Below are 115,343 nucleotides of genomic sequence, written 5' to 3'. Positions count from 1 at the left end.
CGGCGGCGAACTACGGAGACAAGAACGTCGTCCACGTCTACGTCAAGGAGTCGGGCGGCAGCGTCTCCCAGTTCCCCGAGCACGGTCGCTCGCTCGTGGTCGGAAATCTCGCCTCGATCGAGGACGATCCGCCGAACACCCTCGTCCCGGCGACGCTCCTGGCCCACGAGCTCGGCCACTTCTTCGGGCTCCGGCACCCGTGGGTGTCCCTCGACCCCGCCGAGATGATCAACCCCGAGACCGGCCTTGGCTGGACCTACGGCGACGAGTGGGATCTGCTCTTCTGCAACACGAATCCGCCCCGGTTCTTCACGAGCAAGGCCGACTTCAACACGTATGGCTGCAGCAGCAGCAACCTCAAGCGCATCGACGTGGCGGCGGCTTGCGCCACATCGCCTGCGCACACGGGCCCGCTCACCTGCACGATCGGCAGCTTGCAGTACACGGCCGGCTCACCCGAGCTCTCCGGGCTCGCCTTCGCGGATCCTTCCGTCGTGCACGACCCGCCTGACGCCTTCAAGTACGGCGTGAACGTGATGACCTACTACTCGCACTGGGACGTGGATCTGCGCGCGCCGGCGTTCCTGCCCGACTCGGCGCTGGCCAAGGTCGCGAAGTACCTCGATTTCGACAACACGTTCGACCACGATGATTTCAAGCGCGCCGATGGCACGTTCCCCCCCGGCAGCCTCGGCGCCGAAGGAGACAAGTCGCTCCGGAAGGACCTCGGCGCGTCCAGCGACGATTTCGTCTGGTTCGCCAACCGTATCGAGGATGACGTCGCCTTCAGCTTCGCCGCCGCGCCGCAGTCTGTCTACGGCACTGCCTACAAGCCGATCAGCGGCGATTTCGACAACGACGGCCGCGACGACATCCTCTGGTACTACCCCGGCGACACCGACGCGCGGTTCTGGTGGGGCCGGAGCGACCGCAAGTTCGACGAGGATTTCCGGTCGAGCTACTTCCCCTCGACGGGATTCGTGGCCTTCGCGGGCGACTTCGACGGCAACGGCAAGAGCGACATCTTCCTTTACAAGGCGGGGAGCGGCACCGACTACATCCTGTCCGCTGGAGCGTCGAGGACCTTCACGCAGACGTCGACCACGGTTAGCGGGACGTACCTGCCGATCGTCGGCGACTTCGACGGAGCCCAGGGCGACGATATCTTCTGGTACGACGAGTCGGGCGGCTTCGTGAACCGGTGGTACTCGACGGGCGGGACGACCTTCACGCAGCTCGCCAACTACAGCGTGGATGCGGGCGGACCGTTCGTTCCGATCGTCGGCGACTTCGACGGCGTCCTGGGGGACGACATCTTCTGGTACGTGGCCGGGAGCAGCGCGGACAGGATCTGGTACTCGCTCGGCGGCGGATCCACGTCGTTCACGAAGACGTCCTCGCCCGAGAACGTCACCGGCTCGTACCTGCCTGTCGCCGGCGACTTCAACGGCGACGGCCATGCCGACATCTTCTGGGATGCCGTCAACGCCACGACCGATTACATCTGGCCCGGGGCGACGCAGACGGTGAAGTTCGCGCCGGGCCGGAACTCCTCGGTCTACGGCACGTTCGAGCCGGTGAGCGGCGACTTCGACGGCGATACCCGCACGGATATCTTCTGGTACCGGGACTGACGCTCGCCACAGGACCCCGCCGCGCCCGTTGACCGTCGCTGTTCCCGGCGTGCGACGGTCGGCGCCCGACGCGCCGCGGGATGCGTTTCCTTCGTGAATGCGGCGCCCGCTCTCGTCACGAACGAGCGGCGACGAGGCTGAGCCGATGGTTCTCTTGCTTTGCGATGGTCGGTGCTGAACTTTTCCTTTGAAGCTACCTCTTCTCTTTGCGAGATCTCTGGCGAGCATTTCGCTCGCCACCCTCATGGCGGGCTGCTCTGTCGCGGGGGCGCCGGAGCCTTCGCCAGAGTCGAGCTCATTCCCGACCTTCGAGGAGTTTCGCGCTCGGGTCTACCAGGACGCCGAGGGGAGATTCATCGTGGACGGCGACATTGCGATCTATTCGGAGCGAGGGTTGCGCGAGTTCTACCAGGCGGCCCTCTCCGCTCACGAGGATCGCGTCGCCGCCCAGGAAGGCCTCGCGGTCTCGCGTGATCACCTCCTGGTGAACACGTTCTCCGGGGCCGACGATCTCCAGCCGCTGTCCGGCCGTTTTGACATGACGTACTGCGTGAGCTCGAGCTTCGGAGCCGACCTCGATACGGTGATCGATGGGCTCGAGAGGGCGGCCCGGTCCTGGAGCGATGTCCTGGGTGTGCGGTATCGACGCGTCGATGTCTCGCCCTGCGATGCGTCTTCCGCTGTCACCTTCAATGTGCGTCCCATGCCGCCCGGATCGACGACCCACGCGACGTCCTTCTTTCCGAGCTATTCTCGGAGCACGCGAGAGCTGCTCATCGCCGACTCGGCCTTCACTGTGACGTTGGGCGGTCGCGACTTCGAGGGGATCCTCCGCCATGAGCTGGGGCACACGCTCGGGTTCAGGCACGAGCACATCGTGCTCGACCCGCAATGCACCGAGGAGGACGCGGTCGAATTTCGCGCGATCACGGAGTACGACGTCGACTCCGTGATGCATTATCCTCAATGCCGTCCGAGCGAGACCGGGGGGTATCGCCAGTCGTACCAGGACTACCGGGGAGGTAACCTCCTGTACGGCCTCGCGCCGGCCCTGACCAGCGCGGTGCTCTAGCTCCGCCCCGCTCCGGGATGCGCGGTGTCATCCTGGCGACTCCCGGCGACAAGGTGTCTCGCCCGCCTCCCTCCGGGAGCGGGTCAGTACGTGAGCGAGACCGTCTTGCAGCCGAGGCCGAAGGCTTTGATGGCCTCCTGCTCCATGACGTGAACCAGGTTCGCTACCTCGCCCTCACCGCAGCGGGTGTCCGGGAAGGGCTCGCCGCCGGGGCCGCCCGCGCCCTCGGGCGAGGAGACGGGTCCGATCTCTACACGGAGCGCGGGAGGCTCCCCCTCCACGAGGAGGGGCGCGCAATCGATGACGAGACGGTCCAGGAAATCGCCTACCTGGCCGCTGAAGCCCACCACCACCTGGTTCTCCGGGCATATCATCGTCCAGGGCAGCGAGCCATAGGACCCCCGGTTCGGGGTGAGGTCGCCGGGTGTCGTGGTGATCGTGTACGGGTCAGCTCCGGTGAGGTTCAAATAACCACACTGCGCCTGGATCTGGCCATGGATGGGCGCCGCATCGTCGTCGGTCTGCCCCTGATAACCAACGATGACCTGTCCCTCCGGGCACCCGTCCATGAACACGGCGCCCTCCGCCACATCGCCGCGCAGCTCGGTGAAGGTCTGCTCCCCGAGGACGATCCCCGTCGGCGCTGGGCAGGACTCCCCCTCGCACGCCGCACCCCCGCCGCCACCGGACGCGTCGCCGCCACCGGACGCGTCGCCACCGCCGGACGCGTCGCCACCGCCGGACGCGTCGCCGCCGCCGGACGCGCCTCCGCCGTCGAACGTGAGGCCGTCGACGCCCGAGATCGCGTTGCATCCGGCGACGGCGAGCACGGCGATCAGCGCGGAGAGACCGGGGGAGCGGAGCGTCACGGCGGGGCGGGATGGTACTCGATCCGGGGTCGACCCGACAGGCTCAGCCGCCCCAGTCGACCGGCTTCCTCCCGGGCGGCGTCACGTTCGGCATCTCGTGAAAGAGCGCCCGCCCGAGGTCGGGCAGCGGCGCGCACGCCTGCTCTCCCAGGTTGGTCAGCTCGAGCGGGTCGTCCAGCACGTTGAAGCAGTGGAACTCGCCGTCCCACTCGCGCGCCTCGATCTTCAGCGGCCCCTGCATCATCCCCCAGTTGCGGAAGGAGCAGCCCCATACCCACGTGCAGTTCGTGAGCGGCACCGGCGCGACAGTGCGCTCCGGCCGCGTCAGCGGGTGCCCGAGCATCCGGGCGCGGAACGGCGCGAGCCGCGGCTCGTCCCACAGCCCCATCAGATCGAGGAACGTCGGCGCGAGGTCGAGGTGCCACACGAACGCGTCCTTCGCGCCGGCGATGCTCGCCCGCTCCTCCGGGGCGAGCGTCCCCTCCGGCGCGTCGATCCACGCCGGGACCAGGATCTCCTCGTCCCAGAGCGAGCTCGTGTGGCCGAGCTGCCAGTGCTCCCGGAACGACTCACCATGATCCGACGTGTACACGAGCACCGTGCGCTCGCCGCTCGGCGTCCCGCGGATGTGCTCGATGAGCCGGCCAACCGCCATGTCCGACAGGTAAACGACGTTCTTGTAGTAGTTGAAAAAGTGCTCGTTCTTGTCGGGCGACTTGCTCAGCTCGCTGGGCTGGAACGGCGAATGCCGCGGATCGCTCACGTACGGAAAATGGATGTTCGAGTAGTGGATGACCGCGAAGAACGGCTCGACGAGCTCGTCCCACTCCTCGATCACGCGGTCCGTGAGCAGCCGGTCGTGAGCGCCGTAATCGAGGTCGGCGCCCGGATCGAGCTGGGTCGCGACGACGCGGTGCGAGACCGGGATGTCCTGCACGTAGAGCCGGGCGTTCCCGAACATGAGGTTCTGGCTCGTCCAGTACGCCGTGTCCCACCCGGCCGCGCGGGCGTAATGCCAGAGCAGCGGGGCGGAGCCGAGCACGTCCATGCCCTCTGTCGGCGACACGCCGGACCAGATGTTCGAGATCGAGATGGCCGTCGTCGAGTCGTGGGCCCGCATCTGCAGGAGCGGCATGCGGCGAGGCGCGGCGGCGTTGGAGAACGGCGTCGCCTGCTGGCAGGCCGGGTCATGCTCGACGCACGTCACGTCCGCGCGCTGGCTCTCCTGCAGGATGAGCACCACGTTCCGCGGCCGGGCGGGCCGCGCGGCGAGCGGGGGAACGCGCTCCGGGTCGCGGCGCTGCACCCGCAGATCCGGCGACTCGTCCGTGATGCCGAGGTGCTCCTTCACCACGGCGGTGACGCCGTGGAAGTAGATCATGTCGGCCGACGACGACTGGATCACCCGGTAGCTCACCGGGATCATCGTCACGCCGGCCAGCGCGAGGGGCACGACCGCCGCCGCGACGCGCCGCCGGAGCCGCCGGGGGCGCACGAGGCGGCGGGCGAGCCGTAGCGCCCCGAGGGCGAGCCCGAGCGCGACGGCGAAGTGGGCGATCACGCGGGGGTTCCCGAGCGGGAGCGTGCCCACGATCGACCACGGGATCGACTGGGAGTGGATCTGGGAGTCGATGGAACAGTAGATGTTGTAGAGGGCGTGAAAGCCCCCCTGCACGCCGCAAGCGAGCGTGAAGAGCGCGACGAAGAGCCCGCCGGTCACGCCGCGCAGGGCGCCGCGGCGGCCCGAGGCGACATAGAGCAGGACGCCCCAGAACCCGAGCGACACGGCCACTGTCGCGGCGTACCCCGCCGCGTGCAGCCGGTCGAAGGTGGTCATGTGGCGGCCCCGCCGCAGCACGTCGGCGACGAGGAACCAGAGCGCCGGCGAGGCGAGGAGCGCGAGGCCGGCGAGGCGGCGACGGCGACGAAGACCAGCCCGGCGCGCGGCGCGCGGGCGGCCGGCGAGGGGCGCGGGCTCGCCAGCGGCAGGCGCCGGTGCGCCAGCGGCAGGCGCCGGCGCGTGCACGTCAGCCGCGGGCGCGGGCGGCTCGCCGAGCGCGCCGCCGTCTCGGTCGATGTCCGGGGTCATCCGGCTCAGTCGCGGCGGGGCCTGGCCGCGAGGTCGCGGAGGTGGACCGGGACATCGACGCTGCCGGCGGGGCCGCCGTAGATCGCGTCCGCGAGCCGGGGCAGGTCGCCGCAGGCGGCGGGCCCGAGGTCGCGCTGCTCGCGGGGGTCGGCGAGCACGTCGTAGCAGCGCCAGGCGGTGTCCCAGGCGCGGGATTCGAGCTTCATGTTGCCGCGCATCATCCCCCAGTTCTTGAACGCGCAGCCCCAGATCCCGGTGCAGTTCGTGAGCGCCAGCGCCGCCGGCCCCGGCGACGGCCGGAGCAGGCTGTGCCCGACCATCGCCGCCCTGTAGCCCGCGAGCGCCGGCTCGTCCCACAGGCCCATCAGGTCGAGCAGCGTCGGCGCCACGTCGGTGTGGAAGACGGGCTCGTCCCGGGCCGCGCGCAGCGCGCCCTCCTCCTCGGCCGTCAGCGTGCCCGGCGGCGCGTCGACCCAGCCGGGCACCCGGATCTCCTCCTCGAGGATCGAGCCCGTGTGGCCGAGCTGGCCGTGCTCCCGGAACGCCTCGCCGTGGTCCGACGTGAAGACGATCACCGTGCGCTCGCCGACCGGAGAGCTCCGGACGAAGCGGATGAGCTCCGCGATCGCCGCGTCCTGCCGGTAGACCGCGTTCCTGTAGTAGTTGTGGTAGGCGTCGTTGTCGTCCGGCGCCTTGCTCTCGAGGGCGGGCTGGAACGGCGCCTCCGCCGGGTCGACCAGGTACGGGACGTGGGTGTTCCCGAAGTGGGCGACCGCGAGGAACGGCTCGCGCAGCGAGGGCAGCTCGGACCGCACGTGCGCGGACAGCAGCCGGTCGTCGGCCCCGAGATCGATGTCGGCGAGCGGATCGAGCTCGGTCGCGCCGCACTGGTGCGAGACCGGCAGGTCCTGCACGTAGAGGCGCGAGTTCGCGAACATCATGTGGTGGCTCGTCCAGTAGGCGCTGTCGAAGCCGGCCGCGTCCGCGTAATCGAAGACGAGCGGCGCCGTGTGGAGCTCCTCGCGCGTCGCGATCGGCTGGAGGCCGGACCAGAGCACCGAGAGCCCGATCGCCGTGGTCGAGGCGTTGGAGCGCATCTGCGTGAGCGGCAGCCGATCGGGCGCCGCCGCGTCGATGCGCGGCGTGCCCGGGCACGCGCCGGGCGCGCCGTCGGCGCCGTCCACGTCGGCGCGCGCGCGCGCCGAGCACGTGGCGTCGGCGCGCACGCTCTCTGTCAGGATGAAGAGCACGTTGCGCCGCGGGCCGGGCGCCGGGGCCACCGGCGGCAGCGCGGGCGGCGTGCGGAGCCCCGGGCGCACCTGCGCCGTGGTCTGGACGCCGACGAGCTCCTTGATGAGGCCTCCGATCGCGTGGAAGTAGATGACGTCGGGCGTGGAGGCCTGCACCGCGCGGTAAGAGCACGGCAGCACGAACGCGGCCACCACGCCCGCGGGCGCGGCGAGGCGCGCGGCGCGGGCCCACGCCGTGCGGCCGGGCCGCACGACCCGCCGGCCGAGCCAGACGAGCGCGGTGGCCAGCAGGAGCGGCGGGAGGACCGAGCGGAGGAAGTTCTCCCCGTCGGCCCGGAGCTGGCCGAAGAGGCTCGCCGAGAGCGAGGTCCCGAAGAGCGTGGCGTCGAGGTTGAGGTACGTCGCGTACTGGCGGTGGAAGTAGAGCTGGCCGCCGAGCGACAGCGTCGCGAGCAGCACGAAGAGCAGCGCCGCGACCCAGCGGGCCGCCCCCCGCCGCGCCGAGGCCGCGAAGAGCAGGAGCCCCCAGAGCGCGGCGCTCTCGGCCATCGCGCCGAGGTAGCTCGCCGCGTGCTTGCCGCTCAGGTCGAGCAGGCGATCCCCGCGGATGCGGACGTCCACGATCACGACGAGGAGCAGGGGGAGCGCGAGGAGCAGGCGACCGTAGCGGCGCCGGGCGCGGGCGACGGCGCGCAGCCGCGCGCGCGCCGCGGCGCGCTCGGCGCCCAGATCGCGGCTCAGACCGCGAGAGGAGCGGCTGGAGGCGTCCGCCTCGGCCGCCTGGGGTTCATTCGACGCATTGGGACGGGACACGTGGGGCGCGCGATTCTAGCGAGGACATGGCGTATCGGGAACGTTTCTGCGGCGGGTCGGTGGCGGTTCGATGAAGGGTCCGTCCGGCTGGAGCGGCGCGCCCCGGTCGAGAAAACCCTTCGACAGCCGCCCGGGGCGTGCCATGAGAGGCGTCCGACATGGCGGAGCAGCTCATCCTGAACGGGTTGCGCGGCGTCCAGCAGGCCTCCGAGGCCGCCGCGCCGCCGGCCGATCCCTCCTCCCCCACCGCGGCCGCCGGGCCGCCGCCGTCCCCCGGCGCGCCGCCGCCCGAGCCGCCGCGCGAGGCGGCGGCGCGGCTGAGCGCCGAGCTGGAGGCGGCGCTCGTGCGCGAGCTCATGGGGGCCTACCAGACCCTCAACTACACGCATTTCCGGCGGAAGCTGCGCTCGGCGTCCGTCGAGCTGTCCGACGCCTCGAGCCGGCTCGGGCGGTGGATCTCCGAGGCGCGCGCGATCGAGATCTCGCGGCCGCTCGTCCTGACGCAGCCGTGGGGCGTCGTGATCGAGGTGCTCAAGCACGAGATGGCGCACCAGTACGTGCACGAGGTGCTGGGCGTGACGGACGAGGCGGCGCACGGGCCGGCGTTCCGCGAGGTGTGCGCGCGCCTCGGCATCGACGCGACGGCGGCCGGGATGCCGGTGGCGGGGGCCTCGCCGGCGGACCCGGGCGGGGCGGCGCGCGGCGACGCGGACGGCGTGGACGCCCGGATCCTCGACCGGATCGCGCGGCTGCTCGCGCTCGCGGACAGCCCGAACGCCCACGAGGCGCAGGCGGCGATGAGCGCCGCGCAGCGGCTGATGCTGAAGTACAACCTCGACGTCGCGAAGGCGCGCGCCGCGCGGCACTACGGCTTCCGCCACCTCGGCGAGCCGAGCGGGCGCGTGGGCGAGAGCGAGCGGATCGTCGGGGGCATCCTCGGCAAGCACTTCTTCGTCGAGGCGATCTGGGTGCCTGTCTACTCGCCGCTCGAGGGCAAGCGGGGCAGCGTGCTCGAGATCGTCGGGACGCCGGCGAACCTGGAGATGGCCGCCTACGTACACGCGTTCCTGCACCACACGGCCGAGCAGCTCTGGAGCGAGCACAAGCGGGCCAACGGCGTGAAGGGCAACAAGGACCGGCGGACCTACCTGGCCGGCGTGATGATCGGGTTCCTCGAGAAGCTGAACACGGAGCGGAAGGTGTCTGCGGAGCAGGGGCTCGTCTGGGTGAGGGACGCCGACCTCGACAGCTACTACCGGTCGCGCCACCCGCACGTGCAGCACCTGCGGCACGCGGGCAACCAGCGGACGCCGGCGCACGCGCACGGGCGCGAGGCGGGGCGGAAGATCGTGCTGCACCGCCCGATGCAGGGCGCCACCGGCGAGCGCGGCCTGCTGCTGCCGCCGGGCAAGAAGGGCTGAGCGGTCAAACTCACGCGCGGGGCCGGGCGATCGGCGCGCGCCGGGGCCTCGAGCCGCGCGCGCCCGACGCGCTCGTTGACGCCGAAGGAGCGGTTCCGGCACGATGGCCCGTTGTGCGCGCCAACCGAGGAGAACGACGAGATGCCGCTCCGGTTCACCATTGAAGAGCGATTCGCTGCGTCCCCCGAGGAGGTCTTCCGGCTCGCGACGGACATCGACGCGTTCGGCGACTGGATGCCCAACTTCGTGCGGGCGGAGAAGCTCACGGACGGCGTCGTCGGCAAGGGCGCGATGTGGCGTGAGACGCGCAAGATGTTCGGCAAGGAGTCGACCGAGCAGTTCGAGGTCACGGCGGCGGAGCCCGGCAAGAGCCTCGACCTCTTCGTCGACGGGCAGAAGGGCACCACGGGACGGGGGGAGTACCGGTTTCGCTATGTCTTCGAGCCGACGGGCGACGGCACGCTGCTCAGGATGGATGGCGAGATCGCGGGGATGGGCTGGTTCATGGAGACGCTCGGGCGGCTGTTCATCGGCAGCTTCAAGAAGGCCGTGCACGGGGATCTCAAGGCGCTGAAGACGCACATGGAGCGGCAGCGGGCGAGCCAGTCGCCGCACCGCGAGCCGCCCGGGCCTGGTGGAGCGTGAGCGCGGAACACCGCAACATCGCAGGCGGCTCGGCCGGCACGTCGCGCCGCGCGGCAGCTCGTCCGACAGCGCCTCACGTGGCGCCGAGGTCGAGCGCGCCACGCCCGCTCCGCGGTGCCCGGCGCCCGCGGAGCGGGCCACGCGCTCCGCGCCGAGCCGTCTCGGGAAATACAGCGGAAAGCGCTGCCGAACGGCCCTGCGCCGGAACGGGCGCGCGTGCTCGATCGCGGCGCGAGGCGCCCAGACGTCTCGGCGCGATCGAGGCTCGGACGCGCCCTGTGTGGAGCGCCACGTAATATTCCCGCTAGCAAGGCTCGATGGGGCCGCTGCGGGGCGTTGATCGCGCGCAGCGCGCCCTGTACGCGCTGGCCGCACCGCGAGCGCAGGATCCCGCCGCGCGGCCCGCACCTGGAGGGAACGGCGCACGCCTCCTGGACCCCTCCTTTCCCGCGTCGAGCCGCTCCGTCTTTGTTGACCCGGTGCGCGGCGCCAGGCACCATCCCCGCGCGGCGCGAGGCCGGCCTGCAGGGCCGGAGGCTCGACCCCTGGCTCGCCACGCTTCCCCTAACACGCTGTTGAGGTGCTTGAATGCGCGTTCGTACGATCCTCTTGTTCTGCCTTGCTCCCTTTGCCATTGGCGCTCTCCAGGGCTGCGGCGGCTCGGATGAGCCCGGCGACAACAACAACAACAACAACAACGGGGGAACGCTCGGCGAGTGCCCGGACAACGCCGATGCCCAGGTGATGGCGGGCTTCACTGCGCTCACGGACAATTGCTCCTCCTGTCATGCCACGGACAAGACGGGCATCTCGCGCTACGGCGCGCCCGAATCGGTCAACGTCGACGACCCCGCGACCGTCAGCGCCGAGGCCGAGGAAATTTACGAGCGGGTGAAGGCTGGCACGATGCCCCCCGGCACGAAGCTCCCCGACCCCACGGTCGAATCGATCCGGGTCTACCTCGCCTGCGACGCGCAGTAGTCGCCACCGCGCCCCCTCCGCTCCACCCCTCCTCCGATCGCCGGCGCGCCGTCTCTCGAGACGGCGCGCCGGCGATCGCGCCCCGCCCGCAGCCGCGCTGCCGCTTGCGGCTCGCGCCAGACCAGCGATAGCGTGACCAGGTTGCGCCCGGGGACACCACACCTCGGACGCAGCGCAACCCTCTTCAGCACGAGGCAAGACTGGATGCGTTTACAGCAGAGCTTCAGCTTTGTTGTGGCGCTGGCGGTTACCCTCTCAGCCATCGGGTGCTCCGGCGACCCGGCCGAGAGCGAGGGCGCCGGCGGGCAGGCGGGGCACGGGAGCGCCACGGCGAGCAGCGCCGGAGGGCACGGCGGGCAGGCGGGGCACGGGAGCGCCACGGCGAGCGGCGGCGGGGGGCACGGCGGAGAGGAAGGGAGCGCGGGCGGCGGGGGCACGGACGCGGCGCCCGACTTCGCGCTGTTCATCGTCCCCGCCACCGTCGACATCCCCTATGACGCGCTGACGCCGGTCGCCCTCTCGATCCGCCGGTTCAACGGCTTCGACGCGCCGATCGACGTGATCGTCAACGCGCCGCCGGAGGGGCTCGTGGTCGCGCCGCTCGAGATCCCGGCCGGCGCGTCCACCGCCGCGCTGGAGGTCGGGGCCTCGGGCGAGCTCACCGTGGACACGACCTTCAACCTCGAGCTCGTGGCCCGCTCGGACGATCTGCTGCGCTTCGCCGCGGTCACCGCCACGGTCGTCGCGGCCGCGCCCTGACCGCCGCGGGCTCCCGGGCGCGCCGCTCCCCGGGCGCTGTGCGGCCGCGCGATCCGGAGTATGGTGCAGGCATGCCCAGGCTGGATGCCCGCTCCGGGGCCGCCGCGCTCGCGCTGGCCGCCGCGCTCGCGCTGACCGCCGCGCTCGGCGCCTCCTGCGCCGGCACGCCCCCCGCCGAGCGCGGCGCGACGGCCTGCCCTCCGCGCTGCCCGCCGCCCGCGCCGCAGCAGACGCCCCCGCCCGCGGCGCCGCCAGGGCCGGTCGTCTCGGGCGCGCCGGGCGAGGCTCCGGTGTTCGAGCCCGAGCGCCTCACCCTCGTGCTGGGCGACCCGCGGCTCGCGGCGGTGCAGAAGCTCGTCGAGCAGGAGGCGTACGCGAGCGCCGCCGCCGCGATGGCCCAGGCGCTCGCCGCGCCGCTCTCGCCGGCGGACGCGGCGTCGTTCCGCTACCAGCTCGCGCGGCTGCGCGCGCTCGCGGGCGACCCCGTCGGCGCCGCGAGGGAGTACGACGCGGCCGCGGCGGCCGGCGGTCCGCTCGCCGACCACGCGCGGTTCGCGGCGGCCGATCTCCTCGCCAGGGCGGGGCAGCCCGACGCGGCGCTCGAGCGCGCGCGCGCCGTCGCGTCGGACGTCGCGATTGCCGACGAGCTCGATCGCATCGTCGCGGGCGCGCTCGCCGACAAGGGCGACATCGAGGGCGCGGCCGCGCGCTGGCGGGTGTACCTGGCCCGCAGCTGGCCGGCGTCGACGTGGGTGCCCGAGGCGCTCCGCTTCGCCCGCGCGCTGCTCCGCCACCCCGGCGAGGACCACGCCGAGGAGGCGATCCGGATCGCCCGGCGCGTCCTCGACGAGGCGCCGGGCGGCGCCGGCGCGGGGGAGGCGAAGGAGATCCAGGATCAGGCGCTGTCGACGCTGCCGTTCGCGCGGCGCAAGCCGTTCCTCGACCCCGGCCCGGCGGACCTGCTCGCCCGCGCGCGCGCCCTGCTCGCCTCGCGCCAGGACAAGGAGGCGCTCGCCGTCACCGACGCGCTGGTCGCCCTGCCCGAGGCGCAGGCGCCGTCGGCCTTCGCCTGCGACGCGTTCGCCGCGCGCGGCGAGGCGCTGGGGCGCCTGCGGCGGCGCGCCGAGGCCGCCGACGTCCTCGGCACGGCGATCGAGCGCTGCGGGCCGGCCGCGCCGGCCGCGCCGGCCGCAGCCGCCGCGAGCGCCGCGCCGGCCGCAGCCGCCGCGAGCGCCGCGCCGGCCGCAGCCGCCGCGAGCGCCGCACCGGCCGCAGCCGCCGCGAGCGCCGCGCCGGCCGCAGCCGCCGCGAGCGCCGCGCCGGCCGCAGCCGCCGCGAGCGCCTCGGCGCCAGCCGGGGCGGCCGCGCCCCCCGCGACAGCGACGAGCGCCGCCGGGGCGGGCGCACCCGCCCCGCGGCGGCCCGAGACGCTCTACAACGCCGGCCGCGCCTCGCTCCGCGCCGACCGGCACGCCGAGGCGGCCGCGCGCTTCGCGCTGCTCGAAAAGGAGTACCCGGATCACCGGCTCGCGGACGACGCGCGCTACCTCGGGGCGCGGGCGCTGCTCTCGCTCGGGGACCAGGCGCAGTTCGTGCAGCTGCTCACCGCCATGCCCGACGACTACCCGTCGGGCGACATGGTCGCCGACGGCCTGTTCGAGCTCGCGCTCTTCGAGATGGAGCGCGGTGGCTGGGCGGGCGCGGTCAGGCCGCTCGAGCGCGCGCTCGCGCGGTTCCCCCACGAGCGCGCGTACCACGCCGCCGGCAGGCTCCCCTACTACCTCGGCCGCGCCCACATCGAGACCGGCTCGCCCGACAAGGGCAAGGCGCTGCTCGAGCAGGTGATCCGCGACTACCCGCTGTCGTTCTACATGGCGCTCGCCCACGCCCGGCTCGCCGAGCTCGATCCATCGGCCGCCCAGCGCGCCCTCTCCGCGGCCATGGATCGCGACGCGAGCGCGCCGTACACCGAGCTCCGGAGCCCCGCCTTCGCGCACCCCGCCTTCGCGCGCGGGGTCGAGCTCGCGCGCCAGGGCGAGGCGAGGCTCGCGCGGCGCGAGCTCGACCTGCTCGGCGTCGGCAGCCGCACGGCGCCGCGCGAGGTGATGTGGGCCTCGGCGTTCCTGCTCGCGCGCGCGGGCGCCCTGCCGCAGTCGTACAGCATCCTGCGCACGGCGATGGCCGCGCCGGCCGACGGCCGCGTCGAGCTCGCAGGAAATGTCGAGTGGCTCGACCACTACCCGGTCGGGCGCTGGCGCGGCGCCTGGGAGCTCGCCTACCCGCGCCCGTTCGGGGGCCTCGTCGCCGCCGAGACGAAGCGGAGCGGGATCCCCGAGGCCCTCGCCTACGCGATCATGCGCGAGGAGTCCGCCTTCGACCCGAAGGTGGCCTCGCCCGCGCAGGCGTTCGGGCTGATGCAGCTCATCGTGCCGACCGCGAAGCGCATGGCCAAGCCGCTCGGGCTGCCGTGGAGCGCCGAGGCGCTGAGGCGCCCCGAGATCAACGTCGCCCTCGGCTGCCGCTACCTCTCGGTGCTGCGCGGCCAGTTCTCGGACAACCCCCTGCTCGCGATCCCCGCCTACAACGCGGGCGGCGGCGCGCCGAAGCGGTGGATCGCCGAGCGCCCCTCGCAGAGCTTCGACCTGTGGGTCGAGCGCATCCCGTACGAGGAGACGCGGCTCTACACGAAGCGCGTGATGACGAGCCTCGCCGTCTACGAGCTCCTCTACGCCGGCGCGCAGCCGGGCGAGGCCCTGCGCACGCCGCTGCCCGCGAGCCCGGCTGCGCGCTCGGCCGTCGCGAACGCCGCGCCCTGACGCGGCCTGACGCGGCCTGACGCGAACCGACGCGAACCGACGTCAGGGGCGCGCGCGGGTAGGCTGCCTGCCCTGCCGACGTGGGCGCGCGCCCACGTCAGCAGCTTGCTCGCGCGCCGGGCCGAGGTTTCGGCGAGCGGGGCGCACGTCAGCAGCTTGCTCGCGCGCCCGGGCCGAGGTTTCGGCGAGCGGGGCGCGGCGAAGCTTTGGTAGAGTCCGCGCGTGGTCGACCCCTCGAGCCCCTCCCATCAGCTCGTGGGCGCCGTGATGAGCGGGCGCTTCCGGATCGTGCGCCTGCTCGGCGAGGGGGGCATGGGCGCGGTCTACGAGGCCGACGGCCTGCGCGGCGAGGGCAAGCGCGCGATCAAGGTGCTGCACCCGGAGTTCACGCAGGACGAGCAGGTCCTCCAGCGCTTCTTCGCCGAGGCGGAGGCGACGAAGGGGTTCGTGCACCAGAACATCGCCTCGGTCTTCGAGGCGGCCCGCGCCGAGGACGGCACGCCGTACCTCGTGATGGAGCTCCTTCAGGGCGTCCCGCTCTCCGCGTACATCGACTCGGGCAACCCCCTCCCGCCGCAGCAGGCCGTGCCGATCATCCACGAGGTGCTCCAGGCGCTCATGGCGGCGCACGGTCACAAGGTGATCCACCGCGATCTGAAGCCGGAGAACCTGTTCCTCGTGCGCGACCCCCGCGGCGGCTTCCGCGTCAAGGTGCTCGACTTCGGCATCGCGAAGGTGATGGACGCGGCGGGCGGCATGGGCCTGAAGACCCGCGCGGGCACGCTCCTCGGGACGCCCGGCTACATGAGCCCCGAGCAGATCAAGAACGCGCAGGGCGTCGACGCGCGCACCGACCTCTGGAGCGTCGGCGTGATCTTCTACGAGATGCTCACGGCGACGCAGCCGTTCCCCGCCGAGAACGAGTTCGCGCGGCTCACCGCCGTGCTCGCGAAGGAGGTGCGCCCGATCGAGCAGGTCGCGCCGCACCTCGCCGCCTGGAGCCTCTTCTTCCAGCGCGCCCTCTCCAAGGACGTGAGCGGGCGCTTCCAGACCGCCGAGGAGATGGCGCAGACGCTGAGCGCGATGGCGCACCGCACCGGCGTCGCGGCGCCCGGCGCGCGGGCCGAGCCCCAGGCGTCGTTCTCGCCGCCGCACCACCTGCCCTCGCTGCCGCCCCCGCAGCCGCCGCTGTACCCGCACACGGCGCAGCCGGCGCAGAGCGCGGCGCAGAGCATGCCGGTCGGGCCGAGGCCCCCGACCGTGCCCCCGCCGCGCGCCACCACGCCGCCGACGCAGACGACCCCGTCGATCGCGCCCACGGCGGCGTTCGCCGCCGTGCCCCCCGCGTCCCCGGTGCCCCCCGCGCCGCCTGTGCCCGCCGGGCCGACGTACATCAGCGCGCAGCGGCCCACGGGCGTGCCGACGCTGACGGGCGGCCACTACGACGTGCGGGTCGTGGAGGTCCCCCTCTCCACCGAGTCCGCGGCCTCGGAGGGCGCGGCGTGGTGGCTCGTGGGGGTGATCGGCCTCGTGTGCCTCGGCGTCGGCTTCGCGCTCGGCGTGCTGGTGAGCGGGTGAGCGCCGCGGGCCGCGTCCGCGCGCTGCTGGCCGTCACGTGCGCCGCCGGCGCCCTCGGCGCGCCGCGGGCCACGCGCGGCGAGGGCGCCGGCGGCCCGCCGCGCGAGCCGCCCGTGCACGTGGTCGATCTGCACGTCGACGTGCCCTGGCAGGTCCACTTCAAGGGGCGCGCCCTCCGCCTCGACGAGGGGCACGCCCGCAGGGAGACGCTCGTCGCGGGCAACTACCTCGGCATCGTGCTGCCGATTTACCTGCCCGACCGGGCGCGGCCCGAGGGCCCGCAGATCGAGGACGCCAGCGCGATCCTCGCGACCATCGAGGCGATCATCGCCGCGAACCCGGTGTTCCTCCCGCTCGGCTCGGCGCGGGCCGAGCCGGGGAGGATCAGCACCTTCCTCTCGATCGAGGGGGCCGGCGCGTTCGCGGCGGACATCGCGCAGATCGACCGCTTCATCGCGCGCGGCGTGCGGCTCATCAGCCCGAACCACGCGCAGAACACGCGGCTCTCGTCGTCGGCGACCGGCGAGCCGGCGGCGTTCGGGCTCACCGAGCTCGGCAAGCGGTTCTGCGAGCGCGTCTACGCGCAGGGCGCGCTCATCGATGTCTCGCACGTCTCCGACGCCGCGTTCGCGGACCTCGTCCCGATCGCGGCCGCGCACGGCGCGCCGATCGTCGCGACCCACTCGAACGCGCGCGCGGTGGCGAACCGGCCGCGCAACCTGACCGACGAGCAGCTGCGGCTCATCGCGCGGAGCGGCGGGGTCGCGGGGCTCAACTTCCACGCCCCGTTCGTGAACGGCGCGAGCGCGGCGGACATCGACGACGTGATCGCCCAGGTCGACCACATGGTCCGGGTGGCCGGCGTCGATCACGTCGCGATCGGCTCGGACTTCGACGGCGGCATCATCCCGCCGAAGGGGCTCGACGACGCGTCGACGCTGCCGGCCCTGGCCGCGCGGCTCCGGCAGCGCGGCATGTCGCGGGTCGACGTGGAGAAGATCTTCTCGCAGAACGCGCTGCGCGTCCTCGGCTGGCGGCCGGCGGGCGGGCGCGCGGCCGCCGGCGCGGGTCTGTTGTAGGCTGCCTGCAGGCGTGACCGCCCGCGCGCCGCCGGCGCGGTCGTGGTAAGGGCAGCCATGCGCAGGGGAATCGCTCGGTCGGCGCGGGGGCTCGCGGCCCTCGCGGTCGTGGCGTCCGCCGCAGGCCCGAGCTGCGCGGAGCTCGGTCACCTGGAGGGCGTCGGCGAGGCCGTCTGCCCCGAGCTGGGCGGGCCGGGCGACGTCCTCGGCGCGAGCTTCTCCGCGGACGCGCGCGCGAACGCCAAGGTGAGGACGTTCGTGCAGGCGGCCAAGGACATGGCCGCCGTGTCGGCGGCGATCGAGGCGCAGGTGGCCGACGCTTGCCGCCGGATGGGCGCGGATCTCGGGATCCCGCCCGCGCAGATGGCGCCGCGCGACGAGGCGGGGGGCCAGGCGAGCGGCGCCTGCGGCGCGGTCTCGGCGGCGGTCGACGCCATCCTGCGGCAGGGCGCCGGCGTGCAGGTCGCGGTGACGCCGCCGGCGTGCCAGGCGAACGTCCAGGCCGGGGCGCGCTGCAGCGGCGCGTGCGACGTGCAGCTCGACCCGGGGCAGATCGTGGCGCAGTGCGAGCCCGCGCGGCTCTCCGGCTACTGCCAGGGCCGCTGCGCCGGGCGGTGCGACGGGCGCTGCGTCGGGCAGTGCCGCGGGCAGTGCTCGGCCTACGACGCGCAGGGGCGCTGCGTCGGGCAGTGCAACGGCGAGTGCGACGGCGGCTGCGACGCGACCTGCCACGCGCGCTGCGAGGGCACCTGGCAGGCGCCGCAGTGCGCGGGGATGGTGCGGCCGCCGAGCGCCGACGCGGAGTGCGAGGCGAGCTGCCGCGCGCACGCCGACGTCTACGCGGCCTGCACGCCGGCGCTCGTGCGGGTGCGCGCGTCGCAGGGCGCCGAGATGGCCGCGCGGCTCGCGGCGACGCTGCAGGCCAACCTGCCGGCGCTGCTGCACGCCGAGGTGGCGCTCGGGCGCAGGCTCCTCGGCGACGCGCAGACGGTGGTCCAGGTCGGCGCCGCGCTGCCGCGCATCGTGGGCGACGCGGGCGCGCGCGCGCTCGCGTGCGTCGCCGGGGCGGCCGAGGCGTCGGCGAGCGCGTCGGTGCGGATCCAGGTGAGCGTCCGCGCCAGCGCGAGCGTCACGGGGCGCGTCGGGGCGACCGGCGGGTAGGGCGCCGGGAGGCGCCGAGGCGACGCCGGCGCGCCGCGTCTGCATCGATGGCATGGACGGCGCCGCGCCGGTCGGACTACCCTCCCGCTCCCGCCGGGAGGATTCCATGACCGATCTCGACGACCGCTGCCTCGATACGTTCCCCGAGTGGCTCCGCAGCCTCGCCTCGGACGCCACCGATCTGGCGGGCCTGCTCGCCTCGCCGGAAAGCCCGGAGGCGGCGCGCCGCTCGCTCGCGGGCGGCCTCAACTACCTCTTCAAATCGCTCGACCTCATCCCCGACGGCATCGAGGACCTCGGCTTCCTCGACGACGCCTTCGTCCTGCGCGTCGCCGCGGCGTTCGCGGCGGCGGAGAGCCCGGAGCTGCGCGACCAGGCGCCGACCGTCGCGCGGCTCGCGCGCGACGCGGAGCTCATCGCGGAGCTGCTCGGCGCCGACCACGCGCGGCTCAAGACCTACGTCCGCTCGCTGGAGAAGGGCGCCGCGCGCGGCCGCACCGTCGACGACATCCTCGGCGACGAGCAGGTCCGCACGTCGTTCATGCACGAGATCGCCGGCTGGGCGTCGAGCTACACCGCCCCGACCTTCAGCCGCGACGCGAAGAACCTGATCAAGCTGAAGTCCTTCCTCTCGGCCAAGCTCCCGGCCTGATCGCGCGCGGCGACGCGGCGGCGACGCCGCGCGCGGTGTACACCTCGCCCATCGTCTCCGGAGGAAAGCGACCGATGTCAGCCGCTCCCCGCCTCTCCACGCTGCTCGCCCCGCCGCTCGCCGCGCTGCTCCTCGCGGGCTGCGACGCCGACCGCCCCGCCACGACGGCGCCGCGGCCCGCGCCCGCCGCCTCGGCCGCGGCCCCGAGCTCCGCCGGCGCCTCGCCCGCCCCGCCGCCCGACGCCGATCGCTCCTACGCCCGCCCCGCCGCCGACCGCGTGGTGGCCATCGGCGACGTGCACGGCGACCTCGCGGCCACGCGCGCGGCCCTCCGGATCGCGGGCGCGATCGACGCCTCGGATCGCTGGGCCGGCGGGAAGCTCGTGCTCGTCCAGACGGGCGATGAGCTCGACCGCGGCGACGGCGAGCAGGAGATCGTGGACCTCTTCGATCGCCTCGCCGCCGAGGCGCGCGCGGCCGGCGGCGCGGTGTACGCCTTGAACGGCAACCACGAGATCATGAACGTCCAGCTGGACTTCCGCTACGTCACCGAGGGCGGGTTCAAGGACTTCGAGGACGCGCCCGGGCTCGACGCGTCGGGCCCCCACCTCGCGCCGGTGCCGCCCCCCGCGCGCGCCCGCGCCGCCGCGTTCGTGCCCGGCGGCCTCTACGCGAAGAAGCTCGCGGCGCGCGACGTGATCATCGCGGTCGGCGACACGGTCTTCGTGCACGGCGGCGTGCTCCCGTCGCACACGCGCTACGGCGTGGCGCGGATCAACCGCGAGGTGCGCGCGTGGATGGAAGGAAAGGCCCCCGCGCCAGCCATGGTCACGGCCGAGGACAGCCCGGTGTGGGCGCGCCTCTACTCGAGCGACCCGCCCCCGAGCCCGGGCTCGAACGCCTGCGCGGCGCTCGACCAGGCCCTCGCCGCGATGTCGGCGAAGCGCATGGTCGTCGGCCACACGGTCCAGCGCAACGGCATCACCTCGGCCTGCGGCGACAAGGTCTGGCGGATCGACGTCGGGATGGCCTCGCACTACGGCGGCAAGCCAGCAGCGCTGGAGATTGCCGGCGACACGGTCCGCGTCTTGACCAGCGAACCGAAAGAACCGGGCGGCGACAAGGGCGAGAATAAAAAGGGCGTGGGCGGCGAGAAAAAGTGAGCCGTGAACACAATGAGTCGCCACTTGAAACGACAGCGAGCCGTGCCGGCGCGCAACCCACGCATAGCGCACCAGGACGCACAGAACGCGCAAGAAAACTCGGAAGAGAACTCGGAAGAGAACCCGGAACAGAACTCGGAACAGCACGCGCGAGAGAACTCGGAAGCACGCCGGCGCGGCGCGCCTCGGGTCCATTGACGGGCGCCGAGAGAACCGGATAACGTTGCTGGCAAACTGGGGCCTTTCGAGCCACAGGGGAAGGGAATCAGATGCCTGAGCTGCCGCTCGCGCTGATCCACGAGGCGAATCGGGGCACACGGAACCCCGCCCTGGAGTTCAGCGAGCGGCTCCTCCCCCTCCTGTATCCTCGTGTCCCACCTTCTCCGCTGCACCGCTGTCCGCAGCGCGAGCGCTGCGCAGCGTCGCTCGACACGGGGAGCGGCTGATGGACGATGAGGAGCTGTTGCGCGCCTTGAAGCGCATCGCGCAGCAGGATCCGGGGAGCGATCCGCGCTGGCGCAAGCTCGCCGAGGAGGCGCTCCCGGAGGACGCGCAGGGCGCCCCGGGCGGCGCCGCGGAGCGGCCGCGCGAGGACCGGCAGGGGCGCCAGGTCCGGACGCCCCTCGACGACGAGACCCGCGCCCGGCTCTCCGATCAGCTGATCGCCCAGCTCCGGGAGCCGCGCGGCGACGCGCCCGCGCCGCCGTCGCCGCCGCGTCCGATGGTCGACCGCAAGTCCGGGATCCGCTTCCGCGGCCCCCACGAGTGGGACTGTGAGGCGGAGGAGCCGGGCGACGCCGCGGAAGCGCCGCAGCTGGGCGCCGACGCCGACTCGCTCAGCGGCACGAGCGCGCCGTCGACGCCCTCGACGACGGACGCGCCGGTCTGTCGCGCGATCGGCGGCGAGTCGGTGCCGCCTGGAGCGTCGAACGAAGCGTCGGAGCCGCCCTGCGGCGCGCTCCCGAGCGCGGCGCCGGGGCCGTCCGCCGCGCTGACGCTGGACGGAGCGGACCTCGCCGTCAGGCTGCCGCGCGAGCGCCCGCCGTGCCCCGAGCTGATCATCGAGCGGCGGACCGCGCGGCGGGATCGGGCGCGGACGCTGATGAGCGCGGCCGGCTGGGTGGTGGCGGGGGCGCTCGTGTCGCTGCTCGCCTTGCGGCCGGCGCCGTTCGCGCCGGGCGCTGCGCCGCTCCCGGAGTACACGATCGCGACGACCCTCGGGGACGGCCCGCAGCAGGGCGATCGTGACCCGGGCGCCCCGCGCCACGTCGGCCGAGGCGCCCGGCTCACGATCGCGCTGGCGCCCGGCGCGCGCGTGCCTGCGCCGGTCGACGTGAAGGCCTTCCTGGTGCAGGGCGGTCAGGCGCGCCCGTGGCCCGTGGCGATCGAGCACGACGGCATCGGCGGGGCGCGCGTCTCGGGCACGCGCGAGGCGCTCTTCAAGGACGTCGCGGCGGGCACGTGGGAGGTCGTCTTCGTGATCGGCGAGCCCGGGTCGCTGTCGAGCCACGCCGAGGCGCTGCCCGACGAGCGCGCCGTCCACCTGGCGGGGGGCCAGCTCCTCCGGCAGCGATTGTTCCTTGACTGACCGCCACTTGGACTAAGAGGAAGACCGTTCCTCCCGCGGCGAACGAGGCGCGCGCCGGTCGGACGCTCGGCGCGGGTCGACGGTGCGCCGACAGCGCGTCGACAGCGTACCGCGCCGCCGCTCCTCCGGGAGGGGCAGAGGTCAGCACGCATGAATCGACGGATGTTCAAGAGCAAGATCCACCGCGCGACCGTGACCCACGCGGATCTGCACTACGAGGGCAGCGTCACGATCGACGCCGACCTCCTGGAGGCCGCGGACATCCTGCCCTACGAGGCGGTCGACATCTGGAACGTGACGCGCGGCTCGCGGCTGACGACCTACGCGCTCGCGGGGGCGCGCGGCTCCGGCGTGGTCTGCATCAACGGCGCCGCGGCGCACCTCAACCAGCCCGGCGATCTCGTGATCATCGCGACGTTCGCGGACATGGACGAGGCCGAGGCGCGGCGGCACACGCCGCGCGTGCTCCGCGTCGACGGGCAGAACCGGCCCCTCGCCGACCAGCCCCCCGAGACGCCCGGGCCGCTCGCGCCGGGGAGGCCGCTCGACGCCCCGCCGCCGGCCGCCAGAGCGCCCGAGGCGCCGCGGCCGGCCGCGTCGCCGTTCACGTCCAGCTGAGCGCGCGCGTCACCCGGCGTGCGGCAGCGCCCGCGCCACCGGCGCGCGGGCCAGGAGGACGAAGCGCGCCGAGAGCACCGCCGCGACGGCGATGAGCCCCGCGGTGAGCCCGAACCAGAGGCCGCGGACGCCGAGGCCGAGGCCGAAGGCGAGCCCGATCGAGAGCGGCAGGCCGAAGCCCCAGTGGGCCACGAGGTTGGTCCAGAAGGGGAACCGCACGTCGCCCGCGCCGCGCAGCGCCCCGGCGGCGACCGCCTGGATGCCGTCGAACAGCTGGAAGAGCGCCGCGATGCGGAGCAGCGGGACGCCGATGGCGATGACCTGCGCGTCCGGGGTGAACGCGCCGATGAGGGCGCGGGGGAACGCGGCGTACGTCGAGGCGCTCACGCACATGATGCCGGCGCCGAGCAGGATGCCGAGCAGGCCGGGGCGCAGCGGCGATCGGCCCGCGCCGACGGCGTGCCCGACGCGGACGGCGGTGGCGCCGCCGACGCCGATCGCGCCCATGAACGCGAAGGCGGCGAGCCCGATCGCGACCTGGTGCGCCGAGACGACGGTGGCGCCGAGCCGGCCGGCGAGCAGCGCCGTCATCCCGAACACGCCGACCTCGGCGAGCAGCTGCAGCCCGATCGGGACGCCGAGCCGGTAGATCACCGCGACCGGCACGGCGGCCGCCTCCTCCCGGATCGCCGCGCGCCGGCGCCGCGCGGACCAGAGCACGATCGACGCGAGCACGGCGCTGGCGACGCTCGCGGCGAGCCCCGCGCCGAGCGCGCCGAGCTGCGGCAGGCCGAGCGGCGGCAGGCCCACCCAGCGCAGCGCCTCGTCGCCGCGGACCATCAGGTTGCAGGCGACGACGTTGACGACGTTCGCCGCGATCACGGCGATGAGCGCGGGCCGCGTCGCGCCGTGGGCCTGGAGGAAGCTCTTGCTGGCGAGGAAGACGGGCCACAGGAAGATCCACAGCGCGTGGCCGAGGATGTACCGGCGCACGCCCGGGACCAGCGCGGGGTCGACGCCCATGGGCGCGAGCGCGAGGGTGACCGCGAGCGCGGCCGCGAACGCGACCACGCTGATGAGCAGGCTCGCGCGCAGGGTCGAGCGCAGCGCCGCCCAGGCCTGCCCCGGGCGGCCGGCGCCGATCGCCTGCGACGCGAGCGGCTCGACCGCGGAGGAGACGCCGATGCCGAGCGCGTTCGACGTGTGGACGATCGTCCTGCCCATGGCGCAGACAGCGAGCTCGTTGACCGAGACGCGCCCCACGATCGCCACGTCGACGAGCGACATCGCGACGAGCCCCGCCTGCGCTACCGCGATCGGCAGCGCGAGGCGCGCGAGCACGCGCAGCTCGGAGCGCGCGCTGTCGCTGGCGAGGGGGGAGGGAGCGATGTTCACAGGTTCACCGGACCCGGAGAAGGGGCGCCACCATAGCGCGCAGGGGCGAGGGCGCTCGCCAGGGCGGAGGCCGGGGCGAGCGCCACCGGTGAAAAGATCAATTATTCTGATGACTTAACGTGGTTCGGATGAACCAGAGCGAGGGAGAGGAACAGAGACAACGACGTGAGCGATCACGGCCCGCTCTGCCGTCTGCCGTCTGCACTCTGCCGTCTGCCGTCTGCCCTCTGCCCTCTGCCGTCTGCCCTCTGCCCTCTGCCGTCTTCCTCTTCCGTCTCCCATCTGCGTGCGCGTGCGCGTGCGCGTGCGCGACATCATCGAGGAGGACGATCCTCTCGAATTGTCAGGAGGTGTTGCCGCTGAGGAACAAAGTGAAGTCTTCGGTGCGAATAGGACGAATCGGAGCGCGCACGCGCACGCGCACGCGCACGAGAGACGCAGACGGGAGACGGGAGACGGGAGACGGCAGACGGCAGACGGCAGACGGCAGACGGGAGACGGGAGACGGCAGACGGCAGACGGAGGAGAGCCCCCCCGTCGACGCTCGTCTCCTCGAGCCCCCCAGCCCTCACCAGGCGAGGTGAGCTCTCCCATCGAGGTACACGCGCTGCGCCTCCCCGAGGCCCGTCGACTCGCCTTCCACGACGCGCAGGACGCCCGTCGCGGGGCCGAGCGTGACGTCGCGCCCCGCCTCGAAGCGCTGCGCCCTCACCAGGGCGCGGTAGGCCTTGTCGAGCAGGAGCGCCCGCTCGCGCGACGGCGCCACGAGGTACGCAAGGTCGCGGTCGCCGCCGGGCGCGCCGCGCCGCACCTCCGCCTCGTCGAGCGCCCCGCCAGGGAAGAAGCGCGCGAGCATCTCCGCGTTCCCGCGGTAGTCGTCGGCCCCGCCCGCGCGGCGCAGGTACGTCAGCACCTCGGGCTCCGCATGGCCGGCCTGCGGCACGTCCGGCATGCCGCGCAGGTCCTGGTGCCGCCAGCCGGCGGCGCCGGGAACCTTGCGCGCCAGCGAGAAGGTGTGATCCACCGTGACGCCGACGGCGCCGTGGCACCCCATGCACGCGCGGTGCTCCTCCGCCGTTTGCAGCCGCAACCGGCCCTGCTCGTCCTCGATGAACCCCTGGATCTGCCAGCCGAACGCGTTGCGCAGGCCGACCTCGGGCCCGCCAGCGTGGAACGGCGGCTGCCCCTCTTCCTTCTCCTCGGCCTCGCGCTCGTACGCGCGCGCGATCGCCCAGTCGTCCGGCTCGTCGACCTTGCGCGCGTAGCGCAGCTCCTTCATCCGCGCAGAGAGCAGCGCCGGACGATCCGGATCGAGGTACCGCACCGAGTGCAGGAGCTCCGCCCCGCGCGGGTAGATCCACGCGCGCAGCGCGACGCCGGCCGCCGCGCCGGCGTACCGCGCGGGCAGGCGAAGGACGCGCGTCACCGCGGGCTCGAGCGCGCCGTCGCCGTCGAGATCGAAGCCGGCGAGTAGCTCGCTCACCGGCTCGACCTCCCGCCCCGCCGGGGCGCCCGCAGGCCCCGCCTCGCCGCCCCGGGGCAGCGGCGGCGACGCGATCGCCGCCTCGAGCAGCGCCAGGTTCAGCTTGTAGACCTCGCGCGACGGCGCCCCGGACGCGTCCTCGCGGAACGCGGCCGGCAGCCGGATGAACACGTCGCCGGCGCTGCCGTTCGTCGGCCAGAAGCTCCCCGGGAACGGCTTGTACCGCACCGCCCGGAAGCCGCTCCCGTCGCGCGCGAAGCCCTCATCGTCGAGGCCGGCCTCGAGGTCGAGATCCGGCACGTACCCCGGGTAATCCCGGCGCGCCGCGAGCGCCCGGCGCAGCGGCGCATAGTTGTCCTCCCGGATGTAATCGAGGATCTCGGCGTCGCTCGTCCGCGCGGCGACCGCCGAGAGGTCCTCGAGCAGGTTGGTCCAGGGGTTCCTCCGCGCCGCGTCCGAGAAGCTGTACTCGCGCTGGAGGTCGTGATCGGCGAGCGTGTTCGGGCCGATCCCGACCGTGTGGCACGTCCAGCAGCCGTTCGCGCCGCCGGCCGTGGCCGCGTAGCACATCGGCGGGATCGACGCCTCGGGGTTGCCCGCGTGCCCGGCGCGCGCGGCCGCGGTGGCGAGCGGGTCGTAGTCGCCCCCGCCGCAGCGCGCGGCTGCGGCGAGGACAGCGGACAGCGCCGCGACGGCCAGGGGCGCGGAAAGCAGGCGCACGCGGCGAGCAGGCACGGAGATCACTCGGGCAGGAAGGTGACCGCGATCACGCTCGACAGGGCGCCGTCGCCGCTCGGCCAGGTGCTGTAGGCGTTCTCGCCGGGGTGCTGCACGGACATGAAGATCGTGCCCATGTCGGGCGTGAAGGACGGGCCGGTCGCCTCCGCGTCGCTCGGCAAGGCCACGACACGGAACGCCTTGCCGAAGCTCGGCTGGGTCACTTCCGGCTGGCCCTCGCGGTGGGCGGGGTCGAGATCGAGGTAGTAGAAAGCGTCGGCGTGGGAGGCGACGCCGAAGTTGCCGTCGGTGCCGAACCACACGCCGCCCTCGCGGTCGAGGAGCAGGTTGTCCGGGCAGGAGGCGTCGAAGTCGCCCTGCGCCTTCGAGCCGTGCCACACCTCGAAGTACCGGAACGTGGCGGACGCGCCCGGGCTCGCGGGGTCGGCCTCCTCCAGGGCGAAGATCGAGCCCACGGCGTCGGCGCGCTTCGGGGACACTGTCGCGTGCGTCGCCGGCTCGTGGAGCTTGCCCTGCTGATCGAGCGCCGTCTGCCCCGTGTGGTTGGTGAACGTCACGTAGACCCGCGGCGTGCCGCTCGGGTCGCGCGGGTTCCACTCGATGTCCTCGGGCCGGTTCAGCTCCATGATCCCGAGCTTGTTGCTCGCCGTGAACAGCGCGCGCCAGACGTCGTGGTCTGTCTCGAAGCCGCCGATCCCGTTCCAGCTCACGTCGCGCAGCGCGGCGCCGACCGTCCTTGTCGCGTCGCCGAGCGCGGCCGCGTTCGGGGCGATGGCGGCGCTGTCCACCGAGAGCTCGATCCACTGCCCCGTGCCGGGGGCCGCCTCGGTCGGGGCCGCGCCGGTCGCGACAAGGGTGTTGCCTGTCGTGTTGTCGAGCCCAGCGAAGTGCGCCGCGTAGAGCTTGCCGTCGTCGAGCAGCGCGCGGATCTCCGCCCGCGGCATCCCGGCCGTGTACTTGCCGGCCGTCACGTACTTGTAGATGCGGCCGCCGCGGCGATCGTCGGTCCCGTAGATCACGATCGGCCTGTCCGGCAGGAGCTTCCAGTCGCCGTCGACCGCGAACGTCGCGGCCTCCCAGCGGGCGCGGCCCATGAAGCCGAACTTCTTGTGGCCCGTGCCCGCCTCCGTCGCGCCGTCGTGCTCGCCCGCGGGCCTCCCGGGGTCGATCTCGGTGAGGTAGCCGTAGTGGTCGCGGGGCTGCTGGCCGTTCGGATCGGAGATACGCCCGAACTCCGCGCTGGTGCTCGCCTCGAAGACCGGGCTCACCGGCTCGCCCGGGTCGAAGCCCCGCCCGGTGAGGAACTTCTGATCGCCGGACCAGCTCGCCTCGAGGTCGCCGTAGTAGTCCTGCACGTTCTCCTCGGCGGTGATCACCGTGCCCCAGGGCGTCTGCCCGCCGGCGCAGTCGCCCATGATGCCGGCCACGATCCCCTCGGGGAGCGGCGCGCCGGTCGTGTCGTCCTTGCCCGGGCTCGAGAGCGCGTGCCCCGCGAGCCGGCTCCTCGTCTTGCTGGTCGCGTCGTAGCGAACGGCGCTCGCGCTCCGGTCGACCGACCACGCGCCGGTCGCGGGGTCCTGAACGGCCCGGAGCCAGGAGCCGCCGACCTCCCTCTTCTCCCAGCGGATGTACGTATCGACGTCCTCCTGCGACCAGACGTTCGCCTCGACGTCGTTCGTGAGGACGCCGAGCCTGCGCAGGTGCCGGGCCAGCGTGAGGTGCTGCCCGGTCGGCGCCGAGGTGGTCGTGGGGCTCTTGCCCGAGACATACTCGTGGTTGACCCAGAGCCAGCCCGCGTCGCCGGAGCCGTTCCACTGCGGCGCGTCGCCCGCCGTGGCGGACCACCCCTCGCCGAAGAAGGCGGTGTAGTCGTTGTTGGCGCCGAACCGGGGCGCGTCCGGCGCGGTGCTGAAGGTCAGCGGGTCGAGCCAGGTCACGAGGACCTCGGAGCGCACGCCGGCGAGCGCCCGGATGGTGTCGGTCGCGGCCGCGCGGAGCGGGAACTGCTCGCCCTGGGGCAAGGTGCCGGTGGCGAACATCTCCGCGCGCTCCCGCACGTAGTCCGCGAGGCTCGCGGCGCTGGTCCGCGGCGGCGCTTCCTCGCCGGGATCGCCCTTCGGCCCGGGCTGCCCGTCCGCGCCCGGCGCGCCTTCCTCGCCTGGCCGCCCGTCCGCGCCCGGCTGCCCGTCCGCGCCCGGCCGCCCGTCCGCGCCCGGCGCGCCTTCTTTGCCCGGCGCGCCTTCCTTGCCAGGCGCGCCCTGGGCTCCGTTCTCGCCCTCGCCGCAGCCGCTCCCGAGGGCGGCGAGGCCGCCCGCGAGCACCAGAACCAACGCCGACCTCAGGGTCCGCCTCATCGTCATTGCATCTTCTCCGCCGGGTGATGGCCGGAGACGATGCCTGTCGACGGTGGCGCCCCGATGCGGCGCGCGCGACGAGTTGTTGTCAGACGCCGCGCGGATCAGGCGCGCGCGCCGTCAACGCCGCGCGCGCGAGCGCCCCGGATGGCGCGATCGCGGCGGGAAAGGAAGCGAGATCACCGGCGCGAGGGAAAGCGAGACCACCGGCGCGAGGGAAAGCGAGATCACCGGCGCGGGGCGCCGCGTTACTCGTCGTCGTCGTCGGGCACGACGACGTCTTGATCGAAGCGCGCGCGCGCCTCGAGCAGCTCCTTGTCGGAGATCCAGGTGCGCTCGCAGCCCTGGAGCGGCGCGACCTGGTAGACGTCCTTGCGCTGCTCACCGTGTCCGTCGTCGAGGACACGGACTACCTCGTGATGGAGCCCGCAGGAGGGGCAGAGCGCTCGCATGAGGGGTCACTATAGTGCGAGCGCGCTGGGCGCAAGCGCCCTCCCCGCCGCCCGACGGCGGCGAGGGAGGTCAGCGTGTGCGGAGGGGGAGAGGCGGGGCGAGAGGGGGGAAGGGCGACCGACTCAGGCCGTGGCGCGGACGCCGGCGGCGGTGGTCTCCTTCTCGCCCGACTTGATCCGCATCCCGTAGAAGGAGCGGTACACGAACACCATCGAGAGCACGAAGAAGATGGCCGCGAGCACGACGCTCACCGTGCGGTCGATCTCGATCGCCAGCTCGACCGCGAGGAGGCCGAACAGGGTCGTGAACTTGATGATGGGGTTCATCGCGACGGACGAGGTGTCCTTGAAGGGGTCGCCCACGGTGTCGCCGACGACCGTCGCCGCGTGGAGCGGCGTGCCCTTCTCCTTCAGCTCCACCTCGACGAGCTTCTTCGCGTTGTCCCAGGCGCCGCCGGCGTTCGCCATGAAGATCGCCTGGTAAAGCCCGAAGAGCGCGATGCTGATGAGGTAGCCGATGAAGAAGAACGGCTCGAGGCAGGCGAAGGCGAGCGTCGAGAAGAAGACGCCGAGGAAGATGTTGAACATCCCCCGCTGCGCGTACTGCGTGCAGATCTCGACCACCTTCTTGCTGTCCGTGATCGAGGCCTTCTCCACGCCCTCGAGGCGGATGTTCGCCTTGATGAACTCGACCGCGCGGTAAGCGCCGGTCGAGACCGCCTGGGTCGACGCGCCGGTGAACCAGTAGATGATCGCGCCGCCCGTCACGAGGCCGAGCAGGAACGGCGGGTGGAGCGGCGAGAGCAGCCCCATGACCGCGGTCAGCCGGTCGTCGGGCGAGAGCCGCACCGCGTTCGCCACGTGGTTGCTGAGCACGACGATGATCGAGAAGATGAGCGTCGTCGAGCCGACGACCGCCGTCCCGATGAGCACCGGCTTGGCCGTCGCCTTGAACGTGTTGCCCGCGCCGTCGTTCTCCTCGAGGTAGTGCTTGGCCTTCTCGAAGTTCGGGGTGAAGCCGAAGTCCTTCTTCAGCTCGGCCTCGATGTTCGGGACGTTCTCGATGAGCGAGAGCTCGTAGACCGACTGCGCGTTGTCGGTCACCGGGCCGTAGGAGTCGACCGCGATGGTCACCGGGCCCATGCCGAGGAAGCCGAACGCCACGAGGCCGAAGGCGAAGACGCTCTCGGCGATCATGAGCTTGTCGAGGCCCATCATCGAGAAGAAGTACGAGATGCCCATCAGCACGACGAGGACGATGCCCATCCAGTACGCGCTGAAGTTGCCGGCCGTCAGGCCCGACAGCACGTTCAGCGAGGCGCCGCCCTCGCGCGACGCGGTCACGACCTCACGGACGTGGCGCGACTCGGTCGAGGTGAAGATCTTGATCATCTCCGGGATGATGGCGCCCGCCAGGGTGCCGCAGGTGATGATCGAGGAGAGCTTCCACCAGAGCGTCGTGTCGCCCCCGAGGTTCGGGATCATGAACGCCGAGACGGCGTAGGTGAGCGCGACCGACACGATCGAGGTCAGCCAGACGAGGCGCGTCAGGGGGGTCTCGAAGTTCATCTTGTCGGCGTCGCCGTAGGACGCCTTCGCGATCGCCTCGTTGAGCAGGTACGAGCCGATGCTCGCGAGGACCATCACGATGCGCATCACGAAGATCCAGACGAGCAGCTGGACCTGGACGGCCTGGTCGGGGACGGCGAGGAGGATGAACGAGATGAGCGCGACGCCGGTGACGCCGTACGTCTCGAAGCCGTCGGCGCTCGGGCCGACCGAGTCGCCGGCGTTGTCACCGGTGCAGTCGGCGATGACGCCCGGGTTGCGCGCGTCGTCTTCCTTGATGTTGAAGACGATCTTCATGAGGTCGGAGCCGATGTCGGCGATCTTCGTGAAGATGCCGCCCGCGATGCGGAGGGCGGAGGCGCCGAGCGACTCGCCGATGGCGAAGCCGATGAAGCACGGGCCGGCGTAGTCCCCGGGGATGAAGAGCAGGATCATCAGCATGAGCATGAGCTCGGTGCTGATGAGGACCGCGCCGATGCTCATGCCGGCCTTGAGCGGGATGGCGTACGTGGGGAACGGCTTGCCCTTGAGGCTCGCGAACGCGGCGCGCGAGTTCGCGAACGTGTTGATGCGCATGCCGAACCACGCGACGCCGCAGCTGCCGGCGATGCCGACCAGGCTGGCCAGCAGGATGACCACGACCTTCGTGGCCTCCATGTGACGCAGCACGCCGAAGTAGAGGACCATGACCGCGCCGATCAGGACCTCGAGGAGCAGGATGAACTTGAACTGCGTGACCAGGTACGTCTTGCAGGTCTCGTAGATGAGCTCCGAGATCTCCCGCATCGCGCGGTGGACGGGCAGTTTGTTCAGCTGCGAGAAGGTGACGAGCCCGAACACGAACCCGAGCACGCAGACGCCGATGCCGCCCAGGAGGAGCGTGTGGCCGTCGATGCCGCCGAACGACTGGGTGCTTAGGTCGGGAAGGACGAGATCAGATTCACTGGCGCTGGCGCGCCGGCCGCTGAGCAGCAGGGCGAGCGCAGAGAGCCCGGCCAGCAGCGGTGCGAGCCAGGCCTTTTGAGACCGGATGACGTTCATGGACGGTGTGCCTCCATCGCAAAATCCGAGGCTGAGGGCAGCGCCATCGCCGCCTGCAGCTTCGTGGTTCCGAGGGGTTGGCCGCCTGCGTAAAGGGGAAGGAGAACCGGCGCGCTGCCGGATGGGTTCTTGCTCTAACGCCGACGCTTCAGCACAGCCTCGCCCCTCAGCGACCGGCGGTGTCGGGATGCCCGGGACTACCGGGTAAGCCGCCACCGTGACCGGGACCGCCGAGGCGCGCGCTAGCTACCATGCGTGGCAGACGCCGTCGAGAGGGTGCGACGCGCGCGCACGACGAGCGTCGCTGTCAGCGCCGCTGCGTCAGGGGATTGCGTAGGGAGATCGCGTAGGCGCGCGGGATGGAACGCGCGGATGGAACGCGCGGATGGAAATTGAGAAGAGCGCGCATTACCGCGCTCCTCCATGGATTGTCGTGTTCAGTTGCGCTCGGTCGCGTTCTGTCGCCGGTCGGCGCCGGAGAGCCGCTGATCGGAGCCCGAGTCGGCGTTGGGGCTGGCGTGCGAGGTGAGGAGCTCCGCCACGAGATCCCGACACTCCGGCTTGTTGCGGAGGTGGCTCAGGAGCAGGTTCGACGCCTCGCTGAAGGACTTCTCGTACGCGAGGCCCTCGCGCGTGCGCGCCGCGACGCGCTCGCGCCCCTGCGCGAGGTCCTCCTCGAGGGCCTCGGCGTAGCGGGCGAGCTGGGCGCGGAGCTCGTCGATCTGGCGGCGCAGGTCGCGCGCGTTCGCCTCGCGCGCGTTCTTCTTGTGCTCGTAGCGCCCGAGCTGCTCGCGCTTCGCCTGCGCGGTCGCGCCGACCGCGCCCGCGCGCTCGTAGACGAGCGGGTCGTGGTTGCCCTGGCGGGCGGCCGCGTCGGCGAGCTGGCGCGCGGACAGCGCGAGCTTCTCGGCGGCGGCGAGCTCCACGCGGACCTTCTCGACGTCCTCGCCGTCGGCCATCGCCTCGCGCATCACGCGCGACTCCTCGTGCGCGAGCTCCTCGACCTTGCGGCCGATCTCGGCGCGCAGCGCGCGGCCGCGGCGCTCGAGCGCCTCGAGCTTGCGGGTGAGGCTCGCGACCTCGCCCTCGAGCTTGTTGGCGCGCGCGGCGAGATCCCACGCCTGCGCGAGGCCGTTCTGGACCTCCTGCGGCACCTGCCCGGACGGGTAGGCGCGCGAGACCATGCGCGAGAAGAGCGCCGCGCGGCTCGCCCACTCGATGACGCCCGCGCTCTGCGGCGGCGGCGGCGGCGGCGGCAGCGGCACGCCGTCGCTCCCCTCGACCTCCCACGCGTGGGCCGGGAGCCCGCGCTGGAGCGCCTTCAGCTCCTCCTGGAGGTGGTGGGCGTCGCGGTAGCGCTTGCGGATGTCCTTCTCGAGCAGGCGCAGCACGATCGACTCGCCCTGCGAGTGCGCGTCGGGGCGGATCGAGCGGGGGCGCGGCGGCGCGTGGGTCCGCTGCATCTCGAGGAGGGTGTCGCGGTCGTTCGCGCGGAAGGGGAGCTGCCCGGTGAGCATCTCGAAGAAGAGCACGCCGAGCGCGTAGAGGTCCGACTGCGCCGTCGCCTCCTCGCCGCGGGCCTGCTCGGGCGACATGTACTCGGGCGTCCCGAAGACCGCGCCCTTCGGGGCGAGGCGCGGGTCGCGCGCGATGGCGGCGAGGCCGAAGTCGAGGATCTTGACGAAGTCCTTCCGGCCGCCGCGGTGGGTGAGCAGGATGTTGTCGCTCTTCAGGTCGCGGTGCACGACGCCGAGGTCGTGGGCGCGCGCGAGCGCGGCGCACATCTGCTCGAGGATGTCCACCGATCGCGCGATCGGCATCGGGCCGCGCGCGAGCTCTGCCGAGAGCGCCGTGCCGACGAGGTACTCCATGACGAGATAGAGCTCGCCCTCCTCGGTCTCGCCGATGTCGTGGATATCGATGATGTGGGCGTGGTCAACGCGGTTTGCGGCGCGCGCCTCGCGCAGCATCCACGCGCGGAGATGAGTCTCTCCGCGGAGATCGGGCCGGATGAGCTTCAGGGCGACGACCCGGTCGATCAGCACGTGACGGGCGCGGTAAACGACGCCCATGCCGCCTTCGCCAAGCCGTGCCTCGAGCCGGTACCGGCCGGCCACGACCTTTCCGATCAACGGATCGGTGCTCGAAGCCTTGGGACCTGCCGGTCGCTGAATCGCGCGCTCCATGGTGCCTTCGTTTCTCCTCAGCGCTCCCCGGAAGTGCGTTTCGCTTGTCTCAGGGGCCTTATTGCGCTGTGCGGTGAGTCGGATCGCTCGCTGAAGGTATCCGTTTTGAAACAGCCGGTCTACGGGCCCGCGATCGGATGGAGATGAATCTCGTGCGCGCTCCGCGTTGGCGGTGGGGTGGGAGACCCGCGCCGATTGCGCGATGGTCATGCCTGCGCGGACGACCGCGCTGGCGGGCACGCCTCCGCAGACGGCCGCGCAGCCGCGGGTGCATCGGCTTGCAGGCGGGCGCTTCCCGGGCGAGGATCGAGGGGAAGACGGCAGACGAAGCGCGCGCCGTGGACCGAGGCCAGCTCGCCGCGACGCGGGCCGGCGCCGCGGCCGTCCTCCGCCGGCGCGAGGGAGAGCGTGCCGCCGTGCCGACGGACGATGTCCGTCGAGATCGAGAGCCCGAGGCCGGTCCCCTGCCCTCGCGGCTTCGTGGTGAAGAACGGGTCGAAGATGCGCTGCGCGAGGTCGGGCGGCACGCCGGGGCCGCTGTCGGCGATCGCGACGGCCGCCATGTCCTCGTCGATCCACGTCTCGACGCAGATCGCCGGCGCGCCGGGCGGGCGTGGCGCCTCGCCGGCGGGGGCCGAGGGCGGCGCGGCGGGGGACGGCGGCGCGGCGCCCGCGTCCTCCAGCGCCTGGATGGCGTTCACGAGGAGATTCATGAACACCTGGTTGATCTCGCCGCTCCGGCACGTGACCGGCGGCAGCTCGCCGTAGCGCCTGATCACCTCGATGCGCGCCTGCCGGAGCCGCGGCCCGAGCAGCAAGAGCGTCTCCTCCAGCCCGGCGTGCAGGTCGACGGGCAGCGGCTCGCCCGAGACGCGCGAGAAGCTCTTCAGGTTGGTGACGATGCGGACGCTGCGCTCGACCGCCCGGTGGACGACGGTCGAGATGCCGACGAGGTCATCGAGCGCGGCGTCGGCCTGGAGCCGCTCGCGGAGCGCCGCGAGGGCGCGGCGGCGGTCCTCCGGCAGCTCGCGCTCGGCGGCCCGGTAGGCGTCGAGGACGGCGCGGAGCTCGGCGGCGCGCTCCTCGATCGGCTGGGCGGCGCCGGCGATGGCGTTCAGGGGGTTATAGATCTCGTGGGCGACGCCGGCGACGAGCTCGCCGATGGAGGCGAGCCGCTCGCCCTGGATGAGCGCGGCCTGCGTCCGCCGGAGCTCGGAGAGCGCGCGCGTGAGCTCCGCGGTGCGCGCGGCGACGTTCTCCTCGAGGCCGGCGCGCTCGCCCTCGAGCTCGGCGATCGTGCGGGACAGCGCCTGCCGCATGCGCTCGACGCTCTCGCCGAGGCCCACGACCTCCTTCGGCCCGGACAGCCGCGGCACCGCGGCGTCGAGCTCGCCGCGCGCGACCTCGTCGGCGGCGCGGGCGAGCTGCGCCATCGGCCGCGAGAGCTCGCGCGCCGCCCTCGCGACGACGCCGAGGGCGGCGAGCACGAGGAGCGAGAACGAGGCGAAGAGGGCGGTGACGGCGTTGAAGTCCTCGTTGAACGACGAGCCGGTCGCGAGGGCGCGGTAGAGGCCGATGGAGGAGAAGAGCGAGAGCAGCCCGGTGAACAGGAGCGGCAGCCCGAAGTCGCGGAGCATGCGCCGCCGGAGGGGCATCGGGGGCGCGCCGCCGCGCTCGGGCGCGCCCGTCCACGCGCGCAGGAGGTCGACGGCCCGCGCGACAGAGTCCTTGTGCCACGCGCGCTGGTAGAACGAGACGCCGAAGCCGAAGAGCGCGCCGAAGCCGAGCTGCATGAGCGCGTCGGCGTGGCCGAACGCGGCGCCGGGGCGCACGTAGGCGATGCCGATCGCGGTGCACGCGAGCCAGAGCGCGAAGTTGAGGGAGGCGAGCACGTCGGGGAGCCGCTCCGCGCGGGCGAGGCCGCGGCCGAGCAGCGCGCCGTCGCCGGACGGGCCGGCCTCGAGGGCGGCGACGATCGCGCCCGTGGCGGGGCGCACGGCGAGGGTGAAGCCGAGGGTGCCGGAGAGCGCGAGGAGCGGGACGACCTCGAACCACGCGTGGAACACGAGCTGACTCTGGGTGCGGAGGAACGCGACGGAGAAGAGCAGCATGACGTGGCCGCCCACGATGCCCGCGGTCGTCGCCGACTCCGCGAGCCTCGGCCGGAGCGCCGCGGCGAGGGCGCGCGCGGAGTCGGCCTCGGAGGCGCCGCCGTCGGGCGCGTCCGCGCGGAGCAGGGCGCGGTAGATGGCGCGGCGCATGCCGCCGGCCATGACGCCGAAGGCGACGGCGGTGACCAGGAGGCCGAGCCACGCGGGCGGGGTCGCGTGGCCGATCCCGAGCGGGCTGGGCCACGAGGGGGGCGCGGCGGGGGCGCCCCGCCCGGCGAGGGGCAAGACCGCGAGCGGCCACGAGAGGGTCCGGATCGCCGCCGCGATGGCGAAGCCACGGTCGCCACGCCGGACGAGCACGCCCGAGAGCGCGGCCGAGGGGGCCATCGAGCCGAGCAGGAGGATGGCCGGCCACGGGGTGGTGAGGGCCGCGGGGACGACCGCCGAGAGGAACAGGAGCGCGGAGAACAGCTCCCAGCCGTTCGCGACGAGCTCCGCGCGGGCGCGCGGCGTGCGGAGCAGGGAGAGCGGGGGCGAGGGCACGGGCGGTCGGGCATGGAAGCCCAGGGGCCGCGCCTTCGCAACGGCGCGCGGCGGCTGCGGGCGAGCCGACGGCCGGCTGGCTCACGGCTGGCTCGTGGCTGGCTCGTGGCTGGCTCACGAAGGCGGTCGAGCGCCGCCGCCGCGCGCCGTGGTGCGTCACCGGCCGGAGAGGCGCACGCCCGGGAGGACCTTGCGGCGCTCGACGACCTCCTCGAGCGCGTCGGCGTCGATCAGGAGGTGCGCGCGCAGGCTGTCCTCGATCGCCGAGAACGCCTTGCCCTGGTACCGCACCTCGCCGCCGGGCCCGGCCGCGAGCCAGTAGTTGCCGCCGGGGGCGCCGCCCTCGAGGGGCGGAAGCGGGACGGCGAGGAGCGGCCCCGCGTTGCCGGGGAACGGATCGGGCGGGGTCGCGAAGCCGGGGAACGACGGCGCGGGCGCGGAGGGCTCGGGGGCGGCGGAGAACGCGAGCGACGCGCCGGGCTCGAAGCTCACCGAGAGGGCGCCCGCGCGCGCGTCGACGACGACGCCCGGGGTGCGCTCCTCGACGACGACCTCCTCGATGACCTTCCCCGAGACGAGCAGGAGCTTGTGGCTGCTCGTGATCTGCGAGCGCTCGGACGTGAGCTCGCGGCGCAGCGCGACCTCGTGCGAGAGGTAGAACTGGAGGTTCTTCACGTCCCTGTCGGTGAGGTCGTGCTGCACCCGGAGCTCGTGCGTGAACGGGACGAGGCGAGGGCCGCAGCCGGTCAGGGCGACGAGGAAAGCGACGGCCAGCGCGAGGAGGAACGCGGCGGGCGCCGGGCGCTTGTGCGCGAGATGGCGCTTGCGCGCGAGATGACGCTTGCGCGCGAGATGGCGCTTGCGCGCGAGATGACGCTTGCGCGCGAGATGACGCTTGCGCGCGGCACCAGGCCTGCGCGCGCGATGGCGCTTGCGCGCGGCACCAGGCCTGCGCGGACCGTGAGACGAGCAGATGCGGAGCAGCATGGGAGCCCTCGTGGAGGCGCCCCGGCGCGATGGCCGAGGGCGCACCTCTTCGCAACGACGGCCCCGAGCAGAGCTTACAGCGGGCGCTCGAGCGGCGCTCCGGCGCGCGCGGCTCACCGCCAGTACAGCGTCGCCCGCCCCATCGCCGTGAACGGCCACCCCGGCGAGTAGTGGATGCCGGTGACCGCGGCCGGCTCGTACGGCAGCCGCGACTCGCTCGCGAACTGGACCTCGCGCCACGTCGCGTCGAAGAGGTTCTGGACGTCCACGGCCACCTCGACGTCCTTCCACCGGAGCCCGGCGTTCGCGTCGACGACCGTGAACCCCTCGGCCGTCAGCGACTCGTCCTCGGTCGCGGGCCGCGCGCCGATCGCCTTGACCCGGAGCGCCGCGAACGGCGTGAGCGCGCCGAACGTCGGCCGGACGCCGATCCCCGCGGTCAGCGTCCGGGTCGGCGCGAGGGCCACCGCGCTCCCGTTGCCTGCGTTCGCCCGGAAGCGCGCGCGGGTGAAGGTCGCGTCGACGTCGGCGAAGAGCCAGCTCCCGAGCCGGTAGCGCCCGCCGATCTCCAGGCCGTAGCGCCGCGTCTGCCCCGACGGCTCGGTCGCGCCCGCGTCGCCGCTCCAGACGAGCTCCGAGTCGACATCGAGGAGGAACCCCGCCGCGCTCAGCGTCAGGCCGCGGAGCGGCGTGGCCCTCGCGCCGACCTCGTAGCCCGTCGCGGGGGTGATGAGCGTCGCCGCCCCCTCGCGCAGCACCACGCCCTGGGCGTCGTTCGAGTGGAAGCCCCGCCCGTAATGGGCGAAGAGGTCGAGCGCCGCGACGGGCGAGACGATCGCCGTGAGCTTCGGGAAGAGCTGCATCTGCCCCCGGAAGCCGCTCGACCTGTTCCCGGTCGCGCCCAGGTCCTCGCGCCGGTCGTCCACGTTGACGTCGATCCACTGCCCGCGCACCCCGGCCACGAAGCGGAGCCAGCGCCGGATCCGGGCGTCCTGCTCGACGTAGACGCCGATCTGGCCCTCGTCGACGTGGGCCGTGCCCCGCTCCTCGAGCCGCTCGCGCGCCTCGTCGTGGTGGAGTGACTTGTCGATCGCGTCGGCGCGGATCTGCGCGCCGAGCGACGTCGTGAGCTTCGCCCCGCGGTACTCGAGCTGCCTGCGGAGCCGGAGCTCGGCGCCTCCGACGACGCGATCGTCGTTCTGCTCGATCTGATCGCCGTGGACCGGGTCCTCGCTGAAGAACGTGAAGTTCGAGTACAGCGTGAAGCGGTAGCGGACGAGGTAGGCCAGCGCGCTCAGGTCGGCGTCCCGCCACGCGGTCGAGTACGCGAGGGACGCCATGTGCCGCTGGGTGGCCCCGCCCTCGGTCGGATCGACCGAGCCGAAGTGATCGATGCACGGCTGTCCGTAGGCGGACGGCGGCGGGTTCAGCTGGTCCTGCTCGCCCTCGCCGCACACGGCGCGCGCGGGGATCTGGCCGGAGCCGTGCCAGGTCGACCCGTAGGACATCCACGTCATCTGGATCTTCCCGGTGGGGCTCAGGTCGTGCGTCGCCCTCAGGTACACGTTGAAGCGCTTGAGCCGCTCCGGGCTGAGGAAGGGCCCGTCGTTCCGGTAGATCTCCGCCGCGGCGACCGCGCGCCACGCGTCGCCGAGATCCGGCGAGGCGACCACGAGGCCGCGGGCGATCCCGTGCTGCCCGAGGCTGAGCTGCGCGTGGCTCTCGTCGAGCTTCTCGGCGAAGCGGAAGTTCACGGCGCCCGCGGTGCCGAAGTCGCCGATGCTCGCGTAATAAGGCCCCTTGTAGCCGTCGAGCCCGGTAACGAGCTCCGGGATCACGAAGTAGAGATCGGTGAAGCCGTGCCCGTGGCCGTGGCTGACCATGTTGACGGGCACCCCGTCGACGAAGAAGGCGACGTCGGTCCCGTGGTCCGCGTCGAACCCGCGGAGGAAGTACTGGTTGGCCTTGCCGCCGCCGGCGTGCTGCACGGCGAAGAGCCCCGGGACCGCCTCGACGATGTCGCCCGGCCGGAGCCTCGGCCTGAGCTCGAGCTCGCGATGCCCGACGGAGACGCGCGAGGCGGCCTCGCTCGCCGGCTTCTCCGCCTGGATGGTGACCTCGATCGCGCCGCCGTCGGCGCTCGCCCCCGCGCCGCCGTCGGCGCTCGCCCCCGCGCCTTCCGCGAGCGCCTTCGCCCCGCCGTCCGCGGGCGCCCCCGGGGCGGCGGTCGGCGCCTCCGGCGCCTCGACCTCGGCGCGCGCGAGCCGCGCGACGGTCAGCGAGATCGATAGTGCGGCGAGCAGGTGGCGTGAGCGGCGGTGTCCGTGGCCCTTCGTGATCGTCTCGCGCGGCATGCGCGTCCTCCTCTTGCTGGCATCGCGCCGAGCGGATCGGGGCCGCTCGCGCCGAGCGGAGGGAAGGCAGTCCAGTGGCGGCGATGCCCTGGACCGACCTCTCGCCCCCACGGGCTACCGGGAGGCAGCGCGGGGGCGGGTCGGACTCCGGGACGCGCGCAGACGCTGCGACGGCACGGACCTCACCGCCTCCCTCGAGGCTCCCAGGTCGAACCGGCGCCAGATGTCTCCCCGTCGCCGGGCGCTGGCAGGTCTTCGGGCTTGCGAGCTCCTCGGCCGGGCCGACTTCCTACTGTCCACCGCTTCCCAGCCCTCTCGGGCCAGTGCTCGTCGTGGAGGTCGTTCTCGCTTACCGCTGCGGGGCAGCCCCGGATTCTCACCGGGTTCCCTATTGAGCCTGGGCAAGGGCCCAGGCACCAGCACGGCGCGCACCCTATGGCGGCGCTCGATCGCCTGTCAACAGTCGTCCTGTCGAGCCCGGTGACCGCGAGCGGCCGCCGCGAGATCACCGCCGAGCTGGGGCGCTCGCCCCCGGCGACGGCGGACTCACCGCGAGCCGGAGCGCCTGGCCTGCGCAGAACCCGCGCGTCGCCGGCGCGGAACCTGCGCGCAACCCGCGCGTCGCCGGCGCGCCGGCGTCGGCCGGACGTTCGACCTCTGGCGAGGATGGGCTCGCTCCTCCGTGGGTCGCGTGCTACACGGCCGCCGCCGTATATGCCGCGTAATGATCTCCGCAACATCGCCATCGTCGCCCACGTCGACCACGGGAAGACGACGCTCGTCGATCACATGCTCCGCCAGTCGGGCGCCTTCCGAGAGAACGAGGTTGTGGCCGAGCGGGTCATGGACTCGAACGACCTCGAGCGCGAGCGCGGCATCACCATCCTCGCGAAGAACACCAGCATCCGGTACCGCGGGGTCAAGATCAACATCGTGGACACGCCCGGCCACTCCGACTTCGGCGGCGAGGTCGAGCGCACGCTGATGATGGCCGACGGGGCGCTGCTCCTCGTCGACGCCGCCGAGGGCCCGCTGCCGCAGACGCGCTTCGTGCTCTCGAAGTGCCTCCAGCGCGGCTTCCCGGTCATCGTCGTCATCAACAAGATCGACCGCAGCGACGCGCGCGCCCACGAGGTGCTCTCCGAGGTGTTCGACCTCTTCTGCGACCTCGAGGCGAGCGACCCGCAGCAGGACTTCGCGACGCTCTACGCCGTGGCGAAGTTCGGCCAGGCGAAGCGCGAGCTCGAGCACGAGGCCACGGACCTCCAGCCGCTCTTCGAGACCATCCTCGATCGGGTCCCGGCGCCCTCGGGCGACCCGGACGGGCCGCTCCAGGTCATCGTCTGCAACACGACGCACGACGACTACGTGGGCCGGCTCGCGGTCGGCCGCGTGGTCCGCGGCACGGCCCGGTCCGGCGCCGACGTCGCGCTCCTCGGCGAGGACGGCCAGTCGCGCGGCTACGTGAAGATGCTCTACGCCTACGAGGGGCTGAAGCGGGTCGCGGTCGAGAGCGCCGTCGCGGGCGAGGTGGTCGCGATCGCGGGGCTCGATGGGGTCACAATCGGCGACACGATCGCGGATCCGGGGCAGCCCGAGGCGCTGCCGCGGATCGTCGTCGAGGAGCCGACGATCAAGATGAAGATCGGCGTCAATACGTCGACGTTCGCCGGCAAGAGCAAGCAGTCGAAGTACCTGACGAGCCGCCACCTGAAGGAGCGGCTCGAGCGCGAGGCGATGAAGAACCTCGCGATCCGGGTCGAGCCGACCGAGGTGCCGGACACCTTCGTGGTGCTCGGGCGCGGCGAGCTCCAGCTCGCGATCCTGGTCGAGACGATGCGGCGCGAGGGGTACGAGATGCAGCTCTCGAACCCCGAGGTGGTGACGCGCGAGATCAACGGCGAGGTGATGGAGCCGGTCGAGCTCGTGGTCGTGGACGTGCCGGACACCTACGTCGGCATCGTGACCGAGCGGCTCAGCGGCCGGCGCGGCCGGATGGTGAAGATGACGAACCCCGGCTTCGGGCGCGCCCGCCTCGAGTTCCGGGTGCCGTCGCGCGGGCTCATCGGCTTCCGCGGCGAGTTCCTGACGGCGACGCGCGGCACGGGCCTGCTCAACACGATGTTCGACGGCTGGGCGCCCTGGGGCGGCCCGATGATGCGCCGCCCGACCGGGGCCATCGTCTCCGACCGCGCTGGCGTGGCGACCCCGTACGCGCTGCACCACCTGCAGCCGCGCGGGATGTTCTTCATCGTCCCCGGCGTCGAGGTCTACGAGGGGATGATCATCGGCGAGCACAACCGGCCGAACGACACCGACGTCAACGTGATCAAGGAGAAGAAGCTCTCCAACGTGCGCAACCACGGCAAGGACGAGAACGTCCTCCTGGCCAGCCCGCGGCTGCTCACGATCGAGACGGCGATGGAGTGGATCGACGGCGACGAGCTCGTCGAGGTCACGCCCGACGCCGTGCGCGTCCGCAAGAAGGTGCTCGCGTGCAACCGCCGCGAGCGCCGCGAGGACGCGATCGAGCAGTCGCAGGCCGTGGAGTGAGCTGCGGGGCGCGCGCGGGCGCGCGCGGGATCGACGGGGCGCGCGCCCCTGCCCTGCCCGCCCCGGTGTAGTATCGCCGCATGAGAACGACGCTGGTCTCAGCGGGCCTGGCCTCGCTCGTCGCGCTCGCGGGGGCGAGCGCCTGCGGCGGGAACGTCGTCGTCGACGGGTCCCCCGGGAGCATCGAAGGTTCCGGGGGAGCGGGCGTCACGTCGAGCGCGAGCGCGGGCCTGCAGTCGTCGAGCGCGAGCGCGGGCCCGCAGTCGTCGAGCGCGATCGTGGGCCCGCAGTCGTCGAGCGCGAGCGGCGCGGATCCGGTCGAGGCGCAGCTGGCCTCGTGCGGCTCCTTCTGCGCGCTCTTCGACCGAGCGTGCCCGGAGAACGGCTGTCGCGAGGCCTGCGCGGAGCTGCTCTCGGCGCCGCACCCCTGCAACGCGCTGACCGCGCCGTACTTCGACTGCATGAGCACCGGCATCCAGATCGCCTCGACGACGTCCTGCCAGCAGATCGCGCGGTGGCTCGACCCGCTCTTCGAGTGCCTGGGCTCCAGCGCGTCTGCGTGCGAGACGTCGTTCAAGGAGGTCTGCTCGGAGGCCTTCGAGGCGCACCGGGCGTGTCAGCTCGACGGCGCCCCGTAGCGGGCGCGCGCGTCACCTGATCTCCCGGGGCCGCGCGTCGGGCAGCAGGGCGCGCCGCAGCGGCGCGAGGGCGTCGGCGATGAACGCGACGAGCGCCTTCACGCGCGGCACCCCGCGCGCGTCCCGGTGCACCCCGAGCCACAGCGCGCGCTCGGGCGGCGGCGAGGGCGGCTCCAGGAGGCGCAGGCCCGCCGTCGCGTCGCCCAGGTAGCGCGGCAGGCAGACGAGCCCGACCCCGGCGGCGCCCATGGTCGCCTGGGCCTCGCGGCCGTTGGTGCGGGCGGCCACGCGGGCCTTCGCGGCGATGGCGCGCAGCCACGGCAGATCGGCGACGGCGGGCGGCTCGTCGCTGCTCATCGTGACGAGGGCGTGGCCCTCGCACTGCCGGCCGAAGTCCGGCAAGCCGCGCTCGGCGAGGTAGTCCTCCGACGCGTAGAGGCCGAACCCGATGCGCGCGACCTCGCGCTGGAAGACCTCGTGGTGCTCGAACGCCGCGGGGCGAAGGGCGATGTCGGCTTCTCGCCGCGGCAGGCTCAGCCAGCGCGCGTCCGCGACGAGATCGACGGAGATGGCGGGGTGGCGCGCGAGGAACGGGGCGAGCAGCGGCCCGAGGACGCGGACGGCGAGCCACTCGGACGCGGTGATGCGCAGGTGTCCTTTCAGGCCGGCGTCGCGCCCTGCTGCGGCGAGCTCGGCGGCGAGCGCGCCCTGCTCCATGCGCTCGGCGTGCCCGAGCACGCCCTCGCCGGCGGCCGAGAGCGCGAATCCGGACGGCGAGCGCAGGAAGAGCTTCGCCCCGAGGCGCCGCTCGAACGCGTCGATGCGCCGCCCGACCGTCGGCTGCGTGACCTTCAGCGCGCGCGCGGCGGCGGAGAGGTTGCCGTGCCGCGCGACGGCGAGGAAGTAGCGCAGGTCGTCCCAGTCGAGCATGGCTCCGGCGCGCGGGGCGCTGCTGCCGGAGAGCGCTCCGCGCCATGCGAGGATGCATGGCGAGTATACGGCGATCGCGGATCCCCGGGCAACGGCGGAGCGTGCACGCTTTGCGTCGATGTAGCGCGCTCGTGCGCCTGCGCGCTCGTGCGCCTGCGCGCTCGTGCGCCTGCGCACTCGTACGTTCCACGTCGGACCACCTGAGCGAGGACAGCATGCTTTCGAATCGCCGTGAGTTTCTCGACCTCGTCGCCGGGACCGCCGCGACAGGCCTCCTCGGCTCGGCCCCGCTGGCCATGGCCGCCTCGTGCGCTGCGGAGCGCGGGCCGGCGTCGCCGCGGCCTGCAGCGCGCTCGAAGATCAGGGCCGTCGCCTTCGACGCCTTTGCCGTCCTCGACCCGAGGCCGATCACCACGCTCGCGGAGGAGCTCTCGCCGGGCAAGGGCGCGCTGCTGAGCGACGCCTGGCGCGCCCGTCAATTCGAGTACACGTGGCTCCGGGTGGCCTCGGGCGAGTACGCTGATTTCTGGCGAGTGACGGGAGACGCGCTGGTGTTCGCCGAGAGGCAGCTGAAGCTCGATCTCGGGGAGGCAAAGCGCTCGCGGCTCCTCGGGGCGTATCTCGAGCTCAGGGCGTGGCCGGACGCGGCGCCGGCGCTGAGGTCGTTGAAGGACGCGGGCATCCGGCTCTCGTTCCTGTCCAACTTCACGCCGAGGATGCTCGACGCCGCGATCGAGAGCGCCGGCCTGGGAGGCCTGATCGAGCACGCGCTCAGCACCGACAGGGCGAGGACGTACAAGCCGGATCCGCGCGCGTACCGGATGGCGCTCGACGCGTTCCGCCTGGAGCGCGACGAGATCGTGTTCGTCCCGTTCGCCGGCTGGGATGCGGCGGGCGCCAGGTGGTTCGGCTACCCGACGTTCTGGGTCAACCGACTGGGGCTGCCGCCCGAGGAGCTGGGCGTGCGCGCGGATGCCACGGGAGCGAGCCTGGCCGAGCTGGTCGAGCTCGTGACAGCGGGGGCGTGAGTGGCCCGGCGCGCCAGGGCGGGATGACGTCGAGGGCGCGGTGCTCGGACGAGACGAGAGGGCGGTCGAATCGCCATGAGAGATGAAGGAAGAAGGAGAGATGAACCGCTCAGGACGCCAGGAGAGAGGAAGAGATGAAAAGAGCCCCCGGGCCGAATGGGACCATCGGCCCGAGGGGGGTGCGTATTCATGGCAGACCGCCCGGCGACCTTACCTGCGATAGCCCGCTCACTACTACTCGCTCCCGCCAGACGGCTATACCAACGACGCGGGCGAGATCGCCAGACCGAAATGCACGCCATCTGCTCTTCTCGTGCGCTTCAGGTCATTGTGGGATGGCGTCTGGGATTCTCGAAAGCTCGATCGAGAGCGCCCGTGCGAGACATCCAGGCACGACGCCGGAAGGCTTCGGCGTACGGTCGCCCGGTCCCTGGCCGCGCTGCGCGAGCCATGCGCGGCGCGCCGGCAAGCGGCGTGTCAGGCGGGCTCGATGTGGAAATCGCGGCCGTGGGGGGTTCCCAGCCATCCTGGACCACCCCTGACGAGCGCGCGACGCCCGGTGCACGCGACGGCGACGCGCGCTAGCAGCCGGGCACGTTGACGTCGACGTCGAGCAGCACGTCCGCGGCGATGGTCGTCTCGTCGTCGGGGCGACCGCTCACGCGGGCCTCGCTCGTGATCCTCATGCTGGGCGCCACGACATAGGGCGTGAGATCCACGCCTTCGACAACATCCATCGACAGCTCGCGCGCGCCGCGCGGCACCTCGTCCAGCTTCGCGATGAGCACCCGCGGCTGGCCGTCCGTCTCGGCGAAGAACGACGCGGAGGTCAGGAAATCGAAGCTCCCGTCGGCCGGGCTCTCGACGCGGAGCGTGAAGTGGACGACGTGCACCGCGTCGACGTCGTCCTTCGTCACCCCCTGGTTCTCGAACTCCGCCGAGAGATCGATCCGCTGGAAAGCATCGAAGTCCAGCGCGGCGATGAGGTCGTCGATGAGGGTCCCTGGCTGGACAACCGCCTTGCCGCCGACCTCCACGTCGACGTTGTCGAGCGAGTCGCACATGGCGAGCGCGCACAGGCCGAGGACGGAGGCCGCGCGCGCGAGCGTCGCGCCCAGAGGACGCCGTCCGCCCGGTCGTGAGGGCCGGCGGCTGGAGGGAACAGGTGAAGGCGAGCTGATCATCGGACGACTCTAACGCATCTCCAGCGCGCCACCGCGCCCCGCCGGAGGCGCCCGGCGCGCCGCCCGCGCTCCCCTTCCCACCGCTTCCACCGCTCCCCTTCCCCATCTCGTCCAGCGTCTCGCCCGCCGATGAGCTCGCCAGCATGCGCCGGAGGCGCCGAGGCAGGCTCGACCACACCGCCGCAGGACCCCCTCCATCCTGCCTGGAGCGGGAGCCGCCATCGCCTCAGACCGCTTCGCCGACGCTCCACACGCGCCGGTGGTGTGCAGAGTGACCGCATCAGCGTAAGATCACCGCTTCCCTGTACACCGGACCCCGGAAGCAGCGTATGAAGGATGAACATCTCTCCGCGGAAGCCCTCAGGGCAGAGAACGCCGAGCTCCGGGGGCTCGTGGAGCAGCTCCGGGCGCAGGTGGCCACGCTCGAGCAGGAGGGCCGCGCGCTGCGCGAGACCACCACGCGCGACCGGCGCATCATCGAGGGACTCCCGCTCCTCGTCTATCTGTTCGATATCGTCGATATCCAGAGCGTCTACACCAACCGCAATGTGGCCGAGCTCGCGGGATACAGCCCCGAGGAGATCGAGGCCATGGGCGAGGGCGTGCTCACGACCCTCGTGCCCGCGGAAGATCTCGACGGGCTCATGCAGAATTTCGAGCGCCTCCGGCGCGCGGCCGACGGCGAGGTGATCGAGCACGCGTACCGCATCCGCAAGCGGGACGGGACCTACCGGCGGCTCGTCGACCGCGCGGTCGTTTACTCGCGCGATCCGGGGGGAGCTCCGCGGGTGGTGCTGGGCACCGTTCAAGACGTCACCGAGCAGCGCGAGGCAGAGGCCGCGCTCGCGCGCGCCAAGGCGCTCGTGGAGCACGCGCTCGACGGGATCGCGGTGCTCGATCCGGCGGGCAACGTCCTCCACGCGAACGAGGCGTTCACGGACATGGTCGCGCCGGGGGAGCGCGTCGCCGGCAGCGCGATATGGCGCTGGCTGGCGCCGGGGCCGGCGGGGCTCTCCGAGGAGCAGGCCGAGTCGCTGTTCCGCCGCGAGGAGAGCTGGAGCGGCCGGGTCGACTTCCAGCGCGCCGACGGGCGCACCTGGACGGCGCGGGTGGACGCGATCGCGCTCGACCGGCAGGCGACAGCGGGGGCGGCGACGGCCATCTTCCTCCGCGACATCACCGCGGAGATCGCGTCCGAGTCCGAGCGGATCACGCTGCAGGCGCAGGTGATCGAGGCGCAGGCGAGCGCGCTCCGGGAGCTCGGGACGCCGCTCATCCCGATCGCCGACGAGGTGCTCGCGATGCCGCTCGTCGGCGCGATCGACGAGGCGCGGGCGCAGCGGATCATCGAGGTGCTGCTCGGCGGGATCACGGCGCAGCAGGCCGCCGTCGCGATCCTCGACATCACCGGCGTCAGGGCGCCGGGCGCGTACGCATCGGACGGGCTCGTGCGGGCGGCGCGCGCGGCGCGGCTGCTCGGGGCCGAGGTGGTGCTGACGGGCGTCGGGCCCGAGGCGGCGCGGACGCTCATCGAGCTCGGGGCGGACCTGAGCGGCATCGTGACGCAGGGCTCGTTTCAGAGCGGCATCGCCTACGCCCTCGGTCGGCGGCGCCGGGGCGCGAGGCCGACGCCCGCGGACGACCGCACCGCGAGCGGCAGGGGACGGCTCAGTACGTGAGCGACACCGTCGCGCAGCCCAGGCCGATGGCGCTGATGGGGGGGCTCGAGACGACGGTCTGGACGAGGTTCGCCACCTGGGAGGCACCGCAGAAGGTGTCCGGGAACGCGCTGCCGCCGTCGCCGCCCACGCCGTCCGGCCACGTGACGGGCCCGATCTCGACGCGGAGATCGCCGGGCGCTCCGGTCACGAGGAGCGGCGCACAGGCGATGAAGAGCAGATCCAGGTAGGAGCCAGACGAGCCGCTGAAGCCCACCACCACCTGGTTCTCCGGGCACATCATCTCCCAGGCGTCGGTGCCATAGGTGCCCTGGACAGGGGTCATGTCGCCAGGGGCCGCGGTGATCGTATACGGGCCCGCTCCGTCGAGCGCCAGGTGGCCACACTGCGCCCGGATCTGGCCATGGATGAACGACTCCCCCAGCATCCCCACGAGCCCTCGGAAGCCGATGATGACCTGGCTCTCCGGGCACCTGTCCATGACCGGGGTGCTCGTACCTGCATTGCCGTACACCTCGGTGACGCTCTGGTCCACGACGCCGACGCCGACCGGCGCTGGACAGGGCGCTCCGTCGCACGCGCCGCCGCCGCCACCGCCGCCCGAGGCATCGCCGGCGCCGCCTGCTTCACCGCCGGCGCCTGCCTCACCGCCGGCGCCGCCCGACCCACCGCCGCCGACCTCACCGCCGCTGCCACCGGACCCGCCGCCGGCGCCACCGCCGCCGCTCGCGTCCGCGCCGTCGAAGGTCAGGTCGCCGATACCGGAGATCGCATTGCATCCAGCGAGGGCGAGGCAGGAGATCAGCGCGGAGAGGCCGAGGTGGTGGCGCGTCACGGGAATGGAGAACGACTACTCGATCCGCGGCCGGCCCGGTAGATGGTCGCCCGGCCGCCGCGGGGCTGTCGTATTCAGCGGAGGTCGCCCCGGGACCGCCGCCGCAGGCGGTCGAATTCAGCGGGCGTTGACCCAGGACCGCCGCCGCGGGCGGTCGAATTCAGCGGGCGCTGACCCGGGAACGGCCGCCGCGCGGCGGTCGAATTCAGCGGGCGTTGACCCGGGAACGGCCGCCGCGCGGCGCCGTCACGGCCGCGCCTCGTGGGCGGCCGCGGGCGCCCGCGCCGCCTGCGACGGCTTCGGGCGGACCGAGCCCACGCTCAACCCGCCGAAATGGTGGGTCGGCGTGACCCCGGGGGCCAGCGCCGACCGGGTCACCTCGAAGCCGGTCACCATCTGAACGAACCCGGGCCGGTCCGGGACCCGATCCACCACGGCCCGCTCGAGCAGCATCGAGGTGTACTGATCGGCGCCGGACTCGGGCGTATCGAGGTTCAGCAGGACCTCGAGGCCCTGGTCCTTGCACCGCGCCGCGACGCCCGGCAGCCGGCTCTCGAGCGGCGACCAGTTGTCCGCCGAGACCCCGTTCTCGCTGACGCCGAAGATGCCTCGATCGGTCCTGAAGAACAGCGTCTGGTTGCCGGTGCTGTGGCCCGGCGTCCGCACCAGCCACACGCCGTCCCCGAGGAGGACGTCGCCGTCGATCAGCCGGACCCGGCTCTCGAGGACATCGCGCTTGCCGTCCGCCACGTAGAACGCCGACTGGAGGGGGTGGAGCGCGTCCCAGGCCTCCCATTCCCGCCGCTGGGCGATGAGCTGCGCCGCCGGGAACGTGACGGGCGCCGGGCTCTCCTTCGTACCCAGGTGCTTGCGCAGGTCCTGGAGATGAAAATGGTCGTAGGCGATGTAATCAATGTCCTCCGGCGCGACGCCGGCGCCCCGGAGCTGCGAGGTGAGCGGCGCGAAGACGCGGGTGCTGAGATGCGACATCACCGGATGGCGCGCGCGCAGCCGCTCCAGGTAGGGCGCGCGCAGGGCGCCCTCGGGGTCCGTCGGGTTGAACAGCAGGTTCTTCAGCCGACCCGATTGCTCGAACTGAACCAGGAACACCCGCTGTGTCATGATCGCGAAAGGAGACGGCAGGAGCGCCGCGCCCCAGAACGCATAGCGGGTGGGATACGCGAGCTGCATCGTGTCGAAGGTCCTCACCGAGACCACCGGCCTCGAGGCCTCGAGGCGCGCGCGCAACAGGGGCGCTCGCTCGCGGATCGCGCGGGCCCGCAGCCCGGGCTGCGCGATGGACCAGGCGTCGCCGATCTCGTGAAGAGGCTCGAGCTCGGCAGTGGAGTCGACCGTCGATTGCATTGGTAGATCCTACTTTCTCCTGCCCGGTCGTGAAACCGGGCGATGAAGGGCAAGACCCCCTTTCAAACCGTGCGTGCGGATTTCCCGCACACGGCTTACCGGTGGTCTCTCGGGCCGCTGCATTACGCAGCCTCCGGGTACTGGACGGTCCCGCGCAGACGATGGAGCCCGTGACCTTCGACGAAGAAGTCGCATGTCCAACCTTCGACCTCACGCGCGCGCAGGTTGCGCCCCTTGCGCTTCTTGAGGAAGTCGCGGAGCCGCCGCCACACGTAGCTGTCGATCTGGTTGAACTTGCTCGTCGCGTTCCCGGTGCGGAAGTAGTTGCCCCAGCCGCGCAGCACCGGGTTCAGAGCGCGGATCAGCACCCGCACGTCCTTCACCCCGTTTCTGGCTCGACCGGTCAGCTCCTTCACGCGCTGCCGCACCCGATTCATGCTGCGCTGAGAGGGCCAGCGCTGGAGGAAGTACACGCGCCGGCGTGACTGCTCCCAGATCGGTCCGCTCATGCGCTTGCGCAGGTGGCAGCCGAGGAAGTCGAAGCCCTCCTTGCCCAAGGAGAGATCCACCCGCCTCGTCTTATCCGGGTGTAGCTCCAGCCCGAGCCGCGCGAGCACCTCGCGTACGCGCCTCTCGGCCTGCTCGCACGCCGACCTCGTGGCGCACATGACCACGAAGTCGTCCGCGTAGCGCACCAGCGTGCCCAGATGGGCACCATGGCGCTCCCACGCCACATCGAGCACGTGCAGGAAGATGTTCGAGAGCAGTGGAGAGATCACGCCGCCCTGCGGTGTCCCCGAGAGCGTCGCTACCTCCCGCCCCTCTTCCATCACCCCGCACCGGAGCCACTGCCGCAGCAGCTTGAGCACCCGCCGATCCGAGACGCGTCGCTCGACCAGCTTCATTAGCTTGTCGTGGTCGATGCTCCCGAAGTAGTCGCGGATGTCCGCGTCCAGGACGTGGTTGCCTCTGCGAGCTCCCAGCTTGCGGAGGGTCTCCAGCGCCTGCGTCGCGCTGCGGCGAGGCCGGAAGCCGTACGAGCTCGGGCGAAAGTCCGCCTCGAAGATCGGCTCCAGCACCAGCTTCGCCGCCATCTGCACCACCCGGTCCCGGATCGTCGGAATGCCTAGCGGCCGCTTCTTCCCATCGGCCTTCGGGATGTACCGGCGCAGCACCGCTGCCGGCCGGTACGTACCTGCTCGCAGCGTGACGCCAAGCTCTTCGAGGAAGCGCTCCACGCCGTGCTGCTCGATATCGGCGAGCGTCTGAGCATCGACACCCGCCGCACCTCGGTTCCGCTTCACCCGCTTCCACGCTTCCGCGAGGACGTCACCCCTCGCGATGCGGTCATACAACGCGTGGAACCGGCGCCCCGGATGCCGCTTGGCCGCGACCCACAGCCGGCGTTGGAGTTGTCGCACTTTGTCCATGGGCTCGCGCCCACGGGGGTGGTTGGAGCCGGTCCTGCCGGCCATGCCCTCGCGCTTACCTCCTCGACCGACGCGACCACCGCAGGGGCCTCTCCCTCCGACCGCGTTGTTCGTCGCGGTCATCAACGGTACTACGGCCCCCTCGGACTCCCGCTGCGCAGCGCTCGATTTCACCTTCGGCTTATACGAGCCACCTTGCCGCGACGACGGCGACGCAGACGGGCCTCCCGTGTTCCGCACCTCTCCTTGAACGCGTGCTGCGCCCTCTACCCCGGAGGGACCCGTCGCGCGTTCTGCTCCGGACTGCGGCGCGACGGACGTGGCCTTCGCCGTGGCATGCGCGGCTCGGCTCCTTCGTTGTTTGTCTGTCGAGGCGGCAGGCTTCACTTGATGTTGCGGCCCGCGTTCTTGCTCCCTCCGTAGAGGCTTTCGACGCCCCGCTCGGACCGAGGGGTCTCCCCCGTCAGCCTGGGGCCTGCTACCGGGCGCTCCGGCGCTTACCCGGGCGGGACTCGCACCCGCTGGAGACGTGCAGCCTGAGATCGCTCCCCTGTCCCGCGAACGGGGCCCGGGATCGAGCTCGTCACGGCGCACCATGGCGCGACTATAGCGATACCCTCGCTGTCAGCAAGACCGGGACGTCGCGCCTGGAGGCTGTTCTTCATTGGATATGCATGTGCCCGCGGTATCCCGTACCGCGGCTCGGGAATGGCCTTAAGGCAGACTCGGTATCTGAAGCCGCGACCCGCGGGTGAGGGAAACGACGTGAATGGCGATCCCGGCGGCTGCGCTCTCCCACCGATGCGACTCACCGCGGGCGGCATGCCTCGGCGAGGCCGCGCGCGGCTCGGCTCGACGCCACGCCACGGCGAAAACGAGCGCGGGAGCTGCACGGACGCGGCGGAGCGGCTCCGGTTGCCCGGCTGCGCCGCCGCCGGTAGAGTCGGTGGAGCATGAGGGTCACGACGGTGCTGCGGCGCGACGCCATCTCGGTGCTCGACTACCGGTGCAGCGCCGGCCCCGGGGACGCGCCGTTCGCCGAGCTGCACCGCGGCTTCTCCGTCTCGTACGTGCGCAAGGGCAGCTTCGGTTACCGCGTCCGGGGTGCGTCGTTCGAGCTCGTGGCCGGGTCGCTCCTGGTCGGGCACCCGGGCGACGAGTACATGTGCACGCACGACCACGTCGCAGGCGACGAGTGCCTTTCCTTCCACCTCGCGCCGGCGCTCGTCGAGGCGCTCGGCGCCCGAGGCGAGGCCTTCCGGACCGGCGGCGTGCCGCCGCTGCCCGGGCTGATGGTGCTCGGCGAGCTCGCGCAGGCGGCGGCCGAAGGCAGGAGCGGCGTCGGCCTCGACGAGGCGGGGATGCTGTTCGCGTCCCGCTTCGTCGAGGTGGTCTCCGGGCAGGGGCGGCGCCCGCCGGAGGCCGGGGCGCGCGACCGCCGCCGCGCCGTGGAAGCGGCCCTGTGGGTGGACGCGCATGCGCACGAGCCGATCGACCTGGAGAGCGCCGCGCGGGAGGCCGGGCTCAGCGCGTTCCACTTCCTGCGGCTCTTCGCCCGGGTGCTCGGCGTGACCCCGCACCAGTACCTGGTCCGGGCCCGGCTGCGCCGCGCGGCTCGCCTGCTCGCCGAGGACACCCGGTCGATCACCGACATCGCCCTCGACGTCGGGTTCGGCGACCTCTCCAACTTCGTGCGCACGTTCCACCGCGCGGCCGGCGTCTCGCCCCGCGGCTTCCGAAAGGCGGCGCGAGGCGACCGCAAGCTCTTCCAGGACCGGCTCGCCCGCGCCCTCTAGGGGGTCTTCGGTGGCCGGGCATGCTGCCTGTCCGGGTCGGGGAGCAGCGGGGGCCGCCGAGCTCCAGATCCCAGGACAGTTCGTCTTGTCGTGCGCGAGTCGCCACGAGAGCGCCGAGTTGATCACGAATCATCCTGAGCGCCGCCCGTTCGACGCTTGATTGGAACGTTGATATCGTTCGCTTTTTCACGGGGCGCCGGATCGCACGGAAGAATGTCCTGTCGACCCGGAGCAGGTCCCGTGGTTTTCGGCGTGGCGCCTCCGCAGCGTCTGGCTCTCCCCCTCGCCCTCCCGGCCGCTCGGAGCCGCCATCCGGCGAGCCGCGGCTGGTCTTGCAGGGGTGGTCTGGTTCGTGTATTCCACGATGGAGGCTCGATTCGGGGCCTCCCGGGCGACACGGGCATGTCCAGAGCGGAGCCCTCGCGAGCCACGACGACGAAGATCTCCGTCTCTGGGTTCAAGCGAGCCCATCCGGCCATGGCAACGCCGTGCCGCGGGCGACGCTGGATGGCCACAGGAGCACTCATGAGGAACAAGTCTCGGGCTGCAGGCGACAGGCGCGTTCCCCCCCGCCGTCATCGCGCGTTCAGCGCCGCGTACGCGGCGACGTGCGCGCTCTTTTCGATGCAGGTCGCCTGCGGCGCCCCCATGAAGCAGCCCGCCGACACCGTGCTGCGGAACGGGTTCGTGTACACCGTCGACAGCGCGGACTCTGTGCGCCAGGCGGTCGCGGTGCGCGCCGGCAGGATCGTTTATGTCGGCGCCGACAGCGGCGTACAGGAGTATGTGGGCGCTCGGACCGAGGTCATCGACCTGACGGGCCGCATGCTGATGCCCGGGCTGGTCGACGGCCATTTGCACGTCATGTCCGGCGGGGCGCAACGTCTGATGTGCAGCCTCGACTACAAGACGCTCACCATCGCGCAGATCCAGGCGAAGATCCAGGCCTGCCTCGACGGCGAGCCAGCCAAGGCTCCCGATCAGTGGCTCGAGGTGACGAGCTGGGACCGGCAGGGCACGGTATCGGTGGACGCCGACCCGACCCTGGCTGCGCTCGACGCGCTCAAGACCCAGCGGCCGATCCTCGTGCACTCCACAGACCACCACAGCGTGCTGACCAACTCGCGCGGCATGGCGCTGGCAGGCGTCACCGAAAAGACGCCCGATCCGGTCGGCGGCAAGATCGATCGCGGCGCAGACGGCAAGCCAACGGGCATCTTCGAGGATGCCGGCATCGCGCTCGTATCGGCGGCCATGCCGGCGCCGGCGCTAGAGGACGACGTGCGCAGCGCGAAGGCGGCGCTCGACGCGATACGCCACCAGGGCGTGACCACGTTCATGGACGCGTCCACGGACGAACGTGCGCTGCGAGCGTTCACAGCCGTGCAGCGCAGCGGCGACCTGACGGCGAGGGCGCTCTTCGCCATTCTGATGGATCCTGACAAGGTGGCGAAGGGTCCGGAACAAGCGATCGCCGCGGCCAGGGCCCTGGCGGCCTCCCACGATCAGGCCGCCGCGGAGCCGGCCCCTGGCATCGGCGCTCGCCACGTCAAGATCATGATGGATGGTGTCCTGCAGGCGCCGGCCCAGACCGCGGCGATGCTCGCGCCGTACAATGTCAACGTGGGCACGGACGGCGCGCCCAGGTGGGTGACGGGCACGCGCAGCGGCGACGTTTACTTCCCGCCGGACACGCTGAAGTCGCTCCTCCTCGCGGCCGTCAAGGCCGGGTTCGATCCCCACGTCCACGCGATCGGCGACCGCGCGGTGCGGCAGACGCTCGACGCTTACGAGCACGTGCGCGCCCAGCTGCCAGGCAACGACATTCGCGCGGCGATCGCGCATTGCGAGACGGTCGATCCGGCGGACTTCGGCCGCTTCAAGGCGCTCGGCGTGATCCCGGTGATGTCGTTCCAGTGGGCGCAAGAGGCCCCTTATTCCGTCGATGCGATGAAGCATCAGCTCGGGCCGGAGCGTTATGCCCGCCTGGAGCCCGAGGGCAGCCTGCACAGCGCTGGCGCGAGGATAGCCTATGGAAGCGACTGGCCGGTCGACCCGTTCGCCGAGTTCCTGGCGTTGAAGATCGGCGTCACCCGCAGGGGAGACCCCGCGCATCCGGCCAGCTTTGGTCCGGCCTATGCCGGCCGGCTCAACGACGATCCGCTCCTGCCGCGCAGCGTCGCGCTGCGTGCGATCACCATGAACTCGGCCTACCAGCTGCGGCTGGAGAAGGTCGTGGGCTCGATCGAGGTCGGCAAATTCGCTGACATGATCGTGCTGGACCAGAACTTCCTTCAGATCCCCGAGGACGATCTCGGGAAGATTCAGGTGCTCATGACCATGGTCGGGGGGAAGATCGTCTACACCGCCGATTCATTGCGGCCGAAAGGCTAGTACCGCATCGCCGCCGCGCCTCACGCCCTTGCGGCTCGTCGCGCTGGCGGCCCCTGGCCCCCCTCGGCTCGGGGCCGAGCGCCGGGCTCGGCTCCTGGGTTGCTCTGGCGCGCGTGCTGCTGGCGACGGTAGGCCCCCGGCGCCATGCCCGACCACTGCCGGAACGCGTGGCTGAACGAGGCCTCCGACGCGTAGCCGGTGAGCTGAGAGGTCAACGCGAGCGTCGCGCCTTCGCGCAGCAACATCGTCGCCCTCTGCATGCGCATCCGCGTGAGAAAGCCGAGCGGCGGCTCGCCCACGAGGCTCGTGAAGCGCGCCGCGAAGGCAGACCGCGACAGCCCGACCTGCTCGGCCAGCGAGGCGACCGTCCATGGATGCTCCGGTCGACGGCTCATCAGGCCCAGGGCCGTGGCCACGCCCGGGTCGCGCAGCGCGCTGACCAGCTCGAGCGAGCGACACGAGTGCGAAGGCTCGTCGCCGAGCGTCTCGACGTACGCCCGCATCACGTGGACGAACAGCACGTCTGCCATGCGGGCGAGCACGAGATCGGAGCCGAACGGCCTCGACGCGATCTCGCGCGCGAGGAGACGGAGCTGCTCCACGAGCGACGCGTGACCCGCGCCCGCACCCGCGAGCCGGAACACGGGCGGCAACGACGACACGATCGGGACGGAGAACGGATCCTCGAGCTCGACCAGCGCCGACGTGACCCTCGTCTCGGTCCCCACGCCGCCGAGGGTCAGGTGCCACACGCGCGCTTCGCCGCTCGCGCGGACCCCGGGCAGCTCTTCGAGAGCGACCACCGGCGTGTCGGTACGATCCCCGAGCGAATGCGCCCCGCCGTGCGGTACCACGACGACATCACCGGTCGTCAGGGCGAGCGCGTGGCCGTCGTTCTCGGTCGAGAGCCAGGCCGTGCCGCTCACCACGTGGTGGATGCAGAAGGTCGAAGGCCTGCCTCGAAGCGCGACGCCCCACGGCGCCCTCGCGTCGAGGCAGGCCCACGACGCCGCCGTCGCTCGAACCGAGGAGAGGAGTTCGCTCAGCGGGTCCACGAGTGACCCGAGCTGGACGATTTCGAAAGCAACGTGGACGCGCTCGGCTGGTCGTGGCCGCGCGAGCGCCGCATGGTTGGGGGGTATTTCGAGGCCTTCATTCGCCTCAGAAAGGGTAACTCATGTCCATCGAAGCGACCACCGCGCCGGTGCTGGTCACCGGCGCCACGGGCAAGCAAGGCGGAGCCGTCGCCGCTGCGCTGCTCGAGCGAGGCGTCCCCGTGCGTGCGCTCGTTCGTGACCCTGGCGCGGCCCCTGCAATCGCGTTGCGCGCTCGAGGCGCGGTCCTCGTGCGGGGCGACCTCGACGACTCCGGCTCGCTGCGCGTCGCCTGCGAGGGAGCGCGGGCGGTGTTCTCCGTGCAGCACCCGAGCATGGCCGACCCCGAGTCGGACTCCGAGCGGGTGCAGGGGAAGAACCTCGTCGAGGCAGCCCGGGCAGCCGGCGTGCCGCAGTTCATCCACACCTCGGTGTCCGGAGCCGGCGCGCACCACCGGCGAGCGCCGGGCTGGGAGCTCGAGCGGGGCCAACTCCGCAACTACTGGGAGAGCAAGGCGTACACCGAAGAGCTGGTGAAGAACGCCGGATTCCGCTTCTGGACCCTCCTCAAGCCCTCCTTCTTCATGGAGAACTTCGTCCGCCCTTCCATCATGTTCGAGGGGTACACGGGGGACCGCCTGCTCACCACGATCGCGCCTGACACGGAGCTGGCCCTGGTCGCCGTGCAGGACATCGGGGCGGCGGCCGCAGCCGCGGTCCAGGAGCCGTCACGGTTCCACGGCGTGGAGCTCGAGCTCGCAAGCGAGCGGTTGACGATGCGCGAGATCGCCCGTGCCCTGGCCCGCGCGCTCGGCCTTCCCATCGAAGCGCCGTCGCTCACCCCCGACGAGGCCATCGCCCTGGGCGTGATGCCGACGATTGCGCGCCCGCACGAGCGGCTGAACCACCACGGCAGCCCGGCCACCCCCGAGGCGGCGCGAGCGCTCGGGATTCCGCTCACCGACTTCGAGACATGGCTTCGACACCACCCTGTGTGAGGTTGGGGGCTTGCCCGATGGCGCGCGTCGCTGCGGCGCCGGGGTTCGCGCCGCCCTGCATCACGATGCCCGGGCCGGCAGCAGGAACGGAGCAGAGGTGTGACGGGTACAAGCCCGGGCGCGCTGACGCGGAGCCCGCGAGCCCGGGCGGGGCTGGTCCGGGTTGACGACGGCGGGCGCTAACCGTCCCGCGACGTCACCCTCACCAGGTGGTGAACCAGGCCCAGGAGTTGTTACCGGCGCTGGCGTGGAAGCAATAGCCGCCGTTGCGCTTCGCGGGGAGGGTGATCCCCTGTCCATTGCAGGACAGCGCCGTTCCGTTGACGTCGAAGGTGCGCGAGGAAGCAAAGCCTCCGCAGTTCACGTTCACCGAGTTCGCCGTGGACTCGAAGCAGCGCTCGCCCGTGCCGAGGTTGCCGCTGGAGTAGGAAACGGACGTGATCGGGGTCGGGTTGCTGCAGATCGAGCTGCACGGCGTCGAGATCGGCGCTCCGATCAGCCCCTGGAGCCAGGAGTGGACGTTGTAACGAGACTCCAGGTCCAGGCGGGTGAACCAGTTGCCGATCTCGCCGTTTTCGTTGCCGGAGACGAGGGAGTTGATGCCGACCACGACGTTCGTGCCCGTGCGGAACAGCGGCCCGCCCGAGTCGCCGGGGCACAGCGCGGGCGCGCCGGGGACCAGGGCCGGTCCCTGGGTGGTGGTGTAACCGCCGGGAATGGTCGTGGCAGGGTCGAAGGTCAGCGGCGAGACGGTCACGGAGTCTCCCACCTTGAACCGCGTCGGAGGCGGCGGCGTGACGCCCTCGCAGCCGTAACCGGTCAACGTGACCGACGTGCCAACCGGGACCGGGTTCGGGTCGATGACGGCGACCGGGATCTGCGGCGTCAGCTCGTTGACGATGATGAGCGAGACGTCGGGTCGAAGCCCGAAGTCGCTCATCGAGTGGTCCCCGGCGCAGCTCGTGCAGTTCTGGTACTCCGGGTGGTTGTTCACGGACACTACCGTGAGCGAGACCGGGTTCAGCGCGTTGTTGTCTGGCGTGACGTTCAGCTGCGTGACACTCGCAGGGTTCGAAAAACAGTGCGCTGCGGAGAGGAAGTGGCGCGGACCGACCTTCACCCCCGTGCAGCCGCCCAGGTGGACCGTGGACGGGTATTCGGCCTCGGTGGCGACATGCCCGTTGACGAGCGGATCCTGGGACGAATCGATGAGCTCTGAACCGGGTTGCGCGTCGACGACGCAACCAGCGAGCAAAGCAGCAGCGGACAAAGCGAACAGGTAACGCATGATTTGGGTCCTTCTTGAGGCGTGTCACTGGCGCTCTCAACAGCAGCGCCGTGTTCGATAGATCAAGCAGTGATCGCGGACGCTCTCGTATAGAGCAACGCTCGTGCCGCCCGTCGGCCGCAGCTCGGCGAGGTCACGCGACGCGCCGGCCGCTGTTGCTGCCGCCTCGGCGGCGGATGGGCGCGGCGGCGGCATGGCAAGCCATGCCATCGCACGATGGCAAGAATTGCCAGAGCGGCAAACTTTGCCATCGAGCGTCACCGGCGTCGCTGCGGCTACCTCGATGTGGGTCGGGTCGGGGTCTCCCCTGGCCTTCGTCTGCATTCCCGTGGCCGTGGCGATCTTCTCCTTCCACATCGCTTCACGCGGCGCGGCCGAGCGCCGCGCGGCGGCGCAAGATTCTCCAAGAACGACGTCGGCTGCGGGCGGTACGCTCGCGCCACACCATGACAGCCCACGGATTCACGCTCTTCGACACGGCGATCGGCCGGTGCGGCGTCGCCTGGGGCGGGCGCGGCCTGGCCTTCGTGCAGCTCCCGGAGGCGCGCGACAGCGAGACGCGCGCGCGCGTGCTCCAGCGCCTCCCGGGCGCGCTCGAGGCGCCGCCGCCGCCCGACGTGCAGCGCGCGCTCGACGGCATCGTCGCGCTCCTGCGCGGCGAGGCGAGCGATCTCTCGGTCATCGCGCTCGACATGGAGCGCGTGCCGCCCTTCCACCGCCGCGTCTACGAGGTCGCGCGCACCATCCCGCCCGGCGCCACGCTGACCTACGGCGACATCGCCGGACGGCTCGGTGCGCCCGGCTCGGCGCGCGCGGTGGGGCAGGCGCTCGGGCGCAACCCGTTCCCGATCGTCGTGCCGTGCCACCGGGTGCTCGCGGCCGGCGGCAAGGTCGGCGGCTTCTCCGGGAGCGGCGGCGTCACGACGAAGCTCCGCCTCCTCGCGCTCGAGGGCGCCCAGGCGAGCGGCGCGCTCGACGACGAGGGCGGCGGCGCGCTCGGCTTCGATCCAGCCGTCGCGGTCGAGCACGTGCGCGCGTCCGACCCGGCGCTCGCGCGCCTCATCGACGCTGTCGGCCCGTTCCGCATGCGGCTCGACCGGACCTCGAGCCTCTTCGTCGCGCTCGCCGAGGCGATCGTCTACCAGCAGCTCACCGGCAAGGCCGCGGCGACCATCTTCGCGCGCGTGCGCTCGCTGTTCCCGCGCGCGCACGAGGGCCCCACGCCCGAGCAGATCCTGGGCGCCTCGGACGAGAAGCTCCGCGCCGCCGGCCTGTCGCGCGCGAAGCTCCTCGCGCTCCGCGATCTCGCGCGGCGGGCCGCGGACGGCGAGCTCCCCACGCTCGCCGAGGCCCGCGGCATGGAGGACGAGGCGCTCGTCGAGCGCCTCACCCAGGTGCGCGGCATCGGCCGGTGGACCGTGGAGATGCTCCTGATGTTCCGCCTCGGCCGCCCGGACGTGCTGCCCGCGGACGACTACGGCATCCGCAAGGGCTTCGCGATCGCGTTCGAGCAGGGCGATCTACCGGCGCGCAAGGAGCTCGAGCAGCGCGGCGCGCGCTGGAGGCCGTACCGCACCGTGGCGAGCTGGTACCTGTGGCGCGCGGTGGAGCAGGCGCGGAGCGGCTGAGCGCTCGCTTCCTTGCCGGCGCGGCGGCTGCCCCGGGCCAGGCTCAGCGCCGGCCGAGCAGCCGCCCGCGGACGTCGAGGGTGCCCTCGGCCCCGCCCCGGCCTCCCTCCGCCTCGCCCGGCGCGCATCCGTTGCGCGAACGCGCGTCGCGCACCTCCCTGCGCTCCCCTTGAGCCCAGCGGCTTCCTTGTCGCGCCGTCTTGTCGGGCCCGCTCCGACGCCGGGCGCAAGCAGGGGCGCCACAGCGGGCTGTGCAGCGTCGATGGCGCCGGCGCGCGGGCTTCCGGGATGACGCACAACGGCTGGCCGGCGTGGAAGGGCGAGGTTAAGTTCTCGCCAGCCGCGGCGAGCCCGGACGGGCGCCGCGCGACGTTGAACAAGGGTTGCCGTTCCCGATCGCAACGGAAGAGCACTGGAGGAGCAGGACAGACATGTTGAAGAACCTCGAAGGGCAGCGCGTTCCGGATGTCACGTTTCGCACGCGTGTCGACGGCCAGTGGAAGGACGTGACCACCAAGGACGTGTTCGCCGGCAAGAAGGTGGTGGTGTTCGCGCTGCCGGGCGCCTTCACGCCGACCTGCTCGAGCAGCCATGTGCCGCGCTACAACGAGCTCGCGGACGAGTTCAAGCGGCGCGGGGTCGACACGATCGCGTGCGTGTCCGTGAACGACGCCTTCGTCATGGATGAGTGGGGCAAGGCCCAGCACGCCGAGAAGGTCCTGTTCCTGCCCGACGGGAACGGGGAGTTCACGGAGAAGATGGGCATGCTCGTCGACAAGGCGAACCTCGGGTTCGGCAAGCGCTCGTGGCGCTATTCGATGCTTGTCGAAGACGGCGTGATCAAGAAGATGTTCATCGAGCCCGAGGTGGAGGGCGACCCCTTCGACGTGTCGGACGCGGACACGATGCTGAAGCACCTGGATCCGTCGTCCAAGGCGCCCCACGACGTGCTGATGTTCACGAAGCCGGGGTGTGGTTACTGCACGAAGGCGAAGCGCCTCCTGGAGCAGCGGGGCCTCGCCTACGAGGAGGTCTCGGCCTCGCCGCGGCGGCTCCGGGCCGTTAGCGGCAAGTCCTCGACACCGCAGGTCTTCATCGACGGCCAGTACATCGGCGGCGCCGACGATCTCGAGACCTACCTCGCGAAGGCCTGATCCGACGGAGATCTAGCCAGCGCGGCGCCCGGCCGCGCCGTACGCGGCAGTCCAGCTCGACAACCCGAAAGGACGCCAGGAGAACCCGGGAATCATCTCCCCCTGGCGCCCCTGGCGTCCTTCACGGTCGTTCTTCTTTTCTTCTACCGATCCCGCCCCGGAGCCCCGCCAGCGTCGAGGAGCGAGGCCGCGACGGCGCCGGGAGCTCATCCCCGCTCGGCGCCCTGGCGGCGCGCCGCCCCCGCCGCCACGGCGGAGCGCCCCCGCTCACTCGCCTGCGTACATCTGATCGATGACGCCACGGAAGCGCTGCTCGATCACGTTGCGCTTCATCTTGAGGGTCGGCGTCATCTCGCCGTCCTGGACCGAGAACTCGCGGCCGATGACCGTGAACTTCTTGATCTGCTCGAAGCTGGCGAGCCCCGCGTTCAGCGAGTCGATGTGCGCCTTCACCTGATTGACCACCTCGGGGCTCGTGATCGCGGCGTCGCCGTTCAGGGCGCCCCGGTCCTTCAGCTCGGCGAGCTTGCCCTCGGTCAGGGTGATCAGCGCCGAGAGGTATTTGCGGCCGTCGCCCACCATGCACACCTGGCTGATGATCTCGGCCGCCTTGAGCCGCTCCTCGATCGGGAGCGGCGCGATCATCTTGCCGCCCGAGGTCTTGAGGATCTCCTTCTTGCGGCCGCGGATCTTGAGCTGCCCGCGCTCGTTCCACTCGCCGAGGTCGCCCGTGTGCAGCCAGCCGCCCTCGAGCGCGGCCTGGGTCGCCGCCTCGTCCTTGAAGTAGCCCATGAACACGTGCGGTCCGCGCGTCAGGAGCTCGCCGTCGTCGGCCAGCTTGAACTCGACCCCCGGCACCGGCTTGCCCACGGTGCCCGCGCTCTCGACGCCCGGCTCGGTCATGCTGATGATGCCGGTCGACTCGGTCTGGCCGAAGGCCTCGAGGATATCGAGCCCGAGCGCGCGGAACCACGTCGTGATGTGCGGCGCGAGCGCCGCCGCGCCCGAGGCGATCACCTCGGCCTTGCTCAGGCCGAGCGCCACCCGCACCTTGCTCAGCACGAGCTTGTCGGCGAGCTTGAGCTGCACGAGATCGAGCCGGCTCGGCGCGCGCTTCGCGAACTTCGCCTCGGCCACGCGGGCGCCGACGGAGAACGCCCACTCGGCGAGCTTCTTCTTCGCGCCCTTGCCGCCGCGCACCTTCGCCATCACCCCTTCCATCATCTTCTCCCAGAGTCGCGGCACGCAGAGCAGCAGCGTGGGCTGCACGTCCGGGAGCTCGGCCGCGACGTTCTCGAACTTCGAGCAGAAATTGACGGTGTAGCGCTTGGTGATGCCGACGCCCACGCTCTGCAGCTTCTCGGCGATGTGACAGAGAGGGAGGAACGAGAACATCGAGCCGCGCGCGAGCGGGAGGCCCCAGTACGTCGAGGCGATATCGGACGTGTAGGCCAGGTTGTGGTGCGAGAGCATCGCCCCCTTGGGGTTGCCCGTCGTGCCCGAGGTGTAGATCAGGAACGCGCCGGCGTTCGGATCGATCTTCGCCAGGTAATCGGCGTACTTCTTCGCGCCCGGCTGCTGCGCGAGCGCGCGCCCCTCGGCCAGCGCCTGCTCGTACGAGATCGCCTTTGGAGAGAAGGACGCGTCGCCGTCGAAGACGAGGACCCACCTCACGCCGTCAGGCACGTCGGACTCACCACCTCCCGCGGAGATCTTCTGATAATACTCCCTGTTCTGCACCGAGAGCAGCGTCGCCTCGGTGTGGCTCAGGATGTACTGGATGTCCTTCGCGGTGGAGTTCGGATAGAGGCCCGCCGACTTGCCCCCGACGAGCAGCGCCGCCAGGTCGGCGTGAACCCATTGCGGGCAGTTGTACGAGAGGATCGCCCCGATCTGGCTCGCGTCGAAGCCCCTGGACTCGAGGAACAGGGCCAGGTGGTAGACCCGGTCGCGGAACTCGCGCGCCGTCAGCGTCCTCCACTGCCCCTGAGATCTGTAGCGCTGGGCGGGCGCGTCAGGGGATTCGTTGGCCCATTGATCCAGACGATGGAGAACGGTGCTCATGGCATCTTCCTGCGGCCTCGGGCCTCTCGGGGTGATCGAGGGCCAGGATGCGGGAGCCGCCGGGGCGTTGTCAATCAGCCGCGGAGACGGCAGGCGAGCGATGGACGGAGCGCGCGCCACGTCGCGTCCACGTCGCGTCCGGCTCGCGCCATGTCCGTCCGGCCGCGGCGCGCGGCGCGCCGCGGGAAACGTGAACCGTGATACCCTGCGGGCACGGAGCCTCACCCCGCCTCATGCCCCGTATCCCCGATCGCTTTCAGATCCTCCGGAGGCTCGGCGCTGGCGGCTTCGGGATCGTGTACGAGGCGCTCGACCGCGAGCGCGGCGAGCGGGTCGCCCTGAAGACGCTCGCGCACATGAGCGCGTCGGCGCTGTACCGCTTCAAGAAGGAGTTCCGGGCGCTCGCGGACATCGCCCACGACAACCTCGTCCGGCTCCACGACCTCATCGGCACCGACGACGAGTGGTTCTTCACCATGGAGCTCGTGCGCGGGGCCGACTGGCTCACCTACGTGCGCAGGCAGGACGCCGCGGCCGGCGCGGGCCCGTCGGCCAGCCTGGCGAGCACCGCGCCCCCGGACCAGGGGATCGACGTCGAGGCCACGCTGGAGGATGCGCTCGCGCGCTGGCCCGCGCCGCCCCACGCCAGCGACGCCCACGGCGCGGCCTGGCCGGAGGCGCGCGCCGATCTCGGGCGGGTGCGGTCGTCGCTCGTCCAGGTGGCCCGGGCGCTCCGCGCGGTGCACGAGGCGCAGCTCGTCCACCGCGACCTCAAGCCGTCCAACGTGCTCGTCACGCCCGAGGGGCGCGCGGTCGTGCTCGATTTCGGCATCGCGACGCACCTCACCCACGGGGGGCAGACAGCGACCGACGCCGATCAGATCGTCGGGACGCCGCTCTACATGGCCCCGGAGCAGGTGGGGCCCAGGGCCGTCACGCCGAGCGCCGACTGGTACGCGCTCGGCGTGATGCTCTTCGAGGCGCTCGCGGGCAGGCCGCCCTTCACGGGGACCGCCCTCGAGGTCCTCGCCGAGAAGCAGCGCGCCGCGCCGCCCGCGCTCCGCGACGTCGCGCCGTGGGCGCCAGGCGACCTCGCCGACCTCGCCGCGGATCTCCTGTGCGCGTCGCCGGAGCGGCGCCCTTCAGGGCTCGAGGTGCTACGGCGGCTCGGCGCGCCGGACGGGCTCGCGGCGGCGCCCCGCGCCGGGAACGCGGGGCGCGCAGCCCGGGCGGAGCAGGACGGCCCGGGCGCGCCCGCGCCGCGCGCGCCGCCCGCGCCGCGCGAGCAGGACCTCGAGGCGCTCGACGGCGCGCTCGCGGCGGTGCGCGAGGGGCGGCCCGGCCTGGCCGTCGTCCAGGGCGCCGCCGGGACGGGGAAGAGCGCGCTCGTGCGCGCCTTTCTCGACGGCGAGGCGGCCGGCGACGCGCTCGTCTTCGAGGGCCGCTGCCACGAGCGCGAGCAGGTGCCGCACAGGGCGCTCGACGGCGCGATCGACGCGCTCAGCCGCTACCTCATCCGGATCCCGCGGCCGGAGGCCGCCGCCCTCATGCCCCGCGGCGTCGCCTCGCTCGCCCGCGTCTTCCCCGTGCTCGCGCGCGTCCCCGCCGTGAGCGAGGCGCCGCGGGGCCCGGGCGACGAGGGCGAGGCGCGGCTCCGGGAGCGCGCGTCGGCCGCGCTGCGCGACCTGCTCGGGCGGATCTCGGACCGGCGCCCCGTGATCGTGCTCATCGAGGACGCCCACTGGGGCGACGCGGACAGCGCGTCGCTGCTCGCGGAGATCATGGCCCCGCCGGACCCGGCGGTGATCCTGCTGATCCTCGCCTGCCGCACCGACGGCGCCGGGCAGGGCCCGCTGCTCGCCGCCCTCCGCGCTTGCCCGGGGATGGCCGCGGTGCGCGCGGTGGAGATCGAGCTCGACCTCACCGGAACCCCGGCGCGAAGATCCTCCCCATCCGGGCAGGGTTCCTGATGCCCTGGCCCGCCATCCAGGCGTCCGCCGCCCCGACCAGGGAGCGGCCCTCCTCCCCGCCGAGGAGCTCGCCGCGCCGGCGGCGGGCGCAGGCGGCGAACAGGGCCATCTCGCGGGCGTCGAACCCCGCGGCGGCCGACGCCAGCAGCGACAGCGCCGCCGCCGTGTGACCGCGCTGCGCCGCGACGGCGGCGCGCAGGGAGGCCGCCATCGGATCGACCCACGGCGCGCCCTCGCGCGACAGCCGCTCCGCGTCCCGCTCCGCCTCGCGCAGGAGGGCCCGCGAGCGCCGGGCGTCGCCGCCCTCGCGCGCGGCGGCCTCCAGCGCCGCCGACGCGCGCAGGTGGTGGAGCAGGACGCGGTAGTACTGGAACCTCGGCAGGAAGGACCAGGCGATCTTGCGCCAGCGGTCCTCGATCCGCCGCCACGCCGCGAGCGGCTCGCCCGCGTAGAGGTCGATGCGGCCGAGCGCCACGGTCTCCAGGCAGTCGAGGTGGTCGAACGAGCGGCGCGGCCACCGCGCCATGGCGCCCAGCACCTCGTCGCGCGCGGCCTCGGGCCGGTCCGCGGCGAGCGGCACGATGTACGTGAGCCCGACCCGGAAGAAGCTGCCCGCGTAGAGGTCGCCGCGCGCGTCCGCGTCGGCGCAGCGCGGCGCCGCGAGGCGCGCCAGCGCGTCGAGCTCCCCGCGGTGGTAGTGCGCCACCATCATGAACCGGCTGGTCGTGCCGAGCTCCCAGGCGACGCCCGAGCACCGCCCGCGCAGGATGTCCTCGGCCTCCTGGCAGAGCGCGAGGCCCTCGGCCCAGCGCCCGGAGAGGCACTCGACCATGCCGAGCATGCCCTTGTTGACGGCGAAGAGGTACGGGTCGCCGACCTTCTCCGCGAGCGCCACCGCCATGTCGTGGAGCCGGTGCGCCTTCCGGCGCCCCTCGATGTGGTCGGTGCCGAGGTGCGCGACCTCGGTCGCGAGCGCGCGCGAGAGGCGGTACGGCTCGCCCGCGCGGAGCGCGAGGAAGAGGTGCCTCGCCTGGAACGCCGCGCCCTGGAGCACGTCGGCCATCGCGAGCCCCACCGCGGCCGACCAGCAGACGTCGAGGCGCGTCAGGGTCTCGGCCGGCAGGTCGCGCGCGTCGCGCTCGTCGTAGCGGAGCCCGTGCAGGCGGAGGCGGAGCCGCCAGAACGCGAGCGAGAGCAGCGCCGCCCACCGGGGCTCGACGAGCCGCATCCCCACGTCGGCGAGCACGCCCTGGAGCGCGGCCATGCCCTCGTCCATGTGGCCGCTCACGAGCAGCTGCTCGGCGGCGCACCGGCGCAGATCGAGGCTCTCCCGCGGCGGCGCGCCCTCGGCCGCGGCGGCGAACGCCCGGGCCGCGTCCGCCCCGCGGCCGGCGTCGCGCAGGGCGTGGGCGAGCTTGACCCGCAGCGCGCGCGCCTCGGCCGCGCCGCCCGGCGCCGCCTGGAGCGCGGCGGCGAAGTGCTCCGCGGCGCGGTCGAACGCGAGCGCCGCGGCCGCGCGGTCGCCCGCCTGGACGGCGTACTGGGCCGCCTTGTCGATGCGCCCGGCGCGCCGGAAGTGCATCGCGAGCACGTCCGGCTCGACCTGCGCCGACGACTCAGACGACTCGAGCACGGCGGCGAGCCGCAGGTGGACGTCCGCGAGCTCCGCGGCGCCGAGCTGCGCGACGACCGCCTCGCGGACGCGGTCGTGGAGCGTCTCGAGCTCCTGCTCGTCGCGCTGGCCCCGCGTGCGCACCGCGTTGCCGGCCCGCAGCGCCGCGACAGCGGCCTGCTCCTCCTCGGGCGTGAGCGCGGCGGCCTCCCGGGCGGCGCGGCGGCCGAGCGGCTTGCCCGACACGGCGACGACCTCGAGCAGGCGCCTCGCCTCCGCGGGCAGGCGCAGGAGGCGGTTCGCGAGCACCGCCTCGAGCCGGACAACGCCTTCCGCGCCGCCTCCCACGCCGCCTCCCACGCCGCCTCCCACGCCGACAGCGCGCCCGTCTTCACCGGAGCCTCCGCCTCCGCGCGGCGGCTCCGGCGCCGGGCGCGCCCGCACGTCGCGCGACAGCTCGAGCACGAAGAACGGGCTGCCCGCGGCCTCGGCGGCGATCGCGCCGGCCTGCGCGGCGGCCCTGTCTCCGTCGCCGAGCAGGGCCAGCGCGAGGGCGCGCCCCTCCTCGGGCGCGAGCGCGTCGACGGCGAGGACGCGCACGTCGTCCGCGCTCGCGCCGGGCGGCAGGAGCCGCTCCAGGAGCTCGCTCTTCTCCGCGTCCTCGCTCCGGTAGCAGAGCAAGAGCAGGAGCGCGGGCGCGTCGGGCTCGCGCAGGAGGTCGGCGAGGAGCGCGGCGCTGTCGGCGTCCCCCCACTGGAGGTCATCGATGAACAGGACGAGCGGCCGCCGGTCCGCCATGCGCCCGAGGAGCTCGCGCAGCGCGGCGAACCCGCGCCGCCGGAGCTCCTGGGCGTCCGGGGGCTCGCGCTCGCGCCGGGGCGCGGAGGCGATCGCCTCGACCCGCCCGAGCACGGGGAAGAGGCGCACGACCGCGTGCACGTCGCGGGGCAGGAGCTCGGCGGCCTCCCCCCTGGGGAGGCGCGCGAGGTGGCGGCTGAGCGCGTCGACGAGGCTGTCGACGGCCTTGTACGGGACGGACTCGCGCTCGTAGCAGCGCCCCTCGAGGATCACCGCGCCGCCGCCGCGCGGGCTCGCGAGTTCGTCGAGGAAGCGCCGGACCAGGGCGGTCTTGCCCATGCCCGAGGTGCCGCGGAGGTGCAGCGTGGTCGCCCTCCCCGCCTTCCCCTCATTCCCCCCCAACCCCCCCCTCGCCCGCTCGAAGGCGGCGCGCAGCGCGTCGAGGTGCGCTCGCCGCCCGACGAACGGCGCCCTGTCGATCGCCGGCTCGGCGCCGGAAGGCGCGCCGGCCTCGCCGCCGCTCGGCGGCATCAGCCGCCGGAGCACCTCGGACGCCGGGGGCCGATCCTCGGCGCGGCGCCGCAGCAGCGCCGCGCAGAGCTGGTCGAGGTCCGCCGGGATGTCCGGCGCCAGCGCGCGCGGCGGGGGCGGCTCCTCGAGGTGCTTCTGCATGATGACCTCGAGCGCCGCGCCGAGGAACGGCGGCCGGCCGGTGAGGGCCTCGTGGAGCATGACGCCCACCGCGTACCAGTCGCAGGCGGGCGACAGCGGCTCGTCCGCGCCCTGCTCTGGCGCCATGTACGCCGGCGTCCCGGCCATCTGTCCGGTGCTCTGGTCGAGCGGCCCCGGGTTGAGCTCGGTGACCAGGCCGAAATCGAGGATGACGACGCGGCCTCCGGGCGTCACGAGCACGTTGGACGGCTTCAGATCGCGGTGGAGCTTGCCGACCGCGTGGAGCGCGACGAGCCCCTGGGCGAGCTGGAGCAGGGCGCCCCGCAGCGGCCCCCAGCGGCGCGGCTCGGCGGCCGGCGCGTGTCCGGCGTCGCGCCCCTCGTCCAAAAGAGCGCCGGGCTCGCGCCGCGCCGACGGCGAGGCAGCCGGCGTTCCGTCCAGCTCCGCCGCGCCGCGCACGAACGAGAGGAAATCGGTCCCCTCGACGAGGTCCATCGTGAAGAACCACCGGTCGCCCTCGGAGAACAGCTCGTGCAGCGCGACGAGGTTCGGGTGAACGACCTCGGAGAGGGCCCGGAACTCACGCTTGAACCGGTACAGCCCGGCGGCGTCGAGGCGGCGGAGGACCTTCATGGCGACCCGGACGCCGCGCTCCAGATCCTGCGCCTCGTACACGACGCCGAACGCGCCGGCGCCGAGGCGGCGGCCGAGCGTGAATCGCGCCGTGGTGGGGAGCTCCTCGTGCATCGAACGGCCCTGCATCACCCGCCCCGGTGAGCGGCGAGCCTACCATGGCGCGCGCCGGGGTTCCTGCCGCCAGCGGCGGACGCCCGCGGCGTAGATCGCCTCTGTCGCTTCACCGTCGCCGATCTTCGCCGCGTCCACGGGCCGCCCTCGAGCTTGCGCGGGCTCGGGTCGGGTGAGAGAGTCCGCCGGCGAGCGGATGAGCGAGGCCACGTCGTCCTACGGTCCGACCCGAACCGCTGACGCGCCACGCGGGGCGGAAGCGGGCGGCTCGTACCTGCTCGTCGTGCAAGGCAGCTCGTCATCGATCCTCCCCTTGCCGCGGAGCGGCGTGGTGCTCCTCGGCCGCGGCCCGGGGGCCGACGTGCGGCTCCGGAACACAGCGGCGTCGCGCGAGCACGCGAAGGTCGTGCTCCTCGACGGGCGCGCGCAGCTCGTGGACCTCGGCAGCCGGAACGGCACCTTGCTCAACGGCGTCCGCGTCGACGGCGCGAGGCCGCTCGGCTCGGGCGACGTCGTGTCGATCGGCGACGCCGTCGTGGTGATGCGGTGCGCCCGCCCCGCGAGGAGCCGGCAGGTCCTCGACCTCGGGGAGCTGCGGCGGCGGATCGAGGGGGAGATCGAGCGGTCGCTGCGCCACGATCGGCCGGCCACGGTGATGGCCGTTCAGCTCGGGGCGGCCGCGGCCCGCGGCGCCATCGCCGGCGCGCTGGAGCGGGAGCTCGCGGTGACGGACTTCGCGGCCTTCGAGGCGGACGACCGGCTCCTCGTGCTGTTGCCCGAGGCGGACGCGGCGGCGGCCGGCCACATGGCGCAGCGGCTCATCGACGCCGTGCAGGCCGTGGGCGCGGCGCCGAAGGTCGGTGTGGCCACGGCGCCGGCGGACGGGTGCGACGCGGACACGCTCGTCGCCTCGGCCCGCGCCGCGGCCGAGGTCGCGCCGCCCGGCCGGGCGGCGACCGCCGCCGAGGCGGTGACCACCCTGGAGATCGGCGGGCAGCGCACGGTGCTCGCCGACGCGGCCACGGTGCGCGTCTTCGATCTGATCCGGCGCCTCGCGGCGACAGACCTCCCGGTGCTCGTGACGGGCGAGACGGGCGCCGGCAAGGAGAGCGCGGCGCGCGCGCTGCACGAGTGGTCGCCGAGGGCGAAGGGGCCGCTCGTCACGCTGAACTGCGCCGCGGTGCCCGAGAGCCTGGTCGAGAGCGAGCTCTTCGGCTACGAGCGCGGCGCGTTCTCCGGCGCCGCGGCGGCGAAGCAGGGCCTCCTGGAGCACGCGAGCGGCGGGACGGTCTTCCTCGACGAGATCGGCGATCTCTCGGCGAGCGCGCAGGCGAAGATCCTGCGCGCGATCGAGGCGAGGAAGATCCTCCGGCTGGGCGACGTGCGCGAGCGCGAGGTCGACATCCGGCTGGTCGCCGCGACGCACAAGGATCTCCAGGCGGAGGTCAAGGCGGGCCGCTTCCGGCAGGACCTCTACTACCGCCTCGGCGCGGCCACGGTGATCTTGCCCCCGCTGCGGGAGCGCCCCCGCGAGGTCCTCGCGCTCTCGCGGGCGTTCCTGGCCGACGCGTGCGCGCGCGCGGGCCGCGAGGAGATGACGCTGTCGACGGAGGCGACGGAGCTCCTCACGAGCTACGCGTGGCCCGGCAACGTGCGAGAGCTGAAGAACGTGATCGAGTACATCGCGGCGACCGTGGGCGCGCGCATCATCGAGCGGGCGCACCTGCCCGCGCCGCTCGCGCCGCAGGGCGGGCCACGCCCCGAGGCCGCGACGCCGGCGTCCCCCGCGACGGCCGCCGCCGCGCCGGCGGCCGCCGCGGACGTCCCTGGCCGCGCGTTCCGGCCGCTCGCGGAGGAGGTCCGGGAGCTCGAGCGCACGCGCATCGCCGAGGCGCTCGCCGCGGCGGGCGGCGTGCAGACGAGGGCCGCGGAGGCGCTCCACGTGCCGCTCCGGACCTTCGTGCTGAAGATGAACCGCTACGGGCTGGCGAAGCGCAGGCGCTGAAACCGCCGCGCCGGATGCAGGGCTCACCGGCCGCCACGATGCAGGGCTTACCGGCCGCCACGATGCAGGACTTACCGGTCGGCACGTAAGAGTTACCTAGGCCGGTCGTGCAAGAGTTGCACGACGGCGCGCGGCGGGCCCGCCACGCCCGCGAATGCGCGCGCTGCCCGCGGCGCCGGCGCAGGCACGCCGGCTGCTAACCCCGGTGGCGAAACGCTCCCTCGCAGGCAGGAGTCCAGCGCTCGCTGGCGACGATCGTCGACGTACCGGGGCGATGAGCGGGTCGCGCTCGCGCCGGCGGCCATCCCCCGTGCTCCGGCGGCGCTCCCCGGCACGGGGGCAGCTCGCTCCACGGCCCGCTGCGTTCGCGATCCCTGCCGCAGAGGAGGCCCTCAAGGAGGTTTGCTTGTCCGAGACCAACGTATCGACTTCCCTGCTCACCTCCGCGCTCGGCGGAGATGTCCAGTCGACCCGCGCCGTGATCGCCGCGCTCACGCCGGTGATCCACGCGCGGGTCGGCCGGGCGCTGCTCCGGCGCTGCGCTCGCCTCGCGCGCGACCGCAAGGACGACCTCGTACAGGACGTGTTCGTCGAGCTCCTCCGCGACGGCAGCCGCGCGCTCCGCGCCTGGGATCCGGCCCGCGGGCTGAGCCTCGCCAACTGGGTCGGCCTCATCGCCGATCAGCGGGTGGCGGCGGCGTTCCGCGGCTGCCGGCGGCGCCTCGACGACGCGGCGCTGCCGCTCGACGACGCGCCGGAGGGAGGCGCCCGGTCGGCGGACGACCCCGAGGCGACGGTCCTCGCCCGCGACCAGATCGAGCGCCACCTCGGCCTGATCCGCGCCGAGCTCAGCCCGCTCGGGCTCGAGCTCTTCGAGGCGCTCGTCGTGGACGAGGAGCCGATCGCGTCGGTCTGCGCGCGCACGGGCATGAGCACCTCCGCGGTGCAGGCGTGGAGCAGCCGGCTCAGGCGGCGGCTCGCGGCGCTCGTCGCCGGGGCGCGCGATGAAGAAAAGCGCGCGCGATGTCAACCGCGCGGCGCCTCGCGCATAAGCCTGCATCGACGACGGGGAGACGCGCGAGGCGAACCCGAGCGGCGCGGGCGCGGGCGCGGGCCGATCGACGAGGCCCATGACCGCCACGCCCGATCGCCGTCGCGTCAGCGCCCGTCACGAGCGGAGCCGCCGCGCCCCGCGCTCGACCAACCCGGGCGCTCGCGGGGCCGCGCGGCTCATTCCAACGACACAAACGAAGGGACAACCATCATGAAAAGACTCACGTTCTTCGCGCTTACAGGAGCCGTCTTCAGCATTGCCCCTGCCGCCGACGCGGCCATCCAGAACCATCACGGCGTCATCTGCCGCGCCCAGGAGCCCGAGCACGCCGGCCGGGTCCGCTATCCGGGGGTGGGCGCCGAGGCCTTGCAGGCCGTCACCCTGAGCTGCCCGCTCATCACGACCGACAAGAGCATCAGTTACGTGGAGGTCAACGTCAGGAGCACCACGCTGCCAAAGACCCTTTGCTCCGTGAGCGCGGTGGACTGGGACGGCGCGACCCTCGGCACCATCGTGTTCGACATCAACACGGGGGACAACTGGGAATCCGTGGCGATCCCCGAGTCGATGAAGCGCAACTTCGCGTCGTACCACGTCTCGTGCTCGCTCCCGAAGAACCAGGTGCTCACGAGCATCAACGTCACCACGCCGTGAAGGCCAGCGCCGCGGTCCCGGGGGGCTGGCCCCCGGGGCCGCGAGAGCAGGATCGACCCCGAGATCCGCCGTGTCTCGGCCTTGAAGCGCGCGGCGAGGCCGGCGCGTGCATGGCCGCGCGCCAGACAGCGCCGAGACGCCGGCGCCGGGCGCGAGCCTCACCCGGGCTCGCGCCCCGGGTCCGGCCGGACGCGCACGCTCTTCCACCGCGCGAGCTGCACCGTGCCGGCGGGGGCGCCGCGCGGCTTGCTCACGTCGGCGACGCGGCAGACGTGGACTTCCACCTTCGCGGCGCTCCTCGCCTTCGAGTACCACGCGGCGGCCGCGGCGGCGCGCTCGACCACCTCGCGCGGGACCTCCCCGCGCTCGGGGTTGCGCACGATCACGTGGCTGCCCGGCGTGCCGCCGGCCACGTGCAGCCAGAGGTCGTGCGGCGCGGCGATCTCGAACGTGAGCGCGTCGTTGTCCTCGTCAGCGCGGCCGACGAGCACCTCGAACCCCTCGATCGTGAGCGTGCGGTACGGCCGCCCCTTGCTGCCCATGCCGGCCCTCCGCCGTCAGCCGGACGCGGCGCCGGCGCTCGGCTGCTCGGGCCGCGCGGGCGCCACCGCCTCGGTCTTCACCGCCGCGTCGAGCCACGCGAGCAGATCCCGCACGACCTCCTCGCGGTTGATCTCGTTCAGCATCTCGTGGCGCCCGCCGGGGTAGAACCGGTGCGTCACGCGGCGGAGCCCGGCGGCGCGGTACGCCTCGAGCATCTGCGCGACGCCCTTGACCGGCCCGCCGACCGGGTCGCGGGAGCCGGAGAAGACATACAGCGGCAGGTCCTTCGGGATCCGCGCCTGCCGCTCGGGCCGCGCGATCTCCACCATCGCGTCGAGCACGTCGACCCAGAGCGACGCTGTCGCGGGGAAGCCGCAGCGGGGATCGGCGATGTACCTGTCGACCTCGTCGCGGTCGCGAGAGAGCCAGTCGCACGTCGTGCGGTTCGGCGCGAAGACCTTGTTGAAGCCGTCGAAGCTCATCGACTGGAGGATCGGGCTCTTGCCGCGCTCGCCGAGCCGCCGCCGCTCCGCGCGGGCCACGAGCCGGCCCGCGCTCACGAGCGCGCTCGGCTTGCCCGAGGAGCCCGACAGCACCGCGCCCTGGAGCGTGCCGCCGCGCTCGATCAGGTACTCCTGCACGAGGTAGGAGCCCATGCTGTGGCCGAAGAGCACGACCGGCAGGCCGGGGTGCTCGCCCTTCTCGCGATCGAGGAGCTGCGCGAGATCGCGCACGACCCGCTGGAAGCCGCCCTGGCTCGCGAAGAAGCCGAGCTCGTCGCTCCCGCGCGCCGTCCCGCCGTGGCCGCGGTGGTCGTTCGCGTAGACGGCCCACCCGGCGGCGCAGAGCGCCTGCGCGAGGCGCGCGTAGCGGCCCGCGTGCTCGGACATGCCGTGCGCGACGTGGAAGATGCCGCGCGCCGCCCCGTCCGGGAGCCAGCGGTACACGAAGAGCTCTCGACCGTCGTCCGCCTGAAACGTGAAGGTGTCCGCGGGCATCGGGAGCGGACCCTACCATCGATCGCGCCGCGCGCGTGACCACGATTCTCGACGCTTCCGCGCCGAAAGGAGTTTTCGGTACGGTCCTCCGTGGCATGAGGTTCGCACGACGATCCGGCCATGCCCGAGCGCCGATCGTTGCCCGTGCTCTCGTTGCGCGACACCGTCCTCTTCCCTGGGATCGCGACGCCGATCACGGTCGGACGGCTGAAGACGCTCCGCGCGGTGGAGGCCGCCCTCCGGATGGAGGGAGAGGACAAGCGCATCTTTGCCGTCGCCCAGCGCGACGCCGCCGAGGAGCCCACAACGGGCGGGCTCTTCTCGATCGGCGTGATCGCCCGCATCACCCAGGTGCAGCGGTTCGGGTCGGGCCTCCAGCTCGTGCTCTGCTGCGAACGGCGGGCGGCCGCGCCCCGGTATACCGAGGTCGAAGGCGTCATCCGCGCCCCCGTCATCGAGCTCGCCGACCTCCCGCTCCGTCCAGAGGAGGACGCCGCGCTGGAGGCGCTGTCGCGCGAGGTGCGCGAGCGCGCCGTCGAGTACGGCCGTCACCGCGGCGCGCCGGACGACGTGCTCAAGCAGTTCGTCGGCAGCATGTTCGGCCCGGCCGAGCTCGTGAACCACATCGCCTTCTATCTGGACCTCCCGACCCCCGAGAAGCAGGCGCTGCTCGAGATCCTCTCGACGGAAGAGCGGATGCGCAGCCTCGCGCTGCACCTCTACCGGCAGATAGGCATCGTGGAGACCCAGGAGAAGATCCGGACCACGGTCGAGGAGGAGCTCGGCGAGCGGCAGCGGGAGCTCTACCTGCGCGAGCAGCTGCGCGCGATCCAGAAGGAGCTCGGCGAGGAGGACGACGAGAACATCGCGGCACGTCTGGAGCACAAGCTCCAGCGGGCCAGCCCGCCGGCGGAGATCCTGCAGGAGGCCCGGCGCGATCTCGCGCGGCTGCGGCGCATGGGACGGGAGACATCGCCCGAGGCGCAGGTCCTGATGACGTGGCTCGAGTGGGTGGCCGATCTGCCCTGGAACCAGCGCACCGAGGACCACGTCGACCTCGATCGGGCGCGGGCGATCCTCGACGAGGATCACCACGGCCTCGGCGACGTGAAGGACCGGGTGCTCGAGTTCCTGGCCGTCCGGAAGCTCCGCGTGGAGCAGGCGCGGGGCGACGGCGAGAGGAGCCGCGCGATCTCCCGCGGCCCGATCCTGCTCTTCCTCGGTCCGCCCGGGACCGGCAAGACGTCCATCGCGGAGTCGATCGCGCGGGCGCTCGGGCGCAAGTACGTCCGCGTCTCGCTGGGCGGGGCGCGCGACGAGGCGGACATCCGCGGCCACCGCCGCACCTACGTGGGCGCGATGCCGGGCCGCATCCTCCAGGGGATCAAGCGGGTGGGGTCGAAGAACCCCGTGATCGTCCTCGACGAGGTCGACAAGCTCGGCGTCTCCTTCCAGGGCGATCCTGGCGCGGCGCTGCTCGAGGTGCTCGACCCGGCGCAGAACGACGGGTTCGTGGATCACTACCTCGGACTGCCGTTCGACCTGTCCGAGGTGCTGTTCATCTGCACGGCGAACTTCCGGGAGACGATCCCCCAGCCGCTGTTCGACCGGATGGAGACCACGCTGTTCGCCGGATACACGGAGCAGGAGAAGCACGAGATCGCCCGGAGGTACCTGCTCCCCCGGCAGCGGCGGGAGTGCGGGCTGCGCGAGGATCAGCTGCGCGTGATGGGCGCGGCGCTCGGCGAGATCATCTGCGGATACACGCGCGAGGCGGGCGTCCGGCAGCTGGAACGGACCCTCGGCGCCCTGGCGAGGAAGGCCGCGCGCAGGATCGCGGGCGGCGAGAGCGAGCGGGCGGTGGTGGGCACCGGCGATGACGTGAAGGAATTGCTCGGTCGCGCGAGGATTCGCCCCGAGCGAAGGCTGCAGCACGACCAGCCGGGCGTCGCGACAGGCATGTATTACACGCAGACCGGTGGCGACATCATGCACGTCGAGGCGAGCGTGATGCCGGGCAAGGGCGAGTTCGTCCTGACGGGGCAGCTCGGCGACGTCATGAAGGAGAGCGGCCGCGCGGCGCTGAGCTACGCGCGCGCGCACGCGGCGGAGCTGGGCGTGCCGCTCGATCGGCTGCAGCGGCGCGACGTCCACATCCATGTCCCGGCGGGCGCGGTGCCCAAGGACGGGCCGAGCGCGGGGCTCACGATGGCGGTGGCGCTGGTGAGCGCGCTGTCGGGCAGGCCGGTGCGGAGCGACATCGCGATGACCGGGGAGATCACGCTGCGGGGCACGGTGCTGCCGATCGGGGGCATCAAGGAGAAGGTGCTGGGGGCCCACCGGGCGGGGATCTTCGAGATCCTGCTCCCGGCGGACAACGAGGCGGATCTCGACGATCTGCCGGCGGACGTGCGGAGCTCGCTGGAGTTCTACCTGGTGAGCACGCTCGACGAGGCGATCGCGCTCTGCTTGCGGCTCCGCCCGATGCGCCTGGAGGCGCCGGAGGTGGTCCCGCACGCGCGGGCTTCCTGAGGCGAGAGGAGAGGCGCGGGACGGCGGTGGCAGGGGTCTGGAGGCGCGCCGGGGCTGGCGGCCTGGTGGCGCGCCGGGCTGGCGGCCTGGTGGCGCGCCGGGGATGGCGGCCTGGCGGCGCGCCGGGGATGGCGGCCTGGCGGCGCGCCGGGGATGGCGGCCTGGCGGCGCGCCGGGGATGGCGGCGCCGCTGAGGGCGCGCGGGGCTCGCTGCGCCGCCCGGTCGCGAGCGCGGGCTCAGGTGGGCGGCTGAGAGGCCGGCGCGGCGCCACCGCCGAGCGTGTCGGCCAGCGCGGCGCCACCGCCGAGCGTGTCGGCCAGCGCGGCGGAGGCCGCGGCGGCGAAGGCGTCGAGGGTGGCGGGCTCGGTCCAGCGCGCGGCCTCACGGGCGTCGAGCGCGTGGTGCGTCTCGATCAGCACGGATGGCATCGAGGGGCGGCGCAGCACGAAGATGCGCTGGTCCGGGGGGTGCCGGTCGACGAAGACGCCCGGCTGGGCGGCGTCGGGCTCATACAGGCCGCTGTACGCGGCGCCGCGGTAGGGCATGAGGCCGGCCTCCTCCATGCGCCGGGCGAAGGCGCGGGCGAGCGCGAGCCGGAGGGCGCAGAGGGCCGGGTCTCCCTCGTCGGACCAGAGCACGGCGAACCCCGGCGCGGCGAGGCTGAGCGGGCAGGTCCGGCCGGGCGCGGGCGACCACGTCTCGATCCTGCCGCGCACGTCCGAGTGCAGGCTGACGAAGGCCTCGGCGCGCCACCGGGCGGCGTCCTCGGCGCGCTCCTGGTAGGGCAACGGCCGGTCGCCTGTCCTGCCCACGCGCGCATCGAAGCGCCCCGTGGCGTTGAGCCGCTCGGCGAGCGCGCGCGCCGCGGAGAGCGTGAAGTCCTGCTCCTCGACGCAGAAGCAGGAGAGGTTGCCCGTGTTGCCGGGCGCGCCGTGGCCCGCGTCGAGGTAGATGCGGCGAACCCCGAAGTCGGCGGGAAACAGCGCGGACGGGGCGACGACGCGGGCGCCTGGAAAGGGCCAGCCGCTCGGCGCGATCGGGAGCTTGAGGGCGCGCCGCGCCGCGACGGCGCGCGGAGGGCTGGGGGAGAGCGCCTGGCGAAGGGTGGCGGCGCCGGCGGCGCCGGCGAGACCGAGGACGAGCTTCCTGCGCGAGATCACCGCGGCTCCGCTTGCTATCAAAGCCGGGGCGCGGAGTCAGGTTCTTGGCGAAGCGGGGGCGCACGGGGCTCGGGCGGGGCGCTTCGTCCGGGGCGCCCGAGAGCTGTCAGCGAGCGCGCGGCGTAGCGCTGGCTCCACCCGAGCGCGCGCTCGTCAGCGCAGGGCGTCGGCGGCTGTCTCGGCGGTGAGCGACTGATCCAGCCATCGCTCCAGCGTCACCAGGTCGCCGCACGCCTCGATGCGAGCGAGCTCGTCAGCGCTCGGCGCGAGCTGCCTCCGGGTGAGCAGCCGGCAGAGCACCGCGCGCGCCTCGACGAGGCGACCCGCCTCGATGCCTTTCGCGCGCCCCTGCTCGAGCCCCTTCTCGATGCCCTTCTCGAGCCCCTTTTCGATGCCCTGCTCAATCCCCTTCTCGATGCCCTGCTCAATCCCCTTCTCGATGCCCTGCTCGAGCCCCTTCTCGAGCAATTGTTGCTGCACATCCGGGAACTCCTCAAGCAGCACCTTCAGGATGTGCCGCTGGCGGCGGCAAACCTCGGGGTCATCGGACCTGGCGAAATCACGCAGGATCTCCTCGCTCACCTTCGTCGACATCGTCGTGTATTGTACCATGTTGTTCACCCACTCCTCCCGCCGGCGTTTTGCCACCCACCGGGCAAATTCGTCGAGCGGCCGTCCTGAGCGGGCCACCAGGAAGGGCACGAGCTCATCCCGGAGCGGCAGCTCATTGGCCGCGATCCACAGAAATGAAAATGGCGACGGCTCCACGCCGTAACACCCGGCCGCGACGCGCCGCAGCCTGCGCACGCGCCCCAGCCACCCGGGCAGGTGCGGCGCCACCAGCCACAACGGCTGCTCCCCCAGCCAGCGCGGCTCCCGCTCCTCCACGCGCTGCACCTGCCTCACCTGCCGGCGCAGGAGCGCCCGCTGCGCCGCGAGCACGTCCACGTGGTCTCCGGGCATCTTCAGCTCGATCAAGATCTCATCGTGTCCTCCCACTTGCGGCCAGGGCTCGCAAAACGTTTGCAAATCGTCAGAGCGGTGCACGGAAAGAAGCCCGTCTCCCTGCACCTTGATCAGACGCATCTCCGGAGGATCGCGCCATTCGACGGCGCCCCCCGTGATGAGCGCCGTCTCCTCCGCGAAGGTGCGCTTGATGAACTGGTCCGGATGACCCATCTCCGCGCAGTAGCAGAGGGCGCGAGGGGCACCAGGTTTAGTTGCTTGTCGTCGTTTTACGAGATCAAGTGATGTTCAACCCGGTAACGGTCGAGAACAGGCGAGCACCGCGCGGCGCTCACGCTCGCGCTTCACCGGTACCCCGCTCTCTCAGCGGCAGGAGGAAGGCGAGGAAGGCGAACGAGAGCGCCGTGCACAGGGCAAATAGCCCTGCATAGCCGAGCCGCTCGGCGAGCGCGCCCGACAGCCACACGGCGGGCGACTTCCCGAGCACCTCGACGCTCGCGAGCAGCGTGTAGTGCGTCGCCCCGACCGACCGCCGGACACGCGACATCATGAAGGCGAACACCGCCGTGGTGACGGCGCCGCCGAAGAGGTGCTCGGCCACGGTGACCGCGATGACGGCCCCCTCGGTGGGCGGGCCCGCCGCGGCGAGGTACCACTCGCCCGCCATCGCGACGGAGCGCAGCGTCAGGCTCACGCCGACGGCGGCGAGCAGCGGCAGCCGCTGCGCCAGGAGGCCTCCCGCGAGCGAGCCGGCGATCGACGCGACCAGCCCGTAGGTGCCCACCCAGAGGCCGATCCGGTGCGGAGGGAAGCCGGCGTCGACGAGGAACGGCTTGAACATCATGTCGGCCATCGCCTCGCCCAGCTTGTACGTCCCGAGGAACGCGACGACCCAGAGCGCACCCGGCGCCCGCAGGGCGACCAGCACCGTCGCGAGCACCTCGCGCACCGAGCGGCGATCGCGCGCCTCGACCTCGCTCGACGGCGGCTCGCGCAGCGCCAGCGAGGCGAGGGTCGAGAGGAGGACGAGCGCGGCCATCGCGCCGAACTGGCCGCGCCAGCCGATCCAGGCGCTCGCCCAGACGAGCAGCCCGCCGGCGACGAGCATGCCGACCTTGTAGCCGACCACCTGCGCGGCGTTCGCCGGGCCGAGCTCGCCGCGCCCGAGCAGGTCGATCGCGAGCCCGTCGACAGCGATGTCCTGGGTGGCCGCGAGCAGGTTCATCAGGAAGACCAGCGCGAGCAGCGGGCCGAGGTGGCGCGACGGCGGCACGAACGCGGCGGCCGCGCACGTGAGCGAGAGCAGCGCCCCGAGCGGCAGGATCCACGAGCGGCGCCGGCCGAGCCGCTCCCACCCGAAGCGGTCGACGAGGGGCGCCCAGAGCGCCTTCGCGACCCAGGGGAGCGCGAGCGCCCCCGAGAAGCCCACGGCGGAGAGCGAGACGCCGCTCGCCCGCAGGAACACGGGGAGCGCCGTCGCCTGGAAGCCGAAGGGGATCCCCTGCGCGAAGTACAGCGCGGCGAGGGCGGCGAGCTTGCCGGCGCGCGTTTGGTCTGGCACGAGCCGGAATCGTAACCGAACGGACGAGCCTTGGTCGCCTGAAACACGGACACTGGCGCGCGAGCGGAGGACGATGTCGATGAGCGAGCCGCACGGACTCACTGCGTCTCCCGGCCGCGCGAGCCCGGGCCGATGATCGCCGACACGTTCTCTCCGCGGTCGCTCGCGCCGGCGGGGGTCGTCCGGGTGCGATGGCTGGGCACGGCGGGGTTCGCCGTCGAGCACGCCGGCGCGGTCGTGCTCATCGACCCATACCTCACGCGCGCCTCGCTCCGCCGCTGCGTGCTCGGCCGGCTCGTCCCCGATGTGGCCGCGATCGGGCGCCACGCGCCGCGCGCGGACGCGATCATCGCCGGCCACACCCATTTCGATCATGCGCTCGACATCCCGGAGATCGCGCTCCGCACGGGGGCGACGGTGTACGGATCGCGCTCCGCGGTGGCGCTCTGCCGCGCCTCCGGCGTCCCTGCGGCGTGCGTGCGCGACGTCGAGCGCGCGCCGGGCGGCGATCCCATCGTCGCCGAGGTTGGCCCGTTCCGGCTGCGCTTTCTCCCGAGCGCCCACTCCCGCCTGCTGCTCGGTCGGGTCCCCTTCCCCGGCGACATCGCCGATTGCGATCAGGTCCCGCTCCGGGCCGAGCGCTACCGGTGCGGCGCTGTCTTCGCCGTGGAGATCCGGGTCGCGGGCCGCCTCATCGTCCACCTGGGCAGCGCGGAGCTCGTCGAGGCGAGCCTCGACTGCCGCGAGCCCGACCTGCTCCTGCTCTGCGTGGCCGGCTGGACCGCCTCGCCCGGCTTACCCGAGCGGGTCGCGCGCGCGCTGTCGCCGCGCGCGGTGCTCCTCTCGCACTGGGACAACTTCTTTCTGCCCATGGATCGCCCGGCCGTCGCGCTCCCCGCGATGCAGGGAGAGCGACTGGCAGAGCGCCTCGGGCGCGCGTCGCGCGATGTGAAGATGGGCGTGCTGCCGCTGCTCGGCGAGGTGTGGATATAGGGCCTGTCCCCCAGGCTCGGCCAGCTCGCCGGCCGCTGGTGCGTCGGAGCGTGGCGCTGCGTCCGCGTCGCAGCGCCCGTCGGCGCTCCCGCGCGACGCTGCAGCGTCACGACGCCCTTACCGGTCCGTGTGGCAGGAGTAGACTCCGTGCATGGCTCACCATGACCGACCTATCCAGGAAGATCTTGTGGATCAGCTCGACTGGGCGGCTGATGCCGAGGTCTACGCAGTAGGCTACATCCGCATCCTTGCCGACGCGATCGCGCGCGGCGACGCCGAGTTTCAGGTGGATCCTTCGGCATGGGAGAACACCATGGCCGCGGTCGAGTGGGCGATGATGGAGCACGTGCACGGCCGCCTGCAGGGCCCTACATCGATCACCGTGGGAGACGTCGAGCGGATGCGCCGACTCCACGCGCTAGGTTCCGCAGCGCTCTCCGGAGGTGAGCGGTCGCCCGAGCTGTACGCGCTGGCTCTTCGGTGCATGCAGTCTCTATTCGGATCGGACTGGAAGCGCATCGCGGAGGAAACCGAGTCCTACGTGCGCGCGATCCATCATTGAGCTCCACCCTCATGGAGGAGTGTCATGGACGCATGAAGCAGGAAGTCTACCATGCATGATGGCCATTGGCGCTCGCGCACGCCTGAGGGTCAGCCAGAGCGGCGCGCCTCCGCCGCGCTGCTCGTTAGCCGTGTGGACGCCAGCGGCCCAGAGCCCGCCGACATGGCTCGATGTGCCCCTCGATCTCGCCGGCCTCGGCGTTCTGTCCCAAGGCATGGGTTCTGAGTTCGCGCTCGAGGATGGTCGCCGGCGATCTGGATAGGTTAGAAGCTCGACCAAATCAACAGCGGCGACCTCGAGCATCGGTGGTGCCGAGCCCTTCCGCCGTGTGCCTTGTCACCGGTTGACCCCGCTCTTCTGGTGAGCTAACGCCTCGCGCATCGGAAGCGGCTTGGTAGGGATACATGGAATACGGGCTGAAGAAAGCGGGCGCGCTCGTGCTGTGGGCCGCGCTGGCGACGGTGTTCGCGCCGGCGTGCGACTTGCGGTACACCTGTGACACCGTGGAGTCGGGTGGCGCGGGCGCTGGATATCCAGCAGGGTCAGCAGGAGCGGGGGACTACCTCCGGGACGGCGACGAAGGCGGAGGCGAAGAGGTGGGTAGCCAATCATTCGAGCTGATGGCAGGCTGCACGCCAGCCAACGATTGTGCCGAAAGTCACGAGATATGCAGAGGCAAGGGTGGGCGTTGCACGCGTGAAATCGATTGGGGCAGGACCCTTTGCGACATCTGCCGTGAAGATTGCGAAAAAGACAGACCTTACACGTATGTCGACTGCTTTCGGTGCGGATTCTGATGAACGCGACAAGCCATCCAATCCTCCTGGGCGCAACGCACGTCACCTTCGACTCGCCAGCGACAGAGCGCCTGGTGCAGCTCGGTGCGGCAACCGTCGTACGCGCGTCCGAACGCCTTATCATCGGACCGAGCCGCCGGGACCCACTGGAGCATGTCCGGACGCGTGAGGCGTGGTGCTCTTCATGCGAGGATCGCCCGAACATCGACGATTCAGGCCAAAAATGGGATCGCCTCTACTCATCCGAAATTGACTGGAAACCACCCGTTATCTTGTGGGCATCCGGGAGCCTTCACGAACGGGTGAACCTCTGGAGAACCTGTAGCTGGTTGCGGCACCTGGGGATCCCATGCAGTGACGTCCTCATCATCGAGCTCGAACCGGTGTACGGCACGATGAAGAGGTTTTCTGAGCCACCGAGAATACCGCCGTTCGACTGCTCCGCGTCGGTAGCGCACCACCCCGACAACGTTCTTCTGGATCGTCTCGACAGGGCTCGCCCTTGGCCGATGGAGCGCTACGATCGTGCCGTTCGCCTCTGGGACAGCTACGTCGATGAGAACCCCTTGCCGTTCGCGGAGAGCTGCGCGCACGGTGTCGAGGGATTCCCGGAGCTCGCCCCCTTGTGGAGGCTTCTCTCTTGCTTCTTCCCAGGAAGAAGCCCGGGAGGCGCCTTGCGCCTCAGCCGGTTCGACGAGCTCATTCTGGCCATCCTGTCATCAGAGGAATGGCAAACCCCAGTGAAGGTATACTGCAACAGATCACACCTGGGATCGGACTTGCGCGATCTCGGCTCCTGCACAGGTGACCTGTTCGTGGAGGATCGCCTCGCCCAGTGGGCAAAGCACGACTCGAGCGCGGCTGTGGAGCGCGCCCCCGGGCCGAAGCCACCTGGTCATCGGATGCTCTCGAAGGTGTATCGCCTCACCGACCGCGGGCAGCGGCTGCTGGACAAAGGGCTTGAGCGGCTCACAGATGCGCCAGGTCTGCCCGTCGGCGGGATCGACGCGTACTCGGCTTCAGCTCCTTGGGTGCTGCTCGAAGATGGACGGCTCGCTCGGCCATGAGGGCTACCGCTGACCGTCGTGCACCGCAGCGCGTCCGCTGAGCGCAGAAGGCTGCCCCCTTCACCTAGCCACCGCATGCCGCGCCCCGCCGCTCACCCCGGGCACGCCGCGTCGCACCCCTTGCCGCCGCAGTCCACGCCGAGCTCGTCGCCGTTCTCCACGCCGTCCTTGCAGGAGGGAGGCTCGCAGGCGCCGGCCCAGCAGACGCCGCTCACGCAGTCCTCGCCTGACTCGCAGCCCCCGCCGTCAGGGCAGCGCCGGGGACACGCCCCGCTGCAGTCCACGCCGGTCTCGTCGCCGTTCTTCGCGCCGTCGCTGCACGTCGGCGCCTTGCAGTGCGCCATCGCGCAGACCCCTGACTGACAGTCCGCCCCGGCGTCGCACGGATCCCCGTTCCTGCACGGCTTGCACGGTCCGCCGCAGTCCTGGGCGGTCTCTCCACGGCCGGCATCAAACACCATGTTGACGCAGTGGGCCGGCACGCAGAACACCCCGTCACAGGCCAGCCCCGGAGCGCAGTGCAGCGTTGGATCCGCATCGAGGCACTCCACGCACCGCCCCTCATGGCATCTCCCGGCTCCCGAGATCGGGCAGATCACGCCGTCGAACAGCGCGTTCAGCGGCCGGTCGTAATCGCAGAGATCGTTCGTGCACTGGTTGCCGTCGTTGTACACGTCGTACGCCGGCACGCTGACCACGATCCCTTCCTCCGTGCACTCGTCCTGCTGGCAGTCGCCGCGGAGCTGCGAGGCCAGGCGACCCGCCTTGATCTCGAGCTCGCACTTCCCTTCCACGCAGCGCCCCGCGCCGCACCGCGGATCCGGCGGCCCCGGGCACTCCGCGTCGCTCTCGCACCGCTCCGACGGATCGACCACGCCCGAGCACTCCGCCGTCCCCTCCGCGCACTCGTCGCAGGGTCGGCACATGAGAAAGCAGTCAGGCTCCCTCTCACCGCGCGCGCAGCAGACGACCTTGCCCGGCTCGGCGCAGTCGCAGCGCTCGGCGATGCAGACCGTGCCCGGCACGCTCTGCCCGTCCGAGAGACAATCGTTCGTTGTCGCGCAGTCGGCACCCACATAGGGCTCGCCACCGCAGGTGAAAGAAAGTCCCAGGACCGTGAGAAATAAAATCCCCACGGCGCAATGCTTGACAGAGCTCATCGTGCGCCAGTCCTCCGGCACAAGGCTGGTTTGGCCGGCATCCCGGCGGCCCCAATCCGCCGGAGTACCGTTGGCCTGATCCTCGAATGGGCTCAGTATGGCGCGCTCGGCCGGCGGCCGTCACGCAAGTTTTCGCCAGCAGGCCGCAGCAGGCGCCAGGTTCTGGTCAGATCAGCGTCGATGTCGAATTCGTGGTTAGAAGGCACCAGAAAACGTAAAGGCATCCAAAGAAACCCTGACCTCGGTCTGGCCGCGCGGATAGAACGTGTACCCCAGCGTGGCGGCCAGTACTGCGCCGCCCGTGATCAGGCCGGCGACGCCGAGTGCCCGGTAGGTGCGCATGTCGCCGTGGGCCGCGACGGCCTCCTGGCACATCGGCCAGCGCACCCTGAAGCAACCGTTCGGGCCCGCGGCGCGGGCCGAGGCAAGGACGGCCTCCTCGCGCCTCTCCGCGCCGAAGAGCATGACGCCGCCGAGCGCCGCGAAGGTGGCGGACAGCCCGAGGCCGCCGACGACCATGGCCGTGCTCGGCCCCGGCCGCCCAGGCGGAGACGGCACAGGGCCCGGTAGTGCGGCGCGCGGCGCCTCGGGCGGTACAGCGAAGCCGAGCCGCACCTCCCGCAGCTCGCCACGCGGGACATCGACCTCGGCCGTCGCCGTCTTGCCGTCCAGCGCCGCGCGCACGACGCGGCGCCCCGGCTCGACGGGCACCGGATTGTCACCCTCGAGCTCGACCGGCGCGCCGTCGATCGTGACCGTCGCCCCCGCGGGCGCGAGGATGCGGAGCTCGCCGGAGAGCTGCCGCGCGCGAGCGAGGTCGACGAGCCGCGACTCGTAAAGCGCCCGCTCCGCGGCGGTCCTCGGCGCGCGCATGATCTCCTTGCAGAGCGACAGCCAGCGCACGGCGGCCGGCATCTCGCCGATCCGGAACGACAGCGCGCCGATGTTGCAGGCCGCCACCTGGGAGCGCTCGAGCTTCCACACCGCCATCCACAGCTCGCGCGCGTCGGCGAGGCGCCCCTCGTCGACGGCGGCGTGCGCCTGCGCCACGAGCCGATCCCGGGCGCTGGACGGACGCTCCGCCATGGCGCCTGCCGAGGTCGAGAGCAGCGCGGCGGCCAGCGCCGACGCGACGGCATGACGGATGTTCCTGTGCATGGAAGTAGCCCTCCTCGCCCCTGGCGCGGGCTCCGCGAGCACCTCGGAGCCGGCGGCCCTCAGGCACGCGGAGGTTCGCGTACCAGAAGGACCGCGGCCGCGGAACCGCGGAGACGCACAGATGGGTTCAACTCCCCACCTTACCTGGTCGCCCACCAGCCTGTGCGGCAATCTCCCGTCGCCGCGCCCGACGCTTCAGCTCCTCGATGGGGAGCGGATTTCATCCGATTCACGGCGACGTTGTGACAATTTCGAACACGAATCAGCAATGCATCCGAGATCTCTCGATCTCGACAGGCACCTTGCGTCGGACGCAGCCGTCCTCCTCGGACGATCCAGGACTCCGCGGCGCATCGAGCCCGCGCGCTCGACGCGCGCCTTCTGCTTCGCCCGGCTGCGACCTCGGAGCTCGGCGTCGATTCATCCCCGAGCCGATCGTGCATGGCCCGCGCCCGATTCGCGATCCGCGAACGCAAGGAACCGCCCCCGAAGCCGGAACGACCGCTCCGGTCCCGACGACGCGCCCCTCCGACCGCTAGCTCCCTGCTCCCCTCAAGACCCGGCCCTCAGGAACGCCGCCTTGATCCGCTTCTTCCCCCACCCCGAAAACTTCACGGTCGCGATCGGATCCGCCCCCGGATCCACGCTCTCCACCACGCCCGGCCCGAACCGCTCGTGGAACACCCGCATCCCGCGCCGCAGCGCGAGCCCCTCGCCGCCCTCGCCGCCCGCGTCGACCGCCTCCCGCTCGACGTACCGCTCGCCCGGCGCGTGCTCGACGTGCGCGCTCGCCACGGGGCGCGCCCCCGGCCCCCGCGCCGGCTCGCCCTCCCGCCCGAACCGCGGCGACCACGCGAGCCGCTCCTCCGGCTGCGCCGCGGGACGCCGCTCGCGGCCCTCCCACGAGCGCTCCCCCGACCCGCCAACCCCGGACCCCGGGCGCCCCGACCCGCCAAACCCGGACCCCGGGCGCCCGGACCCGCCATACCCGCCGACCGCGCCCTCGACCCGGCGCTGCGCCATCAGGCTGGTCGGCGTCGCCATCGGGCGCACCGAGGCGGGCGGGAGATCGGCGAGGAAGCGGCTCGGCAGGCAGTACCGCGTCTGGCCGAAGATCGCCCGCCGCGCCGCGTGCGTGATCCAGAGCCGCTCCCGCGCCCGCGTGATCGCCACGTAGGCCAGCCGGCGCTCCTCCTCAATGTCGCCCTTGCGGTTCGGATCCTGGCTCCGGAACGGGAACAGGTCCTCCTCCATGCCGGTCAGGAACACGGCGTGAAACTCTAGCCCCTTCGCGGCGTGGATCGTCATCATCGCGACCTTCGGCATGTCCACGAGCATGTCGGCGTCCGACACGAGGCTCACCCGCTCGAGGTAGCCCGCCATCGTCGCCTCGTCGCCGGCCGCGAGCGCCTCCTGCTCGTAGTCCACGATCGCCTGCACGAGCTCGCGCAAGTTCTGGAGCCGCGCCTCCGACTCGACGCTCTCCTCCTGCTCGAGCATCCGCGCGTAGCCCGACCTCGCGAGGACCTCCTCCGCGAGCTCGCTCGGCGACATGCGCGCCACCTCCTTCATGAGCCCCTGCATCAGATCGCGAAAGCCGAGCAGGCTGCGCTTCGCCGCGGTGGCGAGCGGCTCGAGCTTGCCCCCCGGGATCGCCGACGGCGGCACCCTCCCCTCCACGAGCGGCTCGATCGCCTCGTAGAGCGGCACGCCGAGCGCGTCCGCCGCCTGGATGAGCTTGTCCACCGTGCTCTGGCCGATCTTGCGGGCAGGCACGTTGATGATGCGGTTGAGATCCACGTCGCTGCGGGGATTGACCACGACGCGCAGGTACGAGAGCAGGTTCTTCACCTCCGCCCGCTCGAAGAACCGCGTGCCGCCGATGATCTGGTACGGGATGCGCGCGTCGCGCAGCACCTCCTCGAGCACGCGCGACTGCGCGTGGATCCGGTAGAACACCGCGATCTCGTTCGGCGAGACGCCCTGCGCGATGAGCTCCTTGATGCACTCGACCACCCACGCCGCCTCGTCGTGCTCGCTGTCCGCGGCGACCACGTCGATCGGCGCGCCGTCCTTGTTCGACGTCCAGAGCTCCTTCGGCTCGCGATCCGACGCGTGGCGGATCACGCCGAGCGCGCCGCGCACGACGTGCCCGATCGAGCGGTAGTTCTGCTCCAGCTTCACCACCGTCGCGTTCGGGAAATCGCGCCGGAAGCCGCGGACGATCCGGACGTCCGCGCCGCGCCAGCGGTAGATGCTCTGGTCGTCGTCGCCGACGACGCAGAGGTTGTCGTGGCTCTTGCAGAACGCCCGCACGAGCCGGTACTGCACCTGGTTCACGTCCTGGAACTCGTCGACGAGCACGTGGCGGAAGCGCCCCCGCAGGTCCTCGCCGGCGAGGCTCGCCGGGTCCTCCGCGAGGCGCAGCACCGCGAGCAGCAGATCGTCGAAATCCACCGCGTTCGACGCCTTGAGGTGCCGCTCGTACGCCTCGAAGCACCGCGCGATCGCGTCGTCGAAGTAGCCGTTCCGCTCGAACTCGCCGGGCCCCCGCCCCTCCTGCTTCTCCGCGTGGATGCGCGAGAGCACCTGGCGGGGCGGATAGCGCCGATCGTCGAGGTTGAGCTCCTTCAGCACGCGGTTCATGACCGCGCGCTGGTCGTCGTCGTCGTAGATGACGAAGCTCTTCTCGAGCCCGGCCGCTTCGTGGTGCCGGCGCAGGAGGCGCGCGCACACAGCGTGGAAGGTGCCCACCCACAGGTCCTTCACGATGTCCGCCCCGATGAGCCCCTCCAGCCGGCGCTTCATCTCGGACGCCGCCTTGTTCGTGAACGTCACCGCGAGGATGCGGTAGGGCGGGACACGGTGCGTCACGATGAGGTTCGCGATCCGGTACACGATGACGCGCGTCTTGCCGCTGCCCGCGCCGGCGAAGATGAGGAGCGGCCCCGCGGCGTGGCGGGCCGCGCGCGCCTGCGGGTCGTTCAGCTCCTCGTAAGGGAGGTCTGGCTCGGGCGGAGGGGGGAAGTCGGCGTCGGGTGAGGCGAAACGATCCACACGGGGTCGCTAGCACGGCCCCCGCGGGAGCGGGAGCCCGGCCAGCCCTGGAGATCGCCGTGACGCTTCCCCGCTTTTTCCGCCGCAAACCCGGCGCGCTGGCCGTAACCTCGCACGCGCATGCGCCTCCGGCAGAGCACCGGGGAGACGCGGCCCCGGACGAGCGGCACAGGAGAGACCATGCGTATCGCGCTCACGCACAACCTGAAGATCACGGGATCCGCCGATGAGGCCGAGTTCGACAGCCCGGAGACGATCGCCGCCATCGCCGGCGCGCTCGAGCGAGCCGGGCACGAGGTCGAGCGGATCGAGGTCAGCGGGCCGGCTTCCCGGGTCCTCGCGCGGCTCGAGGCGATCCAGCCGGACCTCATCTTCAACACGGCCGAGGGCCACAAGGGCAAGACGCGCGAGGCGTTCTACCCGTCGCTCTTCGACGAGCTCGGCATCCCCTACACAGGGTCCGATGCCTACGCGCTGAACGTCGCGCTCGACAAGTCGCTCACGAAGCGCGTCCTCGCGAGCTACGGCGTCACCACCCCGCGCGCCCGCCTCGTCAACCGGACCACGCTGGAGAGCGGCGCGCTCGACGACGTGAGCTTCCCGGTCATCGTGAAGCCGAACTTCGAGGGCTCCTCGAAGGGGATCTTCCGGGAGTGGAGCGTCTGCGAGGACGCGTATCACCTCGCCGAGGTGGTCGAGCGGCAGCTCGCGCGCTTCGAGGCGGGGCTGCTCGTCGAGCACTACGTCGCCGGCATCGACGTCGCGTGCTCCTTCGTCGACGGGCTCAAGGAGGCGAGCGGCGCGCGCACGAACGGCATGGCCACGCCCGAGGGCGTCCTCGCCCCGATCGAGTTCGTGATCGATCCCCAGGTGCCGGGCAGCTACAACGTGTACGACTTCAACCTGAAGCACGCGAAGCCCGAGCGCGTCACGCGCCGGCCCGCGCAGCTGCCCGCGCAGACCATCGAGCGCATCCGGTCGCTCACCGCGCGCATCGTGCGCGCCCTCGACCTCAAGGACCACGCCCGCTGCGAGTTCCGGGTCACGCCGTCGCCTTCGCGCAACCAGGGCCACGACGTGCACTTCCTCGAGGTCGACGGGCTGCCGACGCTCCAGCCGGGCGCGAGCGTCTTCGTGGCCGCGGCGCAGCGCGGCGTCGATTTCGACGGCGTGATCCGGGCCATCGTGCGGAGCGCCTGCCAGCGGCGGGGGCTCTTGCCGCTGCTGGAGAGCAACGCGCCGCGCCGGGCGAAGCGGAGCGCGCTGCGCGTCGGCTTCACCTACAACATGAAGCGGGGCGAGCCGGCCGCGGCCGAGGGCGGCGGGGCCGGCAAGGCGGGCTCCGGCGCGATGTACGACTCCGAGGCCGAGTTCGACTCGCCGCGCACCATCCAGGCGATCGCGAGCGCCATCGAGAGCTACGGCCACACGGTGGTCCCGCTCGAGGCGACCCCGGACCTGCCGCGCGCGCTCACCGCCGCCGGGGTCGACGTCGTCTTCAACATCGCCGAGGGGCTCCGCGGCCGCGGCCGCGAGGCGCAGGTGCCGGCGCTCTGCGAGCTGCTCGGCATCCCCTACAGCGGCTCGGACGCGACGACGCTCTCGCTCGCCCTCGACAAGGGCCTCACCAAGCAGATCCTGCGGGCGGCCGGCATCGAGACGGCCGAGTGGCAGGTGGTGACGACCGGGCGCGAGAAGCTGAAGCCGTTCCGCTATCCGGTGATCGTGAAGCCGAACGCCGAGGGGACCTCGAAGGGGATCACCTCCGCGTCCGTCGTCAAGGACGAGGCCGCGGCGCGCGCGGCGGCGAAGCAGCTGGTCGATCGCTACCACCAGCCGGCCCTCATCGAGGAGTACATCACGGGGCGCGAGTTCACCGTGGGCCTGCTCGGCGAGCGGCGGCCGAAGGTGCTGCCGCCCATGGAGGTCGTGTTCGTCGACCCGCCGACCTACCCCGTGTACGGCTACGAGGAGAAGCAGACGGACACGCCGCGGGTGCGCTTCGAGTGCCCCGCGCAGCTCACGCCGTCCGAGCTCCGCCGCGTCGAGAAGGTCGTGCGCGACACGTTCGCGGCCCTCGCGTGCCGAGACGTGGCGAGGGTCGACCTGCGCATGACAAAGGATGGCAGGGTGTACGTGATCGAGATCAACCCGCTGCCCGGCCTGACGCCCGACTTCAGCGACCTCTGCGTCATCGCGAAGGTGGCGGGGATGGATTACCGGTCGCTGATCGGCGAGATCATGGCCGGCTGCCTCAAGCGTCACCGCGAGACCCGCGCCCCGTCGCCGCAGCCCGCCGCCGCTGCGGTGCCCGCGGCCGGCGCTGGCGCGCCCCAGGCGGGCGCGGCGGGCGCCTCTCAGACGGCCGAGCCGGGCTCGCAGCCCGCGCCCGGGCCTGCGCTCGCCGTGCCCTCGCCGCTCGCGGCCGAGCCCGCGCCGCAGCCCACCGCCAGCCCTGAGGTCGCGGGCCCGTGAGCGCGCCGCCGACCCCGCTGAGGCGCCCCCGGCTGCGCGAGCTCGGCGTCGCGATCGGTCGGTTTCCGACCGGCCCCGAGAACGCGATCACGGACGTCACCGGGGTGCGGGTCCACCATGTGACCAAGATCGAGGGCGCGGGCGAGCTCATCCCCGGCATCGGTCCGGTCCGCACGGGCGTGACCGCGGTCATGCCGGCCGACGGCGACATCTTCCTCGATCGGGTGTTCACCGCGAGCTACGTGCTGAACGGCGCCGGCGAGGTGACCGGCCTCTCGCAGATCGACGAGTGGGGCCTCTGCGAGACGCCGATCCTGCTCTGCAGCACGCTCTGCGTCGGCCGCGTCCTCGACGCGACGGTCGCGTGGCTCTCGCGCCGCCACCCGAAGATCGGCAAGGAGTTCGACGTCGTGATCCCGGTCGTCGCCGAGTGCGACGACAGCTACCTCAACGACGCCGTGGGGCGCCACGTGACGCAGGCGGACGTCGAGGAGGCGATCGACAACGTGCGGAGCGGCCCTGTCGGAGAGGGGTGCGTCGGCGCCGGCACCGGCATGCAGACGTTCCATTTCGCGGGCGGGATCGGCACCTCGAGCCGCAGCGTCCCGGTCGGCGGGGTCGACGCGATGGTGGGCGCGCTCGTGCTCTCGAACTTCGGCGACCGCGATCTGCTCCGCATCGACGGCGTCCCCGTCGGCAGGCTCGTCAGCGACCGCTTCGCCCACGTCCCGCGGCGGGGCCCTGCCGGCTCCATCATCGTGCTCGTCGCCACCGACGCGCCCCTCATTCACCGCCAGCTCGCGCGCCTGTCGCGCCGCGCCGCGCTCGCGATCGGCCGGACGGGCGGGTACGCGGCCAACAACTCGGGCGAGATCATCCTCTCGTGGAGCACCGCGAACCGGGTCCCTCGCGTCGCCATGGAGCAGTGGAGCGCCCCCCGGTCGAGCCGCTCGCTCAGCGTGCACCCCCTCGCGCCCGGGCGGCACATGGCCGAGCTCGTCCTCGACACCGAGCTCGACGCGCTTTACGAGGCCACGGTCGACGTGGTCGAGGAGGCGATCCTGAACGCCATGTGCGCGGGCGTCGACATGACCGGCCACAGCGGCCACCACGCGCCCGCCCTGCCGCTCGACGCCGTGGCCGAGCAACTCCGGCGCTACCGCCCTCCCCACCCCTGCGATCCGGACCCGCTGTTCTAGCGGGTGCCCCCCCGCCCCGGCGAAACGCTCACCGAGCGGCGGTCGCCCGCACAGGAGACGGGCCCAGATCGGCGTTTTCGGCGCGGAGGCGCCCCCCGCCCCGGCGAAACGCTCACCGAGCGGCGGGCGCCCGCACAGGAGACGGGCCCAGATCGGCGTTTTCGGCGCGGAGGCGCACTCCGGTGCGCTGAGCACCGAAAACGTCGAGGTGGGCCCGTATCCGAAGCGGGCGCCCGCCGCTCATTCTGGATCGCCGTGGAGGAGCCACTCGTGGGCCGCGTCCTCGTCCCAGAAGCGCCGGAGGACCTTGTCCGTGCCGCTCTCGCGCGCGACGCGGTTCAGCTGGAGCGCGACGATGTCGCTCTCGATGATCTCGGCGACGCGCATCACCCCGAGCTCCAGACCGAACTCCTGGACAGCGCGGATCTTCTCCGCCACCTCGGGGGCCATCGGCCGGAAACCGCGGACGTCGGCCTTGATCTTGATTCCTCGGCCCTGGAGGCTCTCGCACGCCTTCCGCAGCTCGCTGACAAAGTTCTCCATCTCCTCGAGGCGGACGCGCCCCTCGAGGACGAAATCCACCATGGCGTGGATTCGGTCGATTTTGATCTCGAACACGTTGAGAGACCTCCTGCCAGTTCCCGAAGGGGCGGGATGGGGCCGCGGAATCATACTCCGGATCGCGGGGCGCGAGCCCCGCGATCGCGACGCCGGAGCGGCCGCGATGCCGGCCGTCGGCCATGGGCGTCGCGCGCGGGGAGGCGGGGAGCGGCGGCGCGCCGTCCCGGAGCGGAAGGCGTCTCGCCTCGTGGTTCTCCGGGAAATCCGCCGCGCCGCCCGCGCGCATTCGGCTCAGGCGCGGGCGGCGCGCGCGCGCATTCGGCTCAGGCGCGGGCGGCGCGCGCGCGCATTCGGCTCAGGCGCGGGCGGCGCGCGCGCGGCGCTGGGCCGCCCGGGCTCGCGCGCCCTCTCGCTCGCGGCCCTTCACGCCGTCCGCGCCTCGCCGACGGGCGACGTGCCCCGTCCGCGCCGCGCGGCGATCGCCTTCTCGTAGATGGTCGTGTACTGCGTGAGCAGCGTCGGCCACTGGCGCTCCTTGAGGATCCACGCCCGCGCGTTCTTGCCGACCTGCTCGAGGCGCTCCGGGTCCTTCAGGGCCTCGACGGCCCGCTTCGTCAGGTCGGCGCTGTCGCCCGCCTTGAAGACGAACCCCGTCTCGCCATAGCGCACGAGCTCGCCCATCGCCGGGACATCGCTCACCATCACGGGGCGGGCCATGGCCATCGCCTCGAGGGGCTTCAGCGGCGTCGTGAGCGCGGTCGTCCGGGTCCGGATGCGCGGATACACGAGCAGGCTCGCCATCGCGTAGATGTTGAACACCTCGTCGTGCGGCACCCGTCCGGTGAACGTCACCTTGGACTCCACCCCTCGTTCGCGGGCGAAGGCCTTGAGCTCCATCTCCTGGCCGCCGGCCCCGGTGATCACGACGTGCGCGTCCGGGATCTCCCGCGCGATGTCGCCGATCGCCGCGATGAGGGTCTGGAGCCCCTCATACGGCTGGAACGTGCCGACATACCCGATGAGCCTCTTCCCGGCGAGCCCGAAGCGCTCCCAGGCGCCGGGCGGCGCCTCCCGCGGCGAGAACTTGTCGGAGTCGACGCCGTTGCCCACGACGTAGAGCGCGTCCTTGCTGCGCACCCGCGGCGCGACCGCGTTCTTCAGGGCCTCGCAGATGGTCACCGTGGCGTCAGCGTACTTGTAGACGATGCCCTCGAGGCCGGCCGCGATCTTGTAAGGCACCGAGTCCTCGGCGAATTTGCCCCGGTCGACGGAGGCGTTCTCCCAGAGGTCGCGCACCTCGTAGACGAGCGGCAGCCGGAAGCGGCGCGCCGCCGCGAGCGCCGGCAGCCCGACCAGCATGGGCGAGTGCGCGTGGATGAGATCAGGCTGGAACTCCCGGATCGCGTCCTCGACGCGCGCCTCCAGCGCCCGCACCAGCGAGAGCTCCCGGACGACCGGCAGCTTCTTTCCGGACGGCTCGCGCGTCCGCCAGTAGGAGATGCCGCCGATCTCCTCCTTCAGCGCGTCCCCGGAGCCCTGCTGCGCCGAGGTCACCACGGCCGGACGCATCCCGTGCTCGGCCTGATGCTTGATGATGTAGTCGCTGCGGATCGTGTAGCCCGCGATGACAGGCAGCGACGTATGAAGAACATGGAGCACGCGCACGGATCACCGCCCTTCCTTGTGATGATGCGCCGCGGAGCCTACCCGAGGCCGCCGCGATCGTCATCAAGCTCGTCCGACCCCAGCGCCTCGTCGCGACCGAGCGAGAGCCTAGCTCTCGGCTGCCCCGTTGCGGTACGCTCCGCCGCCCCATGACCCTCAAAATCGCGATCGTCGGCTGCGGCAAGATCGCCGACGGCCACATCGAAGAGATCCAGAAGATGCCGGAGCGGGCCCGGGTCGTCGCCGTATGCGACCTAGAGCTCCTGATGGCCGAGCAGATCGCGGTGCGCTACGGCGTCCCGAGCCACTACGACTCGTTCGACCGGATGCTCGACGTCGAGAAGCCCGACGTCGTTCACATCACCACCCCTCCGCAGTCGCACCTGTTCCTCGCGCGGCGCGCCATCGAGGCGGGCGCCCACGTCTACGTGGAGAAGCCGATTGCGCTGAACCTCGCGGACGTGCGCCGCCTCATCGAGCTCTGCACCGCGGCCGGGAAGAAGATGACGGTCGGCTGGGAGTACAACTTCGATCCGCCGGCCGTCGAGATGCGGAGGCTCATCGGCGAGGGCGTGCTCGGCGACCCCGTCCATGTCGAGAGCTGCTTCGGCTACAACCTCTCCGGCCCCTTCGGCGCGGCGCTCCTCGGCGACGGCTCGCACTGGGTCCATCGCCTCCCGGGCAAGCTGTTCCACAACAACATCGACCACCTGCTCAACAAGGTCGTCGAGTTCGTGGACGACGAGCAGCCGAAGGTCACCGCGACGGCCTACGCGCTCCGGGAGAAGCGCTTCGGCGACGCGCGCGACGACATGCTCGACGAGCTCCGCGTCACGGTGCAGGGCGCGCGCGTCAGCGCCTACGGGACCTTCTCGTCGCACGCGCGGCCGCCCGGGCACTTCCTCCGCGTCTACGGCACGAAGAACACGCTCCACGTCGACTACACGAGCCGCACGGTCACGCTCGACGCGTCGCCCCGGCTGCCGAGCGCCATCGGCCGCGTCGTGCCCGCCTTCGATCAGGCCCTGGCTTACCTGCGCGAAGGCGGCAGGAACGTGGTCAGGTTCGCCCGCAGCGACTTCCACTTCTTCTCGGGGATGAACCGCCTGATCGGGCTCTTCTACGACAGCATCACGCGGGGCGCGGAGCTGCCCATCTCGTACCGGGACATGATCCGGGTCGCGTGGATGATGGATGAGATCTTCCGGCAGGTCCCGCAGGAGAAGGCGCGCACATGAAAGTCCTTGTCACCGGCTCGAACGGCTTCCTCGGCTCGGCGCTCGTCGACCGGCTGCTCGCCCACGGCGAGACCGACATCCGCTGCCTCGTCCGCCCGGCGAGCAACCGCTCGCGGCTCGAGGAGATCGAGCAGCGGCGGGGCGTCCCCCTCGAGCTCACGGTGGGCTCCCTCGCGACGAAGGAGGCCGCCGAGCGCGCGGTCGAGGGCGTGGACGTCGTCTACCACGTGGCCGCGGCCATGGGCGGCGCGCCCGCGGACATGTTCCTGAACACCGTGGTCGCCTCGAAGAACCTGCTCGAGGCGCTGGTCCACACCGGCCGCTCGCCCCGGGTGATCCTCATCAGCTCCTTCGGCGTCTACGGCGTGGCCGACCTCCCGCGGGGGTACATCGTCGACGAGAACACCCCGCTCGAGTCGCGGCCCGCGCAGCGGGACCTCTACTCGCAGGCGAAGCTCCGGCAGGAGAAGCTCTTCTGGGAGTACCAGGCGCGCTACGGCTTCCCGCTGACGGTGGTCCGCCCCGGCGTCATCTACGGCCCGGGCGGCAACGCCTTCTCCGGCCGCGTCGGCATGAGCCTGTTCGGCGTCTTCCTCCACCTCGGCGGGCGCAACCTCCTCCCGCTGACGTACGTCGACAACTGCGCCGAGGCGATCGCCATCGCCGGCCGGAGCGAGGTCGCGAAGGGGCAGGTCTACAACGTCCACGACGACGACCTGCCCACGGCCGACGCCTACCTCTCCCGCTACAAGCGCGAGGTGAAGCCGATCCGCTCGCTCTCGGTGCCTTACGTCGCCCTCACCGGGATATCGAAGCTCGTGGAGCGCTATCACGCCTACTCGAAGGGGCAGCTGCCGGCCGTCTTCACGCCGTACAAGACCGCGACCTCCTGGAAGGGGAACCGGTTCGACAACACGAAGCTGAAGGCGCTCGGCTGGAAGCAGCTCGTCTCCACGGAGGAGGGGCTCCAGCGGACGTTCGCGTACCTCAGGGAACGCGCGACATGACGCGGCGGCCGTCGCGCGCGCCGCTCGCTCCGGTCGCGTCGCTCGCGATGGCGCTCGGCCTCGCGGGCCTCGTCGCCGGCTGCGACCGGCGGCAGACCCCGGGGCCCCCGGCGGTCCACAGCGGCGCGGACGCGCAGCCCGGCGTCGCTGCGCTCGCGCTCGCCGCGCCGGGCGCGCCGGGCGTTGACGGCCCAGCCGCGACGCGCTTCGAGGGGCCGCCCGCGCCGCCGGCCACGCCGGTCAAGGGGCACCCGCGGCTCTGGGTGCGCGAGGCCGACCTGCCGAAGCTCCGGGCGCGCGCCACGCCGGCGAACCCGCTGTTCAAGGAGCTCGCCGCCGTCACGGCCGAGGCCGTGGCGGCGATGGACAAGGGCAAGATCCCCTCCGAGGGCGACTGCGCCGAGAGCCGCGTCTACTGCGAGGCGCACGCCGAGCTGTTCGCCTTCATGTCGCTCATCTCGAGCGAGGAGGCGGCCCGCAACGACTACGCCGCTCGCGCGCGGAAGATCCTGCTCTACATCGTCGACCGCGTGAACAAGGGAGATCCGCAGGACCCCTTCAACAACAAGTTCTCGACCGGCGACCGCGCCCGCTGGGCCGGCGAGTCGTTCGGCCTCACGGTCGACTGGATCTACGGCTACCTCACGGCCAACGACAAGGCGGCGATACGGCCCGTCTTCCTGCGCTGGGCGGAAGCTCAGCTGAAGTCGTCGACGACGAGCCACGACCACCCCGAGCCGCTGGGCAAGCTGAACGACCCGGTGATGCTGAAGGAGCCGAGGAAGCGCCGGTACGCCGTGAACAACTACTTCACGTCGCACATGCGCAACCTCGCGCTCCTGTCGCTCGCGTTCGACGCGGCCGACGACCCGCCGGAGCCGAAGCCGAGCGGCACCTACCCGCGGCTCAGGGACTACTTCGCCAACGTCGCCGGGGCGTGGCTCTACATGACCGACAGCGTCCTCCGGAACGACGCGCGCGGCGGCTCGCCGCCGGAGGGCTTCCAGTACGGGCCGGCGACGCTTGCCTACGTGAGCGAGACGCTCCTCGCCATCCAGACGGCGGGCGAGGCCGATCCGGCGAAGTGGGGCCCGCAGGTGCACCTCGACGGCAACCCCTTCTGGCACGAGTTCATCCCGGCCCACCTCCACAGCCTGAGCCCCGCCGCGCCCGCGGGCCGGATCGGGCCGACGCACGAGGCCGCGTGGACGGGCGACGGCCAGCGCTACGAGTACACCGATCACATCGACCCCTTCGCGGCGCTCGGCCTCCACGCCCAGAACAGCGGCAACGCCGAGCGCCTGAACGCGCTCCGCTGGATGGCGATCCACGCGGGCCCGGGCGGGGCCGCGGCCCTCGCGCGGCGCGCCCGCTCGCAGCTCGGCCAGGTCCACAAGCGCCACTCGATCATGTACTTCCTGCTGATCGATCCGGCGGTCACCCCGACCGATCCGCGCCCCGCCACCCCGCTCACGCACTACGGCCCCGGCCTCGGCCAGGTCTTCGCGCGGACGAGCTGGGGGCCCGAGGCGACGTGGCTCCAGTTCCAGCTCGGCTGGGAGCACATCGACCACCAGCACGGCGACGGCCTGAGCTTCGGCTTCTACCGCGGCGGCGAGTGGCTCACGAAGGAGCGCATCGGCTACGGCGCCTTCTTCGGGAACTCCGAGCAGCACAACACGCTCGCCGTCGAGAACGACAGGAACCGCCGCCACGACGATCCGAACCGCGGCGAGCTCTGGCGGCGCGGGTCCCAGTGGCCGCTGGTGCACACGAACGATCCCCGGGTGCTCGCGAAGAGCTTCGCGCAGGACTACGTCTACGTGCTCGGCGACGCGACCCCGCTCTACAACTCCGAGTACGAGAACATCGGTGACGTGAAGCACGTCAGCCGCTCGCTCGTGTGGCTCAAGCCGGACCACCTCGTGCTCTACGACCGCGCCGCGACGGGCAAGGAGGGGCGCTTCAAGCGCTTCTTCCTGCAGACGCCGACCCTCGCGCAGGTCGCCGGGAAGCTCGCGACGGTCACGACGCAGAAGGGGCAGAAGCTCTTCGTGACCGCGCTGCAGCCCGAGAGCGCCGTCTTCGCGGCCGAGCCGTACAAGCCGACCGGCACCTGGGACACGAAGCCGGCCGAGTTCGAGCCGATGCTGGCGACGCTGCGGACCGAGCCGCAGGCTCCGATGCCGAAGGAGGCGCGCTTCCTCCACGTGCTCCAGGGGGCCGCCGGCAACGCCGCGGCGGACGCGGCGACGCTCGTGCGCACGAAGCAGGGGACGCCGTTCGCGGGCGCGGCGGTGAAGGGCACGCTGGTCCTCTTCCCGGTCGACCTCGGCGCCGTGTCCCAGGTGCAGTTCACCGCGCCTCCCGGCGTGACGAGGTACCTCGTCACCGGGCTCGCCCCGGGCGCCTCGTATGACGTGCTCAGGAAGCCCGCGGCCGGCGGAGAAGAGATCACCGTCCGCGCCGGCTCGGCCACCAAGGCCGACGAGGGCGGCGTCCTCTCCTTCTGAGCGGGCCGCCGCCGGGTCGCGCTCGACGGCTGCACGCGGCTGCCCCCGACAGCCGCGGCGGCGGGGACGTACCCGCCGATCCGTCCTCGAGCGCCACGCCATCGCGCCATCGCGCCATCACGCCTGGCCCCCGCGCCCGGCTCGCGTGGCGCGTGAAGCTGCTCCCCGCCCGCTCGGCTTGTCCTCGGCGCGGCGCGCTGCGATAATTTATCGTCCCCCGCCACGTCTTCTACGGAGATGTCATGAGCAAGAAGCACCTCGTCTCTGCCGGCGCGTTCTTCGTCGCGCTGGGCGCCCTGTTCATCCCTATCGAGGGCAGCGCCCCCGCCGCGACGGGGCCCATCGCGAAGGCCGGCGCGCTCGATCTGTCCGGCTTCTCGGGCGCCCGGCCCGACGCCCCGCTGGATCTCCTGTTCATCCACCACTCGTGCGGCGGCCAGATGCTCACGGATCCAGGCCCCGAGAAGGAGAAGGCGTCGTGCGTCTACGAGGCGCACCCGAACGGGGGCGGGCTCAAGAAGAAGCTCACGGCGCAGGGCTACCGCGTCCACGAGGCCTCGTACGGCAGCGAGATCGGCGAGAACACCGACCTCTTCGACTGGGCGCCCAAGTTCCGCGACAAGATGGACAAGGTGCTCCGGGTCGCGCTGAACGACCAGATGCACCCGGACGGCGTGGTGAACCGGATCGTCGTCTTCAAGTCCTGTTATCCAAACAACCGCTTCGTCGGCGAGGGCGCCGCCCCCGGCAACCCGGCCGGTCCGGAGCTCACGGTCTGGAACGCGAAGGCCACGCTGGCGTCGCTCCTGCCCGAGCTCGCGAAGCGGAAGGACACGCTGTTCGTCTACGTCACCGCGCCCGCCAACATCCTCAAGCGCTCGAAGGAGCCCGTCTGGAAGTGGACGGCGAAGCAGCTCCTCGGCAAGCCGTCCGAGGCCCAGGTCGCGCAGCGCCAGGCCGACCTCGCCCGCTCGTTCAACAACTGGGTCAAGTCGCCCGACGGCTGGCTCAGCGGCTATGCGGAGAAGAACGTCGTCGTCTTCGACTACTACGATGCGCTCACGAACAAGGGCGAGTCGAACTTCTCCCTGTACGGCTCGGAGGGGAACACCGACCACCACCCCTCGCGCGAGGGGAACGAGAAGGCCGCGGACGAGTTCGTGCCGTTCCTGAACCAGGCCGTGCGCCGCATGGGCCTCAGCACGTGAAGCACGCGACGACGCGCGCCCGGCCCAGCCGCCGGGGGGCTCGAGCGCAACTTGCTTGACGCGGCCCGCGATTCTCCGGAACGTCCCCCTCCACCCGAACCGCGTCTTCGCTGAGGACCCTCGCCATGCTCGCGCTCCCCGGGGTCATCCTTCTCATCATCTTCATCTACGGCAGGCCTCAGGAGTGGGACGAGCGGTTCGAGAACCTGCCGTTCCTCTACCTGTGGCTCGGCCTCGCGTTCATGGGCATGGGCCTCGATCTCGCCCTGGGCAAGACCAGGCTGAGGACGACCCCGCAGCTCCGGTGGGCCATCTTCACCTACCTCTGGTGCGTGCTCACGCTCGGCGTGCGGAACCCGGCCGAGTTCTCCGAGGGCTTCGTCTCGATCAGCGTGACGTTCGTCCTCTTCTTCCTGATCGCGCACAGCCCCGAGGGCTTCAAGGGCTTCCAGAAGCTCGCCGGCACAGTGCTCGTGATGGGCCTCTTCGTGGCGGCCGTCGCCGTGCACCAGGGGTTCTCCTCGTGGCAGTGCCTCGCGATGACCCAGACCATCGGCGGCTCTCGCGGCGAGGCCGGCATCCCCGACGGCCGCTCCTGCGAGCTCCGCGTGGACTGCCGCGAGGGGCCGGGCGCCGATCCCGACACCGAGTACCTGTGCGAGCGCGTCGGCCTCTTCAAGACGTCGACGATCAACGGCCGCGTGCGCTGGCGCGGCGTGCTCCAGGATCCCAACGAGCTCGCGCTCACGTCGGGCATCGTGCTGCCGTTCAGCTTCGCCCTGTTCGAGCAGAAGCGCTCGTTCACGCGCGCGCTGCTGGTCCTCGCGTCGCTCCTCGTGATCGCGACCGCGATCATCCTCACGCAGTCGCGCGGCGGCCAGCTCGTCTTCGCGACGGTGCTCGGCGTCTACTTCGTCAAGAAGTACGGCATCCGCGGCGCGATCTTCGGCGCGATCTTCGCGGCGCCGCTGATGCTCCTCGGCGGGCGAGGCGGCGGCGAGGCGGAGGAGTCGGCCAACGAGCGCACGGAGATCCTCGCCGAGGGCCTCATCATCTACCGGATGTTCCCGCTGATGGGCGCGGGCTTCCGCCAGTTCACGGAGCACCACTGGCTCACCGCGCACAACGCGTACCTCCTCGCGCTCTCGGAGCTCGGTCCGCTCGGGATGTTCGCGTGGTCGGCGATGATCTACCTCACGCTCAAGATCTCGCTCGTCGCGCTCAAGCGGTACGAGCACGGCGCCCAGTTCGCGATGATCCGCGCCTGGTCGATGGCGGTCATGGCCGGGTTCTGCGGGATGATGGTCGGGATCTTCTTCCTCTCGTTCACCTACCACTACGTGCTCTGGATCTACTTCGGCCTCGCGGGGGCGCTGTACTGCGCCATCAAGAGCGTCGACCCGCACTTCTCGGTCAAGCTCGAGAAGCGCGACGTGTACCGGCTCATCCTGGCCGACCTCGGCTTGATTGGCGCGATCTTCTTGCTCAGCAAGAGGGGCTAGGGCGGTGGAGGCCGCGCGCGCGGGGCGCGGTCGTCCTCGGGCGCCGAGCCTCGAGGCCGCCGCGAAGGTCGCGCGCGCCCGCGCTCTCGGCCTCGGCGATGGAGGCCGCGCGCGCTCCGCGACGCGGCCTCGGGGCTCAGCGCCCGAGGCCGAGGACCATCACGAGCGGGGTCTTCAGGATGATCGAGAGCTCCATCGGCAGGAACGTCGAGAGCTTCTCGAGCGACGCGGCGTACGCGAGGTCGAAGAGCAGCTTCATCCTCATGTCGTCGGCCTCGGCGCCCTCCGCCTCCTCGAGGCCGAACGGGTTGGTCAGCGTCGCCTCGAAGGCGGCGACCTCGCTCTCCGCCGGCGCGCGCCCGGTGTACCCGAGCGAGACCTGCGCGAGCCCGGTGATGCCCGGCTTGATGTCGCGCATCCGCTCCTCGAAGAAGGGAATGGCGAGCGCCAGGTTGACGAGGAGCTCGGGGCGCTCGGGGCGCGGCCCCACGATGCTCATGTCGCCCATGAGCACGCTCCAGAACTGCGGGAGCTCGTCGAGGCGCGTCTTGCGCAGGAAGCGACCGACGCGCGTGATGCGCGGATCGTCCTGCTGGGCGAGCACCGGCCCCGTCATCTTCTCGGCGTCCACGCGCATGGAACGGAACTTGCGCATGTGGAACTCGACGAACCGCGGGTAGGCGACGCCGTCCCGCACTTCCGTGCCGATGAGCATCCCGGCACGGCGCTGCATGTAGAAGATCGGCCCGGGCGACTCGAGGTAGATGGCCGCGCCGATGAAGGGGTAGAGCGGGAGGGTCAGCGTGAGACCCACGAGCGAGCCCGCGATGTCGATCGCACGTTTCGCTACACGAACGCCAGGTGTCACTGTTTACCTTGTGGCTCCCATAGTTCAGAACGTGGTAGGGTACAAGCTCGGATGGAGGTTTGGGCGTGATCCGACTCCGCGTACCAGGTTCGTTGACCTATCGCCACCTCGCCCTCCGCGTGGTGGCGGCCGCTTGCAAGATGGCCGCGCCTGGGAGGGTCGAAGGCGGGTCGCCCGGCATGAGCCAGGAGGATTTCGAGGACCAGACCGTCTCGGCGTTCGGCGAGGCGTTCAACAACATCGCGATTCACGGATACCGCGCTGGTCCGCCGGGCGACGTCGACATCGAGATCGAGTCCGACGCGGACGGCATCATCATCCGCCTGATGGACACGGGGTGCAGCTTCGATCCCGCGGCCATCGAGAACCCTCCCATAGACGACCTCCCCGAGTCCGGGATGGGGCTTTTCATCATCAAATCGTTCATGGATGAGGTCCACTACTGTCCCGGCAGCCCGAATGTCCTCCGCCTGGTGAAGCGGCGGGAGGGCAGCTCGTGCATCGCCGGCGACGGCAGCGAAGGCAGCAGCGAACAGGAGAGTTCCGATACCAACTTCGCCGAGGCGACGGGGCATCGGACGAGCAGTTTTCGAATGCGGAGCGTCTCCCGATCGGGCGCAGCCCGCGCCGCAGGGGGCATCAAGATCCAATGAGCTATACGCGGACCGATAACGGCAATGAGACGGTCGTGCAGTTCGAGGGGACCCTCGACGCGGTGACCGCCCCGGAGTTCAGGACGTTGGTGGACGAGCTGGTGGCCGAGAACCGGCAGAACATCACGCTCGAGCTCTCGTCCCTCCGGCTGATCGACAGCTCTGGCGTCGGCGTCATCGTCTCGCTGTTCAAGCGGGTACGAGCGAACGGCGGCCAGGTGCGCATCGTGGGGCTGCGCGATCAGCCGCGCGCCATCTTCCGCCTCCTGCGCCTCGACCGGGTGTTCCCCACGTGACGCCGCGGGCGGCGTGCGCGCCGCCGGCCTGGCGACAGCGGCAGCGCTGGCCGCGGCGCCCCGAGCACGTCGCGGCGCGCCCCGCGCCGGCGATGTCCCTGGCGCGCCACGGCCACGCCGCCCTCGCGCACGGCCGGCCCGCGGCGGGCGTGGGGTGAGCGGCGATACGGCGAGGAATAACCGCGTGCAACAAGCTGGCGCTCGGGCGGCACACGTCTACCATAGGCAGCCGTCCGCCGGACCGGGGTGTGCGTTCTCCGGGTCGCGCGGAGCAGGGCAACCTTCGAGGGAGCGGGGAATATGGACAACTGGAAGATGAACCAGCAGCCCGCCGGGCCTCCCCCGCCCCAGGAGCCGCTCGGGGCGCTTCCCGCCGATGCGACGGCGCGACCTGCGGGTCCGCAGCCGCCCAGCATCAGCGCGATGATCAACCGGACCCTGGCGCACTGGTACGTGGCGGTGCTCGTGGCGCTCGCGGGCGTCGGGTTCACGGTGCTCGTCGTGCAGTCGAGGAAGCCCGCGTACCGCTCCGAGACCGTGATCTTCTACCGTGAGGGCGTGAAGGCGACGTACCTCGGGCCAGACGGGCCCGACCCGCTCCGCACCCTCTCCGCGCGGCTGAAGGAGACGCTGCTCGCGCGCTCCAACCTCGAGAAGGTCGTCACGGAGTTCAACCTCTTCCCCGACGTCCTCGAGAAGCGGGGCATGGTCGACGCCGTCGACCGGCTCCGCATGAAGATCACCTTCAAGGCCCGCTCGACCGACACCTTCGCGATCTCGGCCGAAGGAGAGACGCGCGAGCAGGCGCAGGAGGTGACGCAGCGGCTCGCGGACATCCTCGTCGAGGAGACGACGCGCATGCGCAGGTCGCAGGCGAAGCTCACGAACGAGTTCCTCGACTCCGAGCTGAAGCGCGCCGAGCAGGACGTCGAGAAGGCCGAGACAGAGCTCGCGGCGTTCCTGGCCGAGCACCCCGAGTTCGCGGCCGAGCAGGCCGCGCCCGGCGGCGCGCAGACCGGCGCCGCCATCCGCGCGCAGGAGCGCCGCACCACCACCGCCGACCCGACGCTGGAGGCCCTCGAGCGGCAGGTGCCCCGCCTGCGGAGCCGGCTCACCGGCAAGCCCGAGCAGGTGATGGCGAGCGCCGGAGGGGGTCCCTCCCCCGCGCTCGTCCGGCAGAGGGACCAGGCCGAGCAGGAGCTCGCGACAGCGCGGCGGGACCTGGCGGACAAGCAGTCTCGCTTCACCGAGCAGCACCCCGACGTCCGGGCCGCCGCGGCCCGCGTGAGCAACGCCGAGGCGTCGCTGCGGCGCGCCGAGGAGGCGCTCGTCCTGCCGCCGGCGCCGGAGCCGGTGGTGGAGGTCGCCGCGACCGACGAGGCCGAGAAGGCGAAGATCAAGGCCCAGCTCGCGACGCTCGAGCGGGAGATCGCGTCGCGCAGGAACGCGAAGAAGGGGAACGCGGCCGACGCGAGCGAGACGGCGAAGGCGATCATCAACACCGAGACCGAGTGGTCGCGGCTCAGCCGCGAGAAGGTGCGGGCGCAGCAGCGGCTCGCCGACCTCGAGGGCAAGTCGTTCCGCGCGGAGATGGCCGCGAGCTCGGAGCAGGGCGGCTACTCGGCGCAGATCGAGGTGCTCGACCCGGCGTACAGGCCGAGCGCGCCCTCGAGCCCGTCGCGGCTGATCCTCGCCATCGGCGGGCTCTTAATGTCCATCGCCGCCGGCATCGCGGCCGCAGCGGCGCGAGGCATCGTCCTCGATGATCGGGTTTACGACATGGAAGATATCGATCGAATGGCGCTCGCTCCGGTGCTCGTCGTCGTACCGGCCGCCGCGCGCGCGCCCCGAGGGCGCCGTGGCTGAGACAGGCGGTGCTGAGCCGGGAAAGCCCCCGCCGGTCGCTTCCCTGGAGCGGGCGCTCGATCAGGTCTGCGACTTCCTGAGTCGCGCGGAGCAGACCGCGCGGGTCCGCGCCCTCGTCATCGAGGCGCGCCGGCTCCGCAACGTGGTCGGCAACTGGCGCTCGATCGCGCCGGACCCGGACGTGCGCGAGGAGATGATCGCCCGCGTCTTGCGCCTCGCGAACGACGCCGAGGACGTCGTCTCGGCGGAGCGCCCGAGCTCCAGCCAGGAGGACCCGAACGCCGCCTACGACTCGCCGACCATCCGCCAGGATCTGCCGATCTCGGGGTCCCCGCAGGGGATCGGGCTGCGTCTCGGCCCCGGCGGCCACCCCGCCATGCCGCCGGCGGTCGTCCGGGGGTCCGCGCCCGCGACGACGCTGTTCCTCGCGGGGGGCCTGCCCGCGGATCACGGCGCGCAGCAGGGCCAGGTGGCGGTGCACGGCGTGCACGCGCCGGCGCTGCCGCCCGGCCCCGAGCGGCACGGCCCGAGCCACGGGGTGACGCGCGTCGTCGATCTGAGCGCCACGCTGAGCAGCCCTGGGTTCGTGTCCAGCGGCTCGGGCGCGAGCCCGTCGGCGCCGGTGCCGATCGAGCGCGTCATCGCGCCGCCCGCGCGCGACGTGGGGGTCCGTAACGTGGCAGCCCAGCCGGCGCACCCGGCGCAGCCCGGGGGCTCGCCGCCGATCGAGCGCTCGTTCAGCGGCACGTTCCACTCGCCCCCGTCCCTCGTCTTCGACCGCGTGGTGCCGCCAGCCTCGCGCGAGGTGACCGTGCGCGAGGTGCCGCCGCCAGCGGCGCCGGCGCCGCCGCCTCCCGAGCGCCATCTCGAGCGCTCGGCCACCAGCACCTTCTCCTCGCCGCCCTCGCTCATCTTCAACCGCGTGGTGTCCACCCCGGCGCACCCGGCGCACCAGGCCGTGGACGCGAAGCTGCAGTCGCTCGACCCGACGTTCGAGGAGCCGCCGTCGCTTCACATCGAGCACATGCGCTCCCTGCCCTCCGCGCCGGAGAGCGCCGGGCTGCTCCCGGAGGAGTCCCTGGGCGGCCCGGGCGAGATCACCGTGCGCCCGTTGCCGATGCCGGACGGCGCGGATCCGAACATCGTGATGATCCACGCGCCGTACTCGCCGCCGGCGGACGCCTACCGCACGCTCCGGCGCAAGCTTCCGTCGGGCGCCGGGACCACGATCGCCGTGACGAGCGCGTCGCCGGGCGAGGGCAAGACGTCGTGCGCCATCAACCTCGCGCTCGCGCTCCGCGAGACCGTCCGCGGGAAGATCCTCCTCGTCGAGGCGAACATCCGCAAGCCGGGCATCGCGAAGGCGCTGCGGTTCGAGCCCCCGAGCTGCTTCACCGAGCAGCTCCAGCGCCACGCCAACGACCGGTTCGCCCCCTGGGTCGTCGTCGAGCAGGCGGCGCCGGCGCCCGCCGTGGCGCCCAGCGACGACCACATCGACTCGTCGGACAGGGGCGGGCCGTCGGGCAGCAAGCCGCCCGACCAGAGGCTCTCGCTCCAGACGCCCGTCCACATCCTGGCCGTCGATCCGCGCACGGAGCGGCCGCCGATCCTCGACGCGGTGGCGTTCTCGAGCGCGATCGAGAGCCTCAAGCGCGCGGGCTACTCGTACATCATCATCGACACGCCCCCGGTGCTCGGCAGCATGGACATGAACGTGATCGCCGACTCGGTCCACGGCGTGGTCATGACGTCCCTGGTCAAGAGGTCGACCCGCAGGTCGCTCCGCCTGGCCATCGAGCAGCTCCGGCCGGCGCCCATCCTCGGTGTCGTCCTGCTCGACACCTGAGCGCCCGGGGCGCGGCCGGCGACTTCCCTCGTCGAAAGGTGGGGGAGGCGTAGCCGAGCGCCGGCTCCATTGTTACCTTGCGGCCCTCATGCGCTCCGGACGAGGTATTGCGGTCGCGGCCTTCGGCTGCGCGATCCTCACCCATCACGACGCTCGAGCGCAGGACGCGTATCTCCAGGGCGTCTTCACCGGGTCGCTCGGCGTCACCGACAACGTGAGCTCGGCGGCCGAGCCTCCGGCCGGGCCTGGCCCGAGCGCCGACGGCTTCGGGACCGCGAGCCCCGGCCTGATCTTCACCTACACGACGCCGCGGACCTCGCAGACGCTGTCGTACACGTTCGCGGCGAGCTTCTTCTTCCTGCACCCGGAGGCGAACTCGTACTCGAACATGGCGATGTGGTCCGGCCGCTTCGTCACGTCGCCGAGGACGACGCTGACGCTCGGGGCGGCCGGGTCGCAGGGCCAGCTCAACACCTTCCAGCTCGAGCAGGCGGCGGGGACCACGACGCTCGCGGGCACCGCGGGCGGGACGACGAACTTCGTGCAGGCGTCGTTCAACGAGGGGTTCTCGTTCCAGCCCTCGCCGGTCTGGTCGCTCGGGCAGGGGGCGACGTTCCTCGTCTACAACCCGCTCCAGGACCGCCCGCAGCGCACGCTCAGCGCGGCGAACACGCTGAGCGCGCAGCGGATCTTCCGCCACGATATAGCGTCTCTCGCGCTCTCGGTCGGCTACACGCATTTCGACAACGCGCCGGTCAACGACACCGACCCCGCGGACACGTACGAGTCGCGCGATCAGCTCCTCAGCACGCTCGTGGCGAGCTGGCAGCACGACCTCGGCCGGCGCTTCTCGAGCCAGATCGACGTCGGCGGGGTCGTCGCGACGGACCTGACCGGCGACGCCGAGTCGCTCGTGCGGCCGGCAGGGCTCGCGGCGCTGCGCTACGCGCACGACCGGGGCGAGGCCGAGCTCGCGTACTCCTACGCGGCCACGCCCAACGTCTTCCTGCAGCAGATCCAGCTCTCTCATCAGCTGACGCTCCGCGCCGCCGCGCCGATCCTCCGCCCCGCGTGGCGCCTGTCGGTCGAGGGCTCGGCCGGCGTGCAGTTCGCGCAGCCTCTGGAGCGGAACACGGCGGGGGAGTTCGACACGGGGCCGAACACGACCGCGGTGCTCACCGACGTCGCGCTGCTCTGGAGCCCGGTCGTCGTCATCCCCGACTTCGCGCTCGCGCTCCGCTACCAGCACACGAACCAGCACACCGAAGCGCGGACCGCGCAGCTCCCCGACACGCGCATCATCCGGAACGCGGTGCTCCTGTCCGTGTCGGGCGCGTTCCCGCGGCGGATGGAGGCCGGCTCGCGCATCTCGATGACCCAGCCCTTCGGCTCGGCGGGCCCCGTCGGCCCGCCTCACCGGGAGCCGGAGCCGATCGAGCCGCCGGAGGGCTCGGAGCCGGCGGCGGGGGCCGACGCGACGCCCTAGCGCCTCGTCGAGGGCCTGCCGAGCTGCGCGGCCCCCACCTTCACCGCTCGCCCACGCGGCACGGATACCGCATCGCCGAGGTTCGCCCCTGTTGCGCGACCACGGTGGGCCGGCGCGACGCTCAGGTGCGCCGCGCGAGGAGGAACGCCCTGTCGTCCTCGGGCAGCTGGTCGCCGCGGAACTCCTCGAGCATCTGCGTGAGCTTGTCGGCGATCGACGCGACAGGGCGGCCGGCGCTGGTGGCGCACAGCTTGGCGAAGCCGGTGCCGAGCGCGTGCAGCCCGAGCATCTGCTTGGACGAGTTGCGCAGCTCGGTGAGCCCGTCGGTGTACATCGCGAGCACCTCGCCGGGCGCGAGCACGCTCTGGTGCGCCTCCATGGGCACGAGGCCGATCCCGAGCGCCGGGTTGACGGCCGCCTGGAGGTGCCGCAGGCCGCCCTCCGCGGTCGCCACGAGCGCCGGCGGGTGCCCTGCGTTGACGCACTCCATGCGGCCCGTCGCCGGGTCGAGGGCGACGGCCACCATCGTGACGAACGAGTGCTCCGGCAGGTACTCGCAGAGGTAGGCGTTCAGCCTGTCCATCATGCCCGTGATCCCGCGGCCGGCGTCGACCGTCGCGCGCACCATCGTGTGCACGCTCGACCCGATGAGCGCGGCCTGGAGCCCCTTGCCGCAGACGTCGGCCACCGCGAGCAGGAGGCGGCCGTCCGGCATCGGCACGATGTCCACGTAGTCGCCGCCGACCCACCGGCACGGCTCGAAGCCGAGCGCCACGTCCAGCGCCTTGAACTCCAGCCGCTTCGGGACGAACGTCCGCTGGATCTGGTGCGCCATCTCGAGCTCGCGCTCGATCGCCGCGTGCGCCTGCGCGTGGCGCCGCGCCTCCCAGGCCGACTCGGCCTGCTGGTAGACCTCGGCCGCGAGCGCGATGAGCCCGAGCCACTCGACGCTGCCGAAGTCGGGCGGCAAGGTCACGTAGAGCAGGTTCATCAGCTGCTCCTCGACCCGCAGCGGGCACGCGACCACCCAGAGCGCCATGACGTCGCGCGACATCGTGAGCTCGACCGTGGCGCTGTCGCTCACCAGGTTGCCGGCGAGCACCGGCTCGCGCGTGTCCTGCACCGCCGCGAGCACGCGGCGCGAGATGTACGGGGGCGCGACCGAGTCCTCGCGCCGGAGCGACTGGAACGGGCGGTGCGGCCCGGACAGGATCGTCAGCGAGCCGTTCTGCCGGAGGCGCAGCGCCAGCGCCATGCTGCCGTGGAAGTCCTCCCGGACCATCAGCTGGCAGAGCGCGTCGAACCGGTCCGTGGCGTCCTCGATGCTGAGGAGCCGCCGCGACAGGTCCATCAGGGTGAACAGGTGCTTCGCGGCGATCCGCGGCGGGTCGAGCTCGCCGAGCTTGCGGATCGCGGTCGGCTTGTCCTCCTCGAAGTGGAGTCCGCCCGGGTCGAGCGGCACGCGCGGGGCCCGCGCCGTGAGCTGGAACTCGAGGATGTAGTCGCCGATGCCGATGCGATCGCCGGGCTTCAGCACCTTCTCGTTGATGCGCTCGTCGTTGACGAGCGTGCCGTTGGTGCTGCCGAGATCGCGGATCCACCACCGGCCGAAGGGATCGCAGAAGAGCTCCGCGTGGCGCCGGGAGACCGTGTAGTGGTCGAGCGTGAGCTGAACGCCCGGCGCCCTTCCAATCACGATGTGAGACTCCATCAGGGGCCGCCGCGTGCCCGGGAGATCGCCGAGCCGGATCTCCAGGTGGCCCTTCCAATCCGAGCTCGACGGCGCAGGGCCCAGGCTGTCATCTGCAGGCGACATCGTTCGACCTGGCCCGACCATGGGCGGCGGCGTGGACATGGACCGTCTTCGAGGGGTACCGAACCGGCGCCCTGACATCAAGGGGATGCTCGCGATTTCGCGAGCTCAGCGAGAGCCTCGTCCGTTCTGTCACCAGACTGCGCCGGACCGCACCGCACCGCGACATGGGCGCGCCGCGAGCAGCCCCGCGGCGCGCTGCCCACAGCGCGGGTGTTGAGCGACACTTCACAGCGCAGCGGATGAGGCAGACGAGGACGCACCCGGTGGGTGCCCGATCACCAGGGCGCCGCGCCGCGTCCCCCGCGCCCCGCGCGGCCGTCGACAGCGCGGCGCGCTGGGCAGGCGGGGGGCGCGAGCGAGCGCCGCGCGGGCGCCCGTGGCTCAGGCCTTGATCACCTTCGGGTTCGCCGCACGGTACACGCCGCGGGCGTCGACGATCAGGGCGGCGTGCTTGAGCACCTTGTCGTAGTCGACCACCGAGTGGTCGGTGACGATCATGACCGCGTCGTGGCTCTTGAGGGTGTCCTCGTTGAGCGGCAGGGACGAGAGCTCCGGCAGGTGCGGCCAGGTGCGCATGCGCGGCAGCTTGGGCACGTGCGGGTCGTGGTAGCTGAGCACGGCGCCGAGCCGGCGGAGGAGCTCGATGATCTCGAACGCGGGGCTCTCGCGCGGGTCGTCGATGTCCTTCTTGTAGGCGACGCCGAGGAGCAGGACCTTCGTGCCCTTCAGCGCCTTGCCGCGGTCGTTCAGCGCGAGCTGGAGCTTGTTGACGACGTAGTGCGGCATCTCGACGTTCACCTCGCCGGCGAGCTCGATGAACTTCGTCGACACGCCGAACTCGCGCGCCTTCCAGGCGAGGTAGAACGGGTCGAGCGGGATGCAGTGACCGCCCCAGCCCGGCCCCGGGTTGAACCGCATGAAGCCGAACGGCTTGGTCGAGGCGGCGTCGAGCACCTCCCAGACGTCGATGCCCATGGCGTCGTAGACGACCTTGAGCTCGTTCACGAGGGCGATGTTGATCGCCCGGAAGATGTTCTCGGTCAGCTTCGCCGCCTCGGCCGCGCGCGCCGACGAGACGCCGACGACGCGGGCGATCGCCTGCGAGTAGAGCGCCACCGAGAGGTCCAGCGACGCCTTGTCGACGCCGCCGACGACCTTCGGGATGGTCGCGGTGCTGTGGTCCCGGTTGCCCGGGTCCTCGCGCTCGGGCGAGAAGGCGAGGTAGAAGTCCTCGCCCATGCGCAGGCCCGACTGCTCGAGGATGCCCTTGACCAGCTCGTCGGTCGTGCCGGGGTACGTGGTCGACTCGAGCACGACGAGCTGCCCCTTCCGCAGCCGCTCCTTGATCTTCTGCGCGGAGCCGACGACGTAGCTCATGTCGGGCTCCCGCTGGGCCGTGAGCGGGGTGGGGACACAGATGAGGATGGCGTCGGGCTCGTTGAGCCGCGAGAAGTCCGCCGTGGCCTCGAACCGACCTGTCTTGGATGCCGCTGCGACGCGCGAAGGATCGAGGTGCTTGATGTAGCTCTTCCCCTCGCTGAGCGCGGTGACCTTCTCGGGGTCAACGTCGAAGCCCAGCACGCGGAAGCCCTTCTCGATGAACGTGAGCGCCAGCGGCAGGCCGACATAACCCATGCCGATGATGCCCACCTGGGCTTCGCGTGAGGTGATCTTGGCCAGGAGGCTCTCGACCGCAGCGGGATGCGTCTCTGCCATTTCTGTTGTTCTCCAGTGGTGGAGGGGAGCCGCCACGCGGATCCCGACCCATGTTCGAAGAGAGGGGCGGGACGCTACCACAGGCCCCAAAATTTCGCTCGATTGTCGAAGCGCGCTCCCGCGACCGCGGGGGGCAAGGTCCCGCTGGTGAAGGCCGGCCGGCGACATCGGGCAACACCTTAGCGACGGCGGCGCACCGCTTCGCGGGCGAGCTGGAGGAAGTCGCGCGACGCCTGCTGCGCGATGACCAGCGCCGAGGCGACGAAGACAAGCCCGCCCGCGACCACCTCGGTCCCCAGGCGGAACCCGCGCGGCAGGGGCCCGAGCTGCCGCAGCCCGTAGCGCACGGCGAGCACGGCCGCGACCATGGGCAAGCACGCGAGCAGCGGGCGCACCAGCGGGCGCAGCAGCCGCGCGTAGGGGACGCCGTCGGCGCGCTTGACCACCCAGAGGCTCGCCAGCGCGTGCACCCCGAACGCCACGCCGACGCCGGCGCACGCCCAGAGCACGCCGCCGATCGAGCCGAGCAGCGCGATGCCGCCGATGATGGCGCCCACCTTGAGCCACTCCAGGATCATGATCGTCCGCGTGCGGCCGTAGACCTGCATGTAGGAGGACATGACCCAGCCGATCGGGCGGGTGACGCCGAGCGCCGACAGCGCGGCGAGCAGCGGGCCTGCCGGCTCCCAGGCGTCGTTGAAGAAGGTGTCGTTGAGGATCGTCGGGGCGACCGCGCCGAGGCCGACCGCGAGCGGGAAGATGAGGAGCGACAGCAGCGTGAGCGCGCGGACGAGCGCGGTCTTGCGCTGCTCCGGCTCGAGCTTCGAGAACGACGGGACGAGCACGTCGCCGATGCGCTCGCCGACCTGGGAGGCCGGGATGTCGGCGAGGTTCCACGCGAGGTTGTAGAGCCCGCCGACGTGCTCTCCGAAGAGGCGGATCATGACGAGGTTGTCCCACTTGGAGGCCCCGAAGTTCGCCAGCGAGCCGAAGTTGAGCGGGATGCCGAAGGCGAACAGCTCGCGCGCCTTCTCGCGCGACAGCGGGGCCGGCGTGAGCCACTCCGCGAGCTTCACGGCCGGGACCGTGGTGACGACGCGCACGACGGCGCGCAGGAGCGTCGCGACGACGATGGCGTTCCCGCCCCAGCCGAGCACCGCGAGGGCGACCGACGCCGCGGTGTAGGTGAGCTCGCCGGCCGCGTTGCGGAGGCTGACGCTGCGGAACCGCATCTCGCGGATGAGCAGGCGGTCGGGGACGTACCAGATCCGGTCGATGAGCATCGCGAGGATGAGCCCGGGCATGAACTCGAGCATCCCCGGCGCGCCCACGATGCTCACCGCGATCGGCTCCCGGAGCAGGTACACGGCGCCGATGGCGACGAGCCCCGCCACGTGGAAGTAGACGGTCGCGTTGAAGAGCATCTGGCGGTCGAGGTTCGGCCGCGACGCGATGTACTGCCCGATCCCGAGGCTCGACAGGAAGTGCGCCGTCATGATGACGACGGAGGCGGCCGAGACCTCGCCGTACACACCCGGCGCGATGAACCGGGTGAGCACGAGGGTGCCTATCAGGCCGAGCACGCGCGAGCCGAGCCCGGTCGCGATCGTCCAGACCGCGCCGAGGACGGCCTTGCGGGCGAGCGCGGAGGAGCCGGCCACGATCAGGGCACGAAGACGGTATCGCCCGCCTTGAGCACGAGATCCTGCTCAGGCCGCTTCCGCGAGGCGATATCGTCGTAGTTGATGGGGATGTGCCGGTACTTGCCCGGGCTATCCATGCGGATGAGCAGGATCTGATCCGTCGAGGCGAACTGGTTCGGGCCGCCGGCCAGCGCCAGCGCCTCGGAGACGGAGACGAAGTAGTTGGAGGCGAAGATGCCGGCGCGCGCGACGTTGCCGC

Annotated in this window: 80 protein-coding genes and 1 riboswitch (2 of these 81 only partly in view); of the genes, 43 read left to right on the top strand and 37 right to left on the bottom strand. The window is 72.2% G+C overall.

The genetic code is table 11. The annotated features are described in order from the left end of the window. Both WME89_RS07780 and WME89_RS07775 read left to right on the top strand, forming a co-directional pair. Positions 1-1,634, top strand: the 3' portion of a protein-coding gene (locus WME89_RS07780; RefSeq protein ID WP_438008595.1) for an FG-GAP-like repeat-containing protein. It extends 427 nt beyond the left edge of the window; 1,634 of the gene's 2,061 nt are visible here — the last part of the coding sequence; its start codon lies beyond the left edge, outside the window; its stop codon occupies positions 1,632-1,634. A gap of 358 nt (positions 1,635-1,992) precedes the next feature. Continuing rightward, complete coding sequence (locus tag WME89_RS07775) at positions 1,993-2,706, top strand: hypothetical protein (protein ID WP_438008594.1); 714 nt, start codon at positions 1,993-1,995, stop codon at positions 2,704-2,706. Between the two features lie 83 nt (positions 2,707-2,789). On the opposite strand, the gene WME89_RS07770 is transcribed toward WME89_RS07775, so the two are convergent. The 3 genes from WME89_RS07770 to WME89_RS07760 are packed head-to-tail and all read right to left on the bottom strand — an operon-like array spanning position 2,790 to position 7,727. Next, positions 2,790-3,575, bottom strand: coding sequence for a hypothetical protein (locus tag WME89_RS07770; protein WP_438008593.1), 786 nt, complete (start codon positions 3,573-3,575; stop codon positions 2,790-2,792). A 43-nt stretch (positions 3,576-3,618) separates the two neighbouring features. Next, entirely contained in the window at positions 3,619-5,664 is a 2,046-nt protein-coding gene (locus WME89_RS07765) for a sulfatase-like hydrolase/transferase (protein ID WP_438008592.1), read from the bottom strand. Positions 5,665-5,669: 5 nt separating this feature from the next. Then, positions 5,670-7,727 (bottom strand): sulfatase-like hydrolase/transferase, encoded by a 2,058-nt coding sequence (locus WME89_RS07760; protein ID WP_438008591.1) that lies wholly within the window; start codon positions 7,725-7,727, stop codon positions 5,670-5,672. A 158-nt stretch (positions 7,728-7,885) separates the two neighbouring features. On the opposite strand from WME89_RS07760, the gene WME89_RS07755 reads away from it, so the two are divergent. From WME89_RS07755 to panD, 13 genes are all read left to right on the top strand, one after another. Then, positions 7,886-9,148: a SprT-like domain-containing protein gene (locus tag WME89_RS07755; protein ID WP_438008590.1), complete on the top strand. Its 1,263-nt coding sequence runs from the start codon at positions 7,886-7,888 to the stop codon at positions 9,146-9,148. A gap of 111 nt (positions 9,149-9,259) precedes the next feature. After that, positions 9,260-9,793: an SRPBCC family protein gene (locus tag WME89_RS07750; protein WP_438008589.1), complete on the top strand. Its 534-nt coding sequence runs from the start codon at positions 9,260-9,262 to the stop codon at positions 9,791-9,793. 588 nt (positions 9,794-10,381) lie between these two features. Continuing rightward, positions 10,382-10,774, top strand: coding sequence for a hypothetical protein (locus WME89_RS07745; protein WP_438008588.1), 393 nt, complete (start codon positions 10,382-10,384; stop codon positions 10,772-10,774). Positions 10,775-10,978: 204 nt separating this feature from the next. After that, entirely contained in the window at positions 10,979-11,533 is a 555-nt protein-coding gene (locus WME89_RS07740) for a hypothetical protein (protein ID WP_438008587.1), read from the top strand. 71 nt (positions 11,534-11,604) lie between these two features. Beyond that, on the top strand, positions 11,605-14,349 hold the full coding sequence (locus WME89_RS07735) for a transglycosylase SLT domain-containing protein (RefSeq protein WP_438008586.1): 2,745 nt from the start codon (positions 11,605-11,607) through the stop codon (positions 14,347-14,349). A gap of 222 nt (positions 14,350-14,571) precedes the next feature. Beyond that, positions 14,572-15,927, top strand: coding sequence for a serine/threonine-protein kinase (locus WME89_RS07730; RefSeq protein WP_438008585.1), 1,356 nt, complete (start codon positions 14,572-14,574; stop codon positions 15,925-15,927). Continuing rightward, on the top strand, positions 15,924-17,006 hold the full coding sequence (locus WME89_RS07725) for a dipeptidase (protein WP_438008584.1): 1,083 nt from the start codon (positions 15,924-15,926) through the stop codon (positions 17,004-17,006). Before WME89_RS07730 ends, WME89_RS07725 begins: the two co-directional genes overlap by 4 nt. Before the next feature lie 57 nt (positions 17,007-17,063). Continuing rightward, positions 17,064-18,167: a hypothetical protein gene (locus tag WME89_RS07720; protein ID WP_438008583.1), complete on the top strand. Its 1,104-nt coding sequence runs from the start codon at positions 17,064-17,066 to the stop codon at positions 18,165-18,167. A gap of 106 nt (positions 18,168-18,273) precedes the next feature. After that, positions 18,274-18,819 (top strand): YkvA family protein, encoded by a 546-nt coding sequence (locus tag WME89_RS07715; RefSeq protein ID WP_437757358.1) that lies wholly within the window; start codon positions 18,274-18,276, stop codon positions 18,817-18,819. 74 nt (positions 18,820-18,893) lie between these two features. Then, positions 18,894-19,982, top strand: a complete 1,089-nt coding sequence (locus tag WME89_RS07710) for a metallophosphoesterase (protein ID WP_438008582.1) — start codon at positions 18,894-18,896, stop codon at positions 19,980-19,982. A gap of 269 nt (positions 19,983-20,251) precedes the next feature. Further along, complete coding sequence (locus WME89_RS07705; protein ID WP_438008581.1) at positions 20,252-20,428, top strand: hypothetical protein; 177 nt, start codon at positions 20,252-20,254, stop codon at positions 20,426-20,428. After that, positions 20,428-21,570, top strand: a complete 1,143-nt coding sequence (locus WME89_RS07700) for a hypothetical protein (protein ID WP_438008580.1) — start codon at positions 20,428-20,430, stop codon at positions 21,568-21,570. Before WME89_RS07705 ends, WME89_RS07700 begins: the two co-directional genes overlap by 1 nt. A gap of 150 nt (positions 21,571-21,720) precedes the next feature. After that, positions 21,721-22,188, top strand: coding sequence for an aspartate 1-decarboxylase (gene panD, locus WME89_RS07695; RefSeq protein WP_438008579.1), 468 nt, complete (start codon positions 21,721-21,723; stop codon positions 22,186-22,188). 9 nt (positions 22,189-22,197) lie between these two features. On the opposite strand, the gene WME89_RS07690 is transcribed toward panD, so the two are convergent. The 9 genes from WME89_RS07690 to WME89_RS07650 form a co-directional block, all read right to left on the bottom strand. Next, entirely contained in the window at positions 22,198-23,583 is a 1,386-nt protein-coding gene (locus WME89_RS07690; protein ID WP_438008578.1) for an MATE family efflux transporter, read from the bottom strand. A gap of 568 nt (positions 23,584-24,151) precedes the next feature. Then, entirely contained in the window at positions 24,152-25,786 is a 1,635-nt protein-coding gene (locus tag WME89_RS07685) for a hypothetical protein (RefSeq protein WP_438008577.1), read from the bottom strand. Between the two features lie 20 nt (positions 25,787-25,806). Next, on the bottom strand, positions 25,807-28,158 hold the full coding sequence (locus WME89_RS07680; protein ID WP_438008576.1) for an alkaline phosphatase PhoX: 2,352 nt from the start codon (positions 28,156-28,158) through the stop codon (positions 25,807-25,809). A gap of 248 nt (positions 28,159-28,406) precedes the next feature. After that, positions 28,407-28,610: a hypothetical protein gene (locus tag WME89_RS07675; RefSeq protein WP_061626777.1), complete on the bottom strand. Its 204-nt coding sequence runs from the start codon at positions 28,608-28,610 to the stop codon at positions 28,407-28,409. A 123-nt stretch (positions 28,611-28,733) separates the two neighbouring features. Beyond that, positions 28,734-31,220, bottom strand: coding sequence for a sodium-translocating pyrophosphatase (locus WME89_RS07670; RefSeq protein ID WP_438008575.1), 2,487 nt, complete (start codon positions 31,218-31,220; stop codon positions 28,734-28,736). A gap of 437 nt (positions 31,221-31,657) precedes the next feature. Beyond that, on the bottom strand, positions 31,658-33,406 hold the full coding sequence (locus WME89_RS07665; RefSeq protein ID WP_437652846.1) for a protein kinase domain-containing protein: 1,749 nt from the start codon (positions 33,404-33,406) through the stop codon (positions 31,658-31,660). 206 nt (positions 33,407-33,612) lie between these two features. Beyond that, positions 33,613-36,060: a sensor histidine kinase gene (locus tag WME89_RS07660; protein WP_438008574.1), complete on the bottom strand. Its 2,448-nt coding sequence runs from the start codon at positions 36,058-36,060 to the stop codon at positions 33,613-33,615. Positions 36,061-36,216: 156 nt separating this feature from the next. Beyond that, positions 36,217-37,047, bottom strand: coding sequence for a DNA-directed RNA polymerase (locus WME89_RS07655; protein WP_438008573.1), 831 nt, complete (start codon positions 37,045-37,047; stop codon positions 36,217-36,219). 113 nt (positions 37,048-37,160) lie between these two features. After that, on the bottom strand, positions 37,161-39,401 hold the full coding sequence (locus WME89_RS07650; RefSeq protein ID WP_438008572.1) for a TonB-dependent receptor: 2,241 nt from the start codon (positions 39,399-39,401) through the stop codon (positions 37,161-37,163). A 229-nt stretch (positions 39,402-39,630) separates the two neighbouring features. Further along, positions 39,631-39,837, bottom strand: a riboswitch (cobalamin riboswitch). A 230-nt stretch (positions 39,838-40,067) separates the two neighbouring features. Here WME89_RS07650 and typA point away from each other — a divergent pair. Further along, entirely contained in the window at positions 40,068-41,954 is a 1,887-nt protein-coding gene (gene typA / locus WME89_RS07645) for a translational GTPase TypA (RefSeq protein ID WP_438008571.1), read from the top strand. A gap of 80 nt (positions 41,955-42,034) precedes the next feature. Continuing rightward, complete coding sequence (locus WME89_RS07640; RefSeq protein ID WP_438008570.1) at positions 42,035-42,592, top strand: hypothetical protein; 558 nt, start codon at positions 42,035-42,037, stop codon at positions 42,590-42,592. Positions 42,593-42,604: 12 nt separating this feature from the next. On the opposite strand, the gene WME89_RS07635 is transcribed toward WME89_RS07640, so the two are convergent. Beyond that, positions 42,605-43,522 carry a LysR family transcriptional regulator gene (locus tag WME89_RS07635; RefSeq protein ID WP_438008569.1) on the bottom strand — a complete coding sequence of 306 codons (918 nt, stop codon included), beginning with the start codon at positions 43,520-43,522 and terminating at the stop codon, positions 42,605-42,607. 215 nt (positions 43,523-43,737) lie between these two features. Here WME89_RS07635 and WME89_RS07630 point away from each other — a divergent pair, with 215 nt between their 5' ends. After that, entirely contained in the window at positions 43,738-44,550 is an 813-nt protein-coding gene (locus WME89_RS07630; RefSeq protein WP_438008568.1) for a haloacid dehalogenase type II, read from the top strand. A 581-nt stretch (positions 44,551-45,131) separates the two neighbouring features. On the opposite strand, the gene WME89_RS07625 is transcribed toward WME89_RS07630, so the two are convergent. Further along, positions 45,132-45,614: a hypothetical protein gene (locus tag WME89_RS07625; protein WP_438008567.1), complete on the bottom strand. Its 483-nt coding sequence runs from the start codon at positions 45,612-45,614 to the stop codon at positions 45,132-45,134. Positions 45,615-46,063: 449 nt separating this feature from the next. On the opposite strand from WME89_RS07625, the gene WME89_RS07620 reads away from it, so the two are divergent. Next, positions 46,064-47,413 carry a PAS domain S-box protein gene (locus WME89_RS07620; RefSeq protein ID WP_438008566.1) on the top strand — a complete coding sequence of 450 codons (1,350 nt, stop codon included), beginning with the start codon at positions 46,064-46,066 and terminating at the stop codon, positions 47,411-47,413. On the opposite strand, the gene WME89_RS07615 is transcribed toward WME89_RS07620, so the two are convergent. The 3 genes from WME89_RS07615 to ltrA form a co-directional block, all read right to left on the bottom strand. Next, positions 47,403-48,248, bottom strand: coding sequence for a hypothetical protein (locus WME89_RS07615; protein ID WP_438008565.1), 846 nt, complete (start codon positions 48,246-48,248; stop codon positions 47,403-47,405). The genes WME89_RS07620 and WME89_RS07615 overlap by 11 nt on opposite strands. 246 nt (positions 48,249-48,494) lie before the next feature. Then, entirely contained in the window at positions 48,495-49,613 is a 1,119-nt protein-coding gene (locus WME89_RS07610) for a hypothetical protein (RefSeq protein WP_438008564.1), read from the bottom strand. Between the two features lie 122 nt (positions 49,614-49,735). Beyond that, on the bottom strand, positions 49,736-51,043 hold the full coding sequence (ltrA, locus tag WME89_RS07605) for a group II intron reverse transcriptase/maturase (protein WP_438008563.1): 1,308 nt from the start codon (positions 51,041-51,043) through the stop codon (positions 49,736-49,738). Positions 51,044-51,996: 953 nt separating this feature from the next. Between ltrA and WME89_RS07600 the strand changes: the two genes are divergently transcribed. Continuing rightward, complete coding sequence (locus WME89_RS07600; RefSeq protein WP_438008562.1) at positions 51,997-52,839, top strand: helix-turn-helix transcriptional regulator; 843 nt, start codon at positions 51,997-51,999, stop codon at positions 52,837-52,839. Positions 52,840-53,487: 648 nt separating this feature from the next. Next, entirely contained in the window at positions 53,488-55,233 is a 1,746-nt protein-coding gene (locus tag WME89_RS07595; protein WP_438008561.1) for an amidohydrolase, read from the top strand. Between the two features lie 20 nt (positions 55,234-55,253). Here WME89_RS07595 and WME89_RS07590 read toward each other — a convergent pair whose 3' ends face one another. Continuing rightward, positions 55,254-56,288, bottom strand: coding sequence for an AraC family transcriptional regulator (locus WME89_RS07590; RefSeq protein ID WP_438008560.1), 1,035 nt, complete (start codon positions 56,286-56,288; stop codon positions 55,254-55,256). Between the two features lie 128 nt (positions 56,289-56,416). Here WME89_RS07590 and WME89_RS07585 point away from each other — a divergent pair, with 128 nt between their 5' ends. Next, positions 56,417-57,325 carry an NmrA/HSCARG family protein gene (locus WME89_RS07585; RefSeq protein ID WP_438011908.1) on the top strand — a complete coding sequence of 303 codons (909 nt, stop codon included), beginning with the start codon at positions 56,417-56,419 and terminating at the stop codon, positions 57,323-57,325. Between the two features lie 202 nt (positions 57,326-57,527). Here the strand turns inward: WME89_RS07585 and WME89_RS07580 are convergent, their stop codons facing one another. Both WME89_RS07580 and WME89_RS07575 read right to left on the bottom strand, forming a co-directional pair. Continuing rightward, entirely contained in the window at positions 57,528-58,613 is a 1,086-nt protein-coding gene (locus tag WME89_RS07580) for a trypsin-like serine protease (protein WP_438008559.1), read from the bottom strand. A gap of 36 nt (positions 58,614-58,649) precedes the next feature. Beyond that, positions 58,650-58,970, bottom strand: coding sequence for a hypothetical protein (locus WME89_RS07575; protein ID WP_438008558.1), 321 nt, complete (start codon positions 58,968-58,970; stop codon positions 58,650-58,652). An 89-nt stretch (positions 58,971-59,059) separates the two neighbouring features. Between WME89_RS07575 and WME89_RS07570 the strand changes: the two genes are divergently transcribed. Continuing rightward, entirely contained in the window at positions 59,060-60,241 is a 1,182-nt protein-coding gene (locus WME89_RS07570; RefSeq protein ID WP_437652873.1) for a methylated-DNA--[protein]-cysteine S-methyltransferase, read from the top strand. Between the two features lie 431 nt (positions 60,242-60,672). After that, a complete protein-coding gene (locus tag WME89_RS07565; RefSeq protein WP_437652874.1) occupies positions 60,673-61,395 on the top strand; it encodes a glutathione peroxidase in 723 nt (240 codons plus the stop codon). Positions 61,396-61,662: 267 nt separating this feature from the next. Here the strand turns inward: WME89_RS07565 and WME89_RS07560 are convergent, their stop codons facing one another. Further along, positions 61,663-63,459, bottom strand: a complete 1,797-nt coding sequence (locus tag WME89_RS07560) for an AMP-dependent synthetase/ligase (protein WP_438008557.1) — start codon at positions 63,457-63,459, stop codon at positions 61,663-61,665. A 233-nt stretch (positions 63,460-63,692) separates the two neighbouring features. On the opposite strand from WME89_RS07560, the gene WME89_RS07555 reads away from it, so the two are divergent. Next, positions 63,693-65,429 carry a protein kinase domain-containing protein gene (locus WME89_RS07555; RefSeq protein ID WP_438008556.1) on the top strand — a complete coding sequence of 579 codons (1,737 nt, stop codon included), beginning with the start codon at positions 63,693-63,695 and terminating at the stop codon, positions 65,427-65,429. Here WME89_RS07555 and WME89_RS07550 read toward each other — a convergent pair. Further along, on the bottom strand, positions 65,380-69,258 hold the full coding sequence (locus tag WME89_RS07550) for a serine/threonine-protein kinase (protein ID WP_438008555.1): 3,879 nt from the start codon (positions 69,256-69,258) through the stop codon (positions 65,380-65,382). The genes WME89_RS07555 and WME89_RS07550 overlap by 50 nt on opposite strands. A 196-nt stretch (positions 69,259-69,454) precedes the next feature. On the opposite strand from WME89_RS07550, the gene WME89_RS07545 reads away from it, so the two are divergent. Then, positions 69,455-71,263, top strand: coding sequence for a sigma 54-interacting transcriptional regulator (locus WME89_RS07545; RefSeq protein WP_438008554.1), 1,809 nt, complete (start codon positions 69,455-69,457; stop codon positions 71,261-71,263). Positions 71,264-71,669: 406 nt separating this feature from the next. Further along, positions 71,670-72,971, top strand: coding sequence for a hypothetical protein (locus WME89_RS07540; RefSeq protein WP_438008553.1), 1,302 nt, complete (start codon positions 71,670-71,672; stop codon positions 72,969-72,971). 158 nt (positions 72,972-73,129) lie between these two features. On the opposite strand, the gene WME89_RS07535 is transcribed toward WME89_RS07540, so the two are convergent. Together WME89_RS07535 and WME89_RS07530 are read right to left on the bottom strand one after the other, a co-directional pair. After that, positions 73,130-73,513, bottom strand: coding sequence for an NFACT RNA binding domain-containing protein (locus tag WME89_RS07535; protein ID WP_437624414.1), 384 nt, complete (start codon positions 73,511-73,513; stop codon positions 73,130-73,132). Positions 73,514-73,528: 15 nt separating this feature from the next. Beyond that, positions 73,529-74,512, bottom strand: a complete 984-nt coding sequence (locus tag WME89_RS07530) for a lysophospholipase (protein ID WP_438008552.1) — start codon at positions 74,510-74,512, stop codon at positions 73,529-73,531. Between the two features lie 120 nt (positions 74,513-74,632). On the opposite strand from WME89_RS07530, the gene lon reads away from it, so the two are divergent. Further along, positions 74,633-77,044: an endopeptidase La gene (gene lon, locus WME89_RS07525; RefSeq protein ID WP_438008551.1), complete on the top strand. Its 2,412-nt coding sequence runs from the start codon at positions 74,633-74,635 to the stop codon at positions 77,042-77,044. Between the two features lie 237 nt (positions 77,045-77,281). On the opposite strand, the gene WME89_RS07520 is transcribed toward lon, so the two are convergent. The 3 genes from WME89_RS07520 to WME89_RS07510 all read right to left on the bottom strand — a co-directional run bounded on the left by WME89_RS07520 (position 77,282) and on the right by WME89_RS07510 (position 80,732). Then, positions 77,282-78,205, bottom strand: a complete 924-nt coding sequence (locus tag WME89_RS07520; RefSeq protein ID WP_438008550.1) for an N-acetylmuramoyl-L-alanine amidase family protein — start codon at positions 78,203-78,205, stop codon at positions 77,282-77,284. Between the two features lie 153 nt (positions 78,206-78,358). Next, a complete protein-coding gene (locus WME89_RS07515) occupies positions 78,359-79,291 on the bottom strand; it encodes a hypothetical protein (RefSeq protein ID WP_438008549.1) in 933 nt (310 codons plus the stop codon). A 211-nt stretch (positions 79,292-79,502) separates the two neighbouring features. Beyond that, the gene (locus WME89_RS07510) at positions 79,503-80,732 is read right to left on the bottom strand and encodes an MFS transporter (protein ID WP_438008548.1); all 1,230 of its coding nucleotides are present in this window, start codon (positions 80,730-80,732) and stop codon (positions 79,503-79,505) included. Positions 80,733-80,864: 132 nt separating this feature from the next. Here WME89_RS07510 and WME89_RS07505 point away from each other — a divergent pair, with 132 nt between their 5' ends. From WME89_RS07505 to WME89_RS07495, 3 genes are all read left to right on the top strand, one after another. Beyond that, a complete protein-coding gene (locus WME89_RS07505) occupies positions 80,865-81,725 on the top strand; it encodes an MBL fold metallo-hydrolase (RefSeq protein WP_438008547.1) in 861 nt (286 codons plus the stop codon). Between the two features lie 187 nt (positions 81,726-81,912). Continuing rightward, positions 81,913-82,287: a hypothetical protein gene (locus WME89_RS07500; protein ID WP_438008546.1), complete on the top strand. Its 375-nt coding sequence runs from the start codon at positions 81,913-81,915 to the stop codon at positions 82,285-82,287. Positions 82,288-83,083: 796 nt separating this feature from the next. Next, complete coding sequence (locus tag WME89_RS07495) at positions 83,084-84,151, top strand: hypothetical protein (RefSeq protein ID WP_438008545.1); 1,068 nt, start codon at positions 83,084-83,086, stop codon at positions 84,149-84,151. Positions 84,152-84,243: 92 nt separating this feature from the next. Here WME89_RS07495 and WME89_RS07490 read toward each other — a convergent pair whose 3' ends face one another. The 3 genes from WME89_RS07490 to WME89_RS07480 all read right to left on the bottom strand — a co-directional run bounded on the left by WME89_RS07490 (position 84,244) and on the right by WME89_RS07480 (position 89,526). After that, positions 84,244-85,311 carry a hypothetical protein gene (locus tag WME89_RS07490; RefSeq protein ID WP_438008544.1) on the bottom strand — a complete coding sequence of 356 codons (1,068 nt, stop codon included), beginning with the start codon at positions 85,309-85,311 and terminating at the stop codon, positions 84,244-84,246. 195 nt (positions 85,312-85,506) lie between these two features. After that, positions 85,507-86,469 (bottom strand): hypothetical protein, encoded by a 963-nt coding sequence (locus tag WME89_RS07485; protein WP_438008543.1) that lies wholly within the window; start codon positions 86,467-86,469, stop codon positions 85,507-85,509. A 552-nt stretch (positions 86,470-87,021) separates the two neighbouring features. Then, complete coding sequence (locus tag WME89_RS07480; protein WP_438008542.1) at positions 87,022-89,526, bottom strand: ATP-dependent helicase; 2,505 nt, start codon at positions 89,524-89,526, stop codon at positions 87,022-87,024. Between the two features lie 180 nt (positions 89,527-89,706). On the opposite strand from WME89_RS07480, the gene WME89_RS07475 reads away from it, so the two are divergent. Next, entirely contained in the window at positions 89,707-92,001 is a 2,295-nt protein-coding gene (locus WME89_RS07475; RefSeq protein ID WP_438008541.1) for a D-alanine--D-alanine ligase family protein, read from the top strand. Further along, the gene (locus tag WME89_RS07470; protein ID WP_438008540.1) at positions 91,998-93,200 is read left to right on the top strand and encodes a P1 family peptidase; all 1,203 of its coding nucleotides are present in this window, start codon (positions 91,998-92,000) and stop codon (positions 93,198-93,200) included. Before WME89_RS07475 ends, WME89_RS07470 begins: the two co-directional genes overlap by 4 nt. Positions 93,201-93,440: 240 nt before the next feature. On the opposite strand, the gene WME89_RS07465 is transcribed toward WME89_RS07470, so the two are convergent. Together WME89_RS07465 and WME89_RS07460 are read right to left on the bottom strand one after the other, a co-directional pair. Then, the gene (locus WME89_RS07465) at positions 93,441-93,818 is read right to left on the bottom strand and encodes an STAS/SEC14 domain-containing protein (RefSeq protein WP_438008539.1); all 378 of its coding nucleotides are present in this window, start codon (positions 93,816-93,818) and stop codon (positions 93,441-93,443) included. A gap of 366 nt (positions 93,819-94,184) precedes the next feature. Next, positions 94,185-95,426 (bottom strand): glycosyltransferase, encoded by a 1,242-nt coding sequence (locus WME89_RS07460; protein WP_438008538.1) that lies wholly within the window; start codon positions 95,424-95,426, stop codon positions 94,185-94,187. A gap of 149 nt (positions 95,427-95,575) precedes the next feature. Between WME89_RS07460 and WME89_RS07455 the strand changes: the two genes are divergently transcribed. The 5 genes from WME89_RS07455 (at position 95,576) to WME89_RS07435 (ending at position 102,894) form a co-directional block, all read left to right on the top strand. After that, positions 95,576-96,664, top strand: a complete 1,089-nt coding sequence (locus tag WME89_RS07455; RefSeq protein ID WP_437624387.1) for a Gfo/Idh/MocA family protein — start codon at positions 95,576-95,578, stop codon at positions 96,662-96,664. Beyond that, positions 96,661-97,671 carry an NAD-dependent epimerase/dehydratase family protein gene (locus tag WME89_RS07450; RefSeq protein WP_438008537.1) on the top strand — a complete coding sequence of 337 codons (1,011 nt, stop codon included), beginning with the start codon at positions 96,661-96,663 and terminating at the stop codon, positions 97,669-97,671. Before WME89_RS07455 ends, WME89_RS07450 begins: the two co-directional genes overlap by 4 nt. After that, on the top strand, positions 97,668-100,184 hold the full coding sequence (locus WME89_RS07445) for a hypothetical protein (RefSeq protein WP_438008536.1): 2,517 nt from the start codon (positions 97,668-97,670) through the stop codon (positions 100,182-100,184). Before WME89_RS07450 ends, WME89_RS07445 begins: the two co-directional genes overlap by 4 nt. 242 nt (positions 100,185-100,426) lie before the next feature. Next, positions 100,427-101,392, top strand: coding sequence for a hypothetical protein (locus WME89_RS07440; RefSeq protein WP_437624384.1), 966 nt, complete (start codon positions 100,427-100,429; stop codon positions 101,390-101,392). A gap of 125 nt (positions 101,393-101,517) precedes the next feature. Then, positions 101,518-102,894: an O-antigen ligase family protein gene (locus WME89_RS07435; protein ID WP_438008535.1), complete on the top strand. Its 1,377-nt coding sequence runs from the start codon at positions 101,518-101,520 to the stop codon at positions 102,892-102,894. Between the two features lie 136 nt (positions 102,895-103,030). Here the strand turns inward: WME89_RS07435 and WME89_RS07430 are convergent, their stop codons facing one another. Then, a complete protein-coding gene (locus WME89_RS07430; protein WP_436625558.1) occupies positions 103,031-103,762 on the bottom strand; it encodes a sugar transferase in 732 nt (243 codons plus the stop codon). A 179-nt stretch (positions 103,763-103,941) separates the two neighbouring features. Here WME89_RS07430 and WME89_RS07425 point away from each other — a divergent pair, with 179 nt between their 5' ends. The 5 genes from WME89_RS07425 to WME89_RS07405 all read left to right on the top strand — a co-directional run bounded on the left by WME89_RS07425 (position 103,942) and on the right by WME89_RS07405 (position 109,909). After that, positions 103,942-104,415 carry an ATP-binding protein gene (locus tag WME89_RS07425; RefSeq protein ID WP_438008534.1) on the top strand — a complete coding sequence of 158 codons (474 nt, stop codon included), beginning with the start codon at positions 103,942-103,944 and terminating at the stop codon, positions 104,413-104,415. Continuing rightward, positions 104,412-104,711, top strand: coding sequence for an STAS domain-containing protein (locus WME89_RS07420; RefSeq protein WP_044985570.1), 300 nt, complete (start codon positions 104,412-104,414; stop codon positions 104,709-104,711). The genes WME89_RS07425 and WME89_RS07420 overlap by 4 nt, the downstream gene beginning before the upstream one ends. A gap of 300 nt (positions 104,712-105,011) precedes the next feature. Then, on the top strand, positions 105,012-106,577 hold the full coding sequence (locus WME89_RS07415) for a GumC family protein (RefSeq protein ID WP_438008533.1): 1,566 nt from the start codon (positions 105,012-105,014) through the stop codon (positions 106,575-106,577). Beyond that, positions 106,570-108,423, top strand: coding sequence for a CpsD/CapB family tyrosine-protein kinase (locus WME89_RS07410; RefSeq protein ID WP_438008532.1), 1,854 nt, complete (start codon positions 106,570-106,572; stop codon positions 108,421-108,423). The genes WME89_RS07415 and WME89_RS07410 overlap by 8 nt, the downstream gene beginning before the upstream one ends. A gap of 88 nt (positions 108,424-108,511) precedes the next feature. Beyond that, positions 108,512-109,909, top strand: coding sequence for a hypothetical protein (locus WME89_RS07405; protein ID WP_438008531.1), 1,398 nt, complete (start codon positions 108,512-108,514; stop codon positions 109,907-109,909). Positions 109,910-110,030: 121 nt separating this feature from the next. Here the strand turns inward: WME89_RS07405 and WME89_RS07400 are convergent, their stop codons facing one another. The 4 genes from WME89_RS07400 to WME89_RS07385 form a co-directional block, all read right to left on the bottom strand. Beyond that, on the bottom strand, positions 110,031-111,725 hold the full coding sequence (locus tag WME89_RS07400; RefSeq protein WP_437624376.1) for a SpoIIE family protein phosphatase: 1,695 nt from the start codon (positions 111,723-111,725) through the stop codon (positions 110,031-110,033). A 381-nt stretch (positions 111,726-112,106) separates the two neighbouring features. Next, entirely contained in the window at positions 112,107-113,441 is a 1,335-nt protein-coding gene (locus WME89_RS07395) for a nucleotide sugar dehydrogenase (protein ID WP_438008530.1), read from the bottom strand. A 179-nt stretch (positions 113,442-113,620) separates the two neighbouring features. After that, positions 113,621-115,102, bottom strand: coding sequence for an oligosaccharide flippase family protein (locus WME89_RS07390; protein WP_438008529.1), 1,482 nt, complete (start codon positions 115,100-115,102; stop codon positions 113,621-113,623). Between the two features lie 2 nt (positions 115,103-115,104). Further along, positions 115,105-115,343, bottom strand: the final stretch of a protein-coding gene (locus WME89_RS07385; protein ID WP_438008528.1) for a polysaccharide biosynthesis/export family protein. The gene runs 370 nt beyond the window's last position; only the last 239 of its 609 coding nucleotides appear in the window; its start codon lies off the right edge, out of view — the gene reads right to left on this strand; its stop codon occupies positions 115,105-115,107.

Source organism: Sorangium sp. So ce321, assembly GCF_051530195.1.
In the GTDB taxonomy this organism is placed as follows: domain Bacteria; phylum Myxococcota_A; class Polyangia; order Polyangiales; family Polyangiaceae; genus Sorangium.
This window is presented reverse-complemented; position numbering and strand designations above follow the sequence as displayed.

Coding starts and splice junctions, on each gene's coding strand:
- WME89_RS07395 (WP_438008530.1), bottom strand. CDS start 113,441: ATGGCAGAGACGCATCCCGCTGCGGTCGAGAGCCTCCTGGCCAAGATC.
- WME89_RS07440 (WP_437624384.1), top strand. CDS start 100,427: ATGAGCAAGAAGCACCTCGTCTCTGCCGGCGCGTTCTTCGTCGCGCTG.
- WME89_RS07715 (WP_437757358.1), top strand. CDS start 18,274: ATGACCGATCTCGACGACCGCTGCCTCGATACGTTCCCCGAGTGGCTC.
- WME89_RS07450 (WP_438008537.1), top strand. CDS start 96,661: ATGAAAGTCCTTGTCACCGGCTCGAACGGCTTCCTCGGCTCGGCGCTC.
- typA (WP_438008571.1), top strand. CDS start 40,068: ATGGGCTCGCTCCTCCGTGGGTCGCGTGCTACACGGCCGCCGCCGTAT.
- WME89_RS07675 (WP_061626777.1), bottom strand. CDS start 28,610: ATGCGAGCGCTCTGCCCCTCCTGCGGGCTCCATCACGAGGTAGTCCGT.
- WME89_RS07740 (WP_438008587.1), top strand. CDS start 10,979: ATGCGTTTACAGCAGAGCTTCAGCTTTGTTGTGGCGCTGGCGGTTACC.
- WME89_RS07650 (WP_438008572.1), bottom strand. CDS start 39,401: ATGCCGCGCGAGACGATCACGAAGGGCCACGGACACCGCCGCTCACGC.
- WME89_RS07600 (WP_438008562.1), top strand. CDS start 51,997: ATGAGGGTCACGACGGTGCTGCGGCGCGACGCCATCTCGGTGCTCGAC.
- WME89_RS07610 (WP_438008564.1), bottom strand. CDS start 49,613: ATGCAATCGACGGTCGACTCCACTGCCGAGCTCGAGCCTCTTCACGAG.
- WME89_RS07415 (WP_438008533.1), top strand. CDS start 105,012: ATGGACAACTGGAAGATGAACCAGCAGCCCGCCGGGCCTCCCCCGCCC.
- WME89_RS07575 (WP_438008558.1), bottom strand. CDS start 58,970: ATGTGGAAGGAGAAGATCGCCACGGCCACGGGAATGCAGACGAAGGCC.
- WME89_RS07745 (WP_438008588.1), top strand. CDS start 10,382: ATGCGCGTTCGTACGATCCTCTTGTTCTGCCTTGCTCCCTTTGCCATT.
- lon (WP_438008551.1), top strand. CDS start 74,633: ATGCCCGAGCGCCGATCGTTGCCCGTGCTCTCGTTGCGCGACACCGTC.
- WME89_RS07570 (WP_437652873.1), top strand. CDS start 59,060: ATGACAGCCCACGGATTCACGCTCTTCGACACGGCGATCGGCCGGTGC.
- WME89_RS07565 (WP_437652874.1), top strand. CDS start 60,673: ATGTTGAAGAACCTCGAAGGGCAGCGCGTTCCGGATGTCACGTTTCGC.
- WME89_RS07735 (WP_438008586.1), top strand. CDS start 11,605: ATGCCCAGGCTGGATGCCCGCTCCGGGGCCGCCGCGCTCGCGCTGGCC.
- WME89_RS07405 (WP_438008531.1), top strand. CDS start 108,512: ATGCGCTCCGGACGAGGTATTGCGGTCGCGGCCTTCGGCTGCGCGATC.
- WME89_RS07710 (WP_438008582.1), top strand. CDS start 18,894: ATGTCAGCCGCTCCCCGCCTCTCCACGCTGCTCGCCCCGCCGCTCGCC.
- WME89_RS07490 (WP_438008544.1), bottom strand. CDS start 85,311: ATGAGCTCTGTCAAGCATTGCGCCGTGGGGATTTTATTTCTCACGGTC.
- WME89_RS07655 (WP_438008573.1), bottom strand. CDS start 37,047: ATGCTGCTCCGCATCTGCTCGTCTCACGGTCCGCGCAGGCCTGGTGCC.
- WME89_RS07580 (WP_438008559.1), bottom strand. CDS start 58,613: ATGCGTTACCTGTTCGCTTTGTCCGCTGCTGCTTTGCTCGCTGGTTGC.
- WME89_RS07400 (WP_437624376.1), bottom strand. CDS start 111,725: ATGTCGCCTGCAGATGACAGCCTGGGCCCTGCGCCGTCGAGCTCGGAT.
- WME89_RS07670 (WP_438008575.1), bottom strand. CDS start 31,220: ATGAACGTCATCCGGTCTCAAAAGGCCTGGCTCGCACCGCTGCTGGCC.
- WME89_RS07620 (WP_438008566.1), top strand. CDS start 46,064: ATGAAGGATGAACATCTCTCCGCGGAAGCCCTCAGGGCAGAGAACGCC.
- WME89_RS07425 (WP_438008534.1), top strand. CDS start 103,942: ATGAGCCAGGAGGATTTCGAGGACCAGACCGTCTCGGCGTTCGGCGAG.
- WME89_RS07445 (WP_438008536.1), top strand. CDS start 97,668: ATGACGCGGCGGCCGTCGCGCGCGCCGCTCGCTCCGGTCGCGTCGCTC.
- WME89_RS07595 (WP_438008561.1), top strand. CDS start 53,488: ATGAAGCAGCCCGCCGACACCGTGCTGCGGAACGGGTTCGTGTACACC.
- WME89_RS07555 (WP_438008556.1), top strand. CDS start 63,693: ATGCCCCGTATCCCCGATCGCTTTCAGATCCTCCGGAGGCTCGGCGCT.
- WME89_RS07635 (WP_438008569.1), bottom strand. CDS start 43,522: ATGCTCGACTGGGACGACCTGCGCTACTTCCTCGCCGTCGCGCGGCAC.
- WME89_RS07755 (WP_438008590.1), top strand. CDS start 7,886: ATGGCGGAGCAGCTCATCCTGAACGGGTTGCGCGGCGTCCAGCAGGCC.
- WME89_RS07485 (WP_438008543.1), bottom strand. CDS start 86,469: ATGCACAGGAACATCCGTCATGCCGTCGCGTCGGCGCTGGCCGCCGCG.
- WME89_RS07630 (WP_438008568.1), top strand. CDS start 43,738: ATGCTTTCGAATCGCCGTGAGTTTCTCGACCTCGTCGCCGGGACCGCC.
- WME89_RS07550 (WP_438008555.1), bottom strand. CDS start 69,258: ATGCACGAGGAGCTCCCCACCACGGCGCGATTCACGCTCGGCCGCCGC.
- WME89_RS07625 (WP_438008567.1), bottom strand. CDS start 45,614: ATGTGCGACTCGCTCGACAACGTCGACGTGGAGGTCGGCGGCAAGGCG.
- ltrA (WP_438008563.1), bottom strand. CDS start 51,043: ATGGACAAAGTGCGACAACTCCAACGCCGGCTGTGGGTCGCGGCCAAG.
- WME89_RS07640 (WP_438008570.1), top strand. CDS start 42,035: ATGAGAACGACGCTGGTCTCAGCGGGCCTGGCCTCGCTCGTCGCGCTC.
- WME89_RS07720 (WP_438008583.1), top strand. CDS start 17,064: ATGCGCAGGGGAATCGCTCGGTCGGCGCGGGGGCTCGCGGCCCTCGCG.
- WME89_RS07680 (WP_438008576.1), bottom strand. CDS start 28,158: ATGAGGCGGACCCTGAGGTCGGCGTTGGTTCTGGTGCTCGCGGGCGGC.
- WME89_RS07700 (WP_438008580.1), top strand. CDS start 20,428: ATGGACGATGAGGAGCTGTTGCGCGCCTTGAAGCGCATCGCGCAGCAG.
- panD (WP_438008579.1), top strand. CDS start 21,721: ATGAATCGACGGATGTTCAAGAGCAAGATCCACCGCGCGACCGTGACC.
- WME89_RS07475 (WP_438008541.1), top strand. CDS start 89,707: ATGCGTATCGCGCTCACGCACAACCTGAAGATCACGGGATCCGCCGAT.
- WME89_RS07665 (WP_437652846.1), bottom strand. CDS start 33,406: ATGGAGCGCGCGATTCAGCGACCGGCAGGTCCCAAGGCTTCGAGCACC.
- WME89_RS07420 (WP_044985570.1), top strand. CDS start 104,412: ATGAGCTATACGCGGACCGATAACGGCAATGAGACGGTCGTGCAGTTC.
- WME89_RS07560 (WP_438008557.1), bottom strand. CDS start 63,459: ATGAGCACCGTTCTCCATCGTCTGGATCAATGGGCCAACGAATCCCCT.
- WME89_RS07435 (WP_438008535.1), top strand. CDS start 101,518: ATGCTCGCGCTCCCCGGGGTCATCCTTCTCATCATCTTCATCTACGGC.
- WME89_RS07545 (WP_438008554.1), top strand. CDS start 69,455: ATGAGCGAGGCCACGTCGTCCTACGGTCCGACCCGAACCGCTGACGCG.
- WME89_RS07765 (WP_438008592.1), bottom strand. CDS start 5,664: ATGACCCCGGACATCGACCGAGACGGCGGCGCGCTCGGCGAGCCGCCC.
- WME89_RS07515 (WP_438008549.1), bottom strand. CDS start 79,291: ATGCGTCTGATCAAGGTGCAGGGAGACGGGCTTCTTTCCGTGCACCGC.
- WME89_RS07705 (WP_438008581.1), top strand. CDS start 20,252: ATGCCTGAGCTGCCGCTCGCGCTGATCCACGAGGCGAATCGGGGCACA.
- WME89_RS07505 (WP_438008547.1), top strand. CDS start 80,865: ATGATCGCCGACACGTTCTCTCCGCGGTCGCTCGCGCCGGCGGGGGTC.
- WME89_RS07535 (WP_437624414.1), bottom strand. CDS start 73,513: ATGGGCAGCAAGGGGCGGCCGTACCGCACGCTCACGATCGAGGGGTTC.
- WME89_RS07455 (WP_437624387.1), top strand. CDS start 95,576: ATGACCCTCAAAATCGCGATCGTCGGCTGCGGCAAGATCGCCGACGGC.
- WME89_RS07495 (WP_438008545.1), top strand. CDS start 83,084: ATGAACGCGACAAGCCATCCAATCCTCCTGGGCGCAACGCACGTCACC.
- WME89_RS07530 (WP_438008552.1), bottom strand. CDS start 74,512: ATGCCCGCGGACACCTTCACGTTTCAGGCGGACGACGGTCGAGAGCTC.